The following is a 97072-nucleotide window of genomic DNA, read 5'->3' as shown; positions in this document are numbered from 1 at the left end:
CCACGCCGGCGGAAGGCGCGGCCCAGTACGACAAGGACGTGGAGAAGCAGGCCAGGCAACTGGGGCTGGCCGGATGGTGACCTCGGCCCAGCCTCGCCGGGCGGCCGCTCCGGAGAGCGGCCGCCGCCCGGCCCGGCCCAGGGCCCGCGCGGTCTACCCGTACGCGTTCTACCTGCCGGCAGGGATCGTCTACACCGTCATCTTCCTGGTGCCGACGGTGATGGCGTTCTACTTCGCGCTGACCCGGTGGACGCTGTTCGACAGCGAGTTCGTCGGCCTGGACAACTTCCGCGACTTCTTCGCCGAGCAGAACCTGCGCGTCGGCTTCCGGAACACGATCGTCTACGCCGTGGTCACCAGCGGGCTGAAGGTGGTGCTCGGCCTGTTGCTGGGCGTGCTGCTCACCTCGAACCTGCGGCTGCGCGGCTTCCTGCGCTCGGTCGTGTTCTTCCCCGTGCTGGTCAGCACCGTCGCGGTCGGCATCACCTTCAGCGTCCTGCTCAAACCCGACACCGGCCTGGTCGACAAGGCGCTGGGCGTCGTCGGGATCTCCGGCCCCGACTGGCTCGGCGACGCCACGACCGCGCTGCTGTCGGTCGCGCTGGTCGACGTGTGGAAGGGGGTGGGCCTGGCCACCGTCATCTACATCGCGGGGATCATGTCGATCCCGCGCGACTACTACCAGGCGGTCGAGGTCGACGGGGGCGGCGCCTGGCACCGGTTCCGGCACGTGACGCTGCCGCTGTCCTGGCCCGCCACCTACTCGGTGATCATCCTGTCGTTCATCGGCGGCCTGCGCACCTTCGACCTGATCTGGACGATGACGCGGGGCGGTCCCGGCTTCACCAGCGACGTCATCGCCTCGATCATCTACAAGCAGTATCAGGCGGGCTTCTACGGCCTGGCCACGGCCGGGAACGTGATCCTGTTCCTCGCCGTCACCGCGATCGTGGTCCCGCTCGTCCGCCTGCTCGACCGCCGGGAGATCCACTCGTGAGGACAACCGTGCGCAGGATCGGCGCCGAGACGCTCGCGCTGGCGGTGGCCGCCGCCGTCTTCCTGGTGCCCTTCTCGTTCATGCTGCTCACCGCGGTCAAGGACGAGAAGCAGGCCGCCGACCTGGACTTCGCCTGGCCGACGAGCTGGCCCGTGGTGCGGAACCTGGTGGAGGTGATCTCCGCCCGCGACTACCTGCTGCTGACCGCGTACGTGAACAGCACCATCCTCACGGTCACCTCGGTCGCGCTGCTCGTGGTGTTCGCCTCCATGGCCGCGTTCGTGCTGCAGCGGCGGCCCGGCCGGGTGGCCGGCGTGGTCAACCTGCTCGTGCTGTCCGGGCTGATCATCCCGCCGGCCGTGGTGCCGACCATCTGGGTGCTGCAGGGGATAGGGCTGTTCAAGACGCTGCCTGGGCTCATCCTGGTCGAGGTCGCCTACAGCCTGTCGTTCGCGATGCTGCTCTACCGGGCGTTCATCGCCGCCATCCCGCGCGAGCTGGACGAGGCCGCGATGATCGACGGCTGCACCGGGATGGCGCTGTTCTTCCGGGTGATCTTCCCGTTGATGCGGCCGGTGACCATCACCGTGATCCTCACCACGTCCGTCGCCGTCTTCAACGACTTCGTCAACCCGCTCTACTTCCTGCCCGGCGACGAGAACGCCACCGTCCAGCTCACCCTCTACAACTTCCAGAGCCAGTACAGCACCCAGTGGAACCTGCTGTTCATGGACATCGTCCTGATCACGATCCCGCCGCTGCTGGCGTTCGTCTTCTTCAACCGCAAGATCGTGGCCGGGATGACCGCCGGCGCGATCAAGGGCTGACCCACTCGCACGAGGAGCACCATGACCCGAGCGTCCGGCATCACCGTCGACGCCCCCCGTTTCGAGCACCACCGCTTCGACCCGCACCGGCCGCCCCTCGGCATCGGTGAGTCCAGGCCACGCCTGACCTGGACCGTCACCGCCGCACCGCCGTCCTGGACGCAGGACGCGTACGAGATCGAGATCCGCACCGGCGGCGGCACCGCCAGCCACCTGGTGCGCTCGGCCGAGTCCCGGCTGGTGCCGTGGCCAGGCGAACCGCTCGGCTCCGCCGAACGCTGCGCCGTCCGCGTCCGGGTGCACGGCGGCGACCGGGCCGGCGACTGGAGCCCCTGGTCGGAGGCGGAGACCGGGCTGCTGACGGCGGACCGCTGGCAGGCCGCGGCCGCCGCGCCGCCGCCGTCGCTCACCGGCCCGCCCGACGGCCCGGCGCCGCTGCTGCGCCGCGGCTTCGACCTGCGCGAGCGGCCCGTGCGGGCCCGCCTGTACGTGACCGCGCACGGCCTGTACGAGGTCGAGATCAACGGCCAGGTCGTCGGCGACGACGTGCTCGCGCCCGGCTGGACCAGCTACGGCCACCGGCTCCGCTACCGCACCCACGACATCACGGCCCTGCTGCGGCCCGGCCCCAACGCGATCGGCGCGATGCTCGCCGACGGCTGGTACCGGGGCCGCGTCGGCTTCCTGGACGGCAGCACCAGCACGTACGGGACGCGCACCGCGCTCATCGCCCAGCTCGAACTCGGCTACGCCGACGGCGGCACCGAGACGCTCGTCACCGACGGCTCGTGGCGCGCCGCCCCCGGCCCGATCAGCGCGACCGGCCTGTACGACGGAGAGAAGCACGACGCCCGGCTGCTGCCCGGCGGCTGGTCGTCGCCCGGGTTCGACGACTCCGGCTGGCTGCCCGCGGAGGTGCTCGACCACGACCCCGCCCTCCTGGTGGCCCCCGACGGCCCGCCGGTGCGCCGGGTGGAGACGCTCGCCCCCGTCGCCACCCTGACCGGGCCGTCCGGCGAGACCATCCTCGACTTCGGCCAGAACATCTCGGGCCGGCTGCGCATCCGCGTGCAGGGTCCCGCCGGGCACACCGTCTCCCTGCGCCACGCCGAGGTCCTGGAGGACGGCGCGCCGGCCGTGCGCCCGCTGCGCGGCGCGGCCGCGCACGACACCTACACCCTGCGCGGCGGCGGGGCCGAGGAGTGGGAGCCGCGCTTCACCATCCACGGCTTCCGCTACGCCGAGGTGACCGGCTGGCCGGGGGAGATCCCGCCGGACGGCGTGGTCGCCGTCGTCTGCCACACCGACATGCGCCGCACCGGCTGGTTCGGCTGCTCGGACCCGCTGCTGGAGCGGCTGCACGAGAACGTGGTGTGGAGCATGCGCGGCAACTTCGTCGACATCCCCACCGACTGCCCGCAGCGCGACGAGCGGCTCGGCTGGACCGGCGACATCCAGGTGTTCGCCCCGGCCGCGGCGTTCCTGTACGACTGCGCGGGCCCGCTCGCCTCCTGGCTGCGCGACCTCGCCGCCGAGCAGGCCGAGCTGGGCACGGTCCCGCCCTACGTGCCGTGGGTGCAGGTGCAGTTCCCGCCGCTGCCGGCCGCCGCCTGGGGAGACGCGGCGGTCCTCGTGCCGTGGGTGCTGTACGAGCGCACCGGCGACCTGGAGCTGCTGCGGCGGCAGTATCCGAGCATGCGGGCCTGGGTGGACCAGGTCGCCGAACTGGCGGGGCCGGACCGGGTGTGGTCCGACGGGTTCCAGTTCGGCGACTGGCTCGACCCGTCCGCCCCGCCGGACGCGCCCGCCGACGGGCGCACCGACCCCTACCTGATCGCCACCGCCTACCACTTCTCCACCGCCTCCATCCTGGGACGGGTGGCCGGGCTGCTCGGCCACGACGACGACGCGGCCCGTCACGCCGCTCTGGCGGGGGAGGTGCGGGAGGCGTTCCGGCGGGAGTACGTCACGCCGTCGGGACGGCTGGTCGGCGACAGCCAGACGGCCTACGCGGTCGCCCTCCGCTTCGGACTGCTCGACGACGGCGGCGAGCGGGAGAGGGCCGGGCGGCGGCTGGCGGAGCTGGTCGCCAGGGACGGGTACCGGATCGGCACCGGGTTCGTCGGCACCCCGCTGGTCTGCGACGCCCTCGCGGAGACGGGCTCCCACGACGCGGCCTACCACCTGCTGACGCAGCGGGAGTGCCCGTCGTGGCTCTACCCGGTGACGATGGGGGCGACCACGATCTGGGAGAGGTGGGACAGCCTCCTGCCCGACGGGTCGGTCAACCCGGGGGAGATGACCTCGTTCAACCACTACGCGCTGGGGGCGGTGGCCGACTACCTGCACCGCGTGGTGGCCGGGCTGGCCCCGGCGGCGCCCGGCTACCGCCGCCTGCGGGTCGCGCCGCGGCCGGGCGGCGGCCTCACCCACGCCCGCGCCGCGCACGACACCCCGTACGGGCGGGCGGCGGTGTCGTGGCGGCGGGCGGGCACGGAGCTGACGGTCGAGGTGACGGTGCCGCCCGGCACGACGGCCGAGGTCGATCTGCCGGGGCGGGCCCCGGTGCAGGCCGGGCCCGGCGAGCACGTCTTCACCTGTGACTACCGCGCGGCGGATGACGACCCGCCGATCCCGGCCACGGCGGGCCCGTTCCCGCTCCCCGAACCCGTCGCGACGTCGTAGGTCACGAACGGGCGGGGCGCCACCGGCGTGGTGTCCCGCCCCTTCCTCGCTCCGTCAGGTGAAGGGCCTGGCCACCTCGTCCAGGATCTCCTCGCCGACCTCCAGCAGGGACCGGGCCTCCTCCTCCTCGATCCACTGGAAGGTCGCCAGGCGCAGCGCCCCGAGGAAGGCCGCCGCCATCACCCGCGGCCGTGCCGGGGCGCGCCGGTCGGCGATGGCCTGCGCCAGCTCGCGTTCGAGTGCGGCGTGGTTGGCGAGCTGGCGCGCCAGCAGCGCCGGATGCTTCTTGGCCAGCCGGGTGCGGATCGCCCACTCGCGGTCGGGGGTGCCGACCTCCTCGTACAGATCCAGGATCGTGGCCCGCATGGCCTGCCACGCGCTGTGGCCGGGAGGCTGCTCCTGCACCAGCGCCACCAGCCGGCGGAAGCGTTCCTCCTCCCCGTACAGGAGGGCGTCTTCCTTGCCGGCGAAGTAGTTGGAGAAGGTGCGGCGGGAGATGTTGGCGGCGTCGGCGATGGCCTCGACCGTCACGCCGTCGAAGCCGTGCTCGACGACGAGCCGCAGCGCCGCCTCGTGCACGGCCTGCCGGGTCTCGGCCTTCTTGCGCTCGCGCAGTCCCAGCGTCGTGGTGTCCATCTTGCGGTCACTCTACCCGCCGGGAATAGATGCGCAATGCGCAAACTTTCTCAATGGGAAGTAGAGTATCCGGTCGTCACCACGAGATCCGAAACGGAGGTCGCGCGTGAGCGCACCCATGACAGCACCTGCCGAGCCGATGACGCATCGGCAGGTGCTGAAAGCCCTCAGCGGGCTGCTGCTGGTCCTGTTCGTCGCCATGATCAGCGGCACGATCGTGTCGGTCGCGCTGCCCCAGATCATCGGCGCGCTGAAGGGCACCCAGTCGCAGTACACCTGGGTCGTCACCGCCTCCCTGCTGGCCGCCACCGCGTCGACGCCCATCTGGGGCCGGCTGGCCGACCTCTTCAGCAAGAAACTGCTGCTCCAGATCTCCATCGTGATCTTCATGGTGACCTCGCTGGCCTGCGGGTTCGCCCAGAACACCGAGCAGCTCATCGCCTTCCGGGCGCTGCAGGGGCTCGGCATGGGCGCGCTGCAGATCCTGGTCCAGGTCGTGATCGCCGCGATGATCAGCCCCAAGGAGCGCGGCCGCTACAACGGCTACCTCGGCGCCGTCATGGCCGTGGCCACCGTCGGCGGGCCGCTGCTCGGCGGGCTCATCGCCGACACCTCGTGGCTCGGCTGGCGCTGGTGCTTCTTCATCGCCGTGCCCTTCACCGTCGTCGCCCTGGGCCTGCTCCACAAGACGCTGCACGTCGCCACCGTCCGCCAGGACAACGTCAAGATCGACTACGCCGGGGCCACCCTCATCGCGGCCGGCGTGAGCGTGCTGCTCATCTGGATCACGTTCGTCGGCAACTCCTTCGACTGGCTGTCGTGGCAGACCGCGGCCATGGCCGGCGGCGGCGCCGTCCTCCTGGCGCTGGCCACCTGGGTGGAGACCAGGGCCGCCCAGCCCGTGGTGCCGCTGCACGTCATCCGCCGCCGCACCCCCGCCCTGGCCATCGTGGCCAGCCTCGCGGTCGGCATGGCCATGTTCGGCGGCTCGGTCTTCCTGGGCCAGTACTTCCAGATCGGCCGCGGCTACACCCCGACCGAGGCGGGCCTGCTCACCATCCCGATGATGGCGGGCGTGCTGGTCTCCTCCACGATCAGCGGCCGCATGGTCTCCAGGAGCGGCAAGATCAAGCCGTACATCGTGACCGGCTCGATCGTGCTCACCCTGGGCTTCCTGGTGCTGTCGACGATGGACCACCAGACCTCGCTGTACCTCATCGGCGCCGCCATGGTGCTGGTCGGCGTGGGCGTCGGCATGTCGATGCAGAACCTGGTGCTGGCCATCCAGAACACCGTCCCGCTGCGCGAACTCGGCGCGGCCAGCGGCGCCATCACGTTCTTCCGCTCGCTCGGCGGCACCATCGGCGTCTCGGTCCTCGGCGCCGTCCTCGCCAACCAGGTCGCCACCAGCATCAGCCAGGGGCTGGCCAAGGCCGGCATCCCGGCCTCGGCCAGCGGCGGCGCGGCCACCCTCGACATCGCCGCCCTGCCGGAGCCGATCAGGACGATCGTCCGATCCGCGTACGGGGACGCGACCGGTCACATCTTCCTCATCTCCGCAGGGCTCTCGGTCGTGGGCGTCATCGCCACCCTCTTCTTCAAGTCCGTCACCCTCCGCGACACCCTGGACCTCCCGGACCCCAAGCAGGCGGACGAGCACCCGGTCCCGGCCTCCTGACACCGATAGGTGCCATCGGAGTCGGTCACCTGGAGGAAGCGCTCGCTGATCGATGTCGCGCGGGCAGGAACCCCGCTGACAGTCGGGTTCGCCCACTCCACCAGCGCGCGCGTCAGTCCGCCTTCTTCCAGCGGGCGATCAGCTCGTCGTAGTCCAGGGTCTCCGGCTTGCCGCGCTCGTCCGGGAGCTTCGCCACGGGCGCGCCCGGCTGGTCGAACCAGTACCGCGCGTCCCTTTCCTGGTTCAGCTTGGGCGCGCACTGGCCGCCGTAGCCGCGGCGCTCCAGCCGGGACAGGATGTCGTCCTGCTGCTTGGCCAGGCTGTCCATCGACTGCTGCGGCGTGGTCTCGCCCGTGACGGCGGTGGCCACGTTCTGCCACCACAGCTGCGCCAGCCGCGGGTAGTCCGGCACGTTCGTCCCGGTCGGCGTCCACTGCACGCGCGCCGGGCCGCGGTAGAACTCGATCAGCCCGCCGTACTTCTCCGCGTTCTGCTCGAAGTACTCGCTGCGGATGTCGGTGTCGCGGATGAACGTCAGCCCGACGATCGACTTCTTCAGCGACACCGTCTTGGACGTGACGAACTGCGCGTACAGCCAGGCCGCCGCCCTGCGCTCGGCCGGGGTGCTCTTCAGCAGCGTCCACGAGCCGGCGTCCTGGTAGCCGAGCTTGTGGCCGTCCTTCCAGTACGCGCCGTGCGGGCTCGGCGCCATCCGCCACTTGGGCGTGCCGTCCTCGTTCACCACCGGCAGCCCCGGCTGGGTCAGGTCGGCGGTGAAGGCCGTGTACCAGAAGATCTGCTGGGCGATGTTGCCCTGCGCCGGCACCGGGCCCGCCTCGCTGAAGTTCATGCCCGCGGCCTCGCGCGGGGCGTACTTCTTCAGCCAGTCGACGTACTTGGTGAGCGCGTACACGGCGGCGGGCCCGTTCGTGTCGCCGCCGCGGCTGACGGACGAGCCGACCGGGCGGCAGTTCTCCACCCGGATGCCCCAGTCGTCCACCGGCAGCCCGTTCGGGATGCCCGGGTCGCCGTTGCCCGCCATCGACAGCCACGCGTCGGTGAACCGCCAGCCCAGCGACGGGTCCTTGCGCCCGTAGTCCATGTGGCCGTAGACCTTCTGGCCGTCGATCGTGCCGTCACCGTTCACCTTGCTGGTGAAGAAGTCGGCGATGTCCTCGTACGCGGCCCAGTTGACCGGCACCCCGAGTTCGTAGCCGTACGCGTCCCTGAACTGCTTCTTGATGGCCGGGTCGGTGAACCAGTCGTAGCGGAACCAGTACAGGTTCGCGAACTGCTGGTCGGGCAGCTGGTAGATCTTCTTGTCGGGCCCGGTGGTGAAGCTGATCCCGATGAAGTCCTCCAGGTCCAGCGTCGGCGAGGTGACCGCCTTGCCCTCCCCGGCGATGTAGTCCGACAGCGGCAGCACGTAGTCGCCGCGCGCGTGGGTGCCGATCAGGTCGGAGTCGTTGACGTAGGCGTCGTAGATGTTCTGGCCGCCCTGGATCTGCGTCTGCAGCTTCTCGATCACGTCGCCCTCCTGGATCAGGTCGTGCTTGAGCCTGATCCCGGTGATCTCGGAGAACGCCTTGGCGAGTTGCTGCGACTCGTACTCGTGGGTGGTGATCGTCTCCGACACCACGTTGATCTCCATGCCGCGGTACGGGGCCGCGGCCTTCATGAACCAGTCCATCTCGGCGAGCTGCTGCTCCTTGGAGAGCGTGCTCGGGGTGAACTCGGTGGACACCCACCGCTGGGCGGCCGCCTTGGCGTCGGCCTCCCTGAACTCGCCGCCGCCTGCCGAGCCGCCGCCCTGCGAGCAGCCCGTGGCCAGCAGGACGAGCACGGCCGCGCAGATCGTGCTCCTCTTGGGGATCTTCCTGCCGAACGGCATCGCCGCCTCCTTAGTCAGCCCCACATCCCGATCGCCAGCACCACCAGGAACGCCACCGCCAGCGCCAGCCACATGGACAGATCGGTGACGGCGATCCACCCGGCGAGCACGGCGGCCGCGCTGATCAGGCCGATGTACAGCCGGTCCCCCCGATCGGTCTCGATGCGCAGGAACCCCCGCCGCGACACCGGCGGCGAGATCCTCGCCCAGATCGCCATCCCGCACAGCAGCAGGCCGAGGCCGACGAAGACGGCGGCGGTGGGCCCGGTCCACACCATCCAGTCGGGCATCGGCTATACCCTCCCCAGACTGAAACCCTTGGCGATGTAGTTGCGGACGAACCAGATGACGATCGCGCCCGGCACGATCGTCAGCACCCCGGCCGCCGCGAGCAGCCCCCAGTCGACGCCCGCCGCGCTCACCGTGCGAGTCATGGTGGCGGCGATCGGCTTGGCGTTCACCGACGTGATCGTGCGCGCGATGAGCAGCTCGACCCAGCTGAACATGAAGCAGAAGAACAGCGTGACGCCGATCGCCGACCGGATCATCGGCAGGAAGATCCTGACGAAGAACCGGGGCAGCGAGTAGCCGTCGATCGCGGCCGTCTCGTCGATCTCGCGCGGGATCCCGGACATGAAGCCCTCCAGGATCCACACCGCGAGCGGCACGTTGAACAGCATGTGCGCGATGGCCACGCCCAGATGGGTGTCGAACAGCCCGACCGCCTGGTAGATCTGGAAGAACGGCAGCAGGAACACCGCGGGCGGCGCCATCCTGTTCGTCAGCAGCCAGAAGAACAGGTGCTTGTCCCCGGCGAACCTGAACCGGGAGAACGCGTACGCGGCCGGCAGCGCGATGACGAGCGACATGACCGCGTTCATGGACGTGTAGACGATCGAGTTGAGATAGCTGGAGTACCACACCGGGTCGGTGAAGAACGTGACGTAGTTGTCGAACGTCACCCGCTCCGGGATGAGCCGGAAGCTGCCGAGGATGTCCTGGTTCGGGCGGATCGACATGCCGAACATCCACAGCAGCGGGAGCATCAGCGTGATCCCGTACAGCCAGAACACCGTCCGCGCCCACGGCAGCCTCCGCACCGTGCTCACCTCCCGGTCCTGGTCAGCACGGTGAAGAACACGTAGCAGACGATCTGCACGGCCAGGAAGTACAGCAGCGAGAACGCCCCCGCCGGCCCCAGGTCGAACTGCCCGACCGCGATCTTCGACAGCAGGACGCTGAGGAAAGAGGTCGCGTTCCCCGGCCCGCCCCCGGTCACCACGAACGGCTCGGTGTAGATCATGAAGCTGTCCATGAACCGCAGCAGGATCGCGATCGTCAGCACCCCGCGCAGCCGCGGCAGCTGGATGTGCCGGAACGTCGCCCACGCCGACGCGCCGTCGATCTGCGCCGCCTGGAAGTACGGGTCGGGGATCGACCGCAGCCCCGCGTACGCCAGCAGCGCCACCAGCGGCGTCCAGTGCCACACGTCCATGACGAGCACGGTGATCCACGCGTCGCCGGCGTCCAGCGTGTAGTTGTAGTCCAGGCCGAGCACGTTGTTGACGGCCCAGCCGCCGAGCCCGATGTCCGGCCGGGCGAAGATCTGCCAGATCGTGCCCACCACGTTCCACGGGATGAGCAGCGGCAGCGCGACCAGCACCAGCGCCGCCGGCACGCCGAGGCCGCGACGCGGCATCACCACCGCCACCGCCACGCCCAGCGGGATCTCCAGCAGCAGCACCTGCGCCGAGAACAGCAGCGTGCGGACGAACGCGGCCCGCACCTCAGGGTCGCGCGCCACCGACCGGAACCACTCCAGGCCGACGAAGAGCCGGTCGTCCGGGCTGAAGATGTCCTGCACCGAGTAGTTCACGACCGTCATCAGCGGGATGACGGCGGTGAACGCGACCGACACCACCACCGGCAGCACCAGGAACCAGGCCCGGTTGGCGCGCCGCTTGCCCTGGGCCCGGTCCTCGGCGGCCGGCTCCGTCCGCCGCGAGGGGAGGGTGGCCGTCACGGGGCACTCCCCGCCAGCGGCTCGACCACCCCGCACCGGACCGCGTCCCTGAACAGGAACGCCCGGCCCTCCGCGAAACGCAGGAACGTCACGGAGCCCGGCTCGCGCACGGCCGCCGCGTCCGTGCGGGCGACCAGCGGGTGCCCGTTCACCTGGGCGTGCACCAGGTCGTACGCGCCCATCCGGTCGATCCCGGTCACCCGGGCGGCGATACCGGGTGGCGCCTCCTCACTTGTGAGCCGCACGAACTCCGGCCGCACCCCGATCCGCACCGGCCCCGGCGGCAGGTCGCCGGACGCCCGGCCGACCGCGGCGTCGCCCACCAGCACCAGCCCGCCGGCCACCGACCCGTCCAGCACGTTCATGCCGGGCGAGCCGATGAAATGGCCGACGAACTCGTGCGCGGGCGACAGGAACAGCTCGCCCGGCTCGCCGGCCTGCACGATCTCGCCGTCGTTGAGCACCACCACCTCGTCGGCGAACGTCAGCGCCTCCGTCTGGTCGTGGGTGACGTAGACCAGCGTGTGCCCGGTGTCGCGGTGGATCTCCTTGAGCTTGCTGCGCAGCGTCCACTTCATGGCCGGGTCCACCACGGTCAGCGGCTCGTCCAGCAGCACCGCGGCCACCTCCGGGCGGACCAGGCCGCGGCCCAGCGCCACGATCTGCTGGCGGCCCGCGTCCAGCCGCCGCGACCGGCGGCGCAGGTGCTCGTCCAGCCCGAGCAGGCCCGACACCCGGCGCACCCGCCGGTCCACCTCCTGCTTCGGGTACCCGCGGTTGCGCAGCGGGAAGGCCAGGTTGTCGTAGACCGACATCTGGTCGTACAGCACCGGGAACTGGAAGACCTGCGCGATGTTCCGCCCCGCCGGCGGCACCCCGGTCACCTCGCGGTCGTCGAACCAGATCCGTCCCCGCGTCGGCGTCAGCAGCCCGCTGACGATGTTGAGCAGCGTCGTCTTGCCGCACCCGCTCGGCCCGAGCAGCGCGTACGCCCGGCCGGTCCGCCAGGTCCACGTCATCGGCTTCAGCGCCCACGTGCCGCCGCCGTCGTAACTGTGCGCCACGCCTTCCAGGCGGATCTCAGCCATGCGGGCGGACCTCCGCCCCCAGCGGGGCATGCAGCCGCGCGCCGTCCTCGCCGAACACGAACACCCGCGCCGGATCCACGTACGCCACCGCCGGCTCTCCCGGCTCGTACGGGTGCGTGCCCGCCAGATGCGCCACCAGGTGCGTCCCGCCCTCCAGCAGCAGGTGGACGAACGTGGCGCTGCCCGTCACCTCCGCCAGCCTGATCTCGGCCGGGAACTCCAGCATCCCGGGGCCGGCCCGTTCGATGCCCACCTGGTGCGGGCGCACCGCCACCACCACCCGCCGGTCCGGCCCGGTCAGGCCCGGCGCGGGGAACGAGGCGCCCAGGCACTCGATCCGGCCGTCGCGCACCAGGCCGGGCAGCAGGTTCAGCGGCGGGTCGCTGAGCGTCGCGGCCACCTCCAGCGTCGGCGGCCCGGCGTACAGGTCCGCCGGATCGCCCCGGTGCCGCACCCGGCCCTCGCCCAGCACCACCGCGGGCGCGGCGAAGGACAGTGCCTCGTTCGGGTCCGCCGTCGCGTACAGCACCACGCCGGGGGAGTCCCTGAACATCCGCTTGAGGTCGGCGCGTAACTGCTCGCGCAGCTTGAAGTCCAGGTTGGCGAGCGGCTCGTCGAGCAGCAGCACGTCCACCGGCCGGGCCAGGGCCCTGGCGATCGCGGTGCGCTGCTGCTGGCCGCCCGACAGCTCGCCGGGACGGCGGCCGAGCAGCTCGCCGATGCCCATCAGCTCCGCGACCTCGCGCACCCGCCGGTCCACCTCGCCTTTGGGGAACTCCGCGGCCAGGCGCAGCGGGGAGGCGATGTTCTCGTAGACGGTCAGCGACGGGTAGTTGATGAACTGCTGGTAGACGAAGGCCACCGACCGCTTGCGCACCGACACGCCGGTGACGTCCTCGCCGTTGACCACCACCCGCCCGGCGTCCGGCGGCAGCAGCCCGGCCACCACCCGCATCAGCGTGGTCTTCCCCGCGGTCATCGGCCCGAGGAGCGTCGTCATGCCACCGGATGACTCCAGGTGGATGTCGTCGAGCCAGATCTCCCCGCGCCGGCGTACGGAGACGCCATCGATGACGAGCGTCACTGTGCCCGGTCCTTCCCGGAACAGGTGTCAGCTACCGCGACGATCGAGACTTTTCACCTCTAGTTAACATGATCCACAACCTCGTGCAAAGGCCGGATTTTGTGGTGCGAAGCGGGATTTATCCGGCGGGAAGATGAGAATCCACAGGCATCTCTTGTACGCAGAGTTACTTTGTGATTACGGTGGGTAGCAATCCCGGGGTGACCCGATTACCCGCCCAAGGAGGGCACATGCGACCCACCACCCGCTCGCTGACGGCCGCCACGCTCGTGGCCGCCGGCCTGCTCGCCGCTACCCCCGCCCACGCCGTCGTCGACCCGGTCGCGGTCTCGCTCTGTCTGGCCGAGAGCGCCGCCGGTGCGACCAGTCTCGTCGACCCCAGCTCGCCGGGCATTCCGGCCGAGCTCCCCGCCGTCCACTGCCTGGCTCCCTGACACCTTCCCCCAGGCCGGTGGCGAGGGCGGCGCGGTCTCCAGCCGCGCCGCCCGGACGGATCCCCCGGTCCCCGCCCCCGCGCGCGTCCCCCCACCCATGAACGAAGGAGCTGCGATGTCCGACCGAGCCCTGGCCGCCGCCCTCGCCGCGGCGGCGATCGTCCTGCCGCCTCATATCGGCGGCGAACCGATCGCCCGCCTGGAGGCCGTGGTCCAGCACGTGAACATCCTCACGTCCTAGATGTATCCGCAGCTGCGCACCCTTCCCGCCCGGCGGCGCGCCGCCAGCCGGCTCGGCTATGTGATGTTCCTGAGCCGCTGGATCCAGGCGCCGCTCTACTTCGGCCTCATCGCCGCTCAGGTGGTCTACGTGTGGCGGTTCATGGCCGAGCTCGTGCATCTCGTCCATCTGGGATTCACCGGCCATCCGGCCGAGACCACCGTCATGCTCATCGTGCTCGGCCTGGTCGACGTGGTGATGATCTCCAACCTGCTGATCATGGTGATCGTCGGCGGCTACGAGACGTTCGTCTCGCGGCTGCGCATCGAGGGCCACCCCGACCAGCCGCAGTGGCTCTCCCACGTCAACGCCAACGTGCTCAAGGTCAAGCTCGCGATGGCCATCATCGGCATCTCGTCCATCCACCTCCTCCAGATCTTCATCAACGCGGCCAGACCGGCCGTCACCGACAGGGAGCTGCTTTGGAAGACACTGATCCACCTGACCTTCATCGCCTCGGCGGTGGCGCTCGCGCTGATCGACCGGATCATGCAGAGCAGCCGCCACCGCTCCGACCAGACGGCCGGTCCCGCCGGCGCCTCGCCGTCACGGGTCTCGGCGGCGTGATCGCCGGCCTGGTGTGCACCGCCGCCCCCGCCGCCGCCGAGGCTCCCGAGACCGCCAAGCCCGCCTCCTCCCTGATCGGCGATGTGATCATCTTCAACGACGAGATCGTCGAGCCGGTCTCCGCGCCGGTCAGCACCTGCGGGGCCGCGCTGAAGCTGCTCAGCACGGGCACCAGCACCTGCGCCGACGCCTCCCGGGTGTCGGACGACGACGCCTGACGAGGGCCCACCAGACCGTGCCCGCCCCTCATCTCCCCCAGCGGGGGCGGGCACGCCATCATGAGAGCAGGCGCATCGTTCGATGAAAGTTTCACGAGATTGCCGATAATTTCAGCTCTCCACCTGCTCTAACAGCAGCGTGCGCGCGCGGGCATTGACCCTGTCTCCTGCCTGTCCCTACCGTCCCGGCAGGGATCCCGAAGACGCCGAAAGATTTCGGGACCGGATCTTGGCAAGCTTCCGGAGGTAGGTGCTCGTGCTTTCGTCAACCCCCATCAGACCCGGCAGCCGGCCCAGGACGCTCGCGGCGGCGGCCCTGCTCGGGCTGCTCGCCGTGTTCTTCCTGCCGGCCGGCCCCGCCGACGCCTCGGCCCCACTGCGCCAGCACGCCGCGGCGCGGGGCAAGTTCATCGGCACCGCGCTCGCCACCGGACCGCTGTCGAACGAGACCCAGTACCGGAACATCGCGGCGACCGAGTTCAACCAGATCACCGCCGAGAACGCGATGAAGTGGGACGCCACCGAGCCCAACCAGGGCCAGTTCAACTTCTCCGGCGCCGACACCATCGTCAACTTCGCCACCCAGAACAACCAGCAGGTGCACGGCCACACCCTCGTCTGGCACAACCAGACCCCCGGCTGGGTGCAGGGCCTGGGCGCCACCGCCATGCGCTCGGCCATGCAGAACCACATCAGCCAGGTCGTCGGCCGCTACGCGAATAACGCCGCCGTCGTCTCCTGGGACGTGGTGAACGAGGTCTTCGAAGAGAACGGCAACCTGCGCTCGTCGTTCTGGTACAACACGCTGGGCCAGAGCTACATCGCCGACGCCTTCCGCTACGCCCGCGCCGCCGACCCGGACGCCCGGCTGTGCATCAACGACTACAACGTCGAGGGCATCAACGCCAAGAGCACCGCCATGTACAACCTGGTGCGCTCGCTGCGCGAGCAGAACGTGCCCGTCGACTGCGTCGGCTTCCAGAGCCACCTGGCGATCCAGTACGGCTTCCCGAGCGACCTCCGGCAGAACCTGGAGCGCTTCGCCGCCCTCGGCGTCCAGGTCCGCATCACCGAGGTGGACGTCCGCATGCAGATGCCCCGCAGCTCCAGCAAGGACACCACCCAGGCCAACTACTACCGGGACGTGATCCAGGCCTGCCTGGCCGTGAACGCCTGCGCCGGCGTCACCATCTGGGGCTTCACGGACAGGCACTCGTGGGTGCCCGACACGTTCTCCGGCGAGGGCGCCGCGCTCATCTACGACGAGAACTACCAGCAGAAGCCGTCCTACACCGCCGTCCACAACGCACTCGACGGCGGCACCCCCTCCGACACCACCCCGCCCACCACCCCGGGCACCCCGGTCGCCTCCAACGTCACCGGCAGCTCGGCCACGCTGACCTGGTCGGCCTCCACCGACTCCGGCGGCAGCGGCCTGGCGGGCTACAACGTCTACCGCGAGCAGGGCACCACGGACCCGCAGCTCGGCCAGTCGTCCACCAACTCGATCAACCTGACCGGGCTGTCCGCCGACACCCAATACCAGGTGTACGTGCGAGCACGTGACGGCGCCGGCAACCTGTCCAGCCCGTCCAGCGCGGTCACCTTCACCACCACCGGCGGCGGCGGCCCGAGCGGCCCCTGCACCGCCACCGGCACCGTCCAGACCCAGTGGGGCAACGGGTACGTCATCCAGCCCGTCACCGTGACCAACAGCGGATCGTCGGCCATCAACGGCTGGACCGTCACCTTCACCCTCCCCGCCGGCCACAGCGTCACCGGCTCCTGGAACGCCACCCTCACCACCAGCGGCCAGACCGTCACCGCCAAGAGCATGGGCTACAACGGCAACCTCGGCCCGAGCGCCAGCACCTCGTTCGGCTTCCAGGTCAGCCGGCCCAACGGCAACACCCAGACGGTGTCCGGCTACACCTGCGCCTCACCGTGAGATCCCCGCGCGGGTTCGAGGGAGGCACGGCGAGCGCCGAGGAGCCCGCGCGGTCACCCCTCTGACCCTCCGCCCCCGTTCCGTTCCTCCGTCCCCGCGACTGCCTCGACGGGGCGGAGGAACGGAACCACCCCGTCCCGCCGCCCCGTCCCGTCCGGGACACCCCTCTCCGGTACGCGACGGGGGCCGGCGGGACGGGGTTTCCGTCCGTCCCGCCCCGGCGCGCGGACCATGATCCCTCTGCCGTACCGTCTGCTCCAGGGGACGAGAGGGGGAGCGCCGATGGTGACGGAGCCCGTGCGGGCGGAGGCGCTGCGGCTGGCCGGCGGGGGAGACCTGCCCGCCTACGTGTACGACCTGCCGGCGCTGCGTGCGCACGCCGCCGGAGTGCGCGGCGCGCTGGCCGGGACCGCCGAACTCTACTACGCCGTCAAGGCCAACCCGGCCGCCGAGATCCTGCGCGCGCTCGTCCCGTACGTGGACGGCTTCGAGGTGGCCTCCGGCGGCGAGCTGGCGCACGTGCGCGAGGTCGCCCCTGACCTGCCGATCGCCTTCAGCGGACCCGGCAAGACCGACGCCGAGCTGGCCCTGGCCCTGACGCCCGGCGTGCACCGGCTGCACGTGGAGAGCCCCCGCGAGCTGGCCCGCCTGATAGCCCTCGGCGCCCCGGCGGACGTGCTGCTGCGCGCCAACCCGGACCTGCCCGGCGAGGACACCCGGCAGGCCGCCGCCAGCCCGTTCGGCATGGACCAGGACGGCCTGGCCGCCTGCCTGCCGCTGCTGGCCGCCGCCCCGCACATCCGGGTGCGCGGCCTGCACACCCACCTGACCTGGGCCCAGCACGACGCCCCCGCCATGGCCGCTCTGGCCCGCCGGGTGACGTCCTGGGCGCTGCCCTGGCTCCGCGCACACCTGCCCGGCCTCACCGAGCCGGAGCTGGACCTCGGCGGCGGCATGGGCGTCGACTACCGGGCGCCGGACCAGGTGTTCGCCTGGAAGGCGTACGCCGCCGCCCTGCCCGCCACCGGGACGCGGCTCCGGGTCGAACCCGGCCGGTCGCTCACCGCGTACCACGGCTGGTACGTCACCGACGTGCTCGACGTCAAGCGCAACCACGGCCGCGACTACGCCGTCCTGCGCGGCGGCACCCACCACCTGCGCACCCCCGTCGCCCGCGGCCACGACCAGCCGTTCACCGTCCTGCACCGGGCGGTCGCCGGCCCCGCGCTCACCGGCCCGGCGACCCTGGTCGGCCAGCTCTGCACGCCCAGGGACGTGCTCGCCCGCGACGTCCCGGTGACCGGGCTGCGGCCGGGCGACCTCGTGGTGTTCGAGCTGGCCGGTGCGTACGCCTGGAACCTGTCCCACCACGAGTTCCTCATGCACCCCCCGCCGCGCTTCCGCTACCTCGACTGAGACCGTGCCGGGCCGGGTATCTACCGGCTCTCCTACCAAGGAACGGGTGCGAATGATCTTTGACGACCGGCGGGAACCGTTGCGGGTGTGGCAGTACGCCGAACGGTATCTGGGCGCGGGCACCCGCGCCTACAGTCGTTTCTCCGCGGACCTGGAGATCTCCGAGCCGTACCATCCGCAGCTCGGCCTCGACCGGTTCGCGGTGCCGACCTTCCGCGTGCCGCCCGCGCGGGGGACCTTCCTGCGCAACGCGCTGGAGTCCACCACGGTCAAGCTCTACCGGGGCGGCGACGGGTTCCTGCTGCCCGTGCACCCCGAGACGCTCGCCTTCGCCGGCCTGCCCGACCGGGACGCGCTCACCGAACGCGGGCCCGACCTGACCGTGGTGCCGTCGGCCAACGCCCGCACCGTGTTCGTCGAGCGCATCGGCGACGAGCCGGTGGAGCCGCACTTCGTCAAGCTCCACTACCCCCGGCGGCTGTCGCGCTTCACCCGGCGGCTGCGGCGGCCGATCATCTCGGTGCAGCTCTGGGCGGCCGAGGAGCTGTCGGCGGCCGGGCTGCCGGTCCTCCCCGAGGTCGCCGCCGGAGTCCTGGGCGCCGACCCGGCCGAGGCCTGGGGCTTCCTGATCCGTGAGATCCGCCCCCACCTGCTCCCCGGCCCGGCCCGGGGGACCCCGCGGTTCACCGTGCCGCTGTTCGCGCTGTACGGGCAGGACGTGCGCGGCCCCGACGACCCGCCGCTCATGGCGCAGCTCGCCGCCCGCAGCGGCGAGGACCCCACCGGCTGGCTGGCGAGCCGGGTCGTCGCCCCCATGGTGCGCCTCTGGCTGCGCGCCGTCTCCGCCACGGGCTGCGTACCGGAGCCGCACGGCCAGAACACGCTGTTCGCGTTCGACCCGGACGGCCGCCGCACCGCGATCCTGTACCGCGACTGCGGCGTCTACATCGACCCCGCCACCCGCGCCGAGCGCGGCCTGACCCGCGACCTGCCGCCCGTGAACGTCATCTCCCGCGACGTCGAGCAGCCGCGCGAGCGCGTCTTCAGCCTCACCTACGACAGCTTCATGGGCCACCACGCGCTCGAACGCCTCGCCAGGGTCGCCGCGGACACCCTCGGCGTGGACCCGGAGCACCTGCGGCGCGCCGCGCGGGAGGAGTTCGCCGCCGGGCCGCGCGTCGGCCTGCCGCCCACCGTCCACTACTACGAGGACCGCCTGCACGCCGACGGCCGGTGGAACCTCGTCGACACCGGCGAGCCCCCCGCCTGGCGCTAGCTACAGCAGCGCCTGGTAGACGAGCTGCCGCAGCCTGCTCCTGATCGGATGGGTGTCCGAGGGGAGGAGCTGGGTCATGAAGACGACCGTCAGCTCCTCCGCCGGGTCCACCCAGAACGCGGTGCTCGCCGCCCCGCCCCAGCTGAACTCGCCCGCCGAGCTCAGCGTCCGGTGCCGGGCGGCGTCCCGCACCACCGCGAACCCGAGCCCGAACCCGACCCCCGCGTACGGCACCTCGGCGAACACCGGCCGCCCGAACTCCTCCAGGTCGGCCCCGCCCGGCAGGTGGTTGCGCGTCATGTAGGCGACGGTGCGCGGGCCGAGCAGCCGCACCCCGTCCAGCTCGCCGCCGCGCAGCAGCATCTGGGTGAACCGGTGGTAGTCGCCCGCCGTCGAGATCAGCCCGCCGCCGCCCGACAGGAACGACGGCCGCCGCAGCTCCGCGCCCCGCGTGTCCATGGGCACGGCCCTGCGGTGGCGGTCCGCCGAGTAGAGCGTGGCCATCCGCCCCGCCCGCTCACCGTCGATCCAGAACCCGGTGTCGTCCATGCCCAGCGGCCGGAAGATCCGCTCGCTCAGGAACTCGTCCAGCGGCCGGCCCGACACCACCTCGACCAGCCGGCCCAGCACGTCGGTGGCCACCGAGTAGTTCCACTGCGTGCCCGGCTCGAACAGCAGCGGCAGCTCCGCCCACCGGTCGACCGCCTCGGCCAGGCCCATCCCGCGCGGCGCTCCCCGGTCGAACCCGGCCCGCCGGTAGAGCTCGTCCACGACGCTCACGTGCTGGAACCCGTACACCAGGCCCGAGGTGTGGGTGAGCAGATGCCACACCCGCACCGGCTCCGCCGCCGGCCGGGTGACGGGGGAGAAGGCCGGCCCCTTCTCGTACACGCGCACGTCCGCGAACGCCGGGAGGTGGCGGCTGACCGGGTCGGTCAGCTCCAGCAGCCCCTCCTCGTACAGCATCATCACCGCGACCGAGGTGATCGGCTTGGACATGGAGTAGATCCGGAACAGCGTGTCCGGCTCCACCGGGGCGCCCGACGCGACGTCGCGCGACCCGTACGCGGACAGGTGGGCGATCTCGCCGCGCCGGCTCACCAGCGCCAGCCAGCCGGGCAGCCGCCCGTCGTCCACGTACGGGGCGAAATGGGCGTCGATCCGCCGGAGGCGGGCGGAGTCGAAGCCGACGTCCTCCGGGTCGCAGGTCACCTTCAGCTCGCCCACCGCGCCTCCTCCGGAGCCCGGAACAAATCTAGAACAGGATTCTAGGCCGGTCGCGCGGCGTTGTGCAGCCCTCTGATCGCCAGCACGTACCCGTACACCCCGAAACCGACCACGATCCCTCTGGCCACCGGCGAGATGTAGGAGTGGTGCCGGAACGGCTCGCGGCGGTGCACGTTGGAGATGTGCAGCTCGATCACCGGCAGCTCCACGCCCTCGATCGCGTCGTGCAGCGCGACCGAGGTGTGGGTGTAGGCGCCGGGGTTCAGCACCGCGCCGACGGCCTGGCCGGCCTTGACCGCGGCGCCCGCCTCCTGGATCCAGTCGATGAGCTGGCCCTCGTGGTTGGACTGCCCGAAGACCAGCTCCAGGCCGAGCGCCTCGGCCTCCTCCCGGCACATCGTCTCGACGTCGGACAGGGTCGTGGTCCCGTACACCTCCGGCTTGCGGGTGCCGAGCAGGTTGAGGTTCGGGCCGTTGAACACGTAGACGGATGTCATCCGACTGATCGTACTCAGCCCTTGTAGTTGAAGACCTGCCGCAGCGTGTGCTGCACGGTGACCAGGTCCTTCTGGTCGTCCATCACCCGGTCGATCGGCTTGTAGGCCTCCGGGTGCTCGTCGACCAGCGCGGCGGCCCGGTCGGCGTTCCAGGTACGGCCGCCCATCGCCGCCTTCAGCGACCTCGCCGACAGCTCGCGCTTGGCCTGGGTGCGCGACATCCGCCGCCCCGCCCCGTGCGCGCACGAGTGGTAGGAGTCGGCGTTCCCGCGCCCGCGCACGATGTACGACTGCGCGCCCATCGAGCCCGGGATGACGCCCTCGTCGCCGGTGTCCGCCTTGATCGCGCCCTTCCTGGTGATCCACAGCCGCTTGCCGTGGTGCGTCTCCAGCTGGGTGAAGTTGTGGTGGCAGTTGATGGTCCGCACCCTCCGGCCCGTGCCGACGACCTGGAACAGGGCGTTGACCAGCACCTTGTCCATGCGGGCCCGCGAGGCCATGGCGTAGTGCTGCGACCAGAGCATGTCCTCGATGTAGGCGTCGAACTCCGGCGTGTTCTGCACCAGGTAGGCCAGCGCCGGGTCCTCCAGGCCGATCGCCTGGCGCTTCATCAGGTTCTTCGCGCCGGTGATGTGCATGGTGGCGAGCTGGTTGCCGATGCCGCGCGAACCCGAGTGGAGCACGGTCCACACGCGGTCGCGCTCGTCCAGGCAGACCTCGACGAAGTGGTTGCCCGAGCCGAGGGTGCCGAACTGGCGGGCGACCTTGGTCTCCTGCTCCCGCGTCAGGCTCGTGTGCGGGTGGCCGAGCTCGCTGAGCGCCCGGTCGACCGACGGGTCCTGGTGTCCCTGGCCGACGCCGGCCGGGATGCGGCGCTCGACCAGCGACATCAGGGCGGCGAGCGTGTCGGGCAGGTCGGCGGCGGTCAGCGTGGTCTCCGTGGCGACCATCCCGCAGCCGATGTCGACGCCGACGGCGGCCGGGATGATCGCGCCCTCGGTGGGGATGACCGAGCCGACCGTCGCGCCGATGCCGACGTGCGCGTCGGGCATGAGCGCGACGTGACCGGACACGATCGGCATCCGGGCGGCGCGGGCCGCCTGCTCGATCGTGCGGTCGTCGATCTCGCTGGCCCAGGACAGCAGGTTCGGGGCGGGCTGGTTCGGCATGGCGGGAAACTCCTTGATCGTCCTTGATCCAGTCTGCCCTGGAACCGCCGCTCCAGCCCACTCATTTACGCCGGCACGGAATATGGGACGGTTAATTGAGCTTGTTACGATCATCCTGTTACGGCCCTTTACGGGTGGAGTGTGAGCTGTGCGGCCTGACCCGACCGGATCCACGACCGAGGAGATCCTCGCGGGCGGTGGCGTCAACGTGGTCGTCCGCGTCGGCGACACCGTGCGCAGGCCGGCCGGTCCGTGGACGCCCGCCGTGCACGCGCTGCTCGGCCACCTCGCCGCGCGCGGCTTCACCGGCGCGCCCCGCGCCCACGGCCTCGACGGGCGGGGCCGCGAGATCCTCGACTTCGTCCCCGGCACGGTCGCCTGCGACCCGGTGCCCCCGTACGTGCGCGACGACGCCACCCTGCGGGCCGTGGCCGGCCTGCTGCGCGCCTACCACGACGCGACCACCGGCTTCACGCCGCCCGGCGACGCCGCGTGGTACTTCCCGCCGCGCGAGCCCGCCGAGGTCGTCTGCCACGCCGACATCGCCCCGTACAACTGCGTCTTCCGCGACGGCGCGCCCGTCGCGTTCATCGACTTCGACACCGCGCACCCCGGGCCGAGGCTTTGGGACGTCGCGTACGCGGCCTACCGGTTCGTCCCCCTGACCGCCCAGGGCCACGGGGAGGCGCCCACGCCCGTGCCCGAGCAGGCGCGGCGGCTGGGGCTGTTCTGCGACGCGTACGGCCTCGCCGCCGCCGACCGCGCGGCCCTGACGGACGTGGTGGGGGAGCGCCTGCACGGCATGGCGCGGCTGATCCGCGAGAAGGCGGCGGCGGGCGATGCCGCCTTCGCCGCCCACCTGGCCGGCGGCCACGACGCGCTGTATCTCGCCGACGCGGCCCACGTGGCACGCCACGCGCTCGTCCTCCAGGAGGCCGTACGGTGATGCGCCGTTTTGAGACCGGACACAAGGCGGACGTAGGCTGTCCCTTTGGCGACCACGGGAGGTGACGCCCATGCTGCGTGACTCGTTCGGGCGGGTGGCTACCGATCTTCGGGTGTCCCTCACGGACAAATGCAACCTGCGCTGCACCTACTGCATGCCGCCGGAAGGGCTCGACTGGCTGCCCAACGCCCAGCTCCTGACCGCCGACGAGGTGGTCAGGCTCGTCACCATCGGCGTGGAGCGCCTCGGCGTCACCGAGGTCCGCTACACCGGAGGCGAGCCGCTGCTGCGCCGGGAGCTCGCCGACATCGTGGCCCGCACCACCGCGCTGCGGCCCCGGCCGCAGGTGTCGCTCACCACCAACGGTATCGGCCTGGCCCGCATGGCGGACGCGCTCGCCGGCGCCGGGCTGGACCGGGTCAACGTCTCCCTCGACACGCTCGACCGCGACACGTTCAAGCGGCTCGCCCACCGCGACCGGCTGCCCGACGTGCTCGACGGCCTGGCCGCCGCGCACCGCGCCGGGCTGCGCCCGGTCAAGGTCAACGCCGTGCTCATGCGCGACGTCAACCAGCACGAGGCGGTGCCGCTGCTGCGCTGGTGCCTGGAGCAGGGCTACGAGCTGCGCTTCATCGAGCAGATGCCGCTCGACGCGCAGCACGGCTGGAGCCGCGCGAACATGGTCACCGCCGACGAGATCCTCGCCCTGCTGTCCGGCTCCTTCGAGCTCACCCCCGACGACGTGGAGGAGCGCGGCAGCGCGCCGGCCGAGCGGTTCCTGATCGGCGGCGGGCCCGCGCGGGTCGGCGTGATCGGGTCCGTCACCCGGCCGTTCTGCGGCGCCTGCGACCGCGTGCGGCTCACCGCCGACGGCCAGATCCGCAACTGCCTGTTCGCCCGCGAGGAGTCCGACCTGAAGTCCGCCATGCGGGCGGGGGCCACCGACGACGAGCTGGCCGAGCGGTGGATCGCCGCCGTCGCGGGCAAGCGTCCCGGCCACGGCATCGACGACCCCTCCTTCCTCCAGCCGGCCCGCCCCATGTCGGCGATCGGCGGCTAGTGCGGGCCCGCGACCTGGGCCTCGCCACCGGTGACAGCGGCCGGCACAACGCGATCACCGACGTGCCCGGCGTGGGCGTCGGGCACGTCACCCTCGTCCGCGACCCCGCCGTCCGCACCGGCGTCACCGCCGTCGTGCCCGGCGGGATCGGCCCGCACGCGCCGCTCCCCGCCGGGCTGTTCACCGGGAACGGCCACGGCAAGCTCGTCGGCGCCACCCAGCTGTCCGAGCTCGGCCTGCTGGAGTCGCCGGTCGTGCTCACGGCGACCCTGTCGGCGTTCCGCGCCGCCGACGCGCTGGTGACCTGGATGCTCGCGCAGCCGGGCTGCGCCGGCGTACGGACCTTCAACCCGGTGGTCGGCGAGTGCAACGACGGCCACCTGTCCGACATCCGCGCCCGCCCCGTCACCGAGGCCCACGTCCTGCGGGCCGTCGCCACGGCCACCGGCGGTCCCGTCACCGAGGGCTGCGCCGGCGCCGGCACGGGCACCACCGCCCTGGGCTTCAAGGCCGGCATCGGCACCGCCTCCCGTCTGCTGCATGCCGCGGGCGAGCAGGTCACGCTGGGCGCCCTCGTCCAGGCCAACTTCGGCGGCACCCTCCGCCTCCACGGCCGCCCGATCACCCCCTCCTCCCTGGGCCTCCCCGGCGAGCGCCTCCCTCCAGCCGGGCCGGAGGAGGTGGGCTCCTGCATGATCGTCATCGCCACCGACGCGCCCGTGGACGCCCGGCAGCTCACCCGGCTGGCCAGGCGGGCCGTCTTCGCGCTCGGCCGGGTGGGCGCCGACTACAGCCACGGGAGCGGCGACTACGCCATCGCCTTCACCACCCGCACCGGGCACGCCCCGATGCCCGACCACGAGCTGAACCCGCTGTTCGGCGCGGCCATGGACGCCGTCGAGGAGTCCGTGCTGAACTCCCTGCTCGCGGCCGAGACCACCACCGGCGCCGAGGGCCGCACCGCCCACGCGCTCCCCGGGCCGCGTCTTCTGGAACTCCTGAGGACATGACCGCGTACGGTGGAGACGTGTTCGACGCGGTGATCCTGGCGGGCGGCAGGGCGGAACGGCTGGGCGGGGTGGACAAACCCGGCCTGGAGGTGGGCGGCACGCCGATGGTCGGCAACGTCGCCGCCGCCGCCCGTGAGGCCGGGCGCGTCGTCGTCGTGGGACCTGCCAGGGCCATCCCGGGCGCCGTCTTCGTCCGCGAGGACCCGCCGGGCGCCGGGCCGGTGCCCGCGCTCCGGGCGGGGCTCGCCGAGGTCACCGCCCCCTGGGTGGTCCTCCTCGCCGGCGACCTCCCGTTCCTGGCCCCCTCCCACCTCTCCACCCTCCTGGCGCATACCGTCGCAGGGCGTGGGGCGGTCGCCGTGGACGGGGAAGGACGCGAACAGTGGCTGCTCGGCGTCTGGGAGGCCGCCGGGCTGCGGGAGGCGCTGGCGGCCTACGAGGGGCGGTCGCTGCGCGGGCTGCTGGCGCCGCTCGTGGGGCGGCGGGTGCCGCTGCCCCGGCAAGCCTGGTTCGACTGCGACACCAGGGACGACCTGGAGGAGGCTCGGAATGAACGTGCTGGCTGAGTGGACCGCGCTGGCCTGCGAGGAGCTGGGCATCGACCCGGCCAGGGTGGACCGCGACCAGATCCTGGAGCTGACGAAGGAGGTCGCGCACGGGGTGGCCAGGCCGGCCGCGCCGCTGACCGCCTACCTGCTGGGGCTGGCCCAGGGCGCCGGGACCGCGCCGGAGGAGGCGGTGGAGCGGCTGACCGCGCTGGCCAGGAATTGGGGCCAGACCACAACCGAGACGCTGACCGACCGCTGACACTGGAACGAACTCGTGCAGTCAAGCCCCGCCCGACCCTGAAGATTCGCTGTGAATTGTGGGGCTGGCGGGGTGTAAACGATTTCGGGAAAGCGGCCCTATCCGACTGCGAAGCCGGCTCGTGAACAGATCATCAGCTTCGAAAGTTTTGCCGGGAAAAGGGCGACGCCGGGTGGTTACGGGGGCAAACCACCCGGCGTCGCTTCATCGGCGTTCCGACGGGGGCCCGGAACGCCGGCACCAGCACTCCGACGGGGGACCGGAGCGCTTGGCTAAAGCGTACACCTACAACCCGTGGGATGCGTCAAGACTTAGTCACGACCCGATCTCGCGTCGGTGCATCGGTATCTCGCTTTGGTTAGCTTCCGGGGTCTGAAAGGTGGGAGGTGGGGCGTCCTTGCCACGCTCATTGGCCCCGATAACCGCTATGTACGGCAAAAAGACCGCACCGGCGATGAACAGCAGCTTGTACGGCCACGGCAGCGGCACCACCACCGCCAGGATCAGGCAGATCGTGCGGATGCCCATCTTGATGAGGTAGCTCCGCTCCCGGCGCCGGATGTCGGTGCTCAGCGAAGGCCTGGCGTCCGTGACCGTGTGGACCGCCTGCTTCCTGCGCCAACTCCTCATACCCCCCACGTTAGACCTCGGACGGGCCGGCGGCGACAGCGCCCCTGGACGGCACTATGGGTCATGCGATCATGGCCTTGGAGTAAGGAGGATTCGGAGATGACGGATCGTACGTACCGCGTGACCGAGATCGTCGGCACCTCGCATGAGAGCGTCGACCAGGCCATCCGCAACGGCATCAGGCGGGCCTCGCAGACCCTGCGCCACCTCGACTGGTTCGAGGTGACCGAGGTGCGCGGCCACATCGACGCCGGGGAGGTGGCCCACTTCCAGGTCGGCATGAAGGTCGGCTTCCGCCTGGAGGACAGCTAGCACCGTCGAGCCCCCGCGGCTCGACGGCCGCGGGCGATGCGACGAGACGGCGGACGCCACCCGCCCGCGGAACCGCTCATCCTGACGGGCTTACAGGTCGAGCGCGCCCCGGGCCTCCACGGCCGGCTCACCGGCGGAGCGCGTCCCGGGTTTCCGCCATCAGCTCACCGGCGGGCGCGTCTCGGATTTTCGCTGCTGGCTCACCGGCCGAGCGCGTCTCGGGTCTCCGCCGCTGGCTCACCGGTGGAGCGCGTCCCGCGTCTCCGCCACCAGTTCACGCGCCGCGTCCACCGCCGTGGCCAGCGACTCCGGGGTCTCGCCCAGGCCGCCGAGCAGCGCGCGGGCCCGGCGGCCGAACCCGGCGGGGGCGCCCGGCAGTGTCTCCGCGACCGCCAGTGCGCCCTTCTCATTGAGGCACCACCGCCGCTCGGCCGCGAACAGCGCCTGCACCAGCACGCCGACCGCCCGCGACAGGCAGAGCGCGACGTAGAGGGTGTCCGCCCTGCCCACGCCCTTGCCCGCCACCTCCACCAGGAACCCGGCCTCCTCGGCCGCCCCCATCAGCGACTCCCGCAACCGCTCCGGGTACACGGCGGCCTCCCGCCGCAGCCGTCCCAGCTCCCCGTGCGGATCGGCGAGTATCGCGCCGAGCGCCACCTCACCCGCGTAACACGGCGACCAGAACCCCAGCGGATGCCCCACCTGGACACCCACCTCGTAGCGGCCCTCCCGGCAGTCCTCCCACACCCGCCGCACCCGGTCGACGTCGCGCAGGATCCAGTCCACCGCCACGCCGCCGAGCTCCAGCCACGCCCCGCCGTCCACCCACGGCCCCCACCCGCCCGGCCCGGCCACCTCGACCCCGGGCCCCGCGAGCTTCCGCAGCCCTTCCACGTCGAGCGGCGCCCGATAGTAGACGCCCAGATCCCAGTCGGACTCCGGCCGGTGCTCCCCACGCGCCCGGCTCCCGCCCAGCAGCACCCCCACCACCCCCGGCACCTCGACCAGCCGCCCCGCCATCTCCGCCACAACGGTCCGCACCGCTCACCCTCCCCATCCGGCATGGTCATCCAAGATCAAATAGTGTCCATCCTACTTCCGCACTGACACCGACCAGCCTTCGACGCCCGCCACCCGCAGGCCGCAATGGCGCCCCCACCGTCCCAACCCCGGCGACTACCGCTCTGCCGCCACCCGCAATGGCGGCCATCGTTTCGTCCGGATCTCCGCAGGACAGGGACGCATCGACCCGGGGACGGCGGCGGTCGCCTCTCCGGCGGAAAGGGCAGGCATGGGGCCGGTGACTACTTGGCGTAGCCGGTCGTCTTACCGGTGGTGGTGATTCGCCGCATCACGTGCTGACCCGCAACGTGATCAGGTCACCCCGCCGGCCCGGGGGCGGCCCCCTCGTCCGCGGTCGGCGTCAGGGAGGCGGAAGTGGCCTCTTCCTGTCCACGGCGTGCGTCGGGGTGGGGATTCACGCGCCTCCACGACCGGGGGCGTCAGGGGGCGGATCCGGTCACTCCAGCCATGCCTCTCCCGGGCGGCGGGCGATCACGAGAGGCTCTGTAGGGGGTGACAGATGGGGGGAGCGGACGGCACACTTCGGTCATGCGCAGCCGTACCGCGGGGGTGTTGACGGCACTGCTCCTCGTCGCTTCCACAGTGGCGTGCGCGGGGGAGCCGGCGGCGCGGCGGCCCGCGGGGGAGAGCCCGGTGTTACGGCAGAACCAGGACCAGGTCGAGCGGACCGCGGGCAGCCTGCGGCGGCTGGACGACCTGCCGATGTACGAGATGACCTACCACGGCGGCTACGACGCCGAGGCGCCGCTCACCGACGAGGAATTGGCCCGCCCCGACAGCGCCTGGGCGTGCTCGCTGTTCGCCCGCGGCCCCGAGTCGGCAGGCGGCCCGGAGTTCGCCCGCAACTTCGACTGGGATCCGAACGCCGCCATGGTGGTGCACGCCAAGGCCCCCGGCGCGTACGCCTCGATCTCCGTCTCCGACGTCTCGTACGTGCTCGACGGCGGCGGGCCGGACCTGACGGACCCGGGGCACCGGCGGCGGCTCGGCCACGCGGTGCTGCTGCCGTTCGACGGCATGAACGAGAAGGGCCTGGCCGTAGGCCTGGCCCAGACGCCCGACGCCGAGCTGCCCGAACGGACGCCGGGCCGCGCGCTGGTGGGCACCACGCGCATCATCCGGCTGATGCTCGACCGCGCCGCCACCGTGGACGAGGCGATCGCGCTGATGCGCCGCTACGACGTCGAGTTCACCGGCGGGCCGCAGGTGCACTACCTGATCGCCGACCGGACCGGCCGCGCCGTCGTCGCCGAGTACGGCGGCGGCGAACTGCACATCGTCGACGACCGGATCCTCACCAACATCACCATGGCCGGCACCAGCCCGGCCGACCGGCTGTCGGACGCCCGCTACGGCGCCCTGGCCAAGGGCGCCGGCACCGGCGCCGACGCCCTGGACCTGCTACGCCGGGTGGCGCAGCCGCACACCCGCTGGTCGATCGTCTACGACCTGGACGACCTCACCGCCCGGCTGGTCACCGGGCAGCGGTGGAGCAGGGTGCACGAGCTGGCGATCAGCTCGCCTGGCTGACCGTCGACATGTTGAAGTCCGGCACCCGCACGGCGGGCATGACGGTGCGGGTGAAGTAGTCGCCCCACTCACGCGCCAGCGTCTGCCGGGCGCCGCCCACCTCGCTCAGCCGGCCCAGCAGGTCGACCGGGCTCTCGTTGAACCGGAAGTTGTTGACCTCGCCCACCACCTCGCCGTGCTCGACCAGGTAGACGCCGTCGCGGGTGAGCCCGGTCAGCAGCAGCGTCTGCGGGTCGACCTCGCGGATGTACCACAGGCAGGTCAGCAGCAGCCCGTGCTTGGTGGAGGCGATCATGTCGTCCAGCGAGCGGCCCTCCCCGGGGCCCTTCATGATCAGGTTGTCGATGGCGGGCGTCACCGGCAGCCCGCTCAGCTCGGCCGAGTAGCGGGTCTGCAGCAGCGCCTCCAGCCGCCCCTCACGGATCCAGTCGGTGGACGACAGCGGCAGCCCGTTGTCGAACACCGAGCTCTGCCGGCCGGAGGAGTGCGCCGTCACGAACGGCGAGCAGGCGATGCCGTCGGCCGCGGGGTCGCTGGAGAGCGTCACGGGCACCGTGGCGAGCTGCTCGCCCACCCTGGTGCCGCCGCCCGGCCTGGCGAACACCGAGCGGCCGTCCACGGCGTCCCTGGCGCCCGCGGACCAGAAGAGGTAGACCATCAGGTCGGCCACCGCCGTCGGCGGCAGCAGCGTCTCGTAGCGGCCCGCGGGCAGGTCGACCCGCGTCTTGGCCCAGTCGAGCCGCCGCGCCAGCCCGGAGTCGAGGGCGGCGACGTCCACGTCGGTGAAGTCGCGGGTGGCCACGCCGGTCCACGCCGAGCGCTTGAGGTCCTCGGACTTGGCGTTGAGCTCCAGCCTGCCGGTCGGCTGGTCGTGGCGCAGCCGCAGCCCAGCGGAGCTGCCGAGGAAGGTCGAGGTGAGCGTGTGCTCGGCGAACCCGTACAGCTTCCTGCCGCCCGACGCGGCGGCCGAGAACGCCTCGCCGAGCGCGGGCGCGAAGTCCGCGAACACGTCGATGCCGGTCGGCGGCACCGGCTCGTCCCAGGACGGGCTGGCGGGCGCCCCGGACACCAGCTCGCGGGCGTCCTCGGCGGGCCGGGCGTCGCGCGCCGCCGCGTCGGCGGCGGCCACCACGTCGGCGAGCTGGTCAGGGCGGACGGCGGCGCGCGACACCACGCCGACGCCCTGCCCGGCCACCGAGATCACCGTGAGCCGGCTGGAGCGCGCCACCCCGTTGGTGGTCAGCGTGTTGCCGGCGAAACGCAGGTTGGCCGTGGACTGCTCGTCGGCCAGCACCACGCACCCGTCGGCCGTGGAGAGCTCCAGCGCCTTCTCCACCATCTGCTGGGGAGTCACTTTCCGCCCTCCTGAACGGTGTTGAGTATCCGGACGTTCCTGAACAGCGCCGACGGGCAGCCGTGGCTCACCGGCGCGACCTGCCCCGGCTGGCCCTTGCCGCAGTTGAACGCGCCGCCCAGCACGTAGGTCTGGGGCCCGCCGACGGCTTCCATCGACTGCCAGAAGTCGGTCGTGGTGGCCTGGTAGGCGAAGTCGCGGACCTGCCCGGCCAGCTTCCCGTGGGAGATCCGGTAAGCGCGCTGCCCGGTGAACTGGAAGTTGTAGCGCTGCATGTCGATCGACCAGCTCTTGTCGCCGACGATGAACAGCCCGCGCTCCACGCCGGCGATCAGCTCCTCGGTGTCGGGGCCGCCGGGCGCGGGCTGGAGCGACACGTTGGCCATCCGCTGGATCGGGGTGTGGCCGGGCGAGTCGGCGAACGCGCACCCGTTGGACCGGCCGAGCCCCTTCATCAGCGCCATCCGCCGGTCGAGCTGGTAACCGACCAGGACGCCGTCGCGGACGATGTCGAAGCTCTGCCCCAGCACGCCCTCGTCGTCGTAGCCGACGCTGGCCAGCCCGTGCTCGACCGTGCGGTCGCCGGTGACGTTCATCGACGGCGACCCGTACACCAGCTCGCCGAGCTGGTCGAAGGTGGCGAAGCTGGTGCCGGCGTAGGCGGCCTCGTAGCCGAGCGCCCGGTCGAGCTCGGTGGCGTGGCCGATCGACTCGTGGATGGTCAGCCACAGGTTGGACGGGTCGACCACCAGGTCGTAGTCGCCGGCCTCGACCGACGGCGCCGCCAGCTTCTCCGCCAGGTGCAGCGGCAGCGCCTCCAGCTCCGTCCGCCAGTCCCACCCCGTGCCGGTGAGGTACTCGTAGCCGCGGCCCACCGGGGGCGCGATCGTGGACATGTCGTCGAAGCCGGACTCCGACGCCTTCATCGCGTTCAGGCTCGGATGGATCCGCACCCGCTGCTGCGTGGTCGTGGTGCCGGCCGTGTCGGCGTAGAACTTCTGCTCCTTGACCTGCAGCAGCCGGGCCGAGACGTGGTCGGCGCCCTTGAGCAGCCCCGCCGACCAGTCGGCCAGCAGCGCCACCTTGTCGGCCTGCGGCACCTCGAACGGGTCGACCTCGTAGGACGACACCCACGTGGCGTCGGCGTGCACCGGCTCGGGCGCCAGCTCGATCGGCTCACGGTTGATCGGCGCGCTCACCTGCGCCACCCGGACCGCCTGCTCGGCCACCAGCGCCGCGGCCTCCGGCGTCAGCTCGATCCCGGCGGCGAAGCCCCAGGTGCCGCCCTTCACCACGCGGACGGCGTAGCCCAGGTCGTCCGCGTCGGAGGCGCCTTCGAGGCGGGCGTCGTAGAGGCTGAGCGTCTCGGCGCGGACGCGTTCCAGCCGGAAGTCGGCGTGTTCGGCGCCCAGGTCGCGGGCGCGCTGCAGGGCGGCGTCCGCGAGCCGCCGCAGCGGCAGCGCGAGGAAATCGGAGTCGATCTGGCGCATGTCCACGATCCTAACCCCGTGATCTTGTGTCCCCCGGATAAGCGGGTACCGGCGGGTAGCCGATAGCGTCTGGTGTCATGGCACGCTCTGTACTCGTCACCGGAGGCAATCGCGGCATAGGCCTCGCGATCGCCCGTGAACTCGCCGCCGCCGGCGACGCCGTCGCCGTCACCTACCGCTCGGGGGAGCCGCCGGAAGGGCTGTTCGGGGTCCGGTGCGACGTGACCAGCATGGCCGAGGTCGAGGCCGCCTTCGACAAGGTCGAGGCGGAGCAGGGCCCGGTCGAGGTCCTCGTCTCCAACGCCGGCATCACCAAGGACACCCTGCTGGCGATGATGAAGGAGGAGACCTTCACCGACGTCATCGACGCCAACCTCACCGGCGCCTACCGCGTCGCCAAGCGGGCCATCCGGCCCATGATGCGGCTCAAGCGCGGCCGCGTCATCCTCGTCTCCTCCGTGATCGGCCTGCTCGGCCAGGCCGGCCAGACCAACTACGCCGCCTCCAAGGCCGGTCTGATCGGCTTCGCCCGTTCCATGGCCCGCGAGTACGGCTCGCGCGGCATCACGGTCAACGTGGTCTCGCCCGGGTTCGTGGCCACCGACATGACGGCCGAGCTCGACACCGAGGCGATCGTCAAGAACATCCCCCTCGGGCGCCAGGCGTCTCCCGAGGAGGTCGCGCGCGTCGTCCGCTTCGTGGCGAGCGACGACGCCTCCTACATCACCGGGGCCGTGATCCCCGTCGACGGCGGTCTGGGAATGGGGCACTGACGTGGGCATACTCGAAGGCAAGCGGATCCTCGTGACGGGCGTGCTGACCGACGCGTCCATCGCGTTCTCGGTCGCCAAGCTGGCGCAGGAGGAGGGCGCGACCGTCGTCCTCACCGGGTTCGGCCGGCTGAGCCTGGTCGAGCGGATCGCCAAGCGGCTGCCCGATCCCGCTCCGGTCCTGGAGCTCGACGTGCAGGACACCGACCACCTCGACACGCTCGCCGCCCGGGTGGGCGAGCACGTCGAGGGCCTCGACGGGGTGGTCCACTCCATCGGCTTCGCCCCGCAGACGGCGCTCGGCGGCAACTTCCTCAACACCTCGTGGGAGGACGTCGCCACCGCCCTGCACGTGTCGACCTACTCCTACAAGGCGCTCGCGGTGGCCTGCCTGCCGCTCATGAAGGACGGCGGCGCGGTCGTCGGCCTCGACTTCGACGCCACCAAGGCCTGGCCGGTCTACGACTGGATGGGCGTGGCCAAGGCCGGCCTCGAGTCGTGCAACCGCTACCTCGCCCGCGACCTCGGCAAGCACGGCATCCGCGTCAACCTCGTGGCCGCCGGGCCGCTGCGCACCATGGCCGCCAAGTCGATCCCGGGCTTCAAGGAGTTCGAGGACAGCTGGCCCGACAGGGCCCCGCTCGGCTGGGACCTCGCCGACACGGTGCCGGCCGCCCGCGCCTGCGTGGCGCTGATGTCCGACTGGTTCCCGGCCACCACCGGCGAGATCGTGCACGTCGACGGCGGCGTCCACGCGATCGGCGGCTGACCCTCAGGCGAGCCGGTGCCGCCCCGCCGGCTCGAAGGGGATCGACTCGTGCTGCTCGCTCCGGCGCCTGCGCTGCTGCACCACGCGGCTGGCCAGGACCGCCGTGGCGAGCAGCACCACGGTCAGCGTGGTGCCCACCACGTCGGAGGCCTTCGCCACCGGCCGCACCACCGGCTCCCTGCCCACCTGAAGGGGCAGCTTGTCGGTGAACGGGTCCGGCCACAGCAGGTCGATGCGCAGGTCTTCGGGGTCGGCCGCCGGGTCGTCGGTGACCGGCTCCTCGCTGCCGTCGACGGAGTGCGTCTCGCGGGCGGGCGGCTGCGTCGGCCAGGTGGTGGGCGCCGCGTCCGCCTCCTCCCGATCGTCCTCGCGGTCCCGGTCGTCCGGGTCGCGGCGGCGCTCCTCGCGCTCCCGCTCGGGCTCGGGCTCGGGCGTCGTACGCCCGGTGGTCTCGGGCGTGGGGCGGAGCGTCTCCTCCAGCAGGCCCTCGCCCTCGCAGGCGAGGCCCGGCAGGCAGACGTCGCTGAGCGGCTCGGGCAGCAGGGTCTTCTTGGGCTTGGCGGAGGGCTTGGCGTCGGCGGAAGGCTCGGCCGACGAACGCGGCGCGGCGGTCGGCACGGCCTCGCCGACGGTGCCGAGCACCTTGTCGGTGGTCTTGCCGAGTCCTTCGGTGAGAGGTTCGGTGAGCCCGCCGGTCAGCTTGTCGACCGTGCCGGTCACGGCGCCCACGGTGTCGCAGAGGCCGTCGGTCAGGCCCGAGAGCAGGCCGCCCCCGCCGTGCTCGCAGTCGAGGACCTGGGCCCCCGCCGGGGCGGCGGCGACGACGGGAAGCGTCACCATCGACACCGCGAGGATCCCAGCCGAGATCGCGGTTCTGCTCCCCATCCGTCCCCTCCCGCGTCGCTTCCGAGGAAAATCCTTATGGACACAGGCCAGACGACGCAGGGTTTTTCGGGGTAAAGTTGCGATTCGGTATCGACTAGTAACACGCGAGCGAGGCTCTCGTTCGTCATTCGGGGGACGAGACGTCATCAAGGGCCTCTCGGATCTCGATCGGGAGCTCCAGGTCTTCTGCGAGCAGCGTGCCTTTGAGCTGCGCGAGCGTGCGGGCGCCGACGATCGCCGAGGCGACCCCCGGCTGGTCGCGGACCCACGACAGCGCCACCGCCGTCGCCGAGACGCCCAGCCCTTCGGCCGCCGTCACGACGGACTCGACCACGCTGCGGCTCCTGTCGTCGAGGTACGGGCGGACGAAGTCGGCGAAGTGAGGGGTGGCGGCCCGCGAGTCGGCGGGGATGCCGGTGCGGTACTTGCCGGTCAGCACCCCGCGGCCCAGCGGCGACCAGGCCAGCACGCCCACGCCCATGTGGTGGGCGGCAGGCAGCAGCTCGCGCTCGGCGTCGCGGGCCAGCAGGGAGTATTCGGTCTGCACCGAGGTGATCGGCGCCCGGCCCGGGATCACCCGCTGCGTCACCGAGGCCGCGGCGAGCTGCCAGCCGGTGTAGTCGCACACGCCCGCGTAGAGCGCCCGGCCGGAGGAGACGATGGTGTCGACCGCGGCCAGCGTCTCGTCGAGCGGGACCTCCGCGTCGTAGGTGTGCAGCTGCCACAGGTCGACGTAGTCGACGCCGAGCCGGCTCAGCGAGGCGTCGACCGCGGCGATGAGGTGGCGCCGGGAGGCGTCGCGCTGCCGGTGGCCCATCGGCGTCACCACGGCCTTGGTGGAGATCACCAGCTCCTCGCGCGGCACCTGGTCGCGCAGCAGTCGGCCGAGCACCCGCTCGGCGTCGCCGCCGGTGTAGACGTCGGCCGTGTCGACGAGGGTGCCGCCCGCGTCGAGGAACATCCCGAGCTGGGCCGCCGCGTCGTCGGCGTCGGTGTCACGCCCCCACGTCATCGTGCCGAGGCCCAGCCGGGACACCGACAGGCCGCTGCGGCCGACATAACGCTGCTCCATGATCCCGCCAGATTACCGCTCGGGGCCGTGAAACACCGCGACAGACGCCTGCGACACTTGGGTGGATGACGACGCTGCTATTGGCCCGTCACGGGCTGACCGATCTGACCGGGCCGGTCCTGGCCGGCCGCACACCTGGAGTTCACCTCAGCGACGCCGGCCGGGCGCAGGCCGCCGCGCTGGCCGAGCGGATCGCCGGCGTCCGCCTCGACGCCATCGTCTCCAGCCCGCTGGAGCGCTGCCGCGAGACCGCCGAAACCGTCGCCGCGGGCCGCGGCCTGCCCGTCGAGACCGACGAGCGGCTGCTGGAGTGCGACTACGGCGACTGGACCGGGCGCGAGCTGAAGGAGCTGGCCAAGGATCCGCTCTGGCCGGTGGTGCAGGCCCACCCGAGCGCGGCGGTCTTCCCCGGCGGGGAGGCGATGACCGCCATGCAGTACCGCGCCGTCGCCGCCATCCGGGGCTGGAATCGACGTCTGGGGGAGAAGGCTGTCTACCTCGCCTGCAGCCACGGAGACGTGATCAAGGCGATCGTCGCGGACGCGCTGGGGCTCCACCTCGATCAGTTTCAGCGGATAACCGCTGATCCGGCCGCTCTCACCGTTATTCGCTATGCCCCCTTGCGTCCCTTTGTTCTCAAACTTAACGATATGGGGGAATTGAAGCTTTCTGAGGATTCGGAGGAGAAAGACGGGGGAGAAAACTCCACCGGGAGCGATGCCGCCGTCGGCGGCGGGCCCGGGACCACGTAAGGTCAGGCTATGCCGGTCTTCGACTACGACCCGCCGGAGAGGTTCGTGGCGGGCGCCCTCGGCCAGCCGGGCGCGCGCGCCTTCTTCCTCCAGGCCAGGGCCGAGGGCAGACTGACCACGGTCGCGCTGGAGAAACTGCAGGTGGCCGCGCTCGCGGGCAGGCTCGAAGAGCTGCTCGACGAGGTGCTGCGGCGCAGCGGGGGCACCGCCCAGGTGCCCGCCATCGCCCCCGCCGAGCTGGCCGACGAGGGCCCGCTCGACGTCCCGGTCGCCGAGGACTTCCGGGTCGGCACGATGGCGCTGGCGTGGGACCCCGAGAGGTCGCAGGTGGTCATCGAGGCCCAGGAGATGGTCGACGAGGAAGACCTCGGGGCGCCCGAGCCCGCGGTGCTGCGGGTCCGCATCAGCGCCGGCGCCGCCAGGGCCTTCACCCGGCGGGCGCTGGACATCGTCGCGGCGGGCCGCCCGCCTTGCCCGCTCTGCGGGCAGCCGCTCGACGCCGAGGGGCACGTGTGCGTACGTCTCAACGGCTACCGCGGAGGTGAGGCGGCTTCATGACCGCTCCGGAGAGCGAGCCCGCCGTCAGGCCTGCCCTCCCCTCGGCCATGGACGAGGAGGAGACGCTCAAGCTGCTCCGTGACGGCCGCCTGGAGATGGCCGGGCGCCTCGTCGAAGCCACCAACATGACCCTCTACTGCACGGTCAGGCTGGGCGAGCGCGCGGTCGCGTGCGTCTACAAGCCGGTACGCGGCGAGCGCCCGCTGTGGGACTTCCCCGACGGCACCCTCGCCGCCCGCGAGGTCGCCGCCTACGAGGTCTCCCAGGCGACCGGCTGGCACATCGTGCCGCCCACGGTCTACCGCGAAGGGCCGTTCGGGCCCGGCATGTGCCAGCTGTGGATCGACACCGAGCGCGAGATCGACCTGATGCGGCTGGTGCGCAGCCGCAACCCGGTGGTGCGCCGGATGGCGATCTTCGACGCGGTGGTCAACAACGCCGACCGCAAGGGCGGCCATCTGCTGCCGCTGCCGACCGGCCACGTCTACGGGGTCGACCACGGCGTCTGCTTCGCGGTGGAGGACAAGCTCCGCACGGTCCTGTGGCAGTGGCGGGGCAAGCCGCTGTCGCGCGAGGCGGTGGGCGTGCTGGCCAAGCTGGAGCGCGACCTCGACTCCGGTTCGCTGGGCCGCAAGCTGCGCGACCTGCTGACGACGGCCGAGGTCGAGGCGACCTGGAAGCGGGTGCGGCGGCTGCTCGACACCGGCGTGCACCCGTATCCCTTCGAGGGCTGGCCTGCCATCCCCTGGCCGCCCATCTAGAGCAGTTTTGTACGCTTTGCCGCATGTGCACGGTGATCGTGAGAACGGGTCGGCCCCTGACCCTGATGGGCATCAGGGACGAGTTCGCCGACCGCCCGTGGGAAGGCCCGGCCGAACACTGGCCCGACCATCCCGGTGTCGTCGGCGGGCGCGACCTCAAGGCGGGCGGCACCTGGCTCGCGGTCGACCGGCAGGCCCGCCGCGCCGCCGCCCTGCTGAACGGCCGCGGGCTGCCCGCCCCCGAGATCAGCAAGCTCTCTCGCGGAGACCTGCCGCTGCTCGGGGTCTCCTCCGGCGAGATGCCGGACGTCGACCTGACCCGCTACGACCCGTTCCACCTGGTGCTCGCCGGCCTGTCCGGGGCCCGCGTCTTCAGCTGGGACGGGCACCGGCTCGAAGCCGCCGAGCTTCCCGCCGGCACCAGCGTGATCGTCAACACCGGGCTCGACCCCGGCCACGAGCGCGTCACCACCAACCTGCCGAGGTTCGCCGGCGACGCCGACTGGCACGAGCCGCTCCGCGACCCGCCCTCCGACGCCCCCGACGCGCTGATCGTCCGGCACGAGCTGCCCGACGGCCGCGTCTTCGCCTCCCTCAGCGTCACCCTCCTGACGCTGGCGCCGGACGGCGTGACGTACGAGTTCACCGACATGACCGCTGATCAGCACGGATAGGCTCGAAGACATGAAATCGTGGTCCGCCCCCAACGTTCCCAGGCTCCCCGGCGCGAGCGTCCCCCTGCGGCTCTACGACACCGCGTCCCGGCAGGTCCGGCAGACCGATCCCGGGCCGACCGCGAGGATGTACGTCTGCGGCATCACCCCCTACGACGCCACCCACCTCGGCCACGCCAACACCTACCTCGCCTTCGACCTGGTCGGCCGGATGTGGCGCGACGCCGGCCACACCGTGCACTACACGCAGAACGCCACCGACGTCGACGACCCGCTGCTGGAGCGGGCCGAGCAGACCGGCGTCGACTGGCAGAGCCTGGCCGAGCGCGAGACCGACCTGTTCCGCGCCGACATGGAGGCGCTGCGCATCCTGCCGCCCCGCGAGTACGTCGCCGTCACCGAGGTCGTCGGCCGGGTGGCGGAGCTGATCGGCGAGCTGGCCGAGCGCGGCGTCACCTACACCCTCGACGGCGACGTCTACTTCGACGCGGCCGCCGCCCCCCGCTACGGCGAGGTCTCCGGCTACTCGCGGGAGCGGATGCTGGAGCTGTCCGCCGAGCGGGGCGGAGATCCGGAGCGGCCCGGCAAGCGGGACCCGCTCGACTGGCTGCTGTGGCGGGCCGAGCGGCCCGGCGAGCCCGCCTGGGACTCGCGGCTGGGCCGCGGCAGGCCCGGCTGGCACGTCGAGTGCACCGCGATCGCCCTCGACAACCTCGGCCCCGGCTTCGACGTGGCCGGCGGCGGCTCCGACCTGATCTTCCCGCACCACGAGTGCGGCGCCTCCGAGGGGTACGCGGCCGCCGGCGATTGGCCGTTCGCCCGCTTCTACACGCACGCCGGCATGGTCGGCCTCGACGGCGAGAAGATGTCCAAGTCGCGGGGCAACCTGGTGTTCGTCTCCAAGCTGCGGGCCGAGCACGACCCGATGGCGGTCCGGCTCGTCCTGCTGTGCAGGCACTACCGCGCCGACTGGGACTACACCCCTGACCTGCTCGCCGACGCCGAGGCCAGGCTGGAGCGCTGGCGCTCCGCCGTGGCGGTGACCGCCGGGCCGCCCGCGGAGGCGTTGCTGGCCGAGGTGCGCGACCGGCTCGCCGACGACCTCGACGCCCCCGGCGCCGTGGCGGCCGTCGACCGGTGGGCCGGCGAGGCCCTCGACGGCGGCGGTAGCGACCGGGCGGCGCCGGCCCTGGTCCGCGACCTGGCCGACGCCCTGCTCGGCGTGGCGCTCTAGACCGTGATCCGGGCCGGCCGGTGACCGTCCAGCTCGCGGGCGAACCACTCGATGGTGCGCCGCAGCCCTTCACCGGCCGGCACCTTCGCCGTCCATCCGAGCCGCTCGGCGGCCAGCGTGGTGTCCGGCCGGCGCACCTTCGGGTCGTCCTCCGGCCGCTCGACGAACTCGATCGGCGACGCCGACCCGGTCAGCTCCTTGATCATGGTGGCCAGGTCGAGCATGGTCAGCTCGTCCGGGTTGCCGAGGTTCACCGGGCCGTCGAAGTCGCTCTCGGCCATGGCCAGCACGCCCGACACCGTGTCGTCCACGTAGCAGATCGACCGGGTCTGCGAGCCGTCGCCGGTGACGGTGATCGGCTCGCCGGTCAGCGCCTGCCGGATGAACGTCGGGATGGCACGGCCGTCGAACGGCCGCATGCGCGGACCGTACGTGTTGAAGATCCGCACGATGCCGGTGTCGGTGCCGCGCGAGTCGCGGTAGGCCGTGGTCAGCGACTCGGCGAAGCGCTTGGCCTCGTCGTAGACGCTGCGCGGCCCCACCGGGTTGACGTTCCCCCAGTACGTCTCGCGCTGCGGGTGCTCCAGCGGGTCGCCGTACACCTCGCTGGTGGACGCCAGCACGAACCTGGCCCCCTTCTCCCTGGCCAGCCCGAGCGCGTGCAGCGTGCCGACGCTGCCGACGCGCAGCGTCTCGATCGGGTAGCGCAGGTAGTCGGCCGGCGAGGCGGCCGAGGCGAAGTGCAGCACCAGATCCACGTGACCGGCGACGTGCACGTAGCCGGTCAGGTCGCACTCGATGATGCGGAACGACGGACGGTCGACCAGGTGTTCCACGTTGCGCGGCCCGCCGGTGAGGAAGCTGTCCATGCACACCACGTCAGCCCCCCGGTCCAGCAGCCGCTCACACAGGTGGGAGCCGAGGAACCCGGCTCCTCCGGTGACCAGCGCCCTCATGACGTGACCTCCATCGCGGCGTCGACGACCTCGGCTACCTCGATCTTCAGCAGGCCCGGGTCCGGCTGGTCGCCGTGCGGGTCCCCCCGGCTGCCCGCCCACAGCGCCACGTGCCGCCACCCGGGCGGCGGCCCCCACTGCGCCGGGGAGACCGGCCCGAACAGCACCACCGACGGCACGCAGAACGCGGTCGCCAGATGGCCCACGCCGGTGTCGCCGCACACCACCAGGCGCGCCCTGCTCACCAGCTCGATCAGCTCGGCCAGGTCGGTGCGGCCGGCGAGCACCCGATCCGCCGGCAGCCCGGCCAGCTCGGCCACCCTCCTGGCCAGCCCGGCCTCCTCGGCGCTGCCGGTGACGACCACGTCGTCGTCCAGCAGCGCCGCCACCTTCGCGAACCGCTCCGGCGGCCAGCGCCTGGCCGGATAGGCGGCGCCGGGATGCACGATCGCCGGCCCCGTACGGTCGGAGACGCCGAGCGTCAGGTCCTGCGGGTCGGCCGGGATGCCGTACCACCTCAGCAGGTCGCACCAGCGCCGCACCTCGTGCACGCCGTCCTGCCACGGCGGGCCGGTCTCGTAGCTGATCAGCCGTCCCGGCTCGGTACGGCGCAGCGCCTCGATGCTCTGCGGGCCCCGGCCGTGCAGGTTGACCGCCAGGTCCGGCCGCTCGAACGGCACCGGGCCGGGCCCGGACACGTCGATCTGTTCGTCCACCGCGCCGGTGAACGGCAGCAGCGGGCCGAGATAGGCCGGGGTGGCGAGCGTGATCCGGTGCTCCGGATGCGCCTGGCGCAGCGCGCGCAGCGCGGGCACGGCGGTGAGCAGGTCGCCCAGCCCCAGCCCGCGCAGCACCAGGAGTTCTAGGGCCATGATGTCTCCGTGTCCGGGCAGACGACGAGTTCCCTGATCTCGCAGCCGACCGGCCTGCCCAGCGCGAACACGATCGCCTGGGCGACGTCCGCGGGGTCGTTCAGCCCCGCTTCCGGGCCGGGCTTGTACTGCTCGGGCCGGCCGTCGAAGAAGCCCGTCCGCATGCCGCCCGGCACCAGCAGGGTGACCCCCACCTCGCCGCGCAGCTCGACCGCCAGCGCCCGGGTCAGCCCGACCACGCCGAACTTCGACGCGCTGTAGGCCGAGGCGTCGCTCAGCGGGCGCAGCCCGAGCGTGGACGCGCAGGTGACGATCCGGCCGCGGGACCTCTTCAGGTACGGGAGCGCGGCCCGCACGACGGAGGCCGTGCCGAGCAGGTTGACCTTGATTACCTGCTCCCAGTCGTCGGCGGGCACGTCCTCCAGCCGCCCGCACCGGTCGATGCCGGCCGCGGTGACGACCGCGTCCAGCCCGCCGGCCCGCTCGGCCAGCTCGCGGACCGCGCGCTCGGCCTGCTCCCGATCGGCCAGGTCCGCGGTGGCGTGCTCGAAGCGCTGGCTCGGCTCGCGGACGTCGACGACGAACGATCGCCAGCCCTCCTTCTCGACCGCTTCCGCGGTGGCCAGGCCGAGGCCCGAGGCGCCCCCCGTGATCAGTACGTTCATCGGATCTCCTTGATCAGATTGGTTGTCGAACGTCCCGGCAGCAGGTCCAGCACCACCGTCTCGGCGCCGATGCCGGCCAGGACCTCGGATTCGGGCAGCGTGCCGCCCTCGTAGTCGCCGCCCTTCACCCACACGTCGGGGCGGAGCAGCTCGATCGCGCGGACCGGGGTGCCCTCGTCGAACACCAGCACCGCGTCCACGCAGCTCAGCGCGCGCAGGACCTCGACCCGGTCGGTCACGTCCACGATCGGGCGCGACGGGCCCTTGAGCCTGCGCACGGACTCGTCGGAGTTGACGCACACGACCAGCGCGTCGCCGAGCGCGCGGGCCCGCCGCAGCAGGCTGACGTGCCCGGCGTGCAGCAGGTCGAAGCAGCCGCCGGTGGCGATCAGCCGGCCACCGGACGCCCGGACCAGCTCGGCCACCTCGACGGCGGTGCGCGGCCGGTCGCCCAGCTCCTGCTCCTGGACGCGGACGGCGGCCGCGCCGCCGCCGGCGACGAACCGCGAGGCCTCGCCGACGCCCGTGATCACCGCCTCCGCCACGCCGGCCCCGGCCCGCATCGCGAGCGCCGCGGCCCCGGCCAGCCTGTCTCCCGCGCCGCACGGGTCCTGGCCGCTCGCCCGGACCGGCGCCGGGATCTTGAGCATCGTGCCGTCGGCCAGCGCCAGGGACGCGCCCCCGGCGCCCCGGGTGACCACGACCGCGCCGGCGTCCAGCTCCTCCCGGATGGCGCGCGCCGCCCGGTCGGCGCCCGGGAACTCGCCCGGGCACAGCAACCTGGCCTCGGCCTCGCTCGGCGTGATCAGCGCGCATCCCCCTGGCGGCCTGACGCCTCTCGGGTGCGGATCCCACACCACAGGCGCCGCACAGCCGCGCAGCAGCTCCCGCGCCACCGCCGCCACCCCCCGGCCGTAATCCGCCACCAGCACCGCCCCCGCCCCGGCAACCACCTCAACCGCCCGCGCATACCCATCCCCAGCGGCCAAATGTCCCCCCACGACGGCCGTATCCACGCCCCCGGCAGTCACGCCCTGGACACCGGCATCCGGCCCCAACTCCCCCATGTGTCGTTCGGCACCACTGACGCTCCCGCCTGCGGCGGTCACGTCCGTGTCGCGCGTGTTTCCCTTAGCGGCGGTTGGGTCCGATTCCGGCGTGTGTGGGCTGGCGGCACTCCCGCTTCCGCTTGCGGCGGTCAGTTCGGTGTCGCGCACGCTTCTGTCGGTGGCGGTTGGGCCCCCTTCCCGGGTGTGTCGGTCGGCGGTCGTGTTTCCGCCTGTGACGATCACGTCCGCGTCGCGGGCGTTTCCCTTCGCGAGAATTGGGTCCGGCTCCGGGGTGTGTGGGTCGGTGGTCGTGTTTCCGCCTGCGGCGGTCACGTCCGCGTCGCGGGCGTTTCCGTTGGCGGCGGTTGGGTTCGGTTCCGGCTTCTGCGGGTCGGAGGTGGTCACGTTCGCGTGCTGCGGATGTTCGCCTGCGGCGATGGTGCGGCTGTCTGTGTCTTGTGGGGTTTGATCTGTGGCGGGTGTGTGGTCGTCGGCGGGTCGGGCGTGGTGGTCGAAGTGGTCAGAGTGCGGGTCCCTGGTCTCGGGGGCTTCTTGCGGTTCGTCCTGGTGGGCGGGTCCGGTCGTGGGCGCTTCTGGGAAGGGTGGGGCGGTTCCGTCGCCGGTGTCCAGGCGCAGGAGTGTCTGGCCTCCGGCTCGTACGCGGGTCTTGCGTACGGTCTCGCCCCGCAGCGGGAGGCGTACCAGCTCCAGTTCGGCCGACAGCAGCCCGCACAGGCGGCGCCCAGCCGGGTCGTCGCCGATCGCGGTGATCAGCACCACGTCGGCGCCGTCACGGGCGGCGAGCAGCGCCGCCAGCCCCGCCCCGCCGGGACGGGCGTGCTCGGCGGTCACGTCGACCACCGGCACCGGCGCGTCCGGGCAGAGCCGCACGGCTTCGCCGTCGACGTCCACGTCCAGCAGCGTGTCGCCGATCACCACCAGCGGACCCGGCGGCGGGGGACCGCGATGGACGTCCCGGTCCCGCCGTGGATCCGTCACAGGGCCTCCTCGGCCGCGTCGCAGAGCATGTGGATCATGGCGAGGTGCACCTCCTGCACCGTGGCCGTCTCGTCGGCGGGCACGGCGACCGCGTCGTCGCACAGGTCGGCGAGCGGGTTCGGCGCGGGCCCGGTCAGCGCCCACGACAGGATTCCGCGCTCCTGGGCGGCCCGCGCCGCGGCCAGCACGTTGGCGCTGCGGCCGCTGGTCGACAGGCAGACCAGCACGTCGCCCGGACGGCCGTGCGCGTGCACCTGGCGGGCGTAGATCTCGTCCGCGCCGAAGTCGTTGGCGATCGCGGTGAGCGACGAGGTGTCGGCGTGCAGCGGGATCGCCGCGTACGGCGACCGGTCGGCGCGGAACCGCCCGACCAGCTCGGCCGTCAGGTGCTGGGCCTCGGCCGCCGACCCGCCGTTGCCGCAGGCCAGCAGCCTGCCCCCGGCCGCGAGCACGCCCCCGAGCTTGCCGCCCCAGGCGCGGATCGTGGTGGCGTGGTCGTCGACCCTGGTCAGGGCCGTGCGGAGCTTCTCCAGATGCGCGTCCATGATTACCCCCCCAGCGCGGCGAGACGGCGCGGCTGTCCATCGATCACCTGCGTGTACACGGCCTCGGTCTGCTCGGCGATGCGCGGCCAGCCGTACCGTTCCCGGGCCCGGCGGGCGCCGGCCCCGCCGATCTCCCGGCGCATGTCCGGTCTGCCGAGCACCTCCTTCAGCGCCCTGGCGAGCGCCCTCGGCCTTCGCGGCGGCACCAGCAGCCCGCATCCGGCCACGGTGTCCAGGTGGCCGCCGACCGCCGACGCCACGACCGGCACGCCGCACGCCATCGCCTCCACGGGCACCAGGCCGAACGGCTCGTACCACGGCACGGTGACCAGCACGTCGGCCGCGCGCATGAGCGCCGGGACGTGCTCGCGCGGCACGCTGCCGATCACGTGCACCCGGTCCGCCAGCCCGTAGCCCTCGGCCAGCTCGCGCAGCCGCACCGCCTCCTCGTCGTCGGTCCGCCCGCCCGCGATGACCAGCTCGGCGCCGGGCAGCCGGCGCAACGCCGCGATCACCGTGTCGACGCCCTTGCGCGGCACCAGCCGGCCGATGCTGAGCACCATCGGCCCCTCCGTGCGCGGCGCCACCGGCCCGTCCGGGCAGAACGTCTCCAGGTCGACGCCGCACGGCACGACCGTGATCCGCCGTTCGGGCACGCCCATCGCGACGAGCTCCGTGACCTCGTCGCCGCAGGTCGCCAGCACCGCGTCCGCGCGCCGGCCGATGGCCCGCTCGGTGGCCACGCGGTGCGCGGGGCTGGTGTCGGCGCCGCCCTGCCAGCGCCGCTTCACCGTGCCGAGCGCGTGGAACGTCTGCACCACCGGGAACCCGTCCGCCGCCTGCAGCGCCGCCTGCCCGCTCATCCAGAAGTGCGCGTGTGCCACGTCGGGGGCGCGCAGCGCCCAGCGGCCGGCCAGCCGGTCGGTGAACTCCGGCATGTACGGGGGAAGCTCGTCCTTCGGCACCGGGGCCGCCGGGCCCGCCGGCACGTACTCGACGGTGATGCGGGGGGAGAGCCGCACCGACGAGGGCTGGGCGGCGTGGGAGCGACGGGTGTGCACGACGATCGAGTGGCCGCGCGCGGCCAGCGCGGTGGCCAGCGCGGCCACGTACACGTTCTGACCGCCGGAGTCCACGCCGCCGATCGCGGCGAGCGGGTCGGCGTGCTCCGAGATGAGATCGATCTTCACTGCGTCAGCTCCCTCACTGCCTTGACCACCTGCTCACTCGTCACCTGCGACAGGCACGGGTGCCCGGGGACCGGGCAGACGCGCGCCCTGCTCGCCCGGCAGGGCGCGTGCTGGTCACCGAGCAGCACCATGGGCACGCCGTACGGGGCCCACCGCTCGGCGGGAACGACAGGGGCGAACAGGCTGACCACCGGCGTGCCGACCGCCGCCGCCAGGTGTGCCGGGCCGGTGTTGCCCGCCACGAGCACCCCGGCACGCTGGAGGACGGCCGCGAGTTCGGCGAACGAAGTCCGCCCGCCGAGGTCCACGGCGTCCTCGCCGGCGACGAAGGCGGTGAGATCGCGTTCCTTGCCGGTGACCACGACCTGGTGCCCGTCGTGGACCAGCTCTCGTACGGTCTGGCGATGCCTCTCTGCGGGCCAGGTCCGGGCGGGAGCGGAGGTCCCCGGGTGCACCACGACATACGCGCCTTTGTCGGCAACGCCGCCGACATTGAGCAATTGCCCTGTTTCTCGGCCGATATCCGGAAGTGGCTGTCGAACTGCGAGTCTGCCGTCGTCGCCGGGCGGCAGCTCGAACCCGGCGGCGCGGGCCAGCGCCAGCATCCGCTCCGCCTCCGGCACGTCGACGCTCTCGTCGACCCGGTGGCGCACGTCGAGCAGCGAGCCCGGGTAGTCGTCGCTGATGGCGGCGATCCGCCGTACCCCTGCCAGCCTCAGCAGCAGGGCCAGCGGCAGCGCCGACTGGTGGAACGAGGTCAGGATCAGCGCCTCTTCGCAGCCCCGTACCTCCCGGACGAGCGCGTCCACCCCGGACCGCGTCACGGGCGGCGGCTCGCTCATGATCCACGGCGCCCGCCACTCCACCACCCGGTCCACCCCGGGCAGCAGCCCCGCGGCCGCGCTGCCATGGGGGCCGGCCAGGAAGACGACCTCGCCCGCCCGCCCGCGCACGGCCCGCACGGCGGGGCCGGCCAGCAGCACGTCCCCGGCGTCGTCGAGCCGCGCCACGAGCACCCGCGGAGCGCTCATCGCCGCACCTCCCATTCCCCCCTGAGCCGGTGCCAGCAGGCCACCGGTGGGATCAGCACGCCGGTGACGGCCATCCGCGCCACCTCGCCGGGGCTCCGCGGCCCCGGCCGCACCCGGGCCCACACGAACTCCCCGGTCATGAGCACCCACCCCGCCCCCGCCAGCCAGGCCCCGGCCTCGACCGGCCCTCTGACGCGCCTCCAACGAGAGAAGGCGGCCTGGTGAGCGGTCAGGCTGTAGGCGGTGCCCAGGGCGAGAGCGGCGGCGGCGAAGGCCGTCGTGAGGGCGTGGCGGCGCAGGCGGCCCCGGACGCCGATCGCCGCGCGCCAGGCCGGCCCGTGCAGGCGGCGCATCAGGGCGTCGTCGGCGTTGCCGCGCTGGAACCTGACGCTGGCCCAGAAACCGTCGTCGCGCACCGGGTGCACCGTCACCCGCGCACCCTTGACCAGCCGGTAACCGGCCCGCCGCACGCGCAGGGCCAAATCGGCGTCCTCCCGGTAGGCGCGCGGGAACCGCTCGTCGAAGCCGCCCACCCGCTCCAGCACCGAGCGCCGGTAGGCCATGTCGGCCGTCGGCCAGTCGGCGTCCACCAGCCCGGCGGTGTGCCGCTCGCCGTCGGTGGGCCGTCGCCCGGACGGCAGCGGCACCGTGATCCGCCCCTGGCTGCCCCCCACGTCCTCCGGCAGGTCCACCAGGTCCTTCCAGACCGCGCGCGCCCAGCCGGGCGACGGCACCACGTCGTCGTCCAGGAACGCCACCCACGGCGTGTCCGCCGCCCGCCAGCCGGCGTTGCGCGCCGCCGCGGGCCCGCGCCCGCCCGAGCGCACGACCCGTACGCCACCGGGCACCTCCAGCGGCTCGGCGGCGCCCGGCCGGTCGTCGGCCACCACGACCGGGACGTCCGCCAGCGCGGCCAGCGTGGCGCGCAGGCTCGGCCGCCCGATCGTGGGGATCACCACCGTGATCACGACGCGAACACCTCCCCCCGCCGTATCAGGTAGGGCCCCAGGGCCAGCACCTCCACCGGCGAGGACCCGAAGCACTCCAGCGCGTCACGCGGGTCGTCCACCATGGGCCGCCCGGCGGTGTTGAGGCTCGTGTTGACCACGACGGGCAGCCCGGTCCGCGCCTCGAACTCGGCCAGCACCCGCGCCATCAGCGGCTCGGCGGCGGGGGAGACGGTCTGGACCCGGGCGGTCCCGTCCACGTGCACCACGGCGGGGACCCGCTCACGCCAGCCGGGGAGCACGTCGTGCACGAACAGCATGTACGGCGACGGCACCGGCCCCCGGCCGAAGACGGCGGCGGCCCGGTCCTCCAGCACCATGGGCGCGATCGGCCGGAACTGCTCGCGCCCCTTGACGTCGTTGAGCCGCTCGGTGTTGGCCGCGTGCCCCGGGTGGGCCAGCAGCGAGCGGTGCCCGAGCGCCCGCGGCCCGTACTCCGACCGCCCCTGGAACCAGGCGACGAGCCGGTCGGCGGCCAGCTCGTCCGCCACCGCCGCTGCCAGGTCGGCGGGGCGCGTGTACGGCACGCGGGCCACGTCCAGCCAAGCCCCGAGCTCCTCGTCGGTGAAGCCGCGGCCGAGCGCCGCGGTGCTCATCGGGGCGGCCGGCTCCCCGTGCACCTGGGCCAGGTGCAGCGCCCCGCCCAGCGCGGTGCCGGAGTCGCCGGCGGCCGGCTGCACCCACACCTCGTCGAACGGCCCCTCGGCCAGCAGCCGGGTGTTGGCCACGCAGTTCAGCGCGACCCCGCCGGCCAGGGCCAGCCGCCGCTCGCCGGTCCGCTCGTGCAGCCAGCGGGCCAGGTCGAGCAGCACCTCTTCGAGCCGGGCCTGCACGCTGGCCGCCAGGTCGGCGTGGTCGTCCGTCCACGGCTCGCCCTTCCGCAGCGCCTTGGCGTACCCGCCCCACTCGATCGGCGTCACGTGGAAGCCCCCGTCGCCCGTCGCGTAGACGAGCTCGCGCAGCTCCTCCAGGAACCGCGGCCGCCCGTACGAGGCGAGCGCCATCACCTTGTACTCGTCGCAGGAGCGCAGGAATCCCAGGTGCTCGGTCACGTCCTCGTACATCAGCCCGAGCGAGTGCGGCAGCGGCTGGGCGGCCAGCACCTCCAGCTCGCCGCCGGTGTAGCGGCCGGCCAGGTGGGAGACGTTCTCGCCGCGGCCGTCGCACACGAGCACCGCGCAGTCGCGCCAGGGCGAGGCCAGCCCCGCCGAGGCGGCGTGCGCGATGTGGTGCGGCACGAACCGCACCCGCGCCGCGTCCAGTCCCGGCAGCGCCGTGGACAGGAACAGCGGGGCGCGTACCGCGTAGCGGGTGCGCAGGTCCTCCCAGTCGCCGTCCGGTCGCTGCTCGACCAGGGCGGGATCGTAGGAGTAGGCCACCGCGTCGACGTCCTCGGGGCCGATGCCCGCCTCCCGCAGGCACCAGGCGGCCGCCTGCTCCGGCAGTTCCCAGGCGGAGAACGGAAGCGGGCGCTTGCCGTGCTTGCGCCGGTTGAACCGCTCCTCCTCCGCGGCGGCGACCACCTTCCCGTCCACGACCAGGGCCGCCGCGGGGTCATGGAAGATCGCGTTGATGCCGAGAAATCTCATCGGTTCCCTTCCTGCGAAGATTAGGAGAACGGCTACCGAGAGGAGCGCTCCTCAAACACACCCCCCTCGCTGAAATGGGCAAACACCCCCGAACTCTGGCGTCTGGTCACCCTAAGTAGTTGTTTGCCCGATATGGCGCCGGGTAGCTGTGGGCCACGCGACGGAGGTGGATGGTGTTCGAACAACGACGTCCCGGGGCGGTGCTCTTCGACAGGGATGGAACCCTGATCAGGGATGTCCCGTACAACGGCGACCCGGCCCGGGTCCGGCCCATGCCGGGCGCGCTAGAGGCGCTGAGCAGGCTGCGCCGCGCCGACCTGCCGGTGGCGGTGGTGACCAACCAGTCGGGCGTGGCCAAGGGCCTGATCACCGCGGACGAGATGGAACAGGTGAACGCCCGGGTCGAGGAACTGCTCGGGCCGTTCGACGCGTGGGCGATCTGCGTGCACGACGACGGCGACGGCTGCACCTGCCGCAAACCCGCGCCCGGCCTGCTCATCAGGGCCGCCGCGGTGCTGGACGTGAGCCCGCGCGAGTGTGTCATGGTCGGCGACATCGGCCGCGACATGGAGGCGGCCAGGGCCGCCGGGGCGCGCGGCATCCTGGTGCCGACCGTGGAGACACGGCGCGAGGAGATCGAGCACGCTCCCGAGGTCGCCGACGACCTCACCGACGTGGCCGAACGGCTGCTGCGCGAGGCGGACGCCGCGCCGGCCCCCGTCGCCGCCGGCGGCTCCGCCTGGTCGCGGGCGCTCGGCTGGAGCCGCTGGTGAGGATCCTCCTCTGGCACGTCCACGGCTCGTGGACCACCTCGTTCGTGCACGGCCGCCACGAGTACGTCCTGCCGCTCGTCCCCGGCCGCGGCCCCGACGGCAGGGGACGGGCCGACACCTATCCGTGGCCTGGTAGCGCCAGGGAAGTGCCGTGGGACCGGCTCCGCGACGAGCCGGTCGACGTGGTCGTCTACCAGCGCCCGCACGAGCTCGACCTGGCCCGCGAGTGGCTCGGCCGCGACCTGCCCGGCGTCTACGTCGAGCACAACACGCCGGTCGGCGACGTGCCCCGCACCCGCCACCCGCTGGCGGACCGCTCCGACATCACGCTCGTGCACGTCACCCACTTCAACGAGCTGTTCTGGGACAACGGCCGGGCTCCCACCCGGGTCGTCGAGCACGGCGTCGTGGACCCCGGCCACCTCTACACCGGCGAACTGCCCAGGGCGGGCGTCGTGGTCAACGAGCCCGTCCGGCGCACCCGGGTGGCCGGCACCGACCTGCTGCCGCGCTTCGCCGCCGAGGTGCCGCTCGACCTGTTCGGCATGAAGGTCGAAGGTCTCCCGTACGGGACGTACGAGGACCTGCCGCAGGCCCGCATGCACGCCGAGCTCGCCAGACGGCGGGTCTACCTGCACCCCTACCGGTGGACCTCGCTCGGGCTCGCCCTCATCGAGGCGATGACCCTGGGCATGCCCGTGGTCGCGCTGGCCGCCACCGAGGCCGTCGAGGCGGTGCCACCCGAGGCGGGCGTCGTCTCCACCCGGGTGGACGTGCTGGCCCAGGCGCTCAGGGAGTTCGCGGCGGACCAGGAGCGGGCCGCCCAGGCCGGCAAGGCCGCGCGGACGGCCGCGCTGGCGCGCTACGGGCTCGACAGGTTCCTGCTCGACTGGGACCGCCTGCTCGATGAGGTATGACCTGGAAGGCGCTGGGTAGGCGCGATGGGCATGATGATGCTCGACTGGTCACGCAGGGCCGCCTGCTCTGACCTGGACCCTGAGCTGTTCTTCCCGATCTCGCTCCAGGGTCCGGGCCAGTCGCAGGTGGAACGCGCCAAGACGATCTGCCACACGTGCCCCGTACGGGAGCCGTGCCTCGACTACGCGATCAGCAGCGGCCAGACGCACGGCGTCTGGGGCGGCCTGGATCCGGAACAGCGCCGCGCGCTCATCCCGAGGGCAGCGCCGCGGCCAGAAAGCGTTCGCGCTCGTCCGCTGACAGGTGGTCGCTGAACAGCACCCCGTCCAGATGATCGGACTCGTGCTGCAGCACCCTCGCCAGCACGCCCAGCGCCCGCACCGTGACGGGCTTGCCGAACATGTCGCGGCCACGCGCGACGACCATGAAAGCGCGCCGCAGCGGCCACCACACGCCCGGGGCCGACAGACAGGCCTCGTCCGCCGTGATCCGCCGCTCCGACAGCTCCAGCCGCGGATTGACGAGATGGCCTGACGCGCCCTCGTAGGCGTAGACGAGCACCCGCAGCGGCACCCCCACCTGAGGAGCGGCCAGCCCGGCCCGGCCGGCGCCCGCCCGCAACGTCGCCGTCATGGACTTGACCAGCCCGCGCAGCTCCTTGTCGTAGTCCTTGACCGGCTCCGCGACCGAGCGGAGCGCCGGATCGTCGAAAGCCAGGATCGGCCGCACCGTCACCCGCGCCTCCCCGAATAGCCGCGTCGCACACCGACGGGTTTCCCTCCCCGGTCCGCCGCCAACCGCGCGGGCTGTCGCTTGTAGCACAGCGGTAACAGAAGAGACCCAGCGCGGAAACCCTCCGAATCCACGATGAAGGCGTGATCTCACTTCCGGTTCACGTACGTGTGATGCCCGGCCGGGTGCTCGGGGCCCGGCCGGGTGTCCCGATCCACGACGAGGTTCTCGCATGAGCGGGTCATCCATCGGGGACGCCGTCCTTTCGCCTGAGACGGCGCCCGACGCGCTGGCGGGCTTCACCGTCGGCGTCACGGCCACCCGCCGGCGCGAGGAGTTCGGGGCGCTGCTCGAACGGCGCGGCGCCCGCGTGCTGAGCGCCCCCGCCATCAGGCTCGTCCCGCTCGCCGAGGACGCCGACCTGCTCGCCGCCACCCGGCGGAGCCTGGAGAGGCCCGTCGACGACGTGGTCGTCACCACCGGCGTCGGCTTCCGCGGCTGGATGGCCGCGGCGGAGGGCTGGGGCCTCTCCTCCGACCTGGGCGACCACCTCGCCGGGGCACGCCTGCTCACCCGCGGGCCCAAGGCCAGAGGCGCGGTCCGCGCCGCCGGGCTCAACGACCACTGGACCCCCGCCACCGAATCCTGCGCCGAGGTCAAGGACTACCTGCTCGCCCAGGACCTGCGCGGCCGCCGGATCGCCGTCCAGCAGCACGGCGAGCCGCTCACCGACTTCGTCGCCGACCTGCGCGGGGCCGGCGCCGAGGTGATCGTGATCCCCGTCTACCGGTGGCTGCCGTACCGCGACCCGTCGCCGCTGCGGCGCCTGATCACCCAGACGGTCTCGGGCTCCGTCGACGCCGTCGCCTTCACCAGCGCGCCCGCCGTGCACGCCATGCTCAACGCCGCCCGCGCGGAGGGGGCCGAGGACGCCCTGCTGGCCGCGTTCGCCGGCCCCGTCGTGGCCGCCTGCGTCGGCCCGGTCACCGCGGGCCCGCTCGCCGACCGCGGCGTGCCCACCCTGCAGCCCGACCGGGCCAGGCTCGGCGCGCTCGCCCGCGTCCTGGCCCGCCACCTGCCCGCCCAGTCCGTCACCCGGCTCGAAGCAGGCGGGCACCGCCTGGAGATCCGCGGCCACGCCGTGGTCGTCGACGGCGAGCTGCGGCCGCTGCCGCCCGCCCCGATGGCCGTGCTCAAGCGCCTGGCCGACAAGCCCGGCCACGTCGTCTCCCGCGCCGACCTGCGCACCGTCCTGCCCGGCAGCGCCGTCAGGGACTCGGCCGAGCACGCGGTCGAGATGGCGGTCACCCGCCTGCGCCGCGCGCTCGGGCCGGCCGGGATCGTCGAGACCGTGGTCAAGCGCGGCTACCGGCTCGCCTGCCGGTACGAGGGCGCGCGGTGACCCCGACGCTCGTCCTGGCCGCTCACGGCACCCGCAGCGAGGAGGGGGAGCGCACCCTGGCCGCGCTGGCCGGAGCCGTCCGCGCGGCCCGGCCCCGCCGCCGCGTCGAGCTCGCCTACCTGGAGATCAGCGCGCCGCTGCTGCGTGACGTGCTGCCGGCCGTCCCCGGGCCGGTGGTCGTGGTCCCGCTGCTGCTCGCCGGCGGCTACCACGTGCACGTCGACCTGCCCGCGGTGCTCGCCGAGCACCGGCCAGGCGCCCTCGTCGCCCCGCCGCTCGGCCCGCACCGGCTGCTGACCGCCACGCTCGCCCGCCGCCTCAACAGGGCCGGGCTGCGCGCCACGGACGCGGTCGTGCTGGGCGCGGCGGGGTCCTCCGACCCGTCCGCGCTGGCCGGCGTGCGCGCCGCCGCCCACCAGCTCGCCGTCCGCCTGTCCCGCCCGGTCACCGCCGCCTTCGTCTCCTCCGGCTCGCCGGGGCTGGCGGAGACGATGGAACGGCTGCACTCCGGTCCGGCGGCCCGGGTGGCGCTGGCCTCCTACCTGCTGGCGCCCGGCTTCTTCCACGCCCGCCTGGCGGCCGCGGGCGCCGACCTCGTCACCCCGCCGCTGGGCGCCGACCCCGACGTGGCCGCCCTGGTCTGGCACCGCCACGACCAGGCCCTGCGCCACCACACGGCCACCTCGGCAGCCGGCTGACACCCCACCGCCGGGCGGCCTCCGCGCACCGCCGGGCGGCCTCCGCGCGGCGGCCTGTGGCTCTGGCCGCGTCCGGAGGACGGCGCCGGGGTCCGCTCAGCCCGTTCTGTAGTCTCACCGGGGTTCCAGGCGTAGTTCGCGGACGATCTCCTCGGCGGCGGTTTCGCGTGACGGTCCGGCGTCGGCGCCGACGAAGAGCTCGACGAAGGCGTGGCGGAGGCAGCCGGCGAGCAGGAGCCGGGCGCTGGCCTCCGGGTCGACCTCCGCGGCCACCCGGCCGAGCAGTCGTTCCTCCCGCAGGTACGAGGCGAGCGGGGTCACCTCGGCGGGCGGGCCGAGCCCGTTCGCCTTGAGCGCGTGCCGGAAGCGCACGGCGACCGCGGGGGAGGAGAACACCGGCAGCGCGGCCGACTGCACGTCCGCGTAGTAGCCGATGCCGGCCCGCGCCACCACGACGAGGTTGTCGCGCACCTGACCCCGGCCCGCGCGGTGCTCCAGGTCGCGCAGGACGCCCAGCCAGAGGGGGAGGCGGTCCTGGAGCAGGGCCAGGAAGTGGGTCACCTGACCGCCGGGCCCGTCCTCACGCAGGGGCGCGGCCATCTGCAGGACCAGACGCCTGGTGTCCTGGCTGGTCAGGTGCGGGCTTCCGGACGGAATCGCCATGATCGGCCTCACGTGGACGGTCAGCGGAAACCCGATTATGAACCGGCGTACGGAAAAAGTCCGGCGTTTAGGTTTTTAGCCGCAAATGTCCGCCGGCGTCCAAGGCGCCCATGGCCGCGGCCGCTCGGCGATCGGCGGGAGAGTGAACGCCGGACGTCAGCCGTCGGTGTCGCGGTCGCGGCGCCTCAGGTAGCGCTCGAACTCTGCCGCGATCGCGTCGCCGCTCGCCTCGGGCAGCTCCGCCGCGTCCTTGCGCTCCTCCAGCTCCTTGACGTATTCGGCCACCTCGCTGTCCTGCGAGGCCAGCTCGTCGACGCCGTGCTCCCACGCGCGGGCCTCCTCGTCGAGGTCGCCCAGCGGCATCGGGATGTCCAGCACGTCCTCCAACCGGCGCAGCAGCGCCAGCGTGGCCTTCGGGTTGGGCGGCTGGGCCACGTAGTGAGGCACCGACGCCCACAGCGTGACGGCGCTCAGACCGGCGCGGCCGAACGCGTGCTGCAGCACCCCGACGATGCCCGTCGGGCCCTCGTAGCGGCTCAGCTCCAGGTTGATGGAGCGAGCCAGGCCGTCGTCGGTGGCCGAGCCGAGGACCGGCACCGGACGGGTGTGCGGCGAGTCGTTGAGCAGCGCGCCCAGCATGACGGCCATGTCGACGCCCAGCTCCCGGCAGACGTCGATGATGTCGGCGCAGAACGACCGCCAGCGCATGTTGGGCTCGATGCCGCGCAGCAGCACCACGTCGCGCTCGCTGCCCGGCGGCCGGGCCCGCAGCAGCCTCGTCGTCGGCCAGATGATCGACCGGGTCAGCCCGTCGCCCATCTCCACGACGGGGCGGGTGACCTGGAAGTCGTAGTAGTCGTCAGGGTCCAGCTCGGCCAGCGGCTCGGCCTTCCAGGCGGACTCGAGATGGGCGATCACACCGCTCGAGGCCTCGCCCGCGTCGTTCCACCCTTCGAACGCGGCAATGAGCACCGGGTCGACGAGCTCGGGGAGCCCTTCGAGCTCGATCACGTGTCGCCTCCTGTCTGCACCATCGCGCTAAGCCTATGCGGTGAGGAGGTACTCCTGTCACGTGGTAAGCGCGATCAGTGGCTCCCGCCGTACAGCCTGTGATGGAACGCCAGGTCAGGCGAGGGACGGGGCGGAGCGGCGTACGCTGCGAGCTGAGCCCGCGGGCCTTGCCGGAGGACGGTTCTTCGCCGCCTTGTCCTGGTGTGTCCCCTTCCGGAGGGGAGGGCGTCGCACCAGGCGCTGGACGTGCGAGGCGGGGCCCGGCGGGCGGGGGATCCCGTGTGGCGCAGCCGATAAGCTGGAGCGCATGAGCATCGCCCGGTCATTTCGAGAAGTGCTGTCCCAGCGAGTCGTCGTCGCCGACGGCGCCATGGGAACGATGCTCCAGGCCCACGACCCGACCCTCGACGACTTCCAGGGCCACGAGGGCTGCAACGAGGTGCTCAACGTCACCCGCCCCGACATCGTCGCGGGCGTCCACGACGCCTACTTCGCCGTCGGCGTCGACTGCGTGGAGACCAACACGTTCGGCGCCAACCTCGCCGCGCTCGGCGAGTACGACATCGGCGACCGCGTCTACGAATACTCCGAGGCCGGCGCCAGGATCGCCAGGGAGCGCGCCGACCACTGGTCCACGCCCGACCGGCCGCGTTTCGTGCTCGGCTCGATGGGTCCCGGCACGAAGCTGCCCACGCTCGGCCACCTGCCGTTCGCCGTCCTGCGCGACGCCTACCGCGACAACGCGGCCGGCCTGATCGCCGGCGGCGCCGACGCGCTCATCGTCGAGACCTCCCAGGACCTGCTGCAGGTCAAGGCCGCCGTGCTCGGCGCGAAGCGGGCGATCGACGCGGCCGGGCGCGACGTGCCGATCATCGCCCAGGTGACGATCGAGACCAACGGCGCCATGCTGCTCGGCTCCGAGATCGGCGCCGCCCTCACCGCGATCGAGCCGCTCGGCGTCGACGTGATCGGCCTCAACTGCGCCACCGGCCCCGCCGAGATGAGCGAGCACCTGCGCTACCTCGCCCGCCACTCGCGGCTGCGGCTGTCGTGCATGCCCAACGCCGGCCTGCCCGTGCTCACCTCCGACGGCGCCTACTACCCGCTGAGCGCCGAGGAGCTGACGACCGCCCACGAGACCTTCGTCCGCGACTACGGCCTGTCCATCGTCGGCGGCTGCTGCGGCACCACCCCCGAGCACCTGCGCCAGGTGGTCGAGCGGGTGCACGGCCGGGAGGTCGTCCGCCGCCGCCCGCACCCCGAGCCCGGCGTCTCCTCCCTCTACCAGACGATCCCGTTCCGCCAGGACACCTCCTTCCTGGCCATCGGCGAGCGGTGCAACACCAACGGCTCCAGGGCCTTCCGCGAGGCCATGCTGGAAGGCCGCTGGGACGATTGCGTGGAGACGGCCCGCGACCAGGCGCGCGGCGGCGCCCACATGCTCGACCTGTGCGTCGACTACGTGGGCCGCGACGGCGTGGCCGACATGAAGGAGCTGGCGTTCCGGCTGGCCACCGCCTCCACCCTGCCGATCATGCTCGACTCGACCGAGCCGGAGGTGCTGCGCGCCGGGCTGGAGATGCTCGGCGGCCGCGCCGCGGTCAACTCCGTCAACTACGAGGACGGCACCGGCCCCGACTCCCGCTTCCAGCGGATCATGCGGCTGGTGCGCGAGCACGGCGCCGCCGTGGTGGCGCTCACCATCGACGAGGAGGGCCAGGCCCGCACCGCCGACCACAAGGTGCGCGTGGCCAGCCGCCTCGTCGACGACCTGACGGGCAACTGGGGCATGCGGGTCGACGACATCATCGTCGACTGCCTCACCTTCCCCATCGCCACCGGCCAGGAGGAGACCAGGCGCGACGGCCTGGAGACCATCGAGGCCATCCGCGAGCTCAAGCGCCGCTACCCCGGCGTACAGACCACGCTCGGCGTCTCCAACATCAGCTTCGGCCTCAACCCGGCCGCCCGCATGGTGCTCAACTCGGTCTTCCTCAACGAGTGCGTCAACGGCGGCCTCGACTCCGCCATCGTCCACGCGTCCAAGATCGTGCCGATGGCGCGCATCCCCGACGAGCAGCGCCAGGTCGCCCTCGACATGGTCTACGACCGGCGGCGCGAGGGCTACGACCCGCTGCAGCGGTTCATGGACCTGTTCGAGGGCGTCGACGCGGCGGCCCTGCGCGCCGGCAAGGCCGAGGAGCTGGCCGCGCTGCCGCTGTGGGAGCGGCTCAAGCGGCGCATCATCGACGGCGAGCGCAAGGGCCTGGAGACCGACCTCGACGACGCGCTGACCCAGCGGCCCGCCCTGGAGATCATCAACGACGTGCTGCTCGACGGCATGAAGACGGTCGGCGAGCTGTTCGGCTCCGGCCAGATGCAGCTGCCGTTCGTGCTGCAGTCGGCCGAGGTGATGAAGGCCGCCGTCGCCCAGCTGGAGCCGCACATGGAGCGGGTCGAGGGCGAGACGAAGGGCCGCATCGTGCTGGCCACCGTCAAGGGCGACGTGCACGACATCGGCAAGAACCTCGTCGACATCATCCTGTCCAACAACGGCTACGAGGTCGTCAACCTCGGCATCAAGCAGCCCGTCTCGGCCATCCTGGAGGCCGCCGACGAGCAGAAGGCCGACGTCATCGGCATGTCCGGCCTGCTGGTCAAGTCGACCGTGGTCATGAAGGAGAACCTCGAGGAGCTCAACTCCAGGGGCCTGGCCGAGAAGTACCCCGTGCTGCTCGGCGGCGCCGCGCTCACCCGCGCCTACGTCGAGCAGGACCTCGCCGAGCTGTTCGCGGGCGAGGTCCGCTACGCCCGCGACGCCTTCGAGGGCCTGCGCCTGATGGACGCCATCATGGCGGTCAAGCGCGGTGTGGCCGGCGCCCAGCTGCCGCCGCTGCGCCAGCGGCGGGTCAAGACCGGCGCCAAGCTCGACCGCACCCCCGTCGAGGAGCTGCCGTCCCGCTCCGACGTGGCCGCCGACAACCCGGTGCCGAAGCCGCCGTTCCACGGCGACCGCATCGTCAAGGGCATCCCGCTGGCCGACTACGCGGCCTTCCTCGACGAGCGGGCGCTGTTCCTCGGCCAGTGGGGGCTCAAGCCGACCAGGGGCGGCGACGGCCCCGGCTACGAGGAGCTGGTCGAGGCCGAGGGCCGGCCGAGGCTGCGCATGTGGCTGGAGCGGCTGCAGACCGAGGGCCTGCTGGAGGCGGCCGTCGTCTACGGCTACTTCCCGTGCGTCAGCGACGGCGACTCGCTGATCATCCTCGACGAGTCGGGCGGCGAGCGCACCCGCTTCACGTTCCCGCGCCAGCGCCGCGACCGCCACCTGTGCCTGTCCGACTTCTTCCGGGGCAAGGACTCGGGGGAGACCGACGTGGTCGGCCTGCAGGTCGTCACCATGGGCAGCAAGATCTCCCAGGCCACGGCCGAGCTGTTCGCCAAGGACGCCTACCGCGACTACCTGGAGCTCCACGGCCTGTCGGTGCAGCTCACCGAGGCGCTGGCCGAATACTGGCACGCCCGCACCCGGTCGGAGTGGGGCATCGGCGGCGACGAGTCGCTCGACGACATGCTCAAGGTCAACATCCAGGGCTGCCGCTACTCGTTCGGCTACCCCGCCTGCCCCAACCTCGAGGACCAGGTGCAGCTGTTCCAGCTGCTCGACCCGGAGCGCATCGGGGTCACGCTGTCGGAGGAGTTCCAGCTCCACCCGGAGCAGGCCACCTCCGCCCTCGTCGCGCACCATCCCGAGGCCAAATACTTCAACGTCTGACGGTCCGTCGGTCCCAGGGAGCACGGGTGGAAGCGGTTTTCTTCGACATGGACGGCCTCCTGGTCGACACCGAGACGGTGTGGCTGGAGGTCGAGACCGAGGTGATGGAGCAGCTCGGCGCCCAGTGGACCCCCGGGCACCAGGCCCACCTCGTCGGCGGCTCCATGGAGCGCACCGTCGACTACATGCTGGCCGTGTCGGAGTCGACGGTGCCCGCGTGGACGGTCCGGGAGTGGATGGCGACCGGCATGGTGGCCCGCCTGGCGGGCGGCGTGCGGGTCATGCCGGGCGCCTCCGAGCTGCTCGACGCGCTGCGTGACGAAGGGGTGCCGGTGGCCCTCGTGACCGCCTCGCTCAAGGAGATCGCGGACGCGGTGCTGAAGGAGGTGGGGCGCGACCGGTTCGACGCCGTCGTCACCGCCGACGACGTCCTCCGCACCAAACCCGACCCGGAGCCCTATCTGACGGCGGCCCAGCTGCTGGGCGTCGAGCCGGTGCGCTGCGTGGTGCTGGAGGACTCGCCCAACGGGGTGGCGGCGGCGACGGCCGCGGGCTGCGCGGTGGTCGCGGTGCCCAGCCTGCTGCCGGTGGAGCCGGCGCCGGGCCGCTTGGTGGTCTCCTCTCTCGCGGAGGTCGGCCCCTCCGACCTGCGCGCCCTCCTGGCCGCCTGACGCCCTCACGCTCCCGTACGGGCGCGAGAAGGCGCACGGGTGAGCCTCGGGGGCGAACCCGGAGATCCCGTAGGCCGGGAGCCGGGTCCCCCTAAGGGATCGGTGGTTCTCCCGGAGGAGGGGCAGACGCCGGATCGCGTGCCAGGATGGAGAGAAACGCGCATACCGAGGGGTGTCCCGAATGGGTTTCGAACAGATCGCATGGTTCCCGCTCTGCATCGGCCTGACCGCCGCGGGGCTGGTGCTGAGCTTCCTGGCGTTCCGGCGCAGGGGAGCGGCCTCGGGGCTGCGGATGCTCGCCTGGGCGCTGCTGCCGCTGGCCGCCTACCTGACCGACGCCCTGCGCGCGATCTGGACCATCGGCTCCACCGCCGTGGGGTTCGTGGCCAACCTGGTGTTCAACCCGGTGGTGTGGTCGGGCGTGGCCGTGGCCGGACTCTCGGTGGTGCTGTTCGTCGTCTCCGGCGTGCTGCGCGGCCGTAAGCTCCGCAAGGCCGAGGCCGGGGCGCCCGCCGCCGCAGAGGCCCCGGCGAAGACCTCCGCGAAGACCTCTGCGAAGACCCCCGCCCAGGCGCCCGCCGCAGGCCGGCCGCAGGCGGCCGCCAAGCCCGCCGTCGAGAACAAGAAGGCATCGAAGGGCGATGACGATTTCTCGGACATCGAGGATCTTCTCCGGCGACGTGGCATCAGCTAGATCCGCGTATGTCACGGATCTGAGACGCAACCAGGACTGGCCGTGGACAATCCCACCAAGATCGATACGAATGCGTTTCGCGTCAATCACAGTTGAGCCACATAGCGGTCTGAGGGGCTAGTCAGCGCAGCTCAGGCCATACATTCTGCCTCCTGAAGGTCGCGACGAAGCGGTCTGAAAGACGAAACTCCAGACAACGTCGTCTGAGAATTCAGGGGGCTATCCGGCATGACCGCACCGCTCGACGTTTCCGGTGCTTCGGCGCAGGTGCCGCCGGAGCCCACGCTTTCCGGAGCGGACAGAGCCGTCCAGGGCCGGTCCCTCACCCGGATCGCCTGGATGCGGCTGCGGCGCGACAAGATCGCGCTCGCCGGCGGCATCACCGTGCTCCTGCTGATCCTCATGGCGATCTTCGCCACGCCCATCATCAACCTGTTCGGTCAGGACCCCCTGGAGTTCAACCAGGACGCGATCGACCCGAACACCCTGCTGCCCCTGGGCGCCTACGGCGGCATGGGCGCCGAGCACCTGCTCGGCGTCGAGCCGGTCAACGGCCGCGACATCTTCAGCCGGATCGTCGCCGGGGCCGGCATCTCGCTGCTGATCGGCTTCCTGGCCACGATCGTGTCGGTGCTGATCGGCACCGTCATGGGCGTCGTCGCCGGCTACTTCGGCGGCTGGGTCGACCAGATCATCGGCCGCATCATGGACGTGTTCCTGGCCTTCCCGCTGCTCGTCTTCGCGATCGCGCTGGTCGGCGTGATGCCGAACGAGGGGTTCGGGCTGGAGGGCAACGGGCTGCGGATCGCCATGCTGATCTTCATCATCGGCTTCTTCAGCTGGCCCAGCATCGGGCGCATCGTCCGCGGCCAGACGCTGTCGCTGCGTGAGCGCGAGTTCGTCGACGCCGCCAGGAGCCTGGGCGCACGCAACGGCTACATCCTGTTCCGGGAGATCCTGCCCAACCTGATGGCGCCGATCCTGGTCTACGCGACCCTGCTCATCCCGGCCAACATCCTGTTCGAGGCCGCGCTGTCCTTCCTCGGCGTCGGCATCAACCCGCCCACCCCCACGTGGGGCGGCATGCTCTCGGAAGCGGTGCGGTTCTACACGCTCCCGCACTTCGTGATCTTCCCCGGTCTGGCGATCTTCATCACCGTGCTGGCTTTCAACCTGTTCGGCGACGGGTTGAGGGACGCCTTCGACCCCCGGGCTCACTGACATTCGCCAACGCTCCATCCCCATCTCCACTAACAAGGGGTATCAATGAGAAGGAAATCCGCACTGGCAGGGGCCGCGACAGCGGCGCTCGCCCTGGTGCTCTCCGCCTGCGGCGGCGGAGGGGGCGGTACGCAGCAGCCGGCGCAGTCGGCTTCGGGCGCGGCCGCGCAACCCGCGGCCGATGCCGCCCTCACCCAGGTCTACAACCCTTCCACCAAGAAGGGCGGGACCCTCAAGGCCGCGCACTCCTCCGACTGGGACAGCCTCGACCCCGGCGACACCTACTACGGCTACTCGTTCAACTTCGGCCGGTTCTACTGGCGGACGCTGACGATGTACAAGCCCGGACCGGGCGCCGAGGGCAACACCGTCATCCCGGACCTCGCCGAGTCCCTCGGTGAGCCGAGCGCCGACGGCAAGACCTGGACGTACAAGATCAAGTCGGGTCTCAAGTTCGAGGACGGCACCCCGATCACGTCGAAGGACGTCGCCTACGCGGTGGCCCGCTCCTTCGACAAGGAGACCTTCCCGCACGGCCCGTCGTACCTCAACGAGCTGCTCGACTGGCCGAAGGACTTCAAGGGCGTCTACAAGACCCCGGACGCCGACTACAGCTCCGCCATCGAGACCCCTGACGACCAGACCATCGTCTTCCACCTGAAGAACCCGTTCGCGTCGATGGACTACGTGGTCCAGATGCCGATGACGGCTCCGGTGCCGAAGGACAAGGACACCGGTGCGAAGTACCGGGAGAAGGTCGTCTCGTCCGGTCCGTACAAGTTCGAGACCAACGAGATCGGCAAGCGCTTCACCCTGGTCCGCAACGACCAGTGGGACCCGGCGACGGACCCGAACCGTCCCGCGCTGCCCGACCGCATCGAGGTCCAGCTCAACGTCAACGCCGACGACCTCGACAACCAGCTCATCGCCGGTGACATCCACCTGGACATCCCCGGCACCGGTCTCCAGCCGGCCGCGCTCGGCAAGGTGCTCCCTGACCCGGCGATGAAGGCCCGCACGGACAACCCGGTGATCCCGAGGCTCTGGTACATCTCGGTGATCCCGGACAACCCGCCGCTGGACAACGTCGAGTGCCGCAAGGCCGTCATGTTCGCCGCCGACCGCGTGGCCAACCAGACCGCCTACGGAGGCCCGGTCGCCGGTGGCGACATCGCGACCAACGTCATGCCGCCGCCCATCGTCGGCCAGGAGAAGTTCGACCTCTACCAGACGCCGGAGAACAAGGGCGACGTCGAGAAGGCCAAGCAGGCCCTCACCGCCTGCGGCCAGGCCGACGGCTTCGAGACCACGATGGTCTACCGGGCCGACCGCCCGCGCGAGAAGGCGCTGGCCGAGGCCATGCAGCAGGCGCTGGCCAAGGCCAACATCAAGCTCAACCTCAAGGGCTTCCCGGCCTCCAGCTACTTCTCCGACTACGCCGGCAACGTCGAGTACGTCAAGAAGAACAACATCGGCCTGGCCGGTCACGGCTGGGGCTCCGACTGGCCCGACGGTTACGGCTTCATGCAGGCCATCGTCGACAGCCGCACCATCCGCGACGCCGGCAACTACAACCTGAGCGTCAAGAGCGACAAGGTCGACGGTCTGATCGACCAGGCTTCGGCCGAGCTCGACGCGACGGCCCGCGCCAAGCTGTGGGTGGAAGTCGACAAGGCGGTCATGGAGGACGCCTCCCTGCTGCCCGTGGTCTGGGCCAAGGCCCTGCTCATGCGCGGCCAGGGCGTCACCAACATCGCCTACAACGAAGGCCAGAGCATGTACGACTACATCTTGCTCGGCGTCGAATAGCAGGCGAGGTACGGGGATCTAGCGAAGGCAGGTGAAGGCAGGGATGGCCTGCCCGGCGACGGGCAGGCCATCCGGCCGGTAGCGGTGCTCACATACATCATCAGACGATTCATCGGCGCGATCGCCATGTTGATCGTGATCAGCATGGTCACCTTCGGCATCTTCTTCGTCGTGCCGCAGTGGGCCGGGTCCACCCCCGAGTCCCTCGCCTCGCGGTACGTCGGCCGCGCGGCCACGGAGGAGACGGTGGCCCTGGTCGCCGAGCGGCTGGGATTCAACGATCCCGTGATCGTGCAGTACGGCCGGTTCCTCAAAGGCATCTTCCTCGGTGCCGAGTACGACTACGGCGCGGGTGTGGAGCACTGCCCGGCGCCCTGCCTCGGCTACTCCTTCATCAGCGGCCAGCCCGTCTGGCCTGACCTGATCGACCGCATGCCGGTGACGTTCTCCCTCGCCATCGGCGCCGCGATCCTCTGGGTGGTCGCCGGCGTCTCCGTAGGAGTCATCTCCGCGCTGCGGCGCGGCAGCTTCTTCGACCGCCTGTCGATGGGCACCGCCCTGGCCGGCGTGTCGCTGCCCATCTTCTTCACCGGCATGGTCTCGCTCGTCGTCTTCTCCTACGGACTCGGCTGGACACCGCCGGGCGGCTCGTGGACGGACTTCACAGAGAATCCGGCGCAGTGGGCCTACAACCTGCTGCTGCCATGGATCACGCTCGCGTTCCTGTTCGCCGCCACCTATGCGCGGCTCACCCGCGCGGGCATGCTGGACACCATGGGGGAGGACTACATCCGCACCGCCAGAGCCAAGGGCCTGCGAGAACGGGATGTGGTGGTCAAACACGGCCTGCGGGCCGCGCTCACCCCCATCCTGACCCTCTTCGGCATCGACTTCGGCCTGCTGATCGGTGGCGCCATCCTCACCGAGACCACCTATACTCTGCCCGGCCTCGGTCAGTTCGCCATCCTGGCCATCAGAAACCAGGATCTGCCGCAGGTCATGGGAGTGGTCCTGTTCGCCGCGAGCTTCGTGGTCGTCGCGAGCCTGATCGTCGACCTGCTCTACGCCTGGGTCGACCCGAGGGTGAGGTTGTCGTGAGCTTTCTTGACGTCAAGGACCTGAAGATCCATTTCCCCACCGACGACGGCCTCGTCAGGTCGGTCGACGGTCTCACCTTCTCCCTCGAACGCGGCCGTACCCTCGGCATCGTGGGCGAGTCCGGCTCCGGCAAGAGCGTGACCAGCCTCGGCATCCTCGGCCTGCACAAGGGCGGCCGGGCCCAGATCTCCGGCGAGATCTGGCTCGACGACGAGGAGCTCGTCGCCATGTCCGCCGAGCAGGTACGCCGCCTGCGGGGCAAGAAAATGGCGATGATCTTCCAGGATCCGCTGTCGTCGATGCACCCGTACTACAGCGTCGGCCACCAGATCATCGAGGCCTACCGGATCCACCACGACGTCAGCAAGCAGGTCGCCCGCAAGCACGCCATCGACCTGCTCGGCCGCGTCGGCATCCCCGAGCCGGCCAGGCGCGTCGACAGCTACCCGCACGAGTTCTCCGGCGGCATGCGCCAGCGCGCGATGATCGCCATGGCGCTCTCCTGCGACCCCGAGCTGCTCATCGCCGACGAGCCGACCACCGCGCTCGACGTGACCGTGCAGGCGCAGATCCTCGACCTGATGCGCGACCTGCAGCGCGAGTTCAACTCCGCGCTCATCATCATCACGCACGACCTCGGCGTGGTGGCCGAGCTGTCCGACGACATCCTCGTCATGTACGCGGGCAAATGCGTCGAGTACGGCAAGGCCGACGACATCTTCTACCAGCCCGAGCACCCCTACACCTGGGGGCTGCTCGGCTCGATGCCCCGGCTCGACCGCGAGCCGACCGAACGGCTGCTGCCGATCAAGGGCTCCCCGCCGTCCCTCATCAACGTGCCGCCGGGCTGCGCCTTCCACCCCCGCTGCCCGTACGCCGAGCGCACCGAGGGGCGCGCGTCCACCGAGGTCCCCGACCTGGCCCCGACCGAGCGCGGTCACCTGGTGCGCTGTCACATGCCCAGGACGGAACGGCGGGCGCTGTGGGAGAACGAGATCAAGCCAGTCCTGGAGACCCAGTGAGCGAGAACGAGCCGCTTCTTTCCGTGCACAACATGGAGAAGCACTTCCCTGTGACCGCGGGCCTGTTCAGAAGGCAGGTCGGCGCCGTCAAGGCGGTCGACGGGATCAGTTTCGAGGTGTTCAAGGGCGAGACCCTCGGCCTGGTGGGCGAGTCCGGCTGCGGCAAGTCCACCACCGGGCGGCTGGTCACCCGCCTCCTGGAGCCCACCGGCGGCAAGGTGGTCTTCGAGGGCCAGGACATCACCCACCTGAGCCAGGGCAAGCTCCGGCCGCTCCGCCGCGACATGCAGATGATCTTCCAGGATCCGTACTCGTCGCTCAACCCCCGGCACACGGTCGGCGCCATCGTCGGCGCGCCCTTCCGCATCCAGGGCATCAAGACCGAGCAGGGCATCAAGAAGGCCGTCCAGGACATCCTGGAGCTGGTCGGGCTCAACCCCGAGCACTACAACCGCTACCCGCACGAGTTCTCCGGCGGCCAGCGCCAGCGCATCGGCATCGCCCGCACGCTCGCGCTCAAGCCCAAGCTGATCATCGCCGACGAGCCCGTCTCCGCCCTCGACGTGTCCATCCAGGCCCAGGTGGTCAACCTGCTGGAGGACCTGCAGAGCGAGCTCGACCTCACCTACGTGGTCATCGCCCACGACCTGTCGGTGGTGCGGCACATCAGCGACCGGGTCGCGGTCATGTACCTCGGCAAGATCGTCGAGATCGCCGACCGCAAGAGCCTGTACGCCGCGCCCATGCACCCCTACACCAACGCGCTGCTGTCGGCGGTGCCGGTGCCCGACCCGAAGGCGCGCAGGGACCGCGAGCGCATCCGCCTCACCGGCGACGTGCCCAGCCCGCTCAACCCGCCGCCCGCCTGCCGCTTCCACACCCGCTGCTGGAAGGCGCAGGAGATCTGCAAGAAGGTCGAGCCGCCGCTGGAGAAGCTGGCCGACGGCCACCAGGTGGCCTGCCACTTCCCGGAGAACGCCCCGGTCGCCACCGCGGGAGCCGCCGCGGACGACGCCGCGCAGGCCTGATCGCCGCCCCGGGCGTCCGTTACGACAGGGCGCCCGGGGTGATCAGGCCCGTCTCGTAGGCCAGCACCACGGCCTGGACGCGGTCGCGCAGCCCCAGCTTCGTCAGCACGTTGCCGACGTGGGTCTTGACCGTCGTCTCGCTGACCACCAGCTTGGCCGCGATCTCCGCGTTGGACATGCCTTTGGCGATCAGCCGCAGCACCTCCAGCTCCCGCTCGGTCAGCCGGTCGAGCCGCGCGGGCGCGGGCTGCTCGTGAGCCGCCGGCAGCCGGGCCGCGAACCGGTCGAGCAGCCTGCGCGTGACGCTCGGCGCCACGATCGCGTCGCCCGCCGCCACCACCCGGATCGCCTGCACCAGCTCGTCCGGCGGCACGTCCTTCAGCAGGAACCCCGACGCCCCCGACCGCAGCGCCTCCACGATGTACTCGTCCAGGTCGAAGGTCGTCAGCACCAGCACCTTCGGCACGTGCGCCGACGGCACCGCCCGGGGCGCGTCGCGCACGATCCGGCGGGTCGCCTCGATCCCGTCGACCCCCGGCATGCGGATGTCCATCAGCACCACGTCCGGCAGCAGCGCTCTTGTCTGCTCCTGCGCGGCCTTGCCGTCGCCCGCCTGACCGACCACCGTGATGTCGGGCTCTGCCTCGAGGATCAGGCGGAAACCGGTGCGCAGCAGCGGCTGGTCGTCCACCAGCAGCACCCTGATCGTCATGATCCGTCCTTCAACGGGAACCTCGCCCGCACCTCGAAACCGCCCCCCGATTTCGGGCCGATGTTCAGAATTCCACCACAGAGGGCCACCCGCTCGCGAATTCCGACCAGACCGTGACCCGCCTCCTCCGGCCGCGCCGCCTCGCCGCGCCCGTCGTCCACCACCCGCACGTCCAGCTCGCACCGTCCGTGACGCACGGTCACCACCGCCTTCGCGCCCGGTCCCGCGTGGCGCAGGCTGTTGGTCAGCGCCTCCTGGACCGTGCGGTAGGCGGCCAGGTCGACGCCCGCCGGCAGCGGGACCGCCTCGCCCTCGACCGACAGCCGCGCCGGCAGGCCCGCCTCCGTCAGCTGCTCCACCAGCGCGGGCAGATCGCGCACCCCCGGCTGCGGCCCGAGCTCCACGCCCGCGTCGGTGCGCAGCACGCCCACGATGTCGCGCATCTCGGACATCGCCAGCCGGCCGGTGTGCTCGATCGCGGTCAGCGCCTCCCGCGCCACGTCGGGATCCGACGCCAGCACCTTGCGCGCCGCGGCCGCCTGCACCGTCATCACCGACACGTGATGCGCCACCACGTCGTGCAGCTCCCTCGCGATCCTGGAGCGCTCCTCCGCCCGCGCCGCCCGCGTGTCGGCCGCGTGCGCCCGCTCCAGCCGCGCCGCCCGGTCCTTCAGCTCCTCCCGGTATGCCCTGCGCAGCCGCATGCTCCGGCCCGTGCCCCAGACCGCCACCAGCACCACGGCCATCATCAGATGGTCGCTCCAGTGGGCCGTGCGGACCGGCCCGGCCGCCGCCCCCACCGAGTAGACCGCCAGCGACACCAGCAGCCCGCCCAGCGCCGCCGCCAGCCCTCGGTTGGCGGCCACCGAATAGAGCATCACCAGCGCCCCCACCCCGGCGAGGCCGTAGCCGTAGCCGAAGGCCGCCAGCAGGGTCTCGGGCACCAGGCTCGCGCACAGCCCCGCCAGCGGCCAGCGCCTGCGCGCCGCCACGGGAGCGCAGCTCGACAGCACCAGGAAGGCGCCCAGGGAGTCGGGGCCGCGCAGCCCGTCGACCACCAGCCCCTGCGCCTCCAGCCGGCCGACGTTCTCGGTCAGGAACAGCGACAGCGACACCACGGCCGCCAGCACCGCCAGGACCGAGTCATGGAACGTCGTTCGGTCTGCGCGCACCGCTTCACTGTAAGCCCAGGTGAGCCGGGGCTCCTCCTCCTGCAGGAGGAGAAGGCGGCTACAGCTCGTCGGTGGCGGCGCGGCGGCTGCCGCGCACCGTGTCGCCCGGCTGCCGGTCGGGCACCGGCGGGGGAGTGCCGCCGAACTCGGGGCACAACGCCTGATGATCGCACCAGTCGCACAGCCGGCTGCGCCGCGCCCGCCACTCGCCGGTGTCGAGCGCCCGCGCGATCGCCTTCCACAGAGCCTTCACCTTGCGCTCGGTGGCCAGCAGATCGGCCTCGTCGGGCGCGTACCGCAGCACCTCGCCCCGCCCGCCCAGATAGACCAGCTGCAGCAGCCGCGGCACCTCGCGGCGCAGCCGCCACAGCACCAGCGCGTAGAACTTCATCTGGAACAGCGCCTTGGCCTCGAACTCCGGCCCCGGGGCGCTGCCCGTCTTGTAGTCGACCACCCGGACCTCGCCGGTCGGCGCGACGTCCAGCCGGTCGACGTAGCCCCGCAGCATCAGCCCGCCGTCGAGCACCGCCTCCACGTAGAGCTCGCGCTCGGCCGGCTCCAGCCGGGTGGGATCCTCCAGCGTGAAGTAGCGCTCCAGCATCTCGCGCGCCTGGGCCAGCCACGCCGCCTGCTCGCCGTCTCCGGTGAACATCTCCGCCAGCTGCGGGTCCTCCTCCAGCAGCCGCAGCCACTGCGGCTCCAGCAGCTCCAGGGCGGCGCGCACCGAACGCTCCGGCGCCGGCAGGTCGTAGAGCCGCTCCAGCACCGCGTGCACGACCGTGCCGCGCACCGCCGCCTGCGACGGCTTCTCCGGCAACTGGTCGACCACCCGGAAGCGATAGAGCAGCGGGCAGGTCATGAAGTCGCCCGCCCGGGACGGGGAGAGGGCTCCGATGATCTCCGGCTCGGTCAACGTCATGACCCGCACTCTAGGCCACCCCTCCGACACAATGCCCCGGCACAAAAGGGACACGCGCGTCCTGGATCACCCTGCGCGGCGCGTAGCATCAAGGCAGGCACAGCCCGTGGCCGAGGGCGCTTTCGACGGCGCGTTCGACGGCTCCGACGGCATGTGGACGGCGCTTGGACGGCAAGGAGTGCGGTGAGCGAGCAGAGCCCGCGACAGGAATCCTCCGGAATTCTGATGGGAAAGCCGTTCGGCATCCCGGTCTACGTGTCGTGGACGTGGTTCATCGTCGCGGCCTTCATCACCTGGCTCTTCGGTGACACCTTCCGCTACATGATCCCCGGCGTCAGCGCCGCCGGGGCCTACGGCGTCGCGTTCGCCTTCGCGGTGCTGCTGTACGTGTCGGTGCTGCTGCACGAGCTGGCCCACAGCGTCCTGGCCAAGTGGTACGGCCTGCCCGTCCGCCGCATCACCCTCTACCTGCTCGGCGGCGTCTCCGAGATCGAGAAGGAGCCGCCGACCCCCGGCAAGGAGTTCATGGTCGCCGCCGCCGGGCCCGCGCTCTCCCTCGGCCTGGCCGGCGTCGGCTGGCTGGCCGACGTCTTCCTGGTCGATGGCGACGGGATCCCGCAGGTGCTCATCTGGCAGCTGTGGGTGGCCAACCTCATCGTCGGCGTCTTCAACCTGCTGCCCGGCCTGCCGCTCGACGGCGGCCGCATGCTCCGCGCGGGGATCTGGAAGATCGCCCGCGATCCCGGCACCGGCACCGTCGCCGCGGCCTGGGGCGGCCGGATCCTCGCCGCGCTGCTCGTCGCCGCCCCCTTCGCGCTGGCGACGGCCACCGGGCAGGAGATCGACTTCCGCGACCTCATCTGGCCGCTCGTGCTGGCCTCCTTCATCTGGATGGGCGCCTCCCAGTCGCTGCGCGCGGCCCGCATCCGCGCTCGCATCCCCCAGGTCAACGCCCGCACCCTGGCCCGCAGGGCGATCCCCGTCACGGCCGAGACGCCGCTCGCCGAGGCGCTGCGCCGGGCCTCGGAGGAGCACGCCGGCGCGCTCGTCGTGGTCGACCACGACGGCCGCCCGCTCGCCATCGTCAACGAGTCGGCCGTGCAGGCGACGCCCGAGCACCGGCGCCCCTGGGTGAACGTCGGCTCCATGGCCAAGTCCCTGGAGCCGTCCCTGGTCCTCGCCGCCGACCTGGTCGGCGAGCCGCTCATCGAAGCCATGCGCGAAACCCCCGCGGGCGAGTACCTCCTCGTCGAGCGGGGCGGCGAGATCTACGGCGTGCTGTCCACCGCCGACGTCAACCGGGTCTTCACCGGCGTCTGATTTGTCCCACTCGAATAAGCGGCCGGCCACGACTAGTGTCTTTCCCGGTGATCTAGCCGGCCCTGCGATTCGAAGGCACGACGTCTGGCCCGATAGTGTGCTGTTTGGCCAAACTTGCACAGTTGACGGGTTCACCGCGTCCCACGGTTCACCGAATCGAGACGCGACGCGGCCCTGTTGCCTGGGTATGCGTATGGCTGGTGGCCAGCACGGTGATGCGCGCACCACGGCATCGCCTGCTTCCGGGAAGGACAGTTGAGTGACCGAGCGCAGCACGGTCATGTGGGAGGACTCATGACGGACCAGGGCTTCGGGACGGTGCGGCCGCTTCCCGGCAACGGGCTCGTCGCGTACGAGAGCGGCCTGCTCCTGGTGTGCGACGTCGACGAGGACTCCGGCACCCGCCTGATCGACGCGCTGCGCCAGACGGCCGCATCCGGGGGCGACGGCAGGGCGCTCGCGCGGCGCGCCGCCCAGGTGCTCGCCGCCACCATGACCAGCGACCCCGGCACCTGCGCGGTCGCCGGCCGCGTCGGCGACGGCGTGGCCGTCCTGGTCAGCGGCGCCGCCTCCGCCCACGTCACCGGCCCGGCCGGCGAGACGCGCCTGTCCGGCAGTGACTCGCTCACCTGGGCCGACCGGCTCATCGGCGGCCCCGTCGAACGCGTCGAGCTGGTCCTGCCCGGCGCCGGCCGCCCTCACCCCGCCGTCCGCTTCGAGAGCGGCGTCGTCCACGGCGGCGGCATCGTCGGCGAGCTCACCGCCCAGAGCCCGGCTCCCTCCAGGCCGCTCACCAGCGAGATGCCCAACACGGCGCTCCACTTCGAGCCCGACCTGATGCCGCGCCAGGAGCCGCCCGCGCCCGCCCAGGCGCCGCCCTACCCCATGTCGGGCACCGACCAGCCGCCGCCGCTCCCTCCCCAGCCGCCCTCCGGCCCGCAGCCGCAGCCCCACTCCCAGCCGCAGATGGGGCCGCCGGTCATCGACCAGCCGCCCGCCAGGCCCGAGCCGGCGCCGTTCCCCTCCTACGACGAGCCCGCGCCCGCCGCGCCGTCCTCCGGCAACGGCACCATGCCGGAGTACGAGCAGCAGCCCGCCCCCATGGGCCCGCCCCCGCAGGACCACTACGACCCCGGCCCGCCCCTCATGGGCCCGCCCCAGGACCTGCAGCCGCCCATGGGCCCGCCCCACGACCTTCACCCGCCCATGGGCCCGCCGTCGCAGGAGCAGCAGGCCGCGCCCGTCCAGGAGCAGGACCACGGCGACCGGCCGCTCGTCTACGGCGTCGACTGCAAGAACGACCACTTCAACGACCCGCGCGCGCCCTACTGCGCGGTGTGCGGCATCGCGCTCGTGCAGCGCGCGCTCGTCCCCTACAAGGGCCCGCGCCCCGCGCTGGGCGTCCTCGTCCTCGACGACGGCACCGCCCTGCCGCTGGAGACCGACTACCTGCTGGGCCGCGATCCCGAGCGGGCGCCCGAGGTCGCCGGCGGCAGCGCCCGCCCGGCCAAGGTGACCAGCCCCGACGGGTCGGTCTCCCGCCGCCACCTGCGCGTGGCGCTCGACGGCTGGGACGTCAACCTGGTCGACCTCGGCTCGGTCAACGGCACCCAGATCCAGCCGCCCGGCGACCCCAACTTCTACGACATCCCGCCCAACGAGCCCGTCACCATCGCCCCCGGCACCACCGTCCGCGTCGGCGTCTCCCGCACCCTCCGCTTCGAACCCCACCGCGGCTGACACCCCACCCCCGCGCCTTCCCCGAAGGCGCGGGCATCCATCGACGCCCAGCCCCTCTCAGGCTGGACCACGTCGAGGTCCTCCTACACAACCCCTTCACCGTACGGACGTAGACCGCGGATAGCCTCAGCCTCCCGCCCGACCCTCGCCGTCCTCATCGGCCCTGGGATCCCACCGGCCTTGGCGCCCCGTACGACGGTGTGTACGACCCTCACGCCCCGTACACACCGTCGGCTGACGAGCCGCAGATCGCCGGGATCGGGCCGACCGCTCCCGCCGCGACTTGCCCTTCAAGCCCCAATCAGCCCTATCGCCCTGCGGTCTCAGCCTCTCGAACGAACCTCTCCGTCCTAGTCCGCCCTTGTGTCCCACTCTGCGGCCCGTACACGCCGTGCTGACGGGCCGTTGGTGCCGGGATCGGGCCGACAGCCTTCACCCCGACTGCCCCTTAGTCCCAAGCGGCCCTATCGCCTTAGTGGCCTCACCACCCCGAACCGGCCCCTGCCCCAAAGGGCTTTGCCGCCGTAGTCGTCCTGCCCCAAGGAGTCCTGGCGCGCAATCGACCCTCCGATCCACCAGGCGCCGCACTTGTCCTGCCCTAAGGGCCCTTGGCGCCGCAATCGGCCCCTCCGGCCCCAGGCGGGTCCTCATGCCGTAAGCGGCCCTTCGGCCCAAAACGGTCCTTACGCCGCAGCCGGCCCTGGGTCCGAATCCGGCCCTTTCCGCTTCCTCTCGTACGGTGCGACTGCGCTCCGTGCCGTGCATATGCGTGCCGTGCCATGCCGTGCCGCAGGCTCCGTGCTGAGCCTTCTCTCTATCCACCTGTCATCGCACGGGGAGTCGGATGTTCCCGCCGACGCTGGGGACTCCCGGGGTGCCGGTCTTCCCGCGTATCCAACTGCCTGTCTGCAAAGGGCGGGAGTCCGTACGGGGAGCCGTTCCCCCACGTTGGCAGGACGGGCCGGGGCGCTCGGGCGGCTGCGGCTGGAGGGCCGGTGTTCCGTCCGCAGCCGGATGCGTACGAGGGGATCCCGCTGGGTGACGCCAGACCCCGTACGGTCAGCGGGGGTCAGGCCGGGGGGAGAGGCGGCGGGGAGCCGGGAGGCAGGGTTTGGGGGAGAGGGGGAGGGACTGGACGCCACGGAGCAGCCGCGCCGCGGCCTCCAGGCCGTTGGACGCCTCCAGCGCCCGCCCGGCCGCTATCGCGAAGCGGCCGAGGAGGTGCTCGTCGCGGTCGTCGAAGGCGCGCCCCGCCGCCCACAGGAACGCGTGGTCGCAGGTGACCGTGGCCAGCGGCGTCGCCAGGAACCCCGGTGTCCCCACCGACCTGTCGCAGGCCAGCAGCACCGGCCCGCGCGACACCGCCAGCTCCTTCAGCACCCCGCACTCCGCGAGCCAGAGCCGGACCCGCAGCGGGTCTCCCGGCGGCACGTGGGTGACCACGGCACACGCCTCCTCCCGGAGCGGGTCCACCCGCACGAAACCGGCATAACCCACCCGGACGACGGCGGCGGCGGCCCGGGCCAGGCTGCCCATCAGCCGGGACGACTCCAGGCAGGTGAAGGAGGAGACCAGCTCACGCATGGCGACTTCGGCACGGTCGAGCGGCATCGCGGCACTCCCTCGACAGGGTCGCGCAGCCCGATCACGCGACACTCAGGGGCGGTGACCCGGAGTATCACCCCGCACGGGCCCCTTGGCCATACCTCAAGAGGAAATCTGTCTTCCCGGGCGCAGCCGCAGCCACGAGACCTCGTCCGTACGGCTCCCGTCAGGCTGCGGGAAGAACTCCGGCCGCACCCCCTCACGTACGAACCCGGCACGTTCGAGCACCGCCTGCGACTCCAGGTTGGCCGCGTCGGTCCCGGCCACCAGCCGGTGCAGCGACGTGTGCGCGAACGCCCAGTCGGACAGCAGCCGCACCGCCCGCGTCATCAGCCCCCTGCCCCGGAACTCCGGCAGCAGCGAGTAGCCGATCATGCCCTGGCCGAACGCCGGCATGCTGTGCAGGAGCTGCAGGTGACCGGCGAACGCCCCGCTGACGGAGTCCCTGACCGCCAGCTCGATCCGCTGCCCCGACAGCCACAGGTAGCCCGTGGCCCGGCAGCGCCGCTCGTCCTCCTCCAGCGAACTGCCCGGCCCCACGTTGTAGCGGGACACGCTCGGCTCGCCCAGCATCCGGTGGAAGTCGGCGGCGTCCTCCACCACCATCCGCGTCAGCCGCACCACCCCGTCGCCCAGCTCGCCGCCCTCGAAGAACGGCAGGGCCTGCTCCACCGGCTCGCCGCCGTCGCGGGCGATCCTGGCGAACGACACCAGGTCCACCCGCCGGCCGTCGCGCAGCGCCTTCGCGTCGCGCCGCCGCCCCTCCTCGGTGAACCCGGCGCGGTAGGCGGCCCGCAGGGACGGGAGGTTCTCCACCTCGGTCTCCAGCTCGACCCGCTCCACCCCGTGGTCGAGCAGCCACTCCGTCAGCCCGCGCGCCACCGCCCCGGCCACGCCCCGCCCCCGCGCCCACGGCGCCACCACGAGCTCCACCGTCGCCGACCCGTACGGGGTGAGCGGCGTCACCCCCGCCGAGCCGACGTAGCGCCCCTCCTCGGTGATCGAGAACTCCGCTCCGCCCGACTCCCACACGGTCTTGGCCCGGCGCACGTGCTCGTGCGCGTCCTCCATCGTGTACGGGGACGAGATCAGCGGCAGATAGCGGGCCGTCAGCGGATCGTCGCAGGTGGCACGTATCGCCGCCGCGTCCTCGTCCACCGGGGCGCGCAGCACCAGGGGGCCGACGGCGATCACTTCACGCGGGAGCATCCCTCATAGATATCGCGCGTCAGGAGCCCGCCGAAAGCCCTATAACCTTGCCGCCATGGGTTTCCGCAGGCATGGGCCGTTCCGGCCCGGGGATCAGGTGCAGCTCACCGACCCCAAGAACAAGCGCCACACCATCACGCTCAAGGAGGACGGCGTCTTCCACACCCACAAGGGCGCCATCCCGCACAGTGAGCTGATCGGGCAGCCCGAGGGCTCCGTGGTGCGCTCCTCCGGCGGCACCCAGTATCTCGCCTTCCGCCACCTGCTGCAGGACTACACGCTCGCCATGCCGCGCGGCGCCGCCGTCATCTACCCCAAGGACGCCTCCATGATCGTCGGCATGGCCGACGTCTTCCCGGGCGCGCGGGTGATCGAGGCGGGCGTCGGCTCCGGCGCCCTGACCTGCTTCCTGCTCCGCGCGGTCGGCCCGGAAGGGCACGTGACCTCGTACGAGCGCCGCCAGGAGTTCGCCGACGTGGCCGCCAAGAACGTGGAGAAGTTCTACGGCGGCCCGATGGACGACAACTGGCGGCTCGTCGTCGGCGACCTCGTCTCGTCCATCGACGAGTCCGACGTCGACCGGGTGATCCTGGACATGCTCGCCCCCTGGGAGTGCGTCGACGCCGCCGCCAAGGCGCTCACCCCCGGAGGCGTCATCTGCTGTTACGTGGCCACCACCACCCAGATGTCCAAGACGGTCGAGGCCATTCGCGATCACGGGAGTTTCACCGAGCCCCACGCGTGGGAGACCCTGGTTCGCGACTGGCATGTCGAAGGACTCGCCGTGCGGCCCGATCACCGGATGATCGGCCACACCGGGTTCCTCGTCTCCGCCAGGCGCATGGCCGACGGCGTGACCCCGCCGCCGCGCCGCCGGAGACCGAAGGGAACCACCGAAGAACTATGACAATTTGGCCACGAGGCTGCGCCGATGCGTGACACGGGAACAGATCACCGTGTTCATATGCTGGGAGTATTAAACACCCCATTGGGGATTATTCACCGAATACAGATAGTCACTGTACGAACACTGCCCGGCCAGGTTACGGAGGGGCCCGAGATAGGTAAGGTCCTTAGTAGTCGCCCTCGACTGGGAAGGAGGTGACGGGGCGTGGCAGCTCGCGATGATGCTGAGGCTCGAGCCGCGCAGCGCGAACGGGAGGTCGCTGATCTTTCAACACAGGTCTCCTTCCTCCAAGAGGAGATCACCGCGCTGAGGCGGAAGCTGGCCGAGTCACCCCGTCAGGCCAGGGTCCTCGAAGAGCGTCTTCATGAGGCACAGGCGAACCTCGCGGCCGTTACCGGCCAGAACGAACGCCTGGTGGCAACCCTCAAGGAGGCCCGGGACCAGATCGTCGCCCTCAAGGAGGAGGTCGACCGGCTGGCGCAGCCGCCATCCGGCTTCGGCACCTTCCTGGAGGCCAGAGACGACGGGACGATCGAGGTGTTCACCGGCGGCCGCAAGCTGCGGGTGAACGTCAGCCCGTCCGTCGACGTCGACTCGCTCAAGCGTGGCCAGGAGGTCATGCTCAACGAGGCGCTCAACGTGGTCGAGGCGCTCGGCTACGAAGAGGTCGGCGAGATCGTGATGCTCAAGGAGCTCCTCGACGAGGGCAAGCGCGCCCTGGTCATCTCACACGCCGACGAGGAGCGCGTCGTCCGCCTGGCCGACTCGCTGCTCGGCCAGCCCATCAGGGCCGGCGACTCGCTCCTGCTCGAAGCCCGCTCCGGCTACGTGTACGAGCGCATCCCGAAGTCCGAAGTCGAAGAGCTCGTCCTGGAAGAAGTGCCCGACATCTCCTACCACGAGATCGGCGGCCTCTCCCGGCAGATCGAGCAGATCAGGGACGCCATCGAGCTGCCCTACCTGCACTCCGACTTGTTCCGCGAGCACCAGCTCCGTCCGCCCAAAGGCGTGCTGCTCTACGGCCCGCCCGGTTGCGGCAAGACGCTCATCGCCAAGGCCGTCGCCAACTCCCTGGCCAAGCAGGTGGCCGAGCGCACCGGCCAGGAAGGCAAGAGCTTCTTCCTCAACATCAAGGGCCCGGAGCTGCTCAACAAGTACGTCGGCGAGACCGAGCGGCACATCCGCCTGGTCTTCCAGCGCGCCCGTGAGAAGGCGTCCGAGGGCACCCCGGTGATCGTGTTCTTCGACGAGATGGACTCGATCTTCCGCACCCGCGGGTCCGGCGTGTCGTCCGACGTCGAGAACACCATCGTGCCCCAGCTGCTGTCGGAGATCGACGGAGTCGAGGGCCTGGAGAACGTCATCGTCATCGGCGCCTCCAACCGCGAGGACATGATCGACCCGGCGATCCTGCGGCCCGGCCGCCTGGACGTCAAGATCAAGATCGAGCGGCCGGACGCCGAGGCGGCCAAGGACATCTTCTCCAAGTACCTGGTCACCGACCTCCCGCTCCACCCCGACGACCTGACCGAGCACGGCGGCTCCCAAGAAGCCACCATCCAGGGCATGATCCAGAGCGTCGTCGAGCGCATGTACACCGAGAGCGAAGAGAACCGCTTCCTCGAGGTCACCTACGCCAACGGCGACAAGGAAGTGCTCTACTTCAAGGACTTCAACTCCGGCGCGATGATCCAGAACATCGTCGACCGGGGCAAGAAGATGGCCATCAAGCAGTTCCTGGAGACCAAGCAGAAGGGCCTGCGGGTGCAACACCTCCTGACGGCCTGCGTGGACGAGTTCTCCGAGAACGAAGACCTGCCCAACACCACCAACCCCGACGACTGGGCCCGCATCTCCGGCAAGAAGGGCGAGCGGATCGTCTACATCCGCACGCTCGTCTCCGGCAAGCAGGGCGCCGAGGCCGGCCGTTCGATCGACACGGTCGCCAACACCGGTCAGTACCTCTAGATCACGACCAGGAGCCGCCGCCGCGTCGAAACGCCGGTCGGCGGCTCCTGTCGTGGGCTAGCCCCTCTCCGGACCGGCGGGCCAGGGAAGCGTACGGGACGCCGCGGTGATGAGGGCGCCCGCCTGGCGGACGGCCCGCACGAGGCCGTGGTCGGAGCCCGGCGGGCCGGATGCCAGGACCGCGTAGGCGAGAGGGCCCAGGATGCCCACATCGGCGCGGACGCCGTCGTCGGTGCCCGTCTTGTTGGCCAGCCGGCCGCCCTCCGGGTCATGCCCCATGAAGGCGGGCACCAGGCCGTGGTCGGTGTTGGCCAGCATCCACCCGCGCATCAGCACCTGCCACCCCTCCGGGCCGGACAGCAGCGCCGCCAGGCCCGCCAGCTCACCGGCGGTGCCCAGGGCGAAGGCCGGCGGATGCTCGGGGCCGCGAGGCTCACGGATCCGGTCCAGCAGGCGGGTGCGGGTCAGCCCGAGCGCCGCGGCGGCGGCGTTCACCCGGTCCAGGCCGATGCGGCGCAGCAGCGCGTTCGTCGCGGTGTTGTCGCTCACCGACGCCGTGAGCAGGGCCAGGTCGCCGACCGTCCACGTCCGCGCGGACAGTCCGGGCAGCAGCCCCGACCCGCCGCAGTAGTCGTCGTCATGCAGGGACACCGGCTCGTCCGCGTCCAGGACGCCACCGTCGATGCCCATCGCCACCTCGGCCAGCAACAGCACCTTGCCCACACTGGCCAGCGGCAGCTCCACGTCCTCACGCAAGGCCAGCGCCGAGAGCCCCGCGTCCACCCGGCTCCCCGGCCCCATGCCGGAGACCCCGGCGTGCACCCTGCCTGAAGCGGAGAGTTCGGCCTGAGCCGACGACGCGAGAGAGGGGCCGGTGCGGGCCGCACCTACGGCGGTGGATCCGGTGTGTGCAGAGCCTGCGGGGGAGAGGCCGGCGTGTGCTGAGCCCGTGACGAAGGGGTCGGTGTGGTCCGAGGCCGCGGCGGAGAGGTCGGTGTGTGCTGGGGTTGTGAAGGTAGGGGCGGTTCGTACTGAGCTGGGGGGCGATCCGGAGGGCGGGAGCGTGGTGATGGCGCGGACGGAGACGGCGAGCGTGCCGGGGCAGGCGGCCGCGATGCGCTCCAGAGCCGCGGCGAGCGCGGTGGTGTCGCCACGCGCCGCGGCCGCCACGGTGAGGTCGGCGCCGTCCGCTGCCTCCACGGCGGAGGCGGCCGTCCGGAGAACCTCGGCGGCCTCCTCCCACGATGGGACGGGCGTGCGGACGGGGTGGTCGGGTGGAGTCATGGTGCTGAGCCTTCCGGGGCGGGCGGGGTGACCACATTGTCCCGGACGGCCGCCTCACCGGCCGTCACCACCAGGCGCGGGCCCGCAGCAGGTGGCGCCGTCCGCCACCCCGGTGACGGCCATGCGAAACCACCTGGTCCACCGCGATGGCGGCGACAGCGGATCTCCGGAACTGCGCGCCGAAGGCATGGAGTCCGTACGGGCGATCAGTGACGGGGTGCCCGGCTGGGAGAACACGGCGGGCCACGGCGGCCGAGCCGCGTGCACGCCGCCGGACCCCGGCGCGAAGGCCGCGCGATCACGTCTCAGCGGACCTGGCGGGCTCAGAGCGCAGGGTGACCAGGTACGCGCCCGACCCCGGCGATCGCGACCGCTTGCCGCGACTTGGGCAAAGAAAACATCTGTGTGACGGATGTGAAAGGAGGGAACCGGAATGATCACTGGGACGTCCAAGTCCCCATGCACCAACAGAACCGGCCGAAGCATGCTCGTGGGGACGGCCGGTTGGCCGAGCTCGACCTCCTGCGCTTCATCGCCGCCCTGGCCGTGCTGGCCTTCCACTACCTCGTGGCCTACGCGTCCGTCTGGGGCGACCGGCCCGCCGAGCTGTTCCCCGCCCTCGCCCCCATCGCCGGGTTAGGCATCCTCGGCGTCGAGCTGTTCTTCATCATCAGCGGCTTCGTCATCCTCATGACCATCTGGGGGCGCGGTCTCGGCTCGTTCGCCCGCTCCCGCCTCGTCAGGCTCTACCCCGCCTACTGGCTCAGCCTCCTCGCCGTCGCCGGCGTCTACGGCCTCACCAGCACCAAGGCGCTCGACCCCAAGCTCTCCACCGGCGAGTATCTGGTCAACGCCACCATGTTCCAGCGGCTGTTCAAGATCGGCGACGCCTCCGGCGTCTACTGGTCGCTCTGGGCCGAGCTCCGCTTCTACCTGCTCATCACCATCCTGGTCGTGGCCGGCGTCACCTACGGCCGGGTGCTCGTCTTCTGCGGCGTCTGGCTCGTCGCCGCGCTCGGCGCCGAACTCCTCGGCAACCCGGTGCTCAACGAGATCCTCATGCCCCGGTACGCGCCCTACTTCGTGGCGGGCATGGCCCTCTACCTCATCCACAAGCAGGGCAGCGCCTGGCTGCCCTGGATCTACGTCGCGGCCTCGTACGGCATGTCCCTGCACGCGGCGCTGGAACGGGTGCACGGCCGGATCGAGCTCGCGGGTTTCAAGAACATGCCCGTCACCGACGTCAGCGTCGTCATCACCATGACGCTGATCTACCTGGTCATGGCGCTCGTCGCCCTCGGCCTGCTGCGCCTGCGCGCCCGTCCCGCGCTCACCGCGCTCGGCGCGACCACGTACCCGCTCTATCTGTTCCACTCCGTGATCGCCGCCGCGCTCGTGCCGCTCCTCGTCGGCGACCTGCCGCCGTGGGCCACCGCGGTCATCACCACCGTCGTGGCCGTCGTCGTGTCGTACGCGGTCTACGCGTTCGCCGAACGTCCCATCCAGCGCATACTCAAGCCCCGCCGGGCATCCGTGAGCACGGCGGCGCCCGTGGTAGAGGTGGAAAAGACGTCGGTGCCATAACTCTGTGACCCTGGGGCACTGTGAAGGGCATAGGCTCGGGCATATAAACGGCGGATAGACAGATCCGGACGAACAGAGGGTGCGCATGACGGTGCGTCGGGTGATGGGCATCGAGACCGAGTACGGCATCTCCGTACCCGGTCAGCCAGGCGCCAACGCGATGGTGACCTCCTCGCAGGTGGTCAACGCGTACCTGGCCGCCTCCGCGGCCAAGGCGCGCAGGGCGCGGTGGGACTTCGAGGAGGAGAACCCGCTGCGCGACGCCAGAGGGTTCGACCTCGCCAGAGAGGTCGCCGACCCCAGCCAGCTGACCGACGAGGACCTCGGCCTCGCCAACGTCATCCTCACCAACGGGGCCAGGCTCTACGTCGACCACGCGCACCCTGAATACTCGACGCCGGAGTGCACCAACCCACGCGCCGCCGTCATCTGGGACAAGGCCGGCGAACGCGTCATGTACGACGCCGCGCAGCGGGCCGGCGCCATCCCCTCCAACGCCCCCATCCAGCTCTACAAGAACAACACCGACGCCAAGGGCGCCAGCTACGGCTGCCATGAGAACTACCTCATGCGGCGGGCGACGCCGTTCGCCGACATCGTCCGCCACCTGACCCCGTTCTTCGTCTCCCGGCAGGTCGTGGTCGGCGCCGGCAAGGTCGGCATCGGCCAGGACTCACGCGGCGAAGGCTTCCAGATCAGCCAGCGGGCCGACTTCTTCGAGGTCGAGGTGGGTCTGGAGACCACGCTCAAGCGGCCGATCATCAACACGCGCGACGAGCCGCACGCCGACCCGGAGAAGTACCGGCGGCTGCACGTCATCATCGGCGACGCCAACATGTCGGAGATTTCCACTTACCTGAAGCTGGGCTCGACCGCGCTCGTCCTCGCCATGATCGAAGACGGCTTCCTCACCCGCGACCTCACCGTCGAGAACCCCGTCCAGGCCCTGCGCGCGGTCTCCCACGACCCGTCCTGCCGCTACGAGATCGCCATGCGCGACGGCCGCAAGCTCACCGCCGTCCAGCTGCAGATGGAGTACCTCGAACAGGCGCGCAAGTACGTCGAGGAACGCGAGACCGCGCAGGACGAGATGAACAAGGACATCCTCGACCGCTGGGAGTCCGTGCTCACCCGCCTCGCCGAGGACCCCATGCAGCTGTCCAGGGAGCTCGACTGGGTCGCCAAACTCGAACTCCTCGAGGGCTACCGCAGCCGCGACGGCCTGGCCTGGTCGCACCCCCGGCTCCAGCTCGTCGACCTGCAATACTCCGACATCCGGCCCGACCGGGGCCTCTACAACCGGCTCGTCGCCCGCGGCCGCATCCAGCGGCTGATCACCGAGGACGAGGTCCAGCGGGCCGTCGAGCATCCGCCCAGCGACACCCGTGCCTACTTCCGCGGCCGCTGCCTGCGGCAGTACAGCGAGGCCGTCGCCGCCGCCTCCTGGGACTCCGTCATCTTCGACATCCCGGGCAGGGAGTCCCTCCAGCGCGTTCCCACCCTGGAGCCCCTGCGCGGTACCAAGGCCCACGTCGGAGAGCTCTTCGACCGCTGCCGCACCGCGGCCGACCTCGTCGCCGCCCTCACCGGCGGTGAGTAGCGGGGCGTCGGGCTACACCAGCCCGACGCCCAGCGTCAGCGTCCCCGCCGCGAGCGACGCGCCGCCCAGGAACGTCAGGTAGATCAGCTTGTTCGGCTTGGTGTCGCCGGGCCGCACCACCGACAGGAAGAACCCCAGCGGCATCAGGATCGGCGCCGCCACGATCGCCAGGCGCACCAGCCCCTTCACCGGGTCCGACAGCGCCGCCTGGTCCACGTACAGCATCGCCACCAGGCTGAAGAGCACCAGCACGCCCGCATGCGCGTGCCCGGCCCGCCACAGACCGCGCCGCACCGGGTTGTCGAGATAGCCGGGAACGTTCCGCATCAGGAACCGCAGCAGCGTCACACCGCCGAAGGCGATGGTCGGCACCGTGATGAGCAGCACGCCTGCCGTGCTGAGAGAAGCGGGGGACATCTCAGAACCTCCTGTGTCATCGGGGGTCCCAGTATTGGATAGCAGCGCTATCCAGTCAAGCGGGTAAGGTCAGGGGACGATCGGCGCGAAATGTCGGGCCGTTCGGGGAAGATATGGACTGAGAGGCAGTCCCCCGCACATGGAGGTAGGGCATGGCTACGAAGGACACCGGCGGGCAGAAGCAGACCGGCCGGCGCGAGTCCGAGGTCGAGGAGACCGAGGCCTCCGCGGCGCCGGACGTCCAGGAGCGCCAGGAGAAGCTCACGGACGACGTCGACGCGATTCTGGACGAGATCGACGAGGTCCTCGAAGAGAACGCGGAGGAATTCGTGCGGAGCTACGTCCAGAAGGGCGGAGAGTAGGCCCAGGCGGACATCGACAAGGAGTGCGAACGGGTGGAACCACCGGAAGGATGTAAGCGCTGCTCCGACTGCGGAGAGGCCCCTGGCCTCTCCGCAGTCGGGCTGAACAAGCGCGTGCCCGACGGGCGGGCGCGCCACCCCAAAGTCTGCTTCCGGAAACGGTCCACCCAGAGCTGTCGCGAGCGCAGAGGGTCTGCTGCCCGCCTCGCCCTACCGAAGCGATGCGCGAGATCAAGGATCATGACAGCCGGCACGACCACCTGCTGAAACACCGCTACGGCAACCCGAGCGCACGCTCCGCCGTCGACCACTGCCACCGGACGGGCCGGGTCCGGGGCAGTCGGGGTGCCGGATCCGGCCCCGGCCCCGGCTCAGGAGACGGCGAGGCCGGCGTTCTACGGGGACGCGGTGCGGGTCCGGGCGGGCATCTGGTAGGCGGCGCCGACGCCGAGGAGGCGTACGGGGCGGTTCAGGTCGAAGCGGGCGAGGGCGTCGAGGGCGGCGCCGGTGACGGTCCTGGGGTCCGTGGTGGGGGAGGGGAGCGTCGTCTGGCGGGTCCGGGTGAGGAACGGGGCGAAACGGACCTTGACGGTGACGCGGATGATGGCGCGGCCCGCTCCGGCGGCGTCGGCGGTGACCTGGCGGGCGAGTCCGGAGATTTGGGCGGCGATCTCGGCGGGGTCGGTGAGGTCCTCACGGTAGGTGGTCTCGCGGCTGTGGCCACGCGGGATCCACGGGGTGGTGACGACCTCGGCCTCGCCCTTGCCGAGGGCGAGATAGCGCAGCCAGGGGCCGTTGGTGGGGCCGAAGCGGCCGGCGAGGCCCGCTGGGTCGGCGGCGGCCAGCTCGGCGACGGTGCGCAGGCCGAGCTCGGCGAGTTTCCCGGCGGTCTTGGCGCCGATGCCCCACAGGGCGTCCGTGGGCCGGTGGTTCATCTGCTCGGCCCAGGTGTCGCCGGTGAGGCGGTGCACTCCGGCGGGTTTGGCGAAGCCGGAGGCGAGTTTGGCCTGGTGCTTGTTGTCGCCGATGCCGACGGAGCACGAAAGCTCGGTGCGTTCGCGTACGGCTCGCTGGATGTCGCGGGCGAGGGCTTCCGGGTCGTCGGTGCGGACGCCTAGGAAGGCCTCGTCCCAGCCCCAGACCTCGACGTCGGCGGGGAAGTCGCGCAGGACGGCCATGACGCGGGCGGAGGCGGCCTCGTAGGCGGGCGGGTCGCTGGGCAGGAAGACGGCGTCGGGGCAGCGGCGCAGCGCGGTGCGCAGGGGCGTGCCGGAGTGGACTCCGCGGGCGCGGGCCTCGTAGGTGGCGGTCGCGGCGACCGTGCGGGGCCGGGTGGGGTCGCCGTCGCCGCCCACGACCACGGGCCGGCCGCGCAGCTCGGGGTGGCGCAGCAGCTCGACGGCGGCGATGAACTGGTCGAGGTCGACGTGCAGGACCCAGGTCCTCATGGGTCCAGTATCGGCGGGTCAGCCGCTGACGTTGGCGGCGCCCCCGGCGAGTTCTTCCAGTTTCGCCTGGTAGGCGGCGGCGGCCTCGTCGGCGCTCCGGCCGGAGACGATGTCGGCGGTGGCCTCCTGCAGCGCGACCGACACCTGCGGGTAGACGGCGAGGCCGGGCCGGTAGGCGGTGATGGGCAGCACCTCGTCGGCGATGTACCCGAGCATCGGGTCCCCGGCGAGCACCTCGTCGTTGACGTCGGTGCGGGAGCTGATGCGCACCTGGCCGGCGAGCTGCGACTCGGTGGCGGCCGCGGAGTGCATGAACGCGAGCAGTTCCCAGGCGAGCCGCGGGTCGGCGGAGCGGGGGTTGAGCACGCGGACGGCGCCGCCCGACATGCTGGCGTGGTCCTGGCCGCGGATGCCGGCGCCGGGCTCCCTGGCGGGGATCCTCGCGTAGCCGACGACCTGGTCGCGGTCCTTCATGGGGGCGACGCCGGCGTTGGGCTCGATGACGGAACGCCAGAAGTAGTCGCCTTCGAGCAGGATGGCGATCTTGCCGTCGGCGAACTGGGTGAAGGACTTGTCGCGGCCCTTGGCCTCCTGCTGCAGCTTGGGGTCGCCGAGGCCGCTGCCGCCGTAGATCCGCTCGTAGAAGCCGAGCACGTCCTTCATCGCCTGGGAGGCGCCGGTCCACTTGCCCTGGCTGTAGATCTCCGCGCCCGCGCCGGCGAGCAGGGGGAGGACGCCCTGCATGGTGGTGGCCTCGCCCATGGCGGTGCCGGCGTTGATCTGGATGGGCGTGGGCACGCCCGCCGCCTTCAGCTTCTCGCCGGCGTCGAGGATGTCCTGCCAGCTCGCGGGCTGCCAGTCGGCGGGCAGGCCGGCCTTGCCGAACAGGGTCTTGTTGTAGAACAGGACGCGGCCGTCGGTGCCCTGCGGCAGCCCGTACTTCTTGCCGTCGAAGATGCCGAGCCCCTGCACCGCCTGCGGGATCTGGGACCAGCCCTCCCAGGAGTCGACCGCGGCCCCGCCGACCTCGGCGAGCGGCTTGATGTAGCCGGCCTGGGCGAACTCGCCGACCCAGATGCCGTCGACGTCGATGACGTCCGCCCCGGCGCCGGACTTGAGGTCCAGGGCGAGCTTCGTCTTGTACTGCTCGTCGTCGACGCCGCTGGGCTGGAAGAGCACCTTGACGTTCTGGTGGGTCTTCTCGAACTCGGGGATGACCCAGTTCTTGATCCAGTCGGCGGATTCCGAGTTCTTGCCGCCGGAGATCGAGTTGGCGGCGATGGTGAGGGTGACGGTGCCGCCCTCGGCGGGGGCGCCGGTGCCGCAGGAGGCGAGCGCCAGGCCGGCGACGGCGATGAGCACGGGCAGGCGGGGCATGCGCATGGCGTCCTCCTGTTCAGGACGTGCGGACATACCGACAATCGCACGGGTGATGCGGGGCGTAAAGAAACGATCTGATGAACGGTTCGCCCTGAGCTGATCGTGGGAAGTGCAGACAGCGACGCAACAACAGTAGGGTCGGCACAGGAACACTGAATGTTGGGAGGGAGTCGCGTGGCGAAGAGGGATCTGCCCACCGGCTTGGTGAGCCAGCTTTTCCAGAACACCGGAAGTTCCTCGTTCACCGATTTCGTGAGCGCGTACGCGCCGGAGTTGCTGCCCCGCAGAGACGAGGTGCTGGCTACGCCGATCGGCGACCAGGTTCCGCACGCGACCACGATCGTGGCGGCGACGTTCGCCGGCGGGGTGGTGATGGCCGGTGACCGGCGCGCCACGTCCGGCAACATCATTTCCCAGCGCGACGTGGAGAAGGTCTTCCGGACCGACGACTACTCGTGCATGGGCATCGCCGGCACGGCCTCGACCGGCATCGAGATGGCCCGGCTCTACCGCGTGGAGCTGGAGCACTACGAGAAGCTCGAAGGCCGCACGATGTCGGTGAAGGGCAAGGCCAACCGGCTGGCCACGATGATCCGCGGCAACCTGGCGATGGCGATGCAGGGGCTGGTGGTGGTGCCGCTGTTCGCCGCCTACGACCCCGACCGCGACGAGGGGCGGATCTTCAGTTACGACGTGGCGGGGGGTCCTTACGAGCGGGAGCGGTTCGACGCGATCGGCTCCGGTTCGATCTTCGCGCGCGGCGCGCTCAAGAAGCTCTACCGCGAGGGCGCGTCGGCCGACGACATCACGATGGTGCTCATCCAGGCCCTGTACGACGCCGCCGACGACGACTCGGCGACCGGCGGGCCCGACATGACGCGGAAGATCTTCCCGATCGTGTCGCTGATCGACGCCGACGGTTTCCGCCGGCTGACCGATGAGCAGGTGTCCGGCTACGTGCGGCAGATGCTCGACGAGCGCCTGATCTCCCCCGACGGCCCCATCGCCCCGCTGCGCTAGAAAGGACCCTCAGTCGTGTCCATGCCTTTCGGATATGCGTCCCCTGAGCAGATCATGCGGGACAAGGCGGACTACGCGCGCAAGGGCATCGCGCGGGGCCGTTCCGTGGTCGTGCTGCAGTACGTCGACGGCATCCTGTTCGTGGCGCCCAACCCGTCACGCGCCCTCCACAAGATCAGCGAGATCTACGACCGCATCGGGTTCGCCGCCGTCGGCCGCTACAACGAGTTCGAGGAGCTGCGGCTGGGCGGCATCCGCTACGCCGACATCAACGGCTACTCCTACGACCGCTCCGACGTGACCGGCCGCGGCCTGGCCAACCTGTACGCCTCCAACCTCGGCCGCATCTTCACCGAGTCGATCAAGTCGCTGGAGGTGGAGGTCGTGGTCGCCGAGGTGGGCGACGGGCCCGAGGGCGACGCGATCTACCGGCTGACGTTCGACGGTTCGGTCTTCGACGAGCACGGCTTCGCCGCGATGGGCGGCCAGGCCGACGCGGTGCTCGGCCGGCTCAAGGAGCACTACCGCGAGTCGATGTCGCTGTCCGACGCGCTGGAGGTGGCGCTGAAGGCGCTGACCGAGCCTGGCGGCGAGCGGCCGCCGGTGGAGCAGCTGGAGGTCGCGGTGCTCGACCGCAACCGCGAGCACCGCAAGTTCAAGCGGCTGGCGGGCGCCCAGCTCGACCGGCTGCTGGCGTCGGCTCCGCCGCCCGCCGAAGAGCCTCCGGCGGCGGAGTCCGACGAGAAGCCGCCGCCGACGGGCCCCGACGGCCCGGTCGACGACGGCTCGTCCCCGCTGTAGCGGCCGATTTCGTACGACAACCCCCGGTGTGAGGTGGATCACGCCGGGGGCGTCGAACCGCGGCGCGCGATCGGCCATCCTATGGTCCGTGAACACGACGATCCGCAGCCTGCTCGCCGGCGGCGCCGCCGCGGCCATCCTCCTGACGTCCTCCGCGGCGGCCGAGGCCGCCGCCGCCCCGCGCTACAGAGCGCCCAAGATCTTCGGCACTTCCTTCCAGGCCGACCCGAAGCACGACTTCACCAGGTCGCCGCGGCCGCGCCACAACGGCATCCTGCGCGGCTGGATCACCCACGTGAGCGGCGGCGTGGCCGAGTACGAACCCATCAGGTGGAAGAAGGGCAAGGTCACCGAGGGCCGGTTCGTGGGCCCGCCGGAAGGCGACGTGCGCGTCTACGCCTCGCCCATCGCCCGGAAGGTGGTCTTCCTGTCCGCGCTGGGCTGCGGCCAGAAGATGACCGGCCTGACCGTCGACCGCCGGACCGGTCTGGGCAGCAAGCGCTGCTCGCGCGCCGACCTCATCAAGCGGGCCCAGCGGGGCGAGCGACCGGCCCTCATCACCGTCCACAAGGGCCAGATCGTGAAGGTCCAGGAGATCTTCACGCCCTGACGCCGGAAAACACCAGGCGGAGATCTCTCCCGCTTCCCCATCCGTGGGCATAGTGTGAGGTGATGGATCGTCGCATCTTCGGGCTGGAGAACGAGTACGGCGTGACCTGCACGTTCAGGGGGCAGCGCAGGCTGTCCCCCGACGAGGTCGCGCGCTACCTGTTCCGGCGGGTCGTGTCCTGGGGCCGATCGAGCAACGTCTTCCTCCGCAACGGCGCACGCCTCTACCTCGACGTGGGCAGCCATCCTGAATACGCAACCCCCGAGTGTGACAACGTCATCGAGCTGGTCACCCACGACAAGGCGGGTGAGCGGATCCTGGAGGGCCTTCTGGTCGACGCCGAGAAGCGGCTGCGCGAAGAAGGCATCGCCGGGGACATCTATCTGTTCAAGAACAACACCGACTCGGCGGGCAACTCCTACGGCTGCCACGAGAACTACCTCGTGGGCAGACACGGCGAGTTCGGACGGCTGGCCGACGTCCTCATCCCCTTCCTGGTGACGCGCCAGATCATCTGCGGCGCCGGCAAGGTGCTGCAGACGCCGCGCGGCGCCGTCTACTGCGTCTCGCAGCGGGCCGAGCACATCTGGGAGGGCGTCTCGTCGGCCACCACCCGGTCCCGGCCGATCATCAACACCCGCGACGAGCCGCACGCCGACGCCGAGCGGTTCCGCCGCCTGCACGTCATCGTCGGCGACTCGAACATGAGCGAGACCACCATGCTGCTCAAGGTCGGCGCGACCGACCTGGTGCTGCGCATGATCGAGGCCGGCACGGTGATGCGCGACCTGACGCTGGAGAACCCGATCAGGGCCATCCGGGAGGTGTCGCACGACATGACCGGCCGGCGGCGGGTGCGGCTGGCCAACGGGCGCGAGGCGTCCAGCCTGGAGATCCAGCAGGAATACCTGTCGAAGGCGCAGGACTTCGTCGACCGGCGCGGCGGCGACGCCATCGCGCACCGGGTGCTGGAGCTGTGGGAGCGCACGCTGCGCGCCGTCGAGACCGGCGACCTCGACCTGGTGTCGCGGGAGATCGACTGGGTGACGAAATACCAGCTGATCGAGCGCTACCGCAAGAAGTACGACCTGCCGCTGTCGTCGCCCCGGGTGGCGCAGCTCGACCTGGCCTACCACGACGTGCACCGCAAGCGCGGCCTCTACTACCTGCTGCAGAAGCGCGGCTCGGTGGAGCGGGTGGCGTCCGACCTGAAGATCTTCGAGGCCAAGTCGGTGCCGCCGCAGACGACCAGGGCGCGGCTGCGCGGCGAGTTCATCCGCAAGGCGCAGGAGAAGCGGCGCGACTTCACCGTCGACTGGGTTCACCTCAAGCTGAACGACCAGGCGCAGCGGACCGTGCTGTGCAAGGACCCGTTCCGCAGCGTGGACGAGAGAGTTGACAAGCTGATCGCCGGCATGTGAGCGGCGCCGGTTTACCTCGGGCCTACCAGGCTTCGGGTAGGGTGACGCGAATCTGACCGTCGTTCCCCGAGGGAAATCCATGCGCCGCGCTCTGGCCGCTCTGGCCGCCGTGCCTATGCTCTTCTTCGCCGCCGCGTGCGGCTCCGATACGGCCTCGACCGCGTCCGGAGACGGGTCCGCGGGGGTGAAGGTCACCGGCGAGGTGGGCGCCAAGCCCACGGTGACCTTCCCCTCCGGCGACCCCGCCACCACGTCGTCGTACAAGGTCCTGGAGACCGGCGACGGCCCCGCGGTCAAGGCGGGCGACCAGCTCATCGTCAACCTTTCCGTCTGGAACTGGGACGGCAAGGACAACGCCGCGCAGGGTTCCACGTACGACACGAAGACGCCGGAGACCCTGCCGGTGAACGAGCAGCTCCCGCAGCTGCTGCGTGACGGTTTCACGAAGATGAAGCACGGCGGGCGGCTGCTGGCGGTCATGGCCAACGACCTCGTCACCCCGGCGGCGGGGCAGTCGCCGTCCACGGAGGCGACGAAGGTGTTCGTGATGGACGTGGTCGGCACGCCGCCGAAGCCGCTCGCGGCCGCCACCGGCAAGGAGACCGGCGAGACCCTCAAGGGCGTCAAGGTGGAGAGCCCCGGCGGCGACAAGGCGCCGACGCTGACCACGAAGACGAAGGACAAGCCGTCCAAGGAGCTCGTCGTCAAGACCCTCATCAAGGGCGAGGGCGAGCCGGTCAAGGCCGGGGCCACGCTGAGCGTCCACTACACCGGCAAGATCTGGGGCACCGACAAGGAGTTCGACTCCAGCTGGGGCCGGGGCGAGCCGGCCTCGTTCCCGCTGGCGCAGGTCATCCAGGGCTGGCAGAAGGGCCTGGAGGGCGTGCCGGTCGGCAGCCGCGTGGTGATGAGCATCCCGCCGGACCTCGGCTACGGCGCCCAGGAGCAGCAGGGCATCCCGGCCAACAGCACGCTGGTGTTCGTGGTGGACGTCCTGTCGGCCTACTGACCGCCCTGACGACGGGCGTGCCTCCTTCGGTACGGGGGCGCGTCCGTCGTGTGGTTTCCGGGGACGCCTTGCCCGTTTCGTCGCGTTCGCTGACGGGTGACCCGGCGGGGCGGTAGCATCGCGGGGCTCGTGCCCGGTGCGAGCCCTCATGCGTGTCTTTCGGGAGGCGCGCACGCCCGCGCAGGAAGGTCATCCCGTTGCCCACCCCTCACTCGGTCCCTGCACCGGCGACCGGAGCGCCCCGATGACGAGGTTCGTCCACCGCCCATCCCGCCTCCAGCGTGGGCACGCCTCGCGGGTGAGTCTCCGGTGCGCGAGGAGGTCACGGCGGTGACCTCCGGGTGGTCGGGCCCGCGGGGGCGAGGATTCTCCAGGGTCGGGGATCTGCCCGGGACCCGGGAGTCCCGACGGCGGCAGGAGGGCCCTCCACGGGGTCACCGGCGACGGCGGGGCCGGGCCGTCGCGCTCGCGTTCCTGTTCGTGGCGCTCGCCGCGTGTACGGGGACGGGACCGGAAGTGACCGAGCCCCGGGTCGCGGGCTCGTTCGGAGCCCGGCCCACGATCACCTTCCCGACCGGCCCGCCGCCCGCCGAACCGCACGTGGGAGAACCGGCCACCGGTCACGGGGCGCCGCTGGAGCCGGGCGGTGTGGCCGTCGTCCAGTACACCGCCCACCTGTGGGACGGCCGGGAGAACCGGCTCGTCGAATCCACCTTCAACCGCGGCACGCCCGCCGCGCTCCCGCTGGGCGCACTCCCGGCGGGCCTCGACGCCGCCCTCCGCGGCCGCAGGGCAGGCAGCCGGGTGACCGCCGCCATCCCGTTGCGGGACGGCACCCCTGGGCCCACCATCACCGGGACGAAGGGTCGCCCGGAGACCGGCGGACCCGCCTTCACGGCAGGCCCCGGCGGCCCGCAGGACGTCAGGCCTCGCGGGCCACAGGACGTCACCTTTCCGTCTGAGGCGGCGCAGGAGGCTCATCGGGCTGGGAAGCATGCGCCGGGGATCGGCCCGATGGCGGCGGGTCAGTGGGCCGGTTCGCCGCCGGCGGCTCACGCCGCCGCCCGCGTCATGGAGGGTCCCGCCACGGCCGCCAGTCAGGGCGGCGTGGACCCTGCGGCAGTGGAGGGGCGTCCGGGGGACGGCGGGCGGGTGGATCTGTTCTACGTGGTCGACATTCTGGGCGCGCATGCCGGGGACGCCGCCGTGGAGGCCGACGCGGGGGCGGTGGCCGGGGTGAGCGTCGGCGCTGGGGCGGCGCCGGGGGTGACGATCCCGGACGTGGCGCCGCCGGGCGGGTTCGCCGCCGCCGTGCTGGGCCGCGGCACCGGGCCCGCGGTCGAGGCCGGGCGGCTGCTCGTCGTCCAGTACGTGGCCGCGGCCTGGAGCGACCGCCGGATCGTGACGTCCACCTGGGAACGCGGCCGTCCCGAGGCGTTCACGGTCGGCGACGGGAGCTTGATCAGGGGCTGGAACCGGGCGCTGACCGAGGTCCCCGCCGGGAGCCGGGTGGCCATGGTGGTGCCGCCCGACGACGGCTACGGCGCCACCGGCCAGCCGGGACTCGGGATCGGGCCGGAGGAGACGCTCGTGTACGTGGTCGACGTGCTCGCCGCTTACTGACGGCGACCCGGGGCACGGCCCGCGAACCCGGTTCTCACGCGTACATGACCAGAGCCTTGATCCTCCTCGCCCGCGCTGCGCCACGACGCCGAGGCCGCGCGAGCAGTAGGGGGCCTGAAGTCCGGCCGGGCCCGCACGCTGGAGCGGGTCCGCGAGAAGCCGCGCACCGGCCCTAGACTCCGGGCTGTGAGCGACGACGACCTCGATGCCCTGGCCCTGCTGCACGATCCCGTACGGCGCAGTCTGTACGAGGCGGTGGCCGGCCGCGGCGGCGAGGTGGGCAGGCAGGAGGCGGCGGAGGCCGCGGGCGTCTCCCGCACGCTCGCCGGTCACCACCTCGACAAGCTCGTCGAGGCGGGGCTGCTGGAGAGCGGCTTTCGCCGGCCGGAGCGCGGGGGGCCGGGCAGCGGGCGGCCCGCGAAGGTCTACCGCAGGGCGGCGGGGGAGCGGTCGGTGAGCCTGCCGCCGCGTGACTATGTCACCCTCGCCTCCGTGCTCGCCGGAGTGGTCGACGAGCTCGGCGCCGAGGAGCGGGCGGAGCGGGCGGCCCGCCTGGCCGGTGAGCGGCTGGGCAGGAGCCGCGGCGGCCGGCCCGTCGAGGAGGTGCTGCGCGAGCGCGGCTACGAGCCGTACGCCGACGCCGGCGGCCTGCGCATGCGCAACTGCCCGTTCCACGTCCTGTCGCACGAGCAGCCGCTGCTCGTCTGCTCCATGAACCTGGCGCTGTGCCAGGGCCTGCTCGACGGGCTGGGCGACGACCCGGGGAGGGCCAGGCTGGATCCGCGGCCCGGGGAGTGCTGCGTCGCCCTTTCTAAAACAAATGGAGATTGACATAGAAGCGCGGAGAGTGGTTCGCTGAGCGTCATGCATCTTGCGGAACTCAACATCGCGCACCTGCGCGGGCCCGTCGACTCGGCCGAACTCGCCGACTTCGTCGCCCTGCTCGAACCGATCAACGCGCTCGCCGACGAGGCCCCCGGGTTCGTGTGGCGGCTGAAGGAGAGCGAGGCGGACCCCACCGCGACCGTGGTGCACGACTACGGCGACCACCTGCTGGTCAACTTCTCGGTGTGGGAGGACCTCGACTCGCTGTGGAACTACGTCTACCGCAGCGGCCACCTGGAGGTGCTGCGCCGCCGCCGGGAGTGGTTCCACCGGGTGGCGGAGCCGTACATGGTCATGTGGTGGGTCCCCGAGGGCGTCATCCCGACGCTCGCCGAGGCGATGGCACGGCTGGAACGCCTCAGGACCGAGGGCCCCGGCCCCGAGGCGTTCACGTTCAAGGACTCCTACACCAGCAGCGAGGCCGCCAGCCTGCCCGCCGCGGCCGAGGCCAGGAAGTAGGGCAGGTCCTCCTCCAGCCCCCGGCCCATCGTCGACAGCCGCACCGGCGAGCCGCGCAGCGCCTCGTGCAGGCCGTCCACCTCGACCGGCACCAGCTCGTGGCGGACGGCCAGCAGCTCGGCCTGGTCGCGCACCCGCTCGCCGAACGCGCCCGGCAGGATCGGCACCGGCACCCTGGCGCGGGCCAGCGCCACCCGGCCGTAGGCGGTCAGCGAGTGGTGGGAGATCCCGTAGTGGCGCTCGCGCCGGTCGCCGTCGCTCACCCGCAGCGCCGCGACCGGCCGCCCGAGCAGCACCGACGCGGCGTTGACCGCCTCGCCGGCCGACACCCCGGAGAACCCCCAGCGGGTGCCCGAACCCAGGTTGCCCGGCCCCTGCGCGACGATCGCCACGTCCGCCCCCAGCACGTGGCGGGCCGCCAGCAGGCCCGTGTGGGTGGTGACCGCCTCCACGTCGCCGCCGAACGCCTGGCCCACCGTGACCGTCCCGGCCAGCCAGCCCCGCTCCCGCAGCGCCGCCGCCGACATCGAGAACCACGCGGGCAGCGCCCCGCCGTCGAGCATCACGTACGCGACCCGTACCGACGGCCCCGCGTCCGCGTACAGCCCGCACAGGATCGGCGCCAGCGCCGAGTGCAGGTCGGCCACCACCACCGGCATCCCGTCGACCGAGTCCGCCTCGCGCAGCGCCTCGTGGTGCGGGGAGTCCTGCTCGTCCGCGCCCAGCACCGTGGCCTGCAACGGCGTGTAGCGGGCCTTCACCAGGTGCCCGGGACCCTGCGGATCTTCCGGCAAACGGTTCGGCACGGCCACCACCATGGCGTAACCTCCCGTACCGAGACCCATCGCGAGTGCCGTCGTGTTGAGCAGCACCTCGTCGCCGGGTTCGGGGCGGCCCACCAGTGACGGGTAGGCCAGCGCCCGGCACGGCGCGCCAGGCCCTGAGCCGGGCGGGCCGTCCTCCCCGGGGACGGCGACATCCAGTTCCATCGCTCCCGGCCACTCGCGCCGGATCCGTACGACCTCGCCCTTGCGCCATCTGATCACGGGGGCAGGGTAGCGTCGTTGAAGGAGGAGTGAGCAGATGTCGCGCCGTAAGACAGAGCGGTTGCTGAATCTGGTGATCTGTCTGCTCGCCACCCGGCGCCCGCTGTCGGCCGAGCAGATCAGGCACGCCGTGCCCGGCTACGACCGCGACAGCGACGAGGCGTTCCAGCGGATGTTCGAGCGGGACAAGAACGAGCTGCGCGAGATCGGCATCCCCATCGACGTGGTGCGCGATCCCTGGGAGGACGAGCCCGGCTACCGCATCGAGCGGCAGTCGTACGAGCTGCCCGAGATCACGCTCGAACCCGACGAGGCCGCAGTGCTGGGCCTGGCCGCCCAGGTGTGGCAGCGGGCCAGCCTGGCCGAGGCGGCCTCGGGGGCGCTGCTGAAGCTGCGCGCGGGCGGCGTCCACACCGACGACGCGCTCGGCGGCGGGCCCGGCGGCGGCATCGGGGGAGGGGTGCTGGAGCTGCGCGTCGACACCCGCGACCCGGCCTTCCCCGCGCTGTGGCAGGCGGTGCGCGACCGCAAGGTGGTCAGGTTCGACTACCGCGGCGCCGGCAGCGAGAACGTGCACACCCGCACCGTCGAGCCGTGGGGCGTGGTGAGCCGCCGCGGCCGGTGGTACCTCGCCGGCTACGACCGGGGCCGCGAGGCGCCGCGCGCGTTCCGGCTCAGCCGCATCGCCGGCCCGGTGACCACCACCGGCAAGGCCGGCGCCGTCCAGGTGCCGCAGGGCGTCGACCTGCGGGCCATGGTGGCCTTCCCCGACGAGCCCGCCCAGGAGCGGATCGCGGTGGTGCGCGTCCGCCGGGGCGCCTGCGAGGGGCTGCGCCAGCTGGCCAGGACCGTCACCCCGGGCGGCGACGGCTGGGACGAGGCCGAGCTGCCCTTCACCGACCCCGAACGGCTGGCCGGATGGATGGCCAGCCTCGGCTCCGACGTCGAGGTGGCCGGGCCGCCCGACGCCCGCGAGGCCGTCATCCGCCGACTGAAGGGGGCGCTCGCGTGAGCGGATCCGCCGACCGGCTGCCGAGGCTGCTCGCTCTCGTGCCCTACCTGATGTCCCATCCGGGCGCGCAGGTCGGCGAGGTGGCCGAGGTGTTCGGGCTGACCGAGAAGCAGCTCATCGACGACCTGCAGCTGGTGTGGATGTGCGGGCTGCCCGGCCACACCCCCGGCGACCTCATCGACGTGTCCTGGGACGGCGGCGAGATCCTCATCGACAACGCCGACACCATCGCCAGGCCGCTGCGGCTCGGCATCGACGAGGCCAGCGCGCTGCTGGTGGCGCTGCGCATGCTCGCCGCCACCCCTGAGCTGGCCGAGCTGCCGGGAGACGCGCTGCCCCGGGTCGTCGCCAAGCTGGAGCGGGCCGCCGGCGAGGGCGCCGCCGCCGTCAGCAGCCAGGTCGCCGTCGACGTCGACGCCGCCCCCGACGCGCTGCCCCGGGTGCGCGAGGGGCTGACCAGGAAACGGCGGCTGTCGCTGCGCTACTACGTGCCGGGCCGCGACGAG

General features: G+C 71.8%; 94 protein-coding genes (1 of these 94 running past the window's edge). 55 read left to right on the top strand and 39 right to left on the bottom strand.

Annotated features, from left to right (window positions below; translation table 11 throughout):
* Window positions 1–73: 73 nt before the first annotated feature.
* The 3 genes from KME79_RS20425 to KME79_RS20415 are packed head-to-tail and all read left to right on the top strand — an operon-like array spanning window position 74 to window position 4509.
* Window positions 74–997, top strand: coding sequence for a carbohydrate ABC transporter permease (locus tag KME79_RS20425; protein ID WP_219545775.1), 924 nt, complete (start codon window positions 74–76; stop codon window positions 995–997).
* On the top strand, window positions 994–1824 hold the full coding sequence (locus KME79_RS20420) for a carbohydrate ABC transporter permease (protein ID WP_219545774.1): 831 nt from the start codon (window positions 994–996) through the stop codon (window positions 1822–1824). Before KME79_RS20425 ends, KME79_RS20420 begins: the two co-directional genes overlap by 4 nt.
* 21 nt (window positions 1825–1845) lie before the next feature.
* Complete coding sequence (locus KME79_RS20415; RefSeq protein ID WP_219545773.1) at window positions 1846–4509, top strand: family 78 glycoside hydrolase catalytic domain; 2664 nt, start codon at window positions 1846–1848, stop codon at window positions 4507–4509.
* Window positions 4510–4563: 54 nt separating this feature from the next.
* Here the strand turns inward: KME79_RS20415 and KME79_RS20410 are convergent, their stop codons facing one another.
* Complete coding sequence (locus KME79_RS20410) at window positions 4564–5145, bottom strand: TetR family transcriptional regulator (protein WP_219545772.1); 582 nt, start codon at window positions 5143–5145, stop codon at window positions 4564–4566.
* 118 nt (window positions 5146–5263) lie between these two features.
* On the opposite strand from KME79_RS20410, the gene KME79_RS20405 reads away from it, so the two are divergent.
* Complete coding sequence (locus KME79_RS20405) at window positions 5264–6823, top strand: MDR family MFS transporter (RefSeq protein ID WP_219545771.1); 1560 nt, start codon at window positions 5264–5266, stop codon at window positions 6821–6823.
* A 112-nt stretch (window positions 6824–6935) separates the two neighbouring features.
* Here KME79_RS20405 and KME79_RS20400 read toward each other — a convergent pair whose 3' ends face one another.
* The 6 genes from KME79_RS20400 to KME79_RS20375 are packed head-to-tail and all read right to left on the bottom strand — an operon-like array spanning window position 6936 to window position 12909.
* A complete protein-coding gene (locus KME79_RS20400; RefSeq protein WP_219545770.1) occupies window positions 6936–8714 on the bottom strand; it encodes an ABC transporter substrate-binding protein in 1779 nt (592 codons plus the stop codon).
* Between the two features lie 14 nt (window positions 8715–8728).
* Complete coding sequence (locus tag KME79_RS20395; protein ID WP_219545769.1) at window positions 8729–9004, bottom strand: DUF2160 domain-containing protein; 276 nt, start codon at window positions 9002–9004, stop codon at window positions 8729–8731.
* A 3-nt stretch (window positions 9005–9007) separates the two neighbouring features.
* A complete protein-coding gene (locus KME79_RS20390; RefSeq protein ID WP_219545768.1) occupies window positions 9008–9823 on the bottom strand; it encodes a carbohydrate ABC transporter permease in 816 nt (271 codons plus the stop codon).
* Window positions 9820–10737 carry a carbohydrate ABC transporter permease gene (locus KME79_RS45020; protein WP_219545767.1) on the bottom strand — a complete coding sequence of 306 codons (918 nt, stop codon included), beginning with the start codon at window positions 10735–10737 and terminating at the stop codon, window positions 9820–9822. Before KME79_RS45020 ends, KME79_RS20390 begins: the two co-directional genes overlap by 4 nt.
* Window positions 10734–11825, bottom strand: coding sequence for an ABC transporter ATP-binding protein (locus KME79_RS20380; protein WP_219545766.1), 1092 nt, complete (start codon window positions 11823–11825; stop codon window positions 10734–10736). The genes KME79_RS45020 and KME79_RS20380 overlap by 4 nt, the downstream gene beginning before the upstream one ends.
* Window positions 11818–12909, bottom strand: a complete 1092-nt coding sequence (locus tag KME79_RS20375) for an ABC transporter ATP-binding protein (RefSeq protein ID WP_219545765.1) — start codon at window positions 12907–12909, stop codon at window positions 11818–11820. Before KME79_RS20375 ends, KME79_RS20380 begins: the two co-directional genes overlap by 8 nt.
* Before the next feature lie 230 nt (window positions 12910–13139).
* Between KME79_RS20375 and KME79_RS20370 the strand changes: the two genes are divergently transcribed.
* The 7 genes from KME79_RS20370 to KME79_RS20345 all read left to right on the top strand — a co-directional run bounded on the left by KME79_RS20370 (window position 13140) and on the right by KME79_RS20345 (window position 19048).
* Window positions 13140–13343 carry a hypothetical protein gene (locus KME79_RS20370; RefSeq protein WP_148031364.1) on the top strand — a complete coding sequence of 68 codons (204 nt, stop codon included), beginning with the start codon at window positions 13140–13142 and terminating at the stop codon, window positions 13341–13343.
* 115 nt (window positions 13344–13458) lie between these two features.
* A complete protein-coding gene (locus KME79_RS46405; protein WP_261808515.1) occupies window positions 13459–13584 on the top strand; it encodes a hypothetical protein in 126 nt (41 codons plus the stop codon).
* Window positions 13585–14190 carry a TIGR00645 family protein gene (locus KME79_RS20365; RefSeq protein ID WP_148031365.1) on the top strand — a complete coding sequence of 202 codons (606 nt, stop codon included), beginning with the start codon at window positions 13585–13587 and terminating at the stop codon, window positions 14188–14190.
* Window positions 14187–14408 (top strand): hypothetical protein, encoded by a 222-nt coding sequence (locus KME79_RS20360; RefSeq protein ID WP_219545764.1) that lies wholly within the window; start codon window positions 14187–14189, stop codon window positions 14406–14408. The genes KME79_RS20365 and KME79_RS20360 overlap by 4 nt, the downstream gene beginning before the upstream one ends.
* Before the next feature lie 256 nt (window positions 14409–14664).
* Window positions 14665–16356 (top strand): endo-1,4-beta-xylanase, encoded by a 1692-nt coding sequence (locus KME79_RS20355; protein WP_308248988.1) that lies wholly within the window; start codon window positions 14665–14667, stop codon window positions 16354–16356.
* A 282-nt stretch (window positions 16357–16638) separates the two neighbouring features.
* Complete coding sequence (locus KME79_RS20350) at window positions 16639–17772, top strand: alanine racemase (RefSeq protein ID WP_219545763.1); 1134 nt, start codon at window positions 16639–16641, stop codon at window positions 17770–17772.
* A 52-nt stretch (window positions 17773–17824) separates the two neighbouring features.
* Window positions 17825–19048, top strand: coding sequence for an IucA/IucC family C-terminal-domain containing protein (locus KME79_RS20345; protein WP_219545762.1), 1224 nt, complete (start codon window positions 17825–17827; stop codon window positions 19046–19048).
* Here the strand turns inward: KME79_RS20345 and KME79_RS20340 are convergent, their stop codons facing one another.
* From KME79_RS20340 to KME79_RS20330, 3 genes are read right to left on the bottom strand one after another with little or no spacing between them, the layout of a single operon-like run.
* Window positions 19049–20275 carry a serine hydrolase domain-containing protein gene (locus tag KME79_RS20340; RefSeq protein WP_219545761.1) on the bottom strand — a complete coding sequence of 409 codons (1227 nt, stop codon included), beginning with the start codon at window positions 20273–20275 and terminating at the stop codon, window positions 19049–19051. It lies immediately after the preceding gene.
* Between the two features lie 41 nt (window positions 20276–20316).
* Window positions 20317–20772 carry a type II 3-dehydroquinate dehydratase gene (aroQ, locus tag KME79_RS20335; RefSeq protein WP_148031370.1) on the bottom strand — a complete coding sequence of 152 codons (456 nt, stop codon included), beginning with the start codon at window positions 20770–20772 and terminating at the stop codon, window positions 20317–20319.
* Window positions 20773–20786: 14 nt separating this feature from the next.
* Window positions 20787–21941 carry an RtcB family protein gene (locus tag KME79_RS20330; protein ID WP_148031371.1) on the bottom strand — a complete coding sequence of 385 codons (1155 nt, stop codon included), beginning with the start codon at window positions 21939–21941 and terminating at the stop codon, window positions 20787–20789.
* Window positions 21942–22089: 148 nt separating this feature from the next.
* Between KME79_RS20330 and KME79_RS47035 the strand changes: the two genes are divergently transcribed.
* The 5 genes from KME79_RS47035 to KME79_RS20305 all read left to right on the top strand — a co-directional run bounded on the left by KME79_RS47035 (window position 22090) and on the right by KME79_RS20305 (window position 25764).
* Entirely contained in the window at window positions 22090–22887 is a 798-nt protein-coding gene (locus KME79_RS47035; protein ID WP_219545760.1) for a phosphotransferase enzyme family protein, read from the top strand.
* Between the two features lie 70 nt (window positions 22888–22957).
* Window positions 22958–23947 (top strand): GTP 3',8-cyclase MoaA, encoded by a 990-nt coding sequence (gene moaA, locus KME79_RS20320; protein WP_219545759.1) that lies wholly within the window; start codon window positions 22958–22960, stop codon window positions 23945–23947.
* On the top strand, window positions 23947–24957 hold the full coding sequence (locus KME79_RS20315) for a P1 family peptidase (protein WP_219545758.1): 1011 nt from the start codon (window positions 23947–23949) through the stop codon (window positions 24955–24957). Before moaA ends, KME79_RS20315 begins: the two co-directional genes overlap by 1 nt.
* The gene (mobA, locus tag KME79_RS20310; protein ID WP_219545757.1) at window positions 24954–25523 is read left to right on the top strand and encodes a molybdenum cofactor guanylyltransferase; all 570 of its coding nucleotides are present in this window, start codon (window positions 24954–24956) and stop codon (window positions 25521–25523) included. Before KME79_RS20315 ends, mobA begins: the two co-directional genes overlap by 4 nt.
* Window positions 25507–25764, top strand: a complete 258-nt coding sequence (locus KME79_RS20305; RefSeq protein ID WP_148031375.1) for a DUF6457 domain-containing protein — start codon at window positions 25507–25509, stop codon at window positions 25762–25764. The genes mobA and KME79_RS20305 overlap by 17 nt, the downstream gene beginning before the upstream one ends.
* A 315-nt stretch (window positions 25765–26079) precedes the next feature.
* Here the strand turns inward: KME79_RS20305 and KME79_RS20300 are convergent, their stop codons facing one another.
* Window positions 26080–26394, bottom strand: a complete 315-nt coding sequence (locus KME79_RS20300; protein ID WP_148031376.1) for a DUF3099 domain-containing protein — start codon at window positions 26392–26394, stop codon at window positions 26080–26082.
* Between the two features lie 99 nt (window positions 26395–26493).
* Here KME79_RS20300 and KME79_RS20295 point away from each other — a divergent pair, with 99 nt between their 5' ends.
* Window positions 26494–26706, top strand: coding sequence for a dodecin (locus tag KME79_RS20295; protein ID WP_148031377.1), 213 nt, complete (start codon window positions 26494–26496; stop codon window positions 26704–26706).
* A 237-nt stretch (window positions 26707–26943) separates the two neighbouring features.
* Here KME79_RS20295 and KME79_RS20290 read toward each other — a convergent pair whose 3' ends face one another.
* Window positions 26944–27747 carry a nucleotidyltransferase domain-containing protein gene (locus KME79_RS20290; RefSeq protein WP_219545756.1) on the bottom strand — a complete coding sequence of 268 codons (804 nt, stop codon included), beginning with the start codon at window positions 27745–27747 and terminating at the stop codon, window positions 26944–26946.
* A gap of 570 nt (window positions 27748–28317) precedes the next feature.
* Here KME79_RS20290 and KME79_RS20285 point away from each other — a divergent pair.
* A complete protein-coding gene (locus tag KME79_RS20285; RefSeq protein WP_219545755.1) occupies window positions 28318–29319 on the top strand; it encodes a linear amide C-N hydrolase in 1002 nt (333 codons plus the stop codon).
* On the opposite strand, the gene KME79_RS20280 is transcribed toward KME79_RS20285, so the two are convergent.
* Both KME79_RS20280 and KME79_RS20275 read right to left on the bottom strand, forming a co-directional pair.
* Window positions 29303–30673: a metallopeptidase TldD-related protein gene (locus KME79_RS20280; protein WP_308248987.1), complete on the bottom strand. Its 1371-nt coding sequence runs from the start codon at window positions 30671–30673 to the stop codon at window positions 29303–29305. The two genes, KME79_RS20285 and KME79_RS20280, sit on opposite strands and share 17 nt — an antisense overlap.
* Entirely contained in the window at window positions 30670–32163 is a 1494-nt protein-coding gene (locus tag KME79_RS20275; protein WP_219545754.1) for a TldD/PmbA family protein, read from the bottom strand. The genes KME79_RS20280 and KME79_RS20275 overlap by 4 nt, the downstream gene beginning before the upstream one ends.
* A 77-nt stretch (window positions 32164–32240) precedes the next feature.
* Between KME79_RS20275 and fabG the strand changes: the two genes are divergently transcribed.
* Both fabG and fabI read left to right on the top strand, forming a co-directional pair.
* Complete coding sequence (gene fabG, locus KME79_RS20270) at window positions 32241–32936, top strand: 3-oxoacyl-ACP reductase FabG (protein ID WP_148031381.1); 696 nt, start codon at window positions 32241–32243, stop codon at window positions 32934–32936.
* Window position 32937: 1 nt separating this feature from the next.
* On the top strand, window positions 32938–33702 hold the full coding sequence (gene fabI, locus KME79_RS20265; protein ID WP_148031382.1) for an enoyl-ACP reductase FabI: 765 nt from the start codon (window positions 32938–32940) through the stop codon (window positions 33700–33702).
* Between the two features lie 3 nt (window positions 33703–33705).
* On the opposite strand, the gene KME79_RS20260 is transcribed toward fabI, so the two are convergent.
* Both KME79_RS20260 and KME79_RS20255 read right to left on the bottom strand, forming a co-directional pair.
* Window positions 33706–34587 (bottom strand): hypothetical protein, encoded by an 882-nt coding sequence (locus tag KME79_RS20260; protein WP_219545753.1) that lies wholly within the window; start codon window positions 34585–34587, stop codon window positions 33706–33708.
* Between the two features lie 124 nt (window positions 34588–34711).
* The gene (locus KME79_RS20255) at window positions 34712–35659 is read right to left on the bottom strand and encodes an aldo/keto reductase (RefSeq protein ID WP_148031384.1); all 948 of its coding nucleotides are present in this window, start codon (window positions 35657–35659) and stop codon (window positions 34712–34714) included.
* A 65-nt stretch (window positions 35660–35724) separates the two neighbouring features.
* Between KME79_RS20255 and KME79_RS20250 the strand changes: the two genes are divergently transcribed.
* The 5 genes from KME79_RS20250 to mshC are packed head-to-tail and all read left to right on the top strand — an operon-like array spanning window position 35725 to window position 39638.
* Window positions 35725–36411 (top strand): histidine phosphatase family protein, encoded by a 687-nt coding sequence (locus KME79_RS20250; protein ID WP_219545752.1) that lies wholly within the window; start codon window positions 35725–35727, stop codon window positions 36409–36411.
* A gap of 9 nt (window positions 36412–36420) precedes the next feature.
* Complete coding sequence (locus KME79_RS20245; RefSeq protein ID WP_219545751.1) at window positions 36421–36969, top strand: DUF3090 domain-containing protein; 549 nt, start codon at window positions 36421–36423, stop codon at window positions 36967–36969.
* The gene (locus KME79_RS20240; protein ID WP_148031387.1) at window positions 36966–37730 is read left to right on the top strand and encodes an SCO1664 family protein; all 765 of its coding nucleotides are present in this window, start codon (window positions 36966–36968) and stop codon (window positions 37728–37730) included. The genes KME79_RS20245 and KME79_RS20240 overlap by 4 nt, the downstream gene beginning before the upstream one ends.
* A gap of 23 nt (window positions 37731–37753) precedes the next feature.
* A complete protein-coding gene (locus tag KME79_RS20235; protein WP_219545750.1) occupies window positions 37754–38404 on the top strand; it encodes an NRDE family protein in 651 nt (216 codons plus the stop codon).
* Between the two features lie 10 nt (window positions 38405–38414).
* Window positions 38415–39638 (top strand): cysteine--1-D-myo-inosityl 2-amino-2-deoxy-alpha-D-glucopyranoside ligase, encoded by a 1224-nt coding sequence (gene mshC, locus KME79_RS20230; RefSeq protein WP_219545749.1) that lies wholly within the window; start codon window positions 38415–38417, stop codon window positions 39636–39638.
* Here the strand turns inward: mshC and KME79_RS20225 are convergent.
* The 9 genes from KME79_RS20225 to KME79_RS20185 are packed head-to-tail and all read right to left on the bottom strand — an operon-like array spanning window position 39635 to window position 49541.
* Window positions 39635–40594 (bottom strand): UDP-glucuronic acid decarboxylase family protein, encoded by a 960-nt coding sequence (locus KME79_RS20225; RefSeq protein WP_219545748.1) that lies wholly within the window; start codon window positions 40592–40594, stop codon window positions 39635–39637. The genes mshC and KME79_RS20225 overlap by 4 nt on opposite strands.
* Complete coding sequence (locus tag KME79_RS20220) at window positions 40591–41466, bottom strand: glycosyltransferase family 9 protein (protein ID WP_219545747.1); 876 nt, start codon at window positions 41464–41466, stop codon at window positions 40591–40593. The genes KME79_RS20225 and KME79_RS20220 overlap by 4 nt, the downstream gene beginning before the upstream one ends.
* A complete protein-coding gene (locus KME79_RS20215) occupies window positions 41457–42131 on the bottom strand; it encodes an SDR family oxidoreductase (RefSeq protein WP_219545746.1) in 675 nt (224 codons plus the stop codon). Before KME79_RS20215 ends, KME79_RS20220 begins: the two co-directional genes overlap by 10 nt.
* A complete protein-coding gene (locus tag KME79_RS47030; RefSeq protein WP_308248986.1) occupies window positions 42128–44179 on the bottom strand; it encodes a PfkB family carbohydrate kinase in 2052 nt (683 codons plus the stop codon). The genes KME79_RS20215 and KME79_RS47030 overlap by 4 nt, the downstream gene beginning before the upstream one ends.
* Window positions 44176–44724, bottom strand: a complete 549-nt coding sequence (locus KME79_RS20205; protein ID WP_219545745.1) for a D-sedoheptulose-7-phosphate isomerase — start codon at window positions 44722–44724, stop codon at window positions 44176–44178. Before KME79_RS20205 ends, KME79_RS47030 begins: the two co-directional genes overlap by 4 nt.
* Window positions 44725–44726: 2 nt before the next feature.
* Window positions 44727–45914, bottom strand: a complete 1188-nt coding sequence (locus tag KME79_RS47025) for a glycosyltransferase (RefSeq protein ID WP_219545744.1) — start codon at window positions 45912–45914, stop codon at window positions 44727–44729.
* The gene (locus tag KME79_RS20195; protein ID WP_219545743.1) at window positions 45911–46945 is read right to left on the bottom strand and encodes a glycosyltransferase family 9 protein; all 1035 of its coding nucleotides are present in this window, start codon (window positions 46943–46945) and stop codon (window positions 45911–45913) included. Before KME79_RS20195 ends, KME79_RS47025 begins: the two co-directional genes overlap by 4 nt.
* Window positions 46942–47913 carry a glycosyltransferase family 2 protein gene (locus KME79_RS20190; protein ID WP_219545742.1) on the bottom strand — a complete coding sequence of 324 codons (972 nt, stop codon included), beginning with the start codon at window positions 47911–47913 and terminating at the stop codon, window positions 46942–46944. The genes KME79_RS20195 and KME79_RS20190 overlap by 4 nt, the downstream gene beginning before the upstream one ends.
* Window positions 47910–49541: a carbamoyltransferase family protein gene (locus KME79_RS20185; protein ID WP_219545741.1), complete on the bottom strand. Its 1632-nt coding sequence runs from the start codon at window positions 49539–49541 to the stop codon at window positions 47910–47912. Before KME79_RS20185 ends, KME79_RS20190 begins: the two co-directional genes overlap by 4 nt.
* Before the next feature lie 170 nt (window positions 49542–49711).
* Here KME79_RS20185 and KME79_RS20180 point away from each other — a divergent pair, with 170 nt between their 5' ends.
* From KME79_RS20180 to KME79_RS20170, 3 genes are read left to right on the top strand one after another with little or no spacing between them, the layout of a single operon-like run.
* Window positions 49712–50314, top strand: a complete 603-nt coding sequence (locus KME79_RS20180) for a D-glycero-alpha-D-manno-heptose-1,7-bisphosphate 7-phosphatase (protein WP_246640123.1) — start codon at window positions 49712–49714, stop codon at window positions 50312–50314.
* Window positions 50311–51231: a glycosyltransferase gene (locus tag KME79_RS20175; protein WP_219545740.1), complete on the top strand. Its 921-nt coding sequence runs from the start codon at window positions 50311–50313 to the stop codon at window positions 51229–51231. The genes KME79_RS20180 and KME79_RS20175 overlap by 4 nt, the downstream gene beginning before the upstream one ends.
* Before the next feature lie 24 nt (window positions 51232–51255).
* Window positions 51256–51546, top strand: coding sequence for a WhiB family transcriptional regulator (locus KME79_RS20170; protein ID WP_372452445.1), 291 nt, complete (start codon window positions 51256–51258; stop codon window positions 51544–51546).
* On the opposite strand, the gene def is transcribed toward KME79_RS20170, so the two are convergent.
* Window positions 51482–51967 (bottom strand): peptide deformylase, encoded by a 486-nt coding sequence (def, locus tag KME79_RS20165; protein WP_219545739.1) that lies wholly within the window; start codon window positions 51965–51967, stop codon window positions 51482–51484. The genes KME79_RS20170 and def overlap by 65 nt on opposite strands.
* A 229-nt stretch (window positions 51968–52196) precedes the next feature.
* Between def and KME79_RS20160 the strand changes: the two genes are divergently transcribed.
* Window positions 52197–53366, top strand: coding sequence for a uroporphyrinogen-III synthase (locus tag KME79_RS20160; protein ID WP_219545738.1), 1170 nt, complete (start codon window positions 52197–52199; stop codon window positions 53364–53366).
* A complete protein-coding gene (locus tag KME79_RS20155) occupies window positions 53363–54064 on the top strand; it encodes a sirohydrochlorin chelatase (protein ID WP_219545737.1) in 702 nt (233 codons plus the stop codon). Before KME79_RS20160 ends, KME79_RS20155 begins: the two co-directional genes overlap by 4 nt.
* 114 nt (window positions 54065–54178) lie before the next feature.
* Here the strand turns inward: KME79_RS20155 and KME79_RS20150 are convergent, their stop codons facing one another.
* Window positions 54179–54727: a hypothetical protein gene (locus KME79_RS20150; protein ID WP_219545736.1), complete on the bottom strand. Its 549-nt coding sequence runs from the start codon at window positions 54725–54727 to the stop codon at window positions 54179–54181.
* A 156-nt stretch (window positions 54728–54883) separates the two neighbouring features.
* The gene (locus KME79_RS20145) at window positions 54884–55738 is read right to left on the bottom strand and encodes a PAC2 family protein (RefSeq protein ID WP_219545735.1); all 855 of its coding nucleotides are present in this window, start codon (window positions 55736–55738) and stop codon (window positions 54884–54886) included.
* A 307-nt stretch (window positions 55739–56045) separates the two neighbouring features.
* On the opposite strand from KME79_RS20145, the gene metH reads away from it, so the two are divergent.
* From metH to KME79_RS20120, 5 genes are all read left to right on the top strand, one after another.
* Window positions 56046–59510, top strand: coding sequence for a methionine synthase (gene metH, locus KME79_RS20140; protein ID WP_219545734.1), 3465 nt, complete (start codon window positions 56046–56048; stop codon window positions 59508–59510).
* Between the two features lie 26 nt (window positions 59511–59536).
* Window positions 59537–60181 carry an HAD family hydrolase gene (locus KME79_RS20135; RefSeq protein WP_148031405.1) on the top strand — a complete coding sequence of 215 codons (645 nt, stop codon included), beginning with the start codon at window positions 59537–59539 and terminating at the stop codon, window positions 60179–60181.
* Between the two features lie 181 nt (window positions 60182–60362).
* Window positions 60363–60875, top strand: a complete 513-nt coding sequence (locus KME79_RS20130; protein WP_219545733.1) for a cellulose synthase — start codon at window positions 60363–60365, stop codon at window positions 60873–60875.
* 228 nt (window positions 60876–61103) lie between these two features.
* Complete coding sequence (locus KME79_RS20125; RefSeq protein ID WP_219545732.1) at window positions 61104–62096, top strand: ABC transporter permease; 993 nt, start codon at window positions 61104–61106, stop codon at window positions 62094–62096.
* 45 nt (window positions 62097–62141) lie between these two features.
* Window positions 62142–63905, top strand: coding sequence for an ABC transporter substrate-binding protein (locus KME79_RS20120; protein ID WP_219545731.1), 1764 nt, complete (start codon window positions 62142–62144; stop codon window positions 63903–63905).
* Here the strand turns inward: KME79_RS20120 and KME79_RS20115 are convergent.
* Window positions 63881–64057, bottom strand: a complete 177-nt coding sequence (locus tag KME79_RS20115) for a hypothetical protein (protein WP_219545787.1) — start codon at window positions 64055–64057, stop codon at window positions 63881–63883. The genes KME79_RS20120 and KME79_RS20115 overlap by 25 nt on opposite strands.
* On the opposite strand from KME79_RS20115, the gene KME79_RS20110 reads away from it, so the two are divergent.
* Genes KME79_RS20110 through KME79_RS20100 form a run of 3 tightly spaced genes read left to right on the top strand, consistent with a single transcriptional unit; the run spans window position 63990 to window position 67053 of the window.
* Window positions 63990–65003, top strand: coding sequence for an ABC transporter permease (locus KME79_RS20110; RefSeq protein WP_219545730.1), 1014 nt, complete (start codon window positions 63990–63992; stop codon window positions 65001–65003). The genes KME79_RS20115 and KME79_RS20110 overlap by 68 nt on opposite strands.
* Window positions 65000–66025, top strand: a complete 1026-nt coding sequence (locus tag KME79_RS20105) for an ABC transporter ATP-binding protein (protein ID WP_219545729.1) — start codon at window positions 65000–65002, stop codon at window positions 66023–66025. Before KME79_RS20110 ends, KME79_RS20105 begins: the two co-directional genes overlap by 4 nt.
* Before the next feature lie 32 nt (window positions 66026–66057).
* A complete protein-coding gene (locus KME79_RS20100; RefSeq protein WP_219545783.1) occupies window positions 66058–67053 on the top strand; it encodes an ABC transporter ATP-binding protein in 996 nt (331 codons plus the stop codon).
* A gap of 19 nt (window positions 67054–67072) precedes the next feature.
* Here the strand turns inward: KME79_RS20100 and KME79_RS20095 are convergent, their stop codons facing one another.
* Genes KME79_RS20095 through KME79_RS20085 form a run of 3 tightly spaced genes read right to left on the bottom strand, consistent with a single transcriptional unit; the run spans window position 67073 to window position 69856 of the window.
* Complete coding sequence (locus KME79_RS20095; RefSeq protein ID WP_148031410.1) at window positions 67073–67765, bottom strand: response regulator; 693 nt, start codon at window positions 67763–67765, stop codon at window positions 67073–67075.
* Window positions 67762–68937: a sensor histidine kinase gene (locus tag KME79_RS46390; protein ID WP_219545728.1), complete on the bottom strand. Its 1176-nt coding sequence runs from the start codon at window positions 68935–68937 to the stop codon at window positions 67762–67764. The genes KME79_RS20095 and KME79_RS46390 overlap by 4 nt, the downstream gene beginning before the upstream one ends.
* A gap of 58 nt (window positions 68938–68995) precedes the next feature.
* Window positions 68996–69856 (bottom strand): RecB family exonuclease, encoded by an 861-nt coding sequence (locus KME79_RS20085; protein WP_148031412.1) that lies wholly within the window; start codon window positions 69854–69856, stop codon window positions 68996–68998.
* A 225-nt stretch (window positions 69857–70081) separates the two neighbouring features.
* On the opposite strand from KME79_RS20085, the gene KME79_RS20080 reads away from it, so the two are divergent.
* The gene (locus KME79_RS20080; protein WP_219545727.1) at window positions 70082–71176 is read left to right on the top strand and encodes a site-2 protease family protein; all 1095 of its coding nucleotides are present in this window, start codon (window positions 70082–70084) and stop codon (window positions 71174–71176) included.
* 294 nt (window positions 71177–71470) lie between these two features.
* A complete protein-coding gene (locus tag KME79_RS46385) occupies window positions 71471–72916 on the top strand; it encodes an FHA domain-containing protein (protein WP_148031414.1) in 1446 nt (481 codons plus the stop codon).
* Window positions 72917–73975: 1059 nt separating this feature from the next.
* On the opposite strand, the gene KME79_RS20070 is transcribed toward KME79_RS46385, so the two are convergent.
* Together KME79_RS20070 and KME79_RS20065 are read right to left on the bottom strand one after the other, a co-directional pair.
* The gene (locus KME79_RS20070; RefSeq protein ID WP_219545726.1) at window positions 73976–74527 is read right to left on the bottom strand and encodes a hypothetical protein; all 552 of its coding nucleotides are present in this window, start codon (window positions 74525–74527) and stop codon (window positions 73976–73978) included.
* 96 nt (window positions 74528–74623) lie between these two features.
* Window positions 74624–75730: a GNAT family N-acetyltransferase gene (locus tag KME79_RS20065; protein WP_219545725.1), complete on the bottom strand. Its 1107-nt coding sequence runs from the start codon at window positions 75728–75730 to the stop codon at window positions 74624–74626.
* Between the two features lie 55 nt (window positions 75731–75785).
* Between KME79_RS20065 and KME79_RS20060 the strand changes: the two genes are divergently transcribed.
* Entirely contained in the window at window positions 75786–76637 is an 852-nt protein-coding gene (locus tag KME79_RS20060) for a tRNA (adenine-N1)-methyltransferase (RefSeq protein WP_148031417.1), read from the top strand.
* Window positions 76638–76841: 204 nt separating this feature from the next.
* Entirely contained in the window at window positions 76842–78605 is a 1764-nt protein-coding gene (arc, locus tag KME79_RS20055; protein WP_219545724.1) for a proteasome ATPase, read from the top strand.
* A 57-nt stretch (window positions 78606–78662) separates the two neighbouring features.
* On the opposite strand, the gene KME79_RS44995 is transcribed toward arc, so the two are convergent.
* Window positions 78663–79889, bottom strand: coding sequence for a serine hydrolase (locus KME79_RS44995; protein ID WP_246640119.1), 1227 nt, complete (start codon window positions 79887–79889; stop codon window positions 78663–78665).
* Window positions 79890–80393: 504 nt separating this feature from the next.
* Between KME79_RS44995 and KME79_RS20045 the strand changes: the two genes are divergently transcribed.
* Both KME79_RS20045 and dop read left to right on the top strand, forming a co-directional pair.
* Window positions 80394–81473 carry an acyltransferase family protein gene (locus KME79_RS20045; RefSeq protein ID WP_246640118.1) on the top strand — a complete coding sequence of 360 codons (1080 nt, stop codon included), beginning with the start codon at window positions 80394–80396 and terminating at the stop codon, window positions 81471–81473.
* 85 nt (window positions 81474–81558) lie between these two features.
* Window positions 81559–83073 (top strand): depupylase/deamidase Dop, encoded by a 1515-nt coding sequence (dop, locus tag KME79_RS20040; RefSeq protein ID WP_148031420.1) that lies wholly within the window; start codon window positions 81559–81561, stop codon window positions 83071–83073.
* 12 nt (window positions 83074–83085) lie between these two features.
* On the opposite strand, the gene KME79_RS20035 is transcribed toward dop, so the two are convergent.
* Window positions 83086–83490, bottom strand: a complete 405-nt coding sequence (locus KME79_RS20035) for a hypothetical protein (RefSeq protein ID WP_148031421.1) — start codon at window positions 83488–83490, stop codon at window positions 83086–83088.
* A 152-nt stretch (window positions 83491–83642) separates the two neighbouring features.
* Here KME79_RS20035 and KME79_RS20030 point away from each other — a divergent pair, with 152 nt between their 5' ends.
* Complete coding sequence (locus KME79_RS20030; RefSeq protein WP_148031422.1) at window positions 83643–83852, top strand: ubiquitin-like protein Pup; 210 nt, start codon at window positions 83643–83645, stop codon at window positions 83850–83852.
* Window positions 83853–84247: 395 nt separating this feature from the next.
* Here the strand turns inward: KME79_RS20030 and KME79_RS20025 are convergent, their stop codons facing one another.
* Entirely contained in the window at window positions 84248–85300 is a 1053-nt protein-coding gene (locus tag KME79_RS20025) for a DNA polymerase IV (RefSeq protein WP_219545723.1), read from the bottom strand.
* A gap of 18 nt (window positions 85301–85318) precedes the next feature.
* Window positions 85319–86683 (bottom strand): extracellular solute-binding protein, encoded by a 1365-nt coding sequence (locus KME79_RS20020; RefSeq protein ID WP_219545722.1) that lies wholly within the window; start codon window positions 86681–86683, stop codon window positions 85319–85321.
* 171 nt (window positions 86684–86854) lie between these two features.
* Between KME79_RS20020 and prcB the strand changes: the two genes are divergently transcribed.
* The 8 genes from prcB to KME79_RS19980 all read left to right on the top strand — a co-directional run bounded on the left by prcB (window position 86855) and on the right by KME79_RS19980 (window position 94508).
* Complete coding sequence (gene prcB / locus KME79_RS20015; protein ID WP_148031424.1) at window positions 86855–87700, top strand: proteasome subunit beta; 846 nt, start codon at window positions 86855–86857, stop codon at window positions 87698–87700.
* Between the two features lie 21 nt (window positions 87701–87721).
* Window positions 87722–88501, top strand: a complete 780-nt coding sequence (gene prcA, locus KME79_RS20010; protein ID WP_187281424.1) for a proteasome subunit alpha — start codon at window positions 87722–87724, stop codon at window positions 88499–88501.
* 88 nt (window positions 88502–88589) lie between these two features.
* Entirely contained in the window at window positions 88590–89111 is a 522-nt protein-coding gene (locus KME79_RS20005) for a hypothetical protein (protein WP_308248985.1), read from the top strand.
* Window positions 89112–89173: 62 nt separating this feature from the next.
* Entirely contained in the window at window positions 89174–90532 is a 1359-nt protein-coding gene (gene pafA / locus KME79_RS20000; RefSeq protein ID WP_148031426.1) for a Pup--protein ligase, read from the top strand.
* Window positions 90533–90611: 79 nt separating this feature from the next.
* On the top strand, window positions 90612–91541 hold the full coding sequence (locus tag KME79_RS19995) for an FKBP-type peptidyl-prolyl cis-trans isomerase (RefSeq protein WP_148031427.1): 930 nt from the start codon (window positions 90612–90614) through the stop codon (window positions 91539–91541).
* Window positions 91542–92057: 516 nt separating this feature from the next.
* Window positions 92058–93164, top strand: coding sequence for an FKBP-type peptidyl-prolyl cis-trans isomerase (locus KME79_RS47020; RefSeq protein ID WP_219545720.1), 1107 nt, complete (start codon window positions 92058–92060; stop codon window positions 93162–93164).
* A 186-nt stretch (window positions 93165–93350) separates the two neighbouring features.
* A complete protein-coding gene (locus KME79_RS19985) occupies window positions 93351–93995 on the top strand; it encodes a helix-turn-helix transcriptional regulator (RefSeq protein WP_219545719.1) in 645 nt (214 codons plus the stop codon).
* A gap of 33 nt (window positions 93996–94028) precedes the next feature.
* Window positions 94029–94508 (top strand): DUF3291 domain-containing protein, encoded by a 480-nt coding sequence (locus tag KME79_RS19980; RefSeq protein WP_219545718.1) that lies wholly within the window; start codon window positions 94029–94031, stop codon window positions 94506–94508.
* Here the strand turns inward: KME79_RS19980 and KME79_RS19975 are convergent.
* Entirely contained in the window at window positions 94454–95554 is a 1101-nt protein-coding gene (locus tag KME79_RS19975; protein WP_187281140.1) for a DUF3866 family protein, read from the bottom strand. The two genes, KME79_RS19980 and KME79_RS19975, sit on opposite strands and share 55 nt — an antisense overlap.
* A gap of 37 nt (window positions 95555–95591) precedes the next feature.
* On the opposite strand from KME79_RS19975, the gene KME79_RS19970 reads away from it, so the two are divergent.
* Together KME79_RS19970 and KME79_RS19965 are read left to right on the top strand one after the other, a co-directional pair.
* Window positions 95592–96566, top strand: coding sequence for a helix-turn-helix transcriptional regulator (locus KME79_RS19970; protein ID WP_219545717.1), 975 nt, complete (start codon window positions 95592–95594; stop codon window positions 96564–96566).
* On the top strand, window positions 96563–97072 hold the 5' portion of the coding sequence (locus tag KME79_RS19965) for a helix-turn-helix transcriptional regulator (RefSeq protein WP_148031432.1). Its footprint extends 456 nt past the window's final position; 510 of the gene's 966 nt are visible here — the first part of the coding sequence; its start codon is at window positions 96563–96565; its stop codon lies off the right edge, out of view. Before KME79_RS19970 ends, KME79_RS19965 begins: the two co-directional genes overlap by 4 nt.

Origin of the sequence: Nonomuraea harbinensis, from assembly GCF_019396385.1 — a bacterium.
GTDB classification, from domain to species: domain Bacteria; phylum Actinomycetota; class Actinomycetes; order Streptosporangiales; family Streptosporangiaceae; genus Nonomuraea; species Nonomuraea ferruginea.
The sequence above is the reverse complement of the archived record's forward strand: the minus strand, read 5'-3'. Positions and strand labels throughout refer to the sequence as shown.

Coding starts and splice junctions, on each gene's coding strand:
- KME79_RS19995 (WP_148031427.1), top strand. CDS start 90,612: ATGCGCCGCGCTCTGGCCGCTCTGGCCGCCGTGCCTATGCTCTTCTTC.
- aroQ (WP_148031370.1), bottom strand. CDS start 20,772: ATGACATCCGTCTACGTGTTCAACGGCCCGAACCTCAACCTGCTCGGC.
- KME79_RS20275 (WP_219545754.1), bottom strand. CDS start 32,163: ATGCGCCAGATCGACTCCGATTTCCTCGCGCTGCCGCTGCGGCGGCTC.
- KME79_RS19980 (WP_219545718.1), top strand. CDS start 94,029: ATGCATCTTGCGGAACTCAACATCGCGCACCTGCGCGGGCCCGTCGAC.
- KME79_RS20225 (WP_219545748.1), bottom strand. CDS start 40,594: ATGAGGGCGCTGGTCACCGGAGGAGCCGGGTTCCTCGGCTCCCACCTG.
- KME79_RS20300 (WP_148031376.1), bottom strand. CDS start 26,394: ATGAGGAGTTGGCGCAGGAAGCAGGCGGTCCACACGGTCACGGACGCC.
- KME79_RS20295 (WP_148031377.1), top strand. CDS start 26,494: ATGACGGATCGTACGTACCGCGTGACCGAGATCGTCGGCACCTCGCAT.
- KME79_RS20345 (WP_219545762.1), top strand. CDS start 17,825: ATGATCTTTGACGACCGGCGGGAACCGTTGCGGGTGTGGCAGTACGCC.
- KME79_RS20130 (WP_219545733.1), top strand. CDS start 60,363: ATGGGTTTCGAACAGATCGCATGGTTCCCGCTCTGCATCGGCCTGACC.
- KME79_RS20020 (WP_219545722.1), bottom strand. CDS start 86,683: ATGCGCATGCCCCGCCTGCCCGTGCTCATCGCCGTCGCCGGCCTGGCG.
- KME79_RS20400 (WP_219545770.1), bottom strand. CDS start 8,714: ATGCCGTTCGGCAGGAAGATCCCCAAGAGGAGCACGATCTGCGCGGCC.
- moaA (WP_219545759.1), top strand. CDS start 22,958: ATGCTGCGTGACTCGTTCGGGCGGGTGGCTACCGATCTTCGGGTGTCC.
- KME79_RS20405 (WP_219545771.1), top strand. CDS start 5,264: ATGACAGCACCTGCCGAGCCGATGACGCATCGGCAGGTGCTGAAAGCC.
- dop (WP_148031420.1), top strand. CDS start 81,559: ATGACGGTGCGTCGGGTGATGGGCATCGAGACCGAGTACGGCATCTCC.
- KME79_RS20240 (WP_148031387.1), top strand. CDS start 36,966: ATGACCGCTCCGGAGAGCGAGCCCGCCGTCAGGCCTGCCCTCCCCTCG.
- KME79_RS20330 (WP_148031371.1), bottom strand. CDS start 21,941: ATGCCGAACCAGCCCGCCCCGAACCTGCTGTCCTGGGCCAGCGAGATC.
- KME79_RS20030 (WP_148031422.1), top strand. CDS start 83,643: ATGGCTACGAAGGACACCGGCGGGCAGAAGCAGACCGGCCGGCGCGAG.
- KME79_RS20185 (WP_219545741.1), bottom strand. CDS start 49,541: ATGAGATTTCTCGGCATCAACGCGATCTTCCATGACCCCGCGGCGGCC.
- KME79_RS20380 (WP_219545766.1), bottom strand. CDS start 11,825: ATGGCTGAGATCCGCCTGGAAGGCGTGGCGCACAGTTACGACGGCGGC.
- KME79_RS20395 (WP_219545769.1), bottom strand. CDS start 9,004: ATGCCCGACTGGATGGTGTGGACCGGGCCCACCGCCGCCGTCTTCGTC.
- KME79_RS20205 (WP_219545745.1), bottom strand. CDS start 44,724: ATGGACGCGCATCTGGAGAAGCTCCGCACGGCCCTGACCAGGGTCGAC.
- KME79_RS20245 (WP_219545751.1), top strand. CDS start 36,421: ATGCCGGTCTTCGACTACGACCCGCCGGAGAGGTTCGTGGCGGGCGCC.
- KME79_RS20025 (WP_219545723.1), bottom strand. CDS start 85,300: ATGAGGACCTGGGTCCTGCACGTCGACCTCGACCAGTTCATCGCCGCC.
- KME79_RS20370 (WP_148031364.1), top strand. CDS start 13,140: ATGCGACCCACCACCCGCTCGCTGACGGCCGCCACGCTCGTGGCCGCC.
- KME79_RS20160 (WP_219545738.1), top strand. CDS start 52,197: ATGAGCGGGTCATCCATCGGGGACGCCGTCCTTTCGCCTGAGACGGCG.
- KME79_RS20195 (WP_219545743.1), bottom strand. CDS start 46,945: ATGAGCGCTCCGCGGGTGCTCGTGGCGCGGCTCGACGACGCCGGGGAC.
- KME79_RS20080 (WP_219545727.1), top strand. CDS start 70,082: ATGGGAAAGCCGTTCGGCATCCCGGTCTACGTGTCGTGGACGTGGTTC.
- KME79_RS20065 (WP_219545725.1), bottom strand. CDS start 75,730: ATGCTCCCGCGTGAAGTGATCGCCGTCGGCCCCCTGGTGCTGCGCGCC.
- prcA (WP_187281424.1), top strand. CDS start 87,722: ATGCCTTTCGGATATGCGTCCCCTGAGCAGATCATGCGGGACAAGGCG.
- KME79_RS20365 (WP_148031365.1), top strand. CDS start 13,585: ATGTATCCGCAGCTGCGCACCCTTCCCGCCCGGCGGCGCGCCGCCAGC.
- KME79_RS20170 (WP_372452445.1), top strand. CDS start 51,256: ATGGGCATGATGATGCTCGACTGGTCACGCAGGGCCGCCTGCTCTGAC.
- KME79_RS20125 (WP_219545732.1), top strand. CDS start 61,104: ATGACCGCACCGCTCGACGTTTCCGGTGCTTCGGCGCAGGTGCCGCCG.
- KME79_RS20235 (WP_219545750.1), top strand. CDS start 37,754: ATGTGCACGGTGATCGTGAGAACGGGTCGGCCCCTGACCCTGATGGGC.
- fabG (WP_148031381.1), top strand. CDS start 32,241: ATGGCACGCTCTGTACTCGTCACCGGAGGCAATCGCGGCATAGGCCTC.
- KME79_RS20305 (WP_148031375.1), top strand. CDS start 25,507: ATGAACGTGCTGGCTGAGTGGACCGCGCTGGCCTGCGAGGAGCTGGGC.
- mobA (WP_219545757.1), top strand. CDS start 24,954: ATGACCGCGTACGGTGGAGACGTGTTCGACGCGGTGATCCTGGCGGGC.
- KME79_RS20260 (WP_219545753.1), bottom strand. CDS start 34,587: ATGGGGAGCAGAACCGCGATCTCGGCTGGGATCCTCGCGGTGTCGATG.
- KME79_RS20120 (WP_219545731.1), top strand. CDS start 62,142: ATGAGAAGGAAATCCGCACTGGCAGGGGCCGCGACAGCGGCGCTCGCC.
- KME79_RS46405 (WP_261808515.1), top strand. CDS start 13,459: ATGTCCGACCGAGCCCTGGCCGCCGCCCTCGCCGCGGCGGCGATCGTC.
- KME79_RS20180 (WP_246640123.1), top strand. CDS start 49,712: ATGGTGTTCGAACAACGACGTCCCGGGGCGGTGCTCTTCGACAGGGAT.
- KME79_RS19970 (WP_219545717.1), top strand. CDS start 95,592: ATGTCGCGCCGTAAGACAGAGCGGTTGCTGAATCTGGTGATCTGTCTG.
- KME79_RS20100 (WP_219545783.1), top strand. CDS start 66,058: ATGGAGAAGCACTTCCCTGTGACCGCGGGCCTGTTCAGAAGGCAGGTC.
- KME79_RS20415 (WP_219545773.1), top strand. CDS start 1,846: ATGACCCGAGCGTCCGGCATCACCGTCGACGCCCCCCGTTTCGAGCAC.
- KME79_RS20095 (WP_148031410.1), bottom strand. CDS start 67,765: ATGACGATCAGGGTGCTGCTGGTGGACGACCAGCCGCTGCTGCGCACC.
- KME79_RS20350 (WP_219545763.1), top strand. CDS start 16,639: ATGGTGACGGAGCCCGTGCGGGCGGAGGCGCTGCGGCTGGCCGGCGGG.
- KME79_RS44995 (WP_246640119.1), bottom strand. CDS start 79,889: ATGACTCCACCCGACCACCCCGTCCGCACGCCCGTCCCATCGTGGGAG.
- KME79_RS20070 (WP_219545726.1), bottom strand. CDS start 74,527: ATGCCGCTCGACCGTGCCGAAGTCGCCATGCGTGAGCTGGTCTCCTCC.
- metH (WP_219545734.1), top strand. CDS start 56,046: ATGAGCATCGCCCGGTCATTTCGAGAAGTGCTGTCCCAGCGAGTCGTC.
- KME79_RS20035 (WP_148031421.1), bottom strand. CDS start 83,490: ATGTCCCCCGCTTCTCTCAGCACGGCAGGCGTGCTGCTCATCACGGTG.
- KME79_RS20060 (WP_148031417.1), top strand. CDS start 75,786: ATGGGTTTCCGCAGGCATGGGCCGTTCCGGCCCGGGGATCAGGTGCAG.
- KME79_RS20220 (WP_219545747.1), bottom strand. CDS start 41,466: ATGGCCCTAGAACTCCTGGTGCTGCGCGGGCTGGGGCTGGGCGACCTG.
- KME79_RS20285 (WP_219545755.1), top strand. CDS start 28,318: ATGCGCAGCCGTACCGCGGGGGTGTTGACGGCACTGCTCCTCGTCGCT.
- mshC (WP_219545749.1), top strand. CDS start 38,415: ATGAAATCGTGGTCCGCCCCCAACGTTCCCAGGCTCCCCGGCGCGAGC.
- KME79_RS20250 (WP_219545752.1), top strand. CDS start 35,725: ATGACGACGCTGCTATTGGCCCGTCACGGGCTGACCGATCTGACCGGG.
- KME79_RS20215 (WP_219545746.1), bottom strand. CDS start 42,131: ATGAACGTACTGATCACGGGGGGCGCCTCGGGCCTCGGCCTGGCCACC.
- KME79_RS20425 (WP_219545775.1), top strand. CDS start 74: ATGGTGACCTCGGCCCAGCCTCGCCGGGCGGCCGCTCCGGAGAGCGGC.
- KME79_RS20085 (WP_148031412.1), bottom strand. CDS start 69,856: ATGACGTTGACCGAGCCGGAGATCATCGGAGCCCTCTCCCCGTCCCGG.
- pafA (WP_148031426.1), top strand. CDS start 89,174: ATGGATCGTCGCATCTTCGGGCTGGAGAACGAGTACGGCGTGACCTGC.
- KME79_RS20255 (WP_148031384.1), bottom strand. CDS start 35,659: ATGGAGCAGCGTTATGTCGGCCGCAGCGGCCTGTCGGTGTCCCGGCTG.
- KME79_RS46385 (WP_148031414.1), top strand. CDS start 71,471: ATGACGGACCAGGGCTTCGGGACGGTGCGGCCGCTTCCCGGCAACGGG.
- KME79_RS20410 (WP_219545772.1), bottom strand. CDS start 5,145: ATGGACACCACGACGCTGGGACTGCGCGAGCGCAAGAAGGCCGAGACC.
- KME79_RS20150 (WP_219545736.1), bottom strand. CDS start 54,727: ATGGCGATTCCGTCCGGAAGCCCGCACCTGACCAGCCAGGACACCAGG.